115 protein-coding genes and 5 pseudogenes (1 of these 120 only partly in view) are annotated in these 114,360 nt (G+C 58.6%); 60 read left to right on the plus strand and 60 right to left on the minus strand.

The features are described from left to right. The 3 genes from C8029_RS05850 to C8029_RS05860 all read right to left on the minus strand — a co-directional run. On the minus strand, positions 1-731 hold a 731-nt coding region (locus C8029_RS05850), incomplete at its 3' end, for a DMT family transporter (protein WP_226946248.1). 112 nt (positions 732-843) lie between these two features. Then, on the minus strand, positions 844-1,749 hold the full coding sequence (locus C8029_RS05855) for a LysR family transcriptional regulator (protein ID WP_152002464.1): 906 nt from the start codon (positions 1,747-1,749) through the stop codon (positions 844-846). A 76-nt stretch (positions 1,750-1,825) separates the two neighbouring features. Then, positions 1,826-2,626, minus strand: coding sequence for a glycosyltransferase family protein (locus tag C8029_RS05860; RefSeq protein ID WP_152002465.1), 801 nt, complete (start codon positions 2,624-2,626; stop codon positions 1,826-1,828). 324 nt (positions 2,627-2,950) lie between these two features. Here C8029_RS05860 and ffh point away from each other — a divergent pair, with 324 nt between their 5' ends. From ffh to C8029_RS05915, 11 genes are all read left to right on the plus strand, one after another. After that, positions 2,951-4,474: a signal recognition particle protein gene (ffh, locus tag C8029_RS05865; RefSeq protein WP_152002466.1), complete on the plus strand. Its 1,524-nt coding sequence runs from the start codon at positions 2,951-2,953 to the stop codon at positions 4,472-4,474. A gap of 2 nt (positions 4,475-4,476) precedes the next feature. Next, positions 4,477-5,019, plus strand: coding sequence for a GNAT family N-acetyltransferase (locus C8029_RS05870; protein ID WP_009572183.1), 543 nt, complete (start codon positions 4,477-4,479; stop codon positions 5,017-5,019). Further along, positions 5,016-5,315, plus strand: a complete 300-nt coding sequence (locus C8029_RS05875) for a chorismate mutase (protein WP_009572181.1) — start codon at positions 5,016-5,018, stop codon at positions 5,313-5,315. Before C8029_RS05870 ends, C8029_RS05875 begins: the two co-directional genes overlap by 4 nt. Before the next feature lie 49 nt (positions 5,316-5,364). Then, a complete protein-coding gene (gene rpsP / locus C8029_RS05880; RefSeq protein WP_009572180.1) occupies positions 5,365-5,751 on the plus strand; it encodes a 30S ribosomal protein S16 in 387 nt (128 codons plus the stop codon). 202 nt (positions 5,752-5,953) lie between these two features. After that, the gene (gene bluB / locus C8029_RS05885; protein ID WP_152002467.1) at positions 5,954-6,598 is read left to right on the plus strand and encodes a 5,6-dimethylbenzimidazole synthase; all 645 of its coding nucleotides are present in this window, start codon (positions 5,954-5,956) and stop codon (positions 6,596-6,598) included. A 35-nt stretch (positions 6,599-6,633) separates the two neighbouring features. Further along, complete coding sequence (gene rimM, locus C8029_RS05890; protein WP_009572178.1) at positions 6,634-7,143, plus strand: ribosome maturation factor RimM; 510 nt, start codon at positions 6,634-6,636, stop codon at positions 7,141-7,143. Beyond that, positions 7,140-7,325 carry a hypothetical protein gene (locus tag C8029_RS05895; protein ID WP_009572177.1) on the plus strand — a complete coding sequence of 62 codons (186 nt, stop codon included), beginning with the start codon at positions 7,140-7,142 and terminating at the stop codon, positions 7,323-7,325. Before rimM ends, C8029_RS05895 begins: the two co-directional genes overlap by 4 nt. A gap of 180 nt (positions 7,326-7,505) precedes the next feature. Then, positions 7,506-8,339 carry a tRNA (guanosine(37)-N1)-methyltransferase TrmD gene (trmD, locus tag C8029_RS05900; protein WP_009572176.1) on the plus strand — a complete coding sequence of 278 codons (834 nt, stop codon included), beginning with the start codon at positions 7,506-7,508 and terminating at the stop codon, positions 8,337-8,339. Positions 8,340-8,590: 251 nt separating this feature from the next. Beyond that, a complete protein-coding gene (rplS, locus tag C8029_RS05905) occupies positions 8,591-8,974 on the plus strand; it encodes a 50S ribosomal protein L19 (protein WP_009572175.1) in 384 nt (127 codons plus the stop codon). 11 nt (positions 8,975-8,985) lie between these two features. Then, positions 8,986-9,207 (plus strand): 50S ribosomal protein L31, encoded by a 222-nt coding sequence (gene rpmE / locus C8029_RS05910; RefSeq protein ID WP_009572174.1) that lies wholly within the window; start codon positions 8,986-8,988, stop codon positions 9,205-9,207. A 281-nt stretch (positions 9,208-9,488) separates the two neighbouring features. Beyond that, complete coding sequence (locus tag C8029_RS05915) at positions 9,489-10,301, plus strand: division plane positioning ATPase MipZ (protein ID WP_009572173.1); 813 nt, start codon at positions 9,489-9,491, stop codon at positions 10,299-10,301. Between the two features lie 26 nt (positions 10,302-10,327). Here C8029_RS05915 and C8029_RS05920 read toward each other — a convergent pair whose 3' ends face one another. From C8029_RS05920 to C8029_RS05965, 12 genes and pseudogenes are all read right to left on the minus strand, one after another. After that, a complete protein-coding gene (locus tag C8029_RS05920) occupies positions 10,328-10,738 on the minus strand; it encodes a hypothetical protein (RefSeq protein ID WP_009572172.1) in 411 nt (136 codons plus the stop codon). A 53-nt stretch (positions 10,739-10,791) separates the two neighbouring features. Beyond that, positions 10,792-10,950 (minus strand): hypothetical protein, encoded by a 159-nt coding sequence (locus C8029_RS21975; RefSeq protein WP_193217599.1) that lies wholly within the window; start codon positions 10,948-10,950, stop codon positions 10,792-10,794. After that, a complete protein-coding gene (locus C8029_RS22685) occupies positions 10,950-11,084 on the minus strand; it encodes a hypothetical protein (RefSeq protein WP_286189735.1) in 135 nt (44 codons plus the stop codon). The genes C8029_RS21975 and C8029_RS22685 overlap by 1 nt, the downstream gene beginning before the upstream one ends. 121 nt (positions 11,085-11,205) lie before the next feature. Further along, complete coding sequence (locus C8029_RS05925) at positions 11,206-12,159, minus strand: glycosyl transferase family protein (RefSeq protein ID WP_152002468.1); 954 nt, start codon at positions 12,157-12,159, stop codon at positions 11,206-11,208. A 6-nt stretch (positions 12,160-12,165) separates the two neighbouring features. Next, a pseudogene (locus tag C8029_RS05930) lies at positions 12,166-14,801 on the minus strand (molybdopterin-dependent oxidoreductase). A gap of 41 nt (positions 14,802-14,842) precedes the next feature. After that, positions 14,843-16,065 (minus strand): annotated as a pseudogene (locus tag C8029_RS05935) (NAD(P)/FAD-dependent oxidoreductase); the annotation flags it as partial. Positions 16,066-16,110: 45 nt separating this feature from the next. Next, positions 16,111-17,793 carry an ABC transporter ATP-binding protein gene (locus C8029_RS05940; RefSeq protein ID WP_009572167.1) on the minus strand — a complete coding sequence of 561 codons (1,683 nt, stop codon included), beginning with the start codon at positions 17,791-17,793 and terminating at the stop codon, positions 16,111-16,113. 5 nt (positions 17,794-17,798) lie between these two features. Then, entirely contained in the window at positions 17,799-18,881 is a 1,083-nt protein-coding gene (locus C8029_RS05945; protein ID WP_009572166.1) for an ABC transporter permease, read from the minus strand. A 74-nt stretch (positions 18,882-18,955) separates the two neighbouring features. Continuing rightward, positions 18,956-20,323: a CmpA/NrtA family ABC transporter substrate-binding protein gene (locus C8029_RS05950; protein WP_152002469.1), complete on the minus strand. Its 1,368-nt coding sequence runs from the start codon at positions 20,321-20,323 to the stop codon at positions 18,956-18,958. 260 nt (positions 20,324-20,583) lie between these two features. After that, the gene (locus C8029_RS05955; protein WP_009572164.1) at positions 20,584-21,759 is read right to left on the minus strand and encodes a CmpA/NrtA family ABC transporter substrate-binding protein; all 1,176 of its coding nucleotides are present in this window, start codon (positions 21,757-21,759) and stop codon (positions 20,584-20,586) included. Next, positions 21,756-22,340, minus strand: a complete 585-nt coding sequence (locus C8029_RS05960; protein ID WP_009572163.1) for an ANTAR domain-containing response regulator — start codon at positions 22,338-22,340, stop codon at positions 21,756-21,758. Before C8029_RS05960 ends, C8029_RS05955 begins: the two co-directional genes overlap by 4 nt. 103 nt (positions 22,341-22,443) lie before the next feature. Beyond that, positions 22,444-22,950 (minus strand): DUF2478 domain-containing protein, encoded by a 507-nt coding sequence (locus tag C8029_RS05965; RefSeq protein WP_009572162.1) that lies wholly within the window; start codon positions 22,948-22,950, stop codon positions 22,444-22,446. A 96-nt stretch (positions 22,951-23,046) separates the two neighbouring features. On the opposite strand from C8029_RS05965, the gene mobA reads away from it, so the two are divergent. Beyond that, entirely contained in the window at positions 23,047-23,667 is a 621-nt protein-coding gene (mobA, locus tag C8029_RS05970; RefSeq protein ID WP_269771046.1) for a molybdenum cofactor guanylyltransferase MobA, read from the plus strand. Here mobA and C8029_RS05975 read toward each other — a convergent pair. The 3 genes from C8029_RS05975 to C8029_RS05985 all read right to left on the minus strand — a co-directional run bounded on the left by C8029_RS05975 (position 23,664) and on the right by C8029_RS05985 (position 26,146). Further along, positions 23,664-23,909, minus strand: coding sequence for a sulfurtransferase TusA family protein (locus tag C8029_RS05975; protein WP_009572160.1), 246 nt, complete (start codon positions 23,907-23,909; stop codon positions 23,664-23,666). The genes mobA and C8029_RS05975 overlap by 4 nt on opposite strands. 53 nt (positions 23,910-23,962) lie before the next feature. Next, positions 23,963-24,901 carry an isopenicillin N synthase family dioxygenase gene (locus tag C8029_RS05980; protein WP_009572159.1) on the minus strand — a complete coding sequence of 313 codons (939 nt, stop codon included), beginning with the start codon at positions 24,899-24,901 and terminating at the stop codon, positions 23,963-23,965. A gap of 228 nt (positions 24,902-25,129) precedes the next feature. Further along, positions 25,130-26,146 (minus strand): LacI family DNA-binding transcriptional regulator, encoded by a 1,017-nt coding sequence (locus C8029_RS05985; protein WP_226946249.1) that lies wholly within the window; start codon positions 26,144-26,146, stop codon positions 25,130-25,132. 234 nt (positions 26,147-26,380) lie between these two features. Here C8029_RS05985 and C8029_RS05990 point away from each other — a divergent pair, with 234 nt between their 5' ends. The 13 genes from C8029_RS05990 to C8029_RS06045 all read left to right on the plus strand — a co-directional run bounded on the left by C8029_RS05990 (position 26,381) and on the right by C8029_RS06045 (position 38,895). Continuing rightward, a complete protein-coding gene (locus C8029_RS05990) occupies positions 26,381-27,697 on the plus strand; it encodes an extracellular solute-binding protein (RefSeq protein WP_193217600.1) in 1,317 nt (438 codons plus the stop codon). Positions 27,698-27,770: 73 nt separating this feature from the next. Beyond that, a complete protein-coding gene (locus tag C8029_RS05995) occupies positions 27,771-28,652 on the plus strand; it encodes an ABC transporter permease subunit (RefSeq protein ID WP_009572156.1) in 882 nt (293 codons plus the stop codon). Positions 28,653-28,661: 9 nt separating this feature from the next. After that, the gene (locus tag C8029_RS06000; RefSeq protein ID WP_414632325.1) at positions 28,662-29,573 is read left to right on the plus strand and encodes an ABC transporter permease subunit; all 912 of its coding nucleotides are present in this window, start codon (positions 28,662-28,664) and stop codon (positions 29,571-29,573) included. Between the two features lie 11 nt (positions 29,574-29,584). Further along, positions 29,585-30,685, plus strand: coding sequence for an ABC transporter ATP-binding protein (locus C8029_RS06005; protein WP_152002471.1), 1,101 nt, complete (start codon positions 29,585-29,587; stop codon positions 30,683-30,685). Further along, positions 30,682-31,677: an endonuclease/exonuclease/phosphatase family protein gene (locus C8029_RS06010; protein WP_152002472.1), complete on the plus strand. Its 996-nt coding sequence runs from the start codon at positions 30,682-30,684 to the stop codon at positions 31,675-31,677. The genes C8029_RS06005 and C8029_RS06010 overlap by 4 nt, the downstream gene beginning before the upstream one ends. A gap of 334 nt (positions 31,678-32,011) precedes the next feature. Beyond that, a complete protein-coding gene (locus tag C8029_RS06015) occupies positions 32,012-33,703 on the plus strand; it encodes an aminotransferase class V-fold PLP-dependent enzyme (RefSeq protein ID WP_152002473.1) in 1,692 nt (563 codons plus the stop codon). 53 nt (positions 33,704-33,756) lie between these two features. Next, entirely contained in the window at positions 33,757-34,257 is a 501-nt protein-coding gene (locus C8029_RS06020) for an L-2-amino-thiazoline-4-carboxylic acid hydrolase (RefSeq protein WP_009572151.1), read from the plus strand. Between the two features lie 85 nt (positions 34,258-34,342). Then, entirely contained in the window at positions 34,343-35,455 is a 1,113-nt protein-coding gene (locus C8029_RS06025; protein ID WP_009572150.1) for an ABC transporter substrate-binding protein, read from the plus strand. Between the two features lie 67 nt (positions 35,456-35,522). After that, a complete protein-coding gene (locus C8029_RS06030) occupies positions 35,523-36,437 on the plus strand; it encodes a branched-chain amino acid ABC transporter permease (protein ID WP_009572149.1) in 915 nt (304 codons plus the stop codon). Further along, the gene (locus C8029_RS06035; RefSeq protein ID WP_009572148.1) at positions 36,430-37,428 is read left to right on the plus strand and encodes a branched-chain amino acid ABC transporter permease; all 999 of its coding nucleotides are present in this window, start codon (positions 36,430-36,432) and stop codon (positions 37,426-37,428) included. Before C8029_RS06030 ends, C8029_RS06035 begins: the two co-directional genes overlap by 8 nt. Continuing rightward, on the plus strand, positions 37,425-37,922 hold the full coding sequence (locus tag C8029_RS06040; protein ID WP_286189738.1) for an ABC transporter ATP-binding protein: 498 nt from the start codon (positions 37,425-37,427) through the stop codon (positions 37,920-37,922). Before C8029_RS06035 ends, C8029_RS06040 begins: the two co-directional genes overlap by 4 nt. Beyond that, entirely contained in the window at positions 37,838-38,182 is a 345-nt protein-coding gene (locus C8029_RS22690; protein WP_286189739.1) for an ATP-binding cassette domain-containing protein, read from the plus strand. The genes C8029_RS06040 and C8029_RS22690 overlap by 85 nt, the downstream gene beginning before the upstream one ends. Beyond that, positions 38,179-38,895, plus strand: a complete 717-nt coding sequence (locus C8029_RS06045; protein ID WP_009572146.1) for an ABC transporter ATP-binding protein — start codon at positions 38,179-38,181, stop codon at positions 38,893-38,895. Before C8029_RS22690 ends, C8029_RS06045 begins: the two co-directional genes overlap by 4 nt. A gap of 52 nt (positions 38,896-38,947) precedes the next feature. Here C8029_RS06045 and C8029_RS06050 read toward each other — a convergent pair whose 3' ends face one another. Next, complete coding sequence (locus C8029_RS06050; protein WP_009572145.1) at positions 38,948-39,421, minus strand: Lrp/AsnC family transcriptional regulator; 474 nt, start codon at positions 39,419-39,421, stop codon at positions 38,948-38,950. 117 nt (positions 39,422-39,538) lie between these two features. Here C8029_RS06050 and C8029_RS06055 point away from each other — a divergent pair, with 117 nt between their 5' ends. Genes C8029_RS06055 through C8029_RS06065 form a run of 3 tightly spaced genes read left to right on the plus strand, consistent with a single transcriptional unit; the run spans position 39,539 to position 42,507 of the window. Further along, positions 39,539-40,855, plus strand: a complete 1,317-nt coding sequence (locus tag C8029_RS06055; RefSeq protein WP_009572144.1) for an NAD(P)/FAD-dependent oxidoreductase — start codon at positions 39,539-39,541, stop codon at positions 40,853-40,855. Further along, positions 40,852-41,337 carry an L-2-amino-thiazoline-4-carboxylic acid hydrolase gene (locus C8029_RS06060; protein ID WP_009572143.1) on the plus strand — a complete coding sequence of 162 codons (486 nt, stop codon included), beginning with the start codon at positions 40,852-40,854 and terminating at the stop codon, positions 41,335-41,337. The genes C8029_RS06055 and C8029_RS06060 overlap by 4 nt, the downstream gene beginning before the upstream one ends. 3 nt (positions 41,338-41,340) lie before the next feature. After that, on the plus strand, positions 41,341-42,507 hold the full coding sequence (locus C8029_RS06065; protein WP_009572142.1) for a M20 aminoacylase family protein: 1,167 nt from the start codon (positions 41,341-41,343) through the stop codon (positions 42,505-42,507). Positions 42,508-42,542: 35 nt separating this feature from the next. Here the strand turns inward: C8029_RS06065 and C8029_RS06070 are convergent, their stop codons facing one another. Next, entirely contained in the window at positions 42,543-43,460 is a 918-nt protein-coding gene (locus C8029_RS06070) for a LysR family transcriptional regulator (protein WP_009572141.1), read from the minus strand. A 294-nt stretch (positions 43,461-43,754) separates the two neighbouring features. Here C8029_RS06070 and C8029_RS06075 point away from each other — a divergent pair, with 294 nt between their 5' ends. The 12 genes from C8029_RS06075 to C8029_RS06130 all read left to right on the plus strand — a co-directional run bounded on the left by C8029_RS06075 (position 43,755) and on the right by C8029_RS06130 (position 56,488). Then, positions 43,755-44,534, plus strand: a complete 780-nt coding sequence (locus tag C8029_RS06075) for a 5-oxoprolinase subunit PxpA (protein ID WP_009572140.1) — start codon at positions 43,755-43,757, stop codon at positions 44,532-44,534. A 31-nt stretch (positions 44,535-44,565) separates the two neighbouring features. Further along, complete coding sequence (locus tag C8029_RS06080) at positions 44,566-44,799, plus strand: acetyl-CoA carboxylase (RefSeq protein ID WP_009572139.1); 234 nt, start codon at positions 44,566-44,568, stop codon at positions 44,797-44,799. 4 nt (positions 44,800-44,803) lie between these two features. Further along, a complete protein-coding gene (locus C8029_RS06085; RefSeq protein ID WP_152002474.1) occupies positions 44,804-46,180 on the plus strand; it encodes an acetyl-CoA carboxylase biotin carboxylase subunit in 1,377 nt (458 codons plus the stop codon). Continuing rightward, a complete protein-coding gene (locus C8029_RS06090; protein ID WP_152002475.1) occupies positions 46,177-47,052 on the plus strand; it encodes a 5-oxoprolinase subunit B family protein in 876 nt (291 codons plus the stop codon). Before C8029_RS06085 ends, C8029_RS06090 begins: the two co-directional genes overlap by 4 nt. Continuing rightward, entirely contained in the window at positions 47,042-48,013 is a 972-nt protein-coding gene (locus C8029_RS06095; RefSeq protein ID WP_152002476.1) for a 5-oxoprolinase subunit C family protein, read from the plus strand. Before C8029_RS06090 ends, C8029_RS06095 begins: the two co-directional genes overlap by 11 nt. Before the next feature lie 97 nt (positions 48,014-48,110). Next, positions 48,111-49,175, plus strand: coding sequence for a TMAO reductase system periplasmic protein TorT (gene torT / locus C8029_RS06100; RefSeq protein ID WP_152002477.1), 1,065 nt, complete (start codon positions 48,111-48,113; stop codon positions 49,173-49,175). A gap of 67 nt (positions 49,176-49,242) precedes the next feature. Beyond that, positions 49,243-50,745 (plus strand): sugar ABC transporter ATP-binding protein, encoded by a 1,503-nt coding sequence (locus C8029_RS06105; protein ID WP_040402269.1) that lies wholly within the window; start codon positions 49,243-49,245, stop codon positions 50,743-50,745. Then, complete coding sequence (locus C8029_RS06110; RefSeq protein WP_152002478.1) at positions 50,742-51,752, plus strand: ABC transporter permease; 1,011 nt, start codon at positions 50,742-50,744, stop codon at positions 51,750-51,752. The genes C8029_RS06105 and C8029_RS06110 overlap by 4 nt, the downstream gene beginning before the upstream one ends. A 70-nt stretch (positions 51,753-51,822) precedes the next feature. Next, on the plus strand, positions 51,823-52,674 hold the full coding sequence (locus tag C8029_RS06115; protein WP_152002479.1) for an FAD binding domain-containing protein: 852 nt from the start codon (positions 51,823-51,825) through the stop codon (positions 52,672-52,674). Between the two features lie 2 nt (positions 52,675-52,676). Further along, a complete protein-coding gene (locus C8029_RS06120; protein WP_009572131.1) occupies positions 52,677-53,162 on the plus strand; it encodes a (2Fe-2S)-binding protein in 486 nt (161 codons plus the stop codon). Beyond that, a complete protein-coding gene (locus C8029_RS06125) occupies positions 53,159-55,525 on the plus strand; it encodes a xanthine dehydrogenase family protein molybdopterin-binding subunit (RefSeq protein ID WP_152002480.1) in 2,367 nt (788 codons plus the stop codon). Before C8029_RS06120 ends, C8029_RS06125 begins: the two co-directional genes overlap by 4 nt. Before the next feature lie 126 nt (positions 55,526-55,651). Beyond that, complete coding sequence (locus C8029_RS06130) at positions 55,652-56,488, plus strand: XdhC family protein (protein ID WP_193217601.1); 837 nt, start codon at positions 55,652-55,654, stop codon at positions 56,486-56,488. 77 nt (positions 56,489-56,565) lie between these two features. On the opposite strand, the gene C8029_RS06135 is transcribed toward C8029_RS06130, so the two are convergent. The 3 genes from C8029_RS06135 to C8029_RS06145 are packed head-to-tail and all read right to left on the minus strand — an operon-like array spanning position 56,566 to position 59,091. After that, a complete protein-coding gene (locus tag C8029_RS06135; RefSeq protein ID WP_152002482.1) occupies positions 56,566-57,372 on the minus strand; it encodes an ABC transporter permease in 807 nt (268 codons plus the stop codon). Further along, complete coding sequence (locus C8029_RS06140; RefSeq protein WP_009572127.1) at positions 57,365-58,174, minus strand: ABC transporter ATP-binding protein; 810 nt, start codon at positions 58,172-58,174, stop codon at positions 57,365-57,367. Before C8029_RS06140 ends, C8029_RS06135 begins: the two co-directional genes overlap by 8 nt. Then, on the minus strand, positions 58,174-59,091 hold the full coding sequence (locus C8029_RS06145) for an ABC transporter substrate-binding protein (protein ID WP_226946250.1): 918 nt from the start codon (positions 59,089-59,091) through the stop codon (positions 58,174-58,176). Before C8029_RS06145 ends, C8029_RS06140 begins: the two co-directional genes overlap by 1 nt. Positions 59,092-59,337: 246 nt before the next feature. Here C8029_RS06145 and C8029_RS06150 point away from each other — a divergent pair, with 246 nt between their 5' ends. Beyond that, the gene (locus tag C8029_RS06150) at positions 59,338-60,024 is read left to right on the plus strand and encodes a cysteine hydrolase family protein (protein ID WP_009572125.1); all 687 of its coding nucleotides are present in this window, start codon (positions 59,338-59,340) and stop codon (positions 60,022-60,024) included. 50 nt (positions 60,025-60,074) lie between these two features. Continuing rightward, complete coding sequence (locus C8029_RS06155) at positions 60,075-60,899, plus strand: carbon-nitrogen hydrolase family protein (protein ID WP_009572124.1); 825 nt, start codon at positions 60,075-60,077, stop codon at positions 60,897-60,899. Positions 60,900-60,921: 22 nt separating this feature from the next. On the opposite strand, the gene C8029_RS06160 is transcribed toward C8029_RS06155, so the two are convergent. From C8029_RS06160 to C8029_RS06170, 3 genes are read right to left on the minus strand one after another with little or no spacing between them, the layout of a single operon-like run. Beyond that, complete coding sequence (locus tag C8029_RS06160; RefSeq protein WP_009572123.1) at positions 60,922-61,965, minus strand: DUF475 domain-containing protein; 1,044 nt, start codon at positions 61,963-61,965, stop codon at positions 60,922-60,924. A 48-nt stretch (positions 61,966-62,013) separates the two neighbouring features. After that, on the minus strand, positions 62,014-63,063 hold the full coding sequence (locus C8029_RS06165) for a 2Fe-2S iron-sulfur cluster-binding protein (RefSeq protein ID WP_009572122.1): 1,050 nt from the start codon (positions 63,061-63,063) through the stop codon (positions 62,014-62,016). 7 nt (positions 63,064-63,070) lie between these two features. Then, positions 63,071-63,550 (minus strand): GlcG/HbpS family heme-binding protein, encoded by a 480-nt coding sequence (locus C8029_RS06170; protein ID WP_009572121.1) that lies wholly within the window; start codon positions 63,548-63,550, stop codon positions 63,071-63,073. Between the two features lie 350 nt (positions 63,551-63,900). Between C8029_RS06170 and C8029_RS06175 the strand changes: the two genes are divergently transcribed. After that, positions 63,901-64,554, plus strand: a complete 654-nt coding sequence (locus C8029_RS06175) for a GntR family transcriptional regulator (RefSeq protein WP_009572120.1) — start codon at positions 63,901-63,903, stop codon at positions 64,552-64,554. Positions 64,555-64,571: 17 nt separating this feature from the next. Here C8029_RS06175 and C8029_RS06180 read toward each other — a convergent pair whose 3' ends face one another. From C8029_RS06180 to C8029_RS06205, 7 genes are all read right to left on the minus strand, one after another. After that, the gene (locus tag C8029_RS06180) at positions 64,572-65,321 is read right to left on the minus strand and encodes a sulfite exporter TauE/SafE family protein (RefSeq protein WP_152002483.1); all 750 of its coding nucleotides are present in this window, start codon (positions 65,319-65,321) and stop codon (positions 64,572-64,574) included. Then, entirely contained in the window at positions 65,322-65,657 is a 336-nt protein-coding gene (locus tag C8029_RS23085) for an aldehyde dehydrogenase family protein (RefSeq protein ID WP_502707584.1), read from the minus strand. It lies immediately after the preceding gene. A gap of 8 nt (positions 65,658-65,665) precedes the next feature. Further along, positions 65,666-66,766 (minus strand): aldehyde dehydrogenase family protein, encoded by a 1,101-nt coding sequence (locus C8029_RS06185; RefSeq protein WP_286189742.1) that lies wholly within the window; start codon positions 66,764-66,766, stop codon positions 65,666-65,668. 27 nt (positions 66,767-66,793) lie between these two features. Next, positions 66,794-67,114 (minus strand): 2Fe-2S iron-sulfur cluster-binding protein, encoded by a 321-nt coding sequence (locus C8029_RS06190; protein WP_009572117.1) that lies wholly within the window; start codon positions 67,112-67,114, stop codon positions 66,794-66,796. Between the two features lie 61 nt (positions 67,115-67,175). Continuing rightward, a complete protein-coding gene (locus C8029_RS06195; RefSeq protein ID WP_009572116.1) occupies positions 67,176-67,469 on the minus strand; it encodes a hypothetical protein in 294 nt (97 codons plus the stop codon). 56 nt (positions 67,470-67,525) lie between these two features. Further along, complete coding sequence (locus C8029_RS06200; protein WP_009572115.1) at positions 67,526-67,819, minus strand: 2Fe-2S iron-sulfur cluster-binding protein; 294 nt, start codon at positions 67,817-67,819, stop codon at positions 67,526-67,528. Between the two features lie 52 nt (positions 67,820-67,871). Continuing rightward, on the minus strand, positions 67,872-68,603 hold the full coding sequence (locus C8029_RS06205; RefSeq protein ID WP_009572114.1) for an iron-containing redox enzyme family protein: 732 nt from the start codon (positions 68,601-68,603) through the stop codon (positions 67,872-67,874). Positions 68,604-68,892: 289 nt separating this feature from the next. Here C8029_RS06205 and C8029_RS06210 point away from each other — a divergent pair, with 289 nt between their 5' ends. Next, the gene (locus C8029_RS06210) at positions 68,893-69,852 is read left to right on the plus strand and encodes a gamma-glutamyltransferase (RefSeq protein WP_226946251.1); all 960 of its coding nucleotides are present in this window, start codon (positions 68,893-68,895) and stop codon (positions 69,850-69,852) included. Continuing rightward, on the plus strand, positions 69,852-70,358 hold the full coding sequence (locus C8029_RS22290) for a gamma-glutamyltransferase (protein WP_286189743.1): 507 nt from the start codon (positions 69,852-69,854) through the stop codon (positions 70,356-70,358). Before C8029_RS06210 ends, C8029_RS22290 begins: the two co-directional genes overlap by 1 nt. A 77-nt stretch (positions 70,359-70,435) precedes the next feature. On the opposite strand, the gene C8029_RS22910 is transcribed toward C8029_RS22290, so the two are convergent. The 6 genes and pseudogenes from C8029_RS22910 to C8029_RS06235 all read right to left on the minus strand — a co-directional run bounded on the left by C8029_RS22910 (position 70,436) and on the right by C8029_RS06235 (position 76,005). Further along, positions 70,436-70,828: an oligopeptide/dipeptide ABC transporter ATP-binding protein gene (locus C8029_RS22910; protein ID WP_226946270.1), complete on the minus strand. Its 393-nt coding sequence runs from the start codon at positions 70,826-70,828 to the stop codon at positions 70,436-70,438. Between the two features lie 102 nt (positions 70,829-70,930). After that, positions 70,931-71,580 (minus strand): annotated as a pseudogene (locus C8029_RS22915) (ATP-binding cassette domain-containing protein); the annotation flags it as partial. Beyond that, positions 71,463-72,488 (minus strand): ABC transporter ATP-binding protein, encoded by a 1,026-nt coding sequence (locus tag C8029_RS06220; RefSeq protein WP_009572111.1) that lies wholly within the window; start codon positions 72,486-72,488, stop codon positions 71,463-71,465. The gene C8029_RS06220 and the pseudogene C8029_RS22915, both read right to left, overlap by 118 nt. Before the next feature lie 28 nt (positions 72,489-72,516). Continuing rightward, positions 72,517-73,431 (minus strand): ABC transporter permease, encoded by a 915-nt coding sequence (locus tag C8029_RS06225; RefSeq protein WP_198430604.1) that lies wholly within the window; start codon positions 73,429-73,431, stop codon positions 72,517-72,519. A 69-nt stretch (positions 73,432-73,500) separates the two neighbouring features. Continuing rightward, positions 73,501-74,421, minus strand: coding sequence for an ABC transporter permease (locus tag C8029_RS06230; RefSeq protein ID WP_040402266.1), 921 nt, complete (start codon positions 74,419-74,421; stop codon positions 73,501-73,503). A gap of 84 nt (positions 74,422-74,505) precedes the next feature. Continuing rightward, positions 74,506-76,005 carry an ABC transporter substrate-binding protein gene (locus C8029_RS06235; RefSeq protein ID WP_009572108.1) on the minus strand — a complete coding sequence of 500 codons (1,500 nt, stop codon included), beginning with the start codon at positions 76,003-76,005 and terminating at the stop codon, positions 74,506-74,508. A 642-nt stretch (positions 76,006-76,647) separates the two neighbouring features. Between C8029_RS06235 and C8029_RS22705 the strand changes: the two genes are divergently transcribed. The 3 genes from C8029_RS22705 to C8029_RS06245 are packed head-to-tail and all read left to right on the plus strand — an operon-like array spanning position 76,648 to position 78,232. After that, the gene (locus C8029_RS22705; protein WP_286189747.1) at positions 76,648-77,133 is read left to right on the plus strand and encodes an SDR family NAD(P)-dependent oxidoreductase; all 486 of its coding nucleotides are present in this window, start codon (positions 76,648-76,650) and stop codon (positions 77,131-77,133) included. A gap of 5 nt (positions 77,134-77,138) precedes the next feature. Beyond that, the gene (locus C8029_RS22710; protein ID WP_286189748.1) at positions 77,139-77,399 is read left to right on the plus strand and encodes an SDR family oxidoreductase; all 261 of its coding nucleotides are present in this window, start codon (positions 77,139-77,141) and stop codon (positions 77,397-77,399) included. Positions 77,400-77,407: 8 nt separating this feature from the next. Next, a complete protein-coding gene (locus C8029_RS06245; RefSeq protein ID WP_009572106.1) occupies positions 77,408-78,232 on the plus strand; it encodes a sulfite exporter TauE/SafE family protein in 825 nt (274 codons plus the stop codon). A gap of 17 nt (positions 78,233-78,249) precedes the next feature. Here C8029_RS06245 and C8029_RS06250 read toward each other — a convergent pair whose 3' ends face one another. The 3 genes from C8029_RS06250 to C8029_RS06260 all read right to left on the minus strand — a co-directional run bounded on the left by C8029_RS06250 (position 78,250) and on the right by C8029_RS06260 (position 82,126). Next, positions 78,250-79,026, minus strand: coding sequence for an aspartate dehydrogenase domain-containing protein (locus C8029_RS06250; protein ID WP_009572105.1), 777 nt, complete (start codon positions 79,024-79,026; stop codon positions 78,250-78,252). Positions 79,027-79,178: 152 nt separating this feature from the next. Beyond that, the gene (locus C8029_RS06255) at positions 79,179-80,837 is read right to left on the minus strand and encodes a flavin monoamine oxidase family protein (protein ID WP_009572104.1); all 1,659 of its coding nucleotides are present in this window, start codon (positions 80,835-80,837) and stop codon (positions 79,179-79,181) included. After that, positions 80,834-82,126, minus strand: a complete 1,293-nt coding sequence (locus tag C8029_RS06260; protein WP_009572103.1) for an NAD(P)/FAD-dependent oxidoreductase — start codon at positions 82,124-82,126, stop codon at positions 80,834-80,836. Before C8029_RS06260 ends, C8029_RS06255 begins: the two co-directional genes overlap by 4 nt. Positions 82,127-82,303: 177 nt before the next feature. Here C8029_RS06260 and C8029_RS06265 point away from each other — a divergent pair, with 177 nt between their 5' ends. Together C8029_RS06265 and C8029_RS06270 are read left to right on the plus strand one after the other, a co-directional pair. Beyond that, positions 82,304-82,681, plus strand: a complete 378-nt coding sequence (locus C8029_RS06265; protein ID WP_193217602.1) for a LysR family transcriptional regulator — start codon at positions 82,304-82,306, stop codon at positions 82,679-82,681. Then, positions 82,624-83,214 (plus strand): LysR substrate-binding domain-containing protein, encoded by a 591-nt coding sequence (locus C8029_RS06270; RefSeq protein WP_152002485.1) that lies wholly within the window; start codon positions 82,624-82,626, stop codon positions 83,212-83,214. The genes C8029_RS06265 and C8029_RS06270 overlap by 58 nt, the downstream gene beginning before the upstream one ends. Before the next feature lie 44 nt (positions 83,215-83,258). Here C8029_RS06270 and C8029_RS06275 read toward each other — a convergent pair whose 3' ends face one another. The 8 genes and pseudogenes from C8029_RS06275 to C8029_RS06310 form a co-directional block, all read right to left on the minus strand. Beyond that, on the minus strand, positions 83,259-84,269 hold the full coding sequence (locus C8029_RS06275) for a zinc-dependent alcohol dehydrogenase (protein ID WP_152002486.1): 1,011 nt from the start codon (positions 84,267-84,269) through the stop codon (positions 83,259-83,261). Next, positions 84,266-85,291 carry a branched-chain amino acid ABC transporter permease gene (locus tag C8029_RS06280; RefSeq protein WP_100220090.1) on the minus strand — a complete coding sequence of 342 codons (1,026 nt, stop codon included), beginning with the start codon at positions 85,289-85,291 and terminating at the stop codon, positions 84,266-84,268. The genes C8029_RS06275 and C8029_RS06280 overlap by 4 nt, the downstream gene beginning before the upstream one ends. A gap of 184 nt (positions 85,292-85,475) precedes the next feature. Further along, positions 85,476-86,180, minus strand: a pseudogene (locus tag C8029_RS06285) (branched-chain amino acid ABC transporter permease); the annotation flags it as partial. A gap of 27 nt (positions 86,181-86,207) precedes the next feature. After that, the gene (locus C8029_RS06290; protein ID WP_226946254.1) at positions 86,208-86,867 is read right to left on the minus strand and encodes an ABC transporter ATP-binding protein; all 660 of its coding nucleotides are present in this window, start codon (positions 86,865-86,867) and stop codon (positions 86,208-86,210) included. Beyond that, positions 86,864-87,592 (minus strand): ABC transporter ATP-binding protein, encoded by a 729-nt coding sequence (locus C8029_RS06295; protein ID WP_152002487.1) that lies wholly within the window; start codon positions 87,590-87,592, stop codon positions 86,864-86,866. The genes C8029_RS06290 and C8029_RS06295 overlap by 4 nt, the downstream gene beginning before the upstream one ends. Before the next feature lie 9 nt (positions 87,593-87,601). Further along, positions 87,602-88,900 carry an ABC transporter substrate-binding protein gene (locus tag C8029_RS06300; RefSeq protein ID WP_152002488.1) on the minus strand — a complete coding sequence of 433 codons (1,299 nt, stop codon included), beginning with the start codon at positions 88,898-88,900 and terminating at the stop codon, positions 87,602-87,604. Between the two features lie 113 nt (positions 88,901-89,013). Then, positions 89,014-89,850 carry an SDR family NAD(P)-dependent oxidoreductase gene (locus tag C8029_RS06305; RefSeq protein WP_152002489.1) on the minus strand — a complete coding sequence of 279 codons (837 nt, stop codon included), beginning with the start codon at positions 89,848-89,850 and terminating at the stop codon, positions 89,014-89,016. 28 nt (positions 89,851-89,878) lie between these two features. Beyond that, positions 89,879-90,394 (minus strand): 2,4'-dihydroxyacetophenone dioxygenase family protein, encoded by a 516-nt coding sequence (locus C8029_RS06310; protein ID WP_009572094.1) that lies wholly within the window; start codon positions 90,392-90,394, stop codon positions 89,879-89,881. Between the two features lie 238 nt (positions 90,395-90,632). Between C8029_RS06310 and C8029_RS06315 the strand changes: the two genes are divergently transcribed. Further along, positions 90,633-92,240 (plus strand): XylR N-terminal domain-containing protein, encoded by a 1,608-nt coding sequence (locus tag C8029_RS06315; protein ID WP_152002490.1) that lies wholly within the window; start codon positions 90,633-90,635, stop codon positions 92,238-92,240. An 11-nt stretch (positions 92,241-92,251) separates the two neighbouring features. Here C8029_RS06315 and C8029_RS06320 read toward each other — a convergent pair whose 3' ends face one another. Beyond that, entirely contained in the window at positions 92,252-93,154 is a 903-nt protein-coding gene (locus C8029_RS06320; protein WP_009572092.1) for a LysR family transcriptional regulator, read from the minus strand. 137 nt (positions 93,155-93,291) lie between these two features. Here C8029_RS06320 and C8029_RS06325 point away from each other — a divergent pair, with 137 nt between their 5' ends. The 6 genes from C8029_RS06325 to C8029_RS06350 all read left to right on the plus strand — a co-directional run bounded on the left by C8029_RS06325 (position 93,292) and on the right by C8029_RS06350 (position 100,845). Then, on the plus strand, positions 93,292-94,467 hold the full coding sequence (locus C8029_RS06325; RefSeq protein WP_009572091.1) for a cytochrome P450: 1,176 nt from the start codon (positions 93,292-93,294) through the stop codon (positions 94,465-94,467). A gap of 33 nt (positions 94,468-94,500) precedes the next feature. Then, complete coding sequence (locus C8029_RS06330) at positions 94,501-94,815, plus strand: 2Fe-2S iron-sulfur cluster-binding protein (RefSeq protein WP_009572090.1); 315 nt, start codon at positions 94,501-94,503, stop codon at positions 94,813-94,815. A gap of 109 nt (positions 94,816-94,924) precedes the next feature. Next, positions 94,925-95,977 (plus strand): TRAP transporter substrate-binding protein, encoded by a 1,053-nt coding sequence (locus tag C8029_RS06335; protein WP_152002491.1) that lies wholly within the window; start codon positions 94,925-94,927, stop codon positions 95,975-95,977. A 137-nt stretch (positions 95,978-96,114) separates the two neighbouring features. Next, positions 96,115-98,541 carry a Tex family protein gene (locus tag C8029_RS06340; protein WP_051130621.1) on the plus strand — a complete coding sequence of 809 codons (2,427 nt, stop codon included), beginning with the start codon at positions 96,115-96,117 and terminating at the stop codon, positions 98,539-98,541. A 1,015-nt stretch (positions 98,542-99,556) separates the two neighbouring features. After that, a complete protein-coding gene (locus tag C8029_RS06345) occupies positions 99,557-100,303 on the plus strand; it encodes a hypothetical protein (RefSeq protein ID WP_152002492.1) in 747 nt (248 codons plus the stop codon). Continuing rightward, positions 100,303-100,845: a PIN domain-containing protein gene (locus tag C8029_RS06350; protein ID WP_152002493.1), complete on the plus strand. Its 543-nt coding sequence runs from the start codon at positions 100,303-100,305 to the stop codon at positions 100,843-100,845. The genes C8029_RS06345 and C8029_RS06350 overlap by 1 nt, the downstream gene beginning before the upstream one ends. Before the next feature lie 81 nt (positions 100,846-100,926). Here C8029_RS06350 and C8029_RS06355 read toward each other — a convergent pair whose 3' ends face one another. Then, a complete protein-coding gene (locus C8029_RS06355; RefSeq protein ID WP_152002494.1) occupies positions 100,927-103,536 on the minus strand; it encodes a DEAD/DEAH box helicase in 2,610 nt (869 codons plus the stop codon). A 3-nt stretch (positions 103,537-103,539) separates the two neighbouring features. Beyond that, positions 103,540-105,663 (minus strand): site-specific DNA-methyltransferase, encoded by a 2,124-nt coding sequence (locus C8029_RS06360; RefSeq protein WP_152002495.1) that lies wholly within the window; start codon positions 105,661-105,663, stop codon positions 103,540-103,542. An 861-nt stretch (positions 105,664-106,524) separates the two neighbouring features. On the opposite strand from C8029_RS06360, the gene C8029_RS06365 reads away from it, so the two are divergent. Together C8029_RS06365 and C8029_RS06370 are read left to right on the plus strand one after the other, a co-directional pair. Beyond that, entirely contained in the window at positions 106,525-107,268 is a 744-nt protein-coding gene (locus C8029_RS06365) for a hypothetical protein (protein WP_152002496.1), read from the plus strand. Between the two features lie 108 nt (positions 107,269-107,376). Further along, positions 107,377-107,883 (plus strand): hypothetical protein, encoded by a 507-nt coding sequence (locus C8029_RS06370; RefSeq protein WP_152002497.1) that lies wholly within the window; start codon positions 107,377-107,379, stop codon positions 107,881-107,883. Between the two features lie 52 nt (positions 107,884-107,935). On the opposite strand, the pseudogene C8029_RS06375 reads toward C8029_RS06370, so the two are convergent. Then, positions 107,936-108,172: pseudogene (locus C8029_RS06375) on the minus strand (hypothetical protein); the annotation flags it as partial. A 230-nt stretch (positions 108,173-108,402) separates the two neighbouring features. Between C8029_RS06375 and C8029_RS06380 the strand changes: the two are divergent. Beyond that, positions 108,403-108,963, plus strand: a complete 561-nt coding sequence (locus C8029_RS06380; RefSeq protein ID WP_152002499.1) for a hypothetical protein — start codon at positions 108,403-108,405, stop codon at positions 108,961-108,963. Between the two features lie 93 nt (positions 108,964-109,056). On the opposite strand, the gene C8029_RS06385 is transcribed toward C8029_RS06380, so the two are convergent. The 6 genes from C8029_RS06385 to C8029_RS06415 form a co-directional block, all read right to left on the minus strand. Then, positions 109,057-110,097 carry a TrbL/VirB6 family protein gene (locus C8029_RS06385; protein WP_152002500.1) on the minus strand — a complete coding sequence of 347 codons (1,041 nt, stop codon included), beginning with the start codon at positions 110,095-110,097 and terminating at the stop codon, positions 109,057-109,059. Next, on the minus strand, positions 110,097-110,507 hold the full coding sequence (locus C8029_RS06390; protein WP_152002501.1) for a hypothetical protein: 411 nt from the start codon (positions 110,505-110,507) through the stop codon (positions 110,097-110,099). Before C8029_RS06390 ends, C8029_RS06385 begins: the two co-directional genes overlap by 1 nt. Positions 110,508-110,712: 205 nt before the next feature. Then, a complete protein-coding gene (locus tag C8029_RS06395; protein WP_152002502.1) occupies positions 110,713-112,257 on the minus strand; it encodes a relaxase family protein in 1,545 nt (514 codons plus the stop codon). After that, complete coding sequence (locus C8029_RS06400; protein ID WP_152002503.1) at positions 112,251-112,580, minus strand: plasmid mobilization protein; 330 nt, start codon at positions 112,578-112,580, stop codon at positions 112,251-112,253. Before C8029_RS06400 ends, C8029_RS06395 begins: the two co-directional genes overlap by 7 nt. Before the next feature lie 145 nt (positions 112,581-112,725). After that, positions 112,726-113,463 carry a helix-turn-helix domain-containing protein gene (locus tag C8029_RS06405; RefSeq protein ID WP_152002504.1) on the minus strand — a complete coding sequence of 246 codons (738 nt, stop codon included), beginning with the start codon at positions 113,461-113,463 and terminating at the stop codon, positions 112,726-112,728. Between the two features lie 379 nt (positions 113,464-113,842). Continuing rightward, a protein-coding gene (locus C8029_RS06415; protein WP_152002506.1) for a hypothetical protein crosses the window boundary here: on the minus strand, positions 113,843-114,360 show its 3' portion. It continues 274 nt past the right edge of the window; 518 of the gene's 792 nt are visible here — the last part of the coding sequence; its start codon lies off the right edge, out of view; its stop codon occupies positions 113,843-113,845.

Consider the following 114,360-nt stretch of genomic DNA (forward strand, 5'->3'; position numbering starts at 1 on the left):
GCAAAGGCCAAAAGCGAGGCGGTGATGGTGGTGGCGACAACAGCGAGATAGGCCAAGGTGATCCAGACGATCGAGGGCAGCGCGGCCCAATCGGTGGCCAGAATATCGCGCCAGCCGAACGCGAGGATCACGATGGAGGCTGCGGAAAGGATAAAGAAGGTAAAGACAAAGGTACGCTCGCCCCGGTGCAGACGCGGCACCAAAGGTGTGTAGATCGCATGAGCGACAACGCCGATGAAATACAGCGCCTCGCCTTTGCCGATTTGAAACGCCAAAAGCGCCTTGAGATCCGCCCTGAAAATCACCCAAAGCGCACCCGCGGCACCAATGGCCAAAGCCACGGCAATGCGGCGCGTGGTGATTTGGCGCATGATGAGATAGCCAAAGAACGCGGCCAAAACCGGGGTCAGGGTAAAAACGGCCGAGGCGGAGACAGGTGTGGCCGTTTTCAATCCGACAAACATCATCACGAAATACAGCGCGAAAATCCCGCCGAGAATGGCGTAGCGCCATGGCTGTTTGAAAGACGCGCGCGGAATGCCACCGGTCACAAGCGCCAAAACACCCACGATCAGCGCGGCCAGAACAAAACGCACCCCATTGATCGCAAGCGGGGTGATTTCATTGGCAGCCATGGCCCCAAGCGAAAAGGACCCGGCAACGAGGAAAGAGAAGGTGAGCATCGCAAGATGCCCGTTGCGCCGGTCATTGGCAGAAGCTTTGTGTGGCACGAGAGGCTCCCTGTGAAACCAGTTGCGATCAACTGGCCCCATGCCCCTTACCGAAACGGTGCGGGCGCGTCCATTGCCCGCACGCGCACAGGGGCCGTGACGTGCGTTGTCATCACGCCGAGTATCTTTCGGGCAAATCTTCCATGTCCTTCGCATAGGCTTTCAAAAACTTTAGAAAAGCCTGCACCTTGGCGGTGCGATGCAGATCGACATGGGTCACCAGCCACCCCTGACTTTCCAGCTCCGGCGTGGGAGGCATCAGTTGTACCAACCCGGACGTCCGCTCACCCCGCCATGTCGGCATGAACCCGGCACCTGCCCCCGCTATGACAGCCTCGGCCAGGGCTTCGCCATCAGAGGTGCGAAACACCACCCGATCATCGGCGACATTCTCATTCATCCAAATCATGAAAGGTGCGCGCGAGGTCTTGTTGTCCAAGGCGACGAAGCGCAGCTTGGTTGTGAGATCGGCGTCATCGGGCCGGCCATAGCGTTCAAGGTAAGTCTCATGCGCGTAGAGGCCAAAGGCTTGGCTGTAAAATTTCTGAACCACATTGTCGGGTTCCTGCGGCGGCAGGCCCGCGCGGATGGCAACATGCGCCTCGCCATATTCCAGCCGCAGCACACGTTCGTCCATCACATAGCGCACATAGAGATCTTGGTGTTGGTACTGAAACTCGGCAATCGCGGGCGCCATAAGCCGCGCGACACCGGGCAAGGAGGTGATCACCAATTCGCCCTCGACCTTTTCACCACGGCCTTTGATGCGTGAGACGAGCTGCGAAAACTGATCGTCGGTGGTCTGGGCAATTTTCAACAGATCAAGCCCGGCCTCAGTCGAGGTGTAGCCGCGCGCATGACGTTGGAACAGTTTGACCCCAAGGCGCGATTCCAAAGAATCGATATGGCGGATCACGGTGGCATGATGCACACCAAGCGCCTGAGCGGCCCCTGAGACAGTGCCCATTTTGGCAACTTGAAAGGCGGTGCGAAATTCATCCCAGTTTTCAACAGACATCAACAACCTCATGTGCAGCAAGGAACGCTTTCCCGCCACACTCACGCCGTCCGTTCAAAATTGCAAGGGCATTCCTTTATTTCCGCAAATGCGCCCAACGCTGCGCCTGCTCAGGCAGCGCCGCATCCCATTCCTGCGCCAAGGCCACCCGTTCGACCGCCAAAAGCGTCTCCAGCGTTGAAATGCGTTCTGCGGCCTGACCGTCCTTGGCGCGCATGTGGTCCTGAAACCGATGCGAATGGAGAATGGTCGGGCGGGCATCCAGCGGCTCCCACGCATCCAAGACCGTCACCCGGCGCAGGTTGAATTCGGGCGGCAAAACGTAAAAGCGCAAATCGCTTTCCCATAACAGGTCCTTGAGAATGATCTGATCGCGCTCAATCGCATCATCGGCGAAAAACCGATCAGCCCATTCGGCCAGAAACGCCCACATCGGTTCCGAGCGGCGATAGAGAAACACCCCAGAATTGTGTTGCGGAAAGGCATAAGGGGTTTGGTGGTCGCGTCCCTCCTGGATCAACGCCCAATCGCGGCGCACATCATGGGTGAGCGCGCATTCAAACCGATCCAGTACCGCGAAGAGATCGCCCAGAGGTGCAACAAACAGCGTGTCGCAATCGACATAGAGCGTGCGTTGAAACCGGGTGGCGGACATGGCACGCAGCTTCTCGCGCGGGTGCATGTCAGGACAGGCGGTGACCCGATCAAACAAATCCCGCGGCAGGTTTTCCGGCAGGTCGGTGACCAGATCAATGGCAATATCGGGGTCCCGTGCCCGTAAGGAGCGCGCCGATTGGATCGCCAAATCCACATAATCCGCCCCGCCCGCCACATAAAGCACCCCGGTTTCACAGGCGTCTTGTGCGCGGACTGTCATCTGTGCGTCCTTCATCTGGTCTCTCCCCCTGAGCCGTAGATTAAATATTAGAGTGATTTGGCCCATCGACCAGCGCGTTGTGCGCGGGTCTGACGCCTCATTGTCTTGACTCTCCATACGCAGGCGCGTATTGCCCGGATCAAATTCCCCGGAAGTCGTGTCTTCCGGTCCTCAGGCCGAGTGCCAGGATCGCCCCCCGTCAGCGTTATACGCCCACGGGGGCGGAACCGCATTTGGGCTTTGCAATTCGCCGCTCTGTCCCCACATAGAGCACATCGTTAACGGCCCCTGATCCCAAAACGGATCGAAAAAGGAGAACGGCCCATGTTTGAAAATCTGTCCGAACGCCTCTCTGGCGTCTTCGACAAGCTCACCAAACAGGGTGCTTTGTCCGAAGACGATGTAAAAACCGCCCTGCGCGAAGTGCGTGTGGCCCTGCTTGAGGCCGATGTCTCGCTGCCCGTGGCGCGTGATTTCGTCAAAGCGGTTGAAGCCAAGGCCACCGGCCAAGCCGTCACTAAATCCGTGACTCCGGGTCAGCAAGTTGTCAAAATCGTCCATGACGAATTGATCGCGGTTCTGGCCGGAGACGGTGCCGAAATCGGTCAGTTGAAGGTCGACAATCCGCCTGCCGCGATCTTGATGGTCGGTCTGCAAGGTGGTGGTAAAACCACAACCACCGCGAAACTTGCCAAGCGTTTGAAAGACAAACAGGGCAAGCGCGTGTTGATGGCCTCGCTTGACGTCTATCGTCCGGCGGCGATGGATCAGCTCAAGGTCTTGGGCGATCAGATCGGCGTCGACACTTTGCCGATCGTGCCGGGACAAAAGCCCGCTGACATCGCCAAACGCGCCAAACAACAGGCGCTGATGGGCGGCTATGACGTCTATATGCTCGACACCGCCGGTCGTTTGTCCATTGACGATGCGTTGATGACTGAGGTCGAAGAGGTCAAAGCCATCACCGCGCCGCGTGAGACGCTTTTGGTGGTGGACGGTCTAACCGGCCAAGATGCGGTGCACACCGCCGAAAACTTTGATGGCCGGATCGGCATCACCGGCGTCGTGTTGACCCGGATGGATGGCGACGGTCGCGGGGGTGCGGCGCTTTCCATGCGTGCGGTCACCGGCAAGCCGATCAAATTCGTCGGCTTGGGCGAAAAGATGGACGCGCTCGAAGAGTTCCACCCGGACCGTGTGGCGGGTCGCATCCTAGGCATGGGCGACATTGTTGCGCTTGTCGAAAAGGCACAGGAAACCATCGAGGCCGACCAAGCCCAGCGGATGATGAAGCGCTTTCAAAAGGGTCAGTTCAACATGAACGACCTGAAGATGCAGCTTGAACAAATGCAGAAAATGGGCGGCATGGAAGGCATCATGGGGATGATGCCCGGCATGGGAAAAATGGCCAAGCAGGTCAGCGATGCGGGCTTTGACGACAAGGTCATCACCCGCCAAATCGCCCTCGTGCAATCCATGACCAAAAAAGAACGCGCCAACCCGGCGCTCTTGCAGGCCTCACGCAAAAAGCGGATCGCCAAGGGTGCAGGTCTTGAAGTGTCCGAGCTCAACAAACTTTTGAAAATGCACCGCCAAATGGCGGACATGATGAAAAAGATGGGCAAAATGGGCAAGGGCGGCATGTTGAAACAGGCGGTCAAAGGCATGTTTGGCAAAGGCGGCCCCGAAGGTCTCGAAGACATGGATCCGGCAAAAATGGCCGAAGCCACCAAGGCGCTCTCTGGCGCATTGCCCAAGGGCATGTCTGGCCTTCCGGGCGGTCTTCCGGGTCTGGGCGGCGGCATGGGCCTGCCCTCCAATCTCTCCGGTCTGGGCAAAAAGAAATAGTCATGACGCTCGCCCCCACCATAGACACCCAGCGCCTGCGGTTGCGCGGCCATGTTGCAAGTGATTTCGATCACTTCGCTGACATGTTCGCCTCCGAGCGCTCGACGTTTATGCATGGGCCGCTGACCCGCCGTCAGGCTTGGTTCGCGTTCTGTGGTGACATCGCGCAATGGGATCTTTTCGGTCACGGCGCATGGGGCATTGAGCGGCTCAAAGACGGGGCGTTTGTTGGTCAGGTTGCACTCAACAAACCGCCGCATTTCCCGGAACTCGAACTCGGCTGGTTCATGATGGAGGGGTTTGAGGGCCACGGTTACGCCTTTGAAGCCGCGGAAATGGCCCGCTCCTATGCCTATGTCGAACTGGGTCACGACACGTTGGTGTCCTACATCGACGCGGGCAATGTCCGTTCGATTGCGCTGGCCGAACGGCTGGGCGCGACGTTGGACACAACCGCCGACACACCCGATCAAGAGGACTGCCTTGTCTATCGCCACCCCTCGCCAGAGGCGTTGCAAGACGGCGGAATGGAGGCCTACGCATGAGCAATGATGTCACCCGCGCTCAGGAAATCCTCAAAGAGCATCGCGAAAGCATTGATCGGCTCGATGCGATCCTCGTCTATACGCTGGGCGAGCGGTTCAAACACACACAGGCTGTCGGCAAACTCAAAGCCGCGCATGACCTGCCGCCCTCCGATCCCGATCGGGAGGCCAAACAAATTGCCCGGCTCGAAGACTTGGCCAAACGTGCCGATCTAGACCCGGAATTCGCAAAGGAATTCCTGAAATTCATCATTCAGGAAGTCATTCACCACCACGAAAAACATCAGGATTGCTGAGCGTTTTCAAACACGTCTCAGCTCAATAGCTCAATCAGGAGATTACACCATGGCTATGAAAATTCGTCTCGCCCGCGGCGGTTCCAAAAAGCGCCCGCACTATTCCATCGTTGCATCCGACGCGCGCATGCCGCGTGATGGCCGCTTTATCGAAAAGCTGGGCACCTACAACCCGCTCTTGCCGAAAGACTCCGAAGATCGCGTCAAAATGGACCTCGACCGCGTGAAATATTGGCTCGGCCAAGGCGCACAGCCGACCGACCGTTTGGCACGTATGCTCGAAGCGGCTGGCGTTCTTGAGAAAAAAGTCCGCGCCAACCCGAACAAAGCCAAGCCGGGCAAAAAAGCCGTCGAGCGCGCTGAAGAGAAAGCTGCAAAAGTGGCTGCTGCCGCTGAAGCCGCTGCCGCTCCGGCCGAAGCTGCTGCTGAGGAATAAGCTCTGGACCGCTGCGGCCCGTCCGCATCGGTATCGGACGGGGCACCAGGCCTTTTGACCTGACCCCTGCTGTTCTGCGCCGGGTCTGCCGTTTGGTAGGTCCGGCGTTTCCCCTTTGGGGTGATTTTCTGACCCGAAAGACCTGCCTATGGTGCCACCTCACGCGGCATGAGGCGGATGGATGCGATACAGGATCAAACAGATGACGACATCTCACATCGGCCAGTTTTCACTGGCGTTTCGAAACGATCTGCATGCGCTGTTGCGCTGGCGGCGGGACGTGCGTCGGTTTCGCACCGATCCGGTGGATGAGGCGGTTCTGACCAAATGCCTGGATGCCTTCACCTTGGCGCCCTCGGTTGGTCTGTCGCAACCGTGGCGGATTGTGCGCCTGACATCAGAAACTGCGCGCAAAGCCGCGCTTGAGAATTTCGAGGCCGCCAATGCCGACGCGCTGGCCGGCTATAGCGGCGAGACCGCCAAACAATATGCCGGGTTGAAACTGACCGGGATGCGCGAAGCCCCGGTGCAAATCGCGGTATTTTGTGACGAGGCCACAACGGAGGGCAAAGGCTTGGGCGTGGCCACCATGCCCGAAATGCTGCGCTATTCCGTGGTCTCCGCAATCATGCAATTTTGGCTGATGCTGCGCGCCGAGGGCATTGGTTTGGGCTGGGTCTCGATCCTTGACCCCAAGGCGCTCTGCCGCGACCTTGAGGTGGCAGACACATGGAGCCTGATCGGCTATCTTTGCATCGGGCACCCCGAAGAAGACACGGAACTGCCGGAACTGGAACGCCTTGGGTGGGAAAAACGTCACCCTTGCCCGGACATTCTGGACCGTTAATCTGAAGCGCCGCAAAGGCCAGTCGAGAGTTGGATATGACGGATACAAGAATCATCGTTGGCGCCATTGCGGGCGCGTTTGGCGTTCATGGCGAAGTGCGGATCAAAAGTTTCTGCGCTGATCCCGAGGCGATTGGCGACTACTCGCCCCTCACCTCTGAGGACGGTAAAACCACCTATAACCTCACCCTCACCCGCGCGATCAAGAACGGCTTTGCCGCCGATCTGGAAGGTGTGACCACCAAGGAAGAGGCCGACGCACTCAAAGGCGTCGTGCTTTATGCCGAGCGGGACGTTTTGCCCTCATTGCCCGACGACGAATATTACCACGCCGACTTGATCGGGCTGACTGTACTGGATACGGGCGGCGCGGTGTTGGGCACGGTGAGTAATGTGCTTAACCACGGCGCGGGTGATTTGTTGGAAGTCTCAGGGCCTGCGTTGAAAGCCTCGGTGTTGATGCCATTTACGATGGCGGTTGTGCCGACGGTGGATTTGGCGTCTGGCCGGATCATCGCGGACCCGCCGGAGGGGCTGTTTGAGTGAGCCGACGGATTCTCATCCATGCCGGGTTTCACAAAACCGGCGCGACGACGCTCCAAGACATTTTCGTTTCGCAACGTGGCCATCTTGCGCCGCATGTTGAAGCCGACCTACAAGACCGCGTGCTTTTGACGCCGCGATGGTACGCGGTTCTCGGTTTGTCGGGCCATCGCGGTAACGCCTAAAGCCACCAAGACCAAGGTCTCAGCCCGCGCCATTGATTTCTTTTCGCTGTTGGACATCGAAGATCCCCGCCTATCAAATGGCGCAGGAGGCGATTGTAAACCCAACGGCACCTAAAGCGGATCAGCTTTCACGTTTCCTTTCGCCCTTGGCGCATCTCTTGGGCACGGCTATATGGCGGTATGTCTGACGAATCCGACTCCACCGCCCCAAAGCCGATGAAATCCCATGGCCGCCTCGCCGTGCGCCCCACCGTGGCGCCGCGCGAGTTGATGACCAACACGCCGGACCTGATGGGGGTGTGGAAAGCAAAAATCATCACGCTGTTTCCTGAGGCCTTTCCGGGAGTCTTGGGCGAAAGCCTGACCGGCAAAGCATTGCAAGAGGGCACATGGCAGTTGGAGCAAATCCACCTGCGCGAGTTTGGCGAGGGCAAACACCGCAATGTCGATGACACGCCTGCGGGGGGCGGTGCGGGGATGGTGCTGCGCCCTGACGTGATGGGCCGGGCGATTGACTTTGCCATGAACGGCACACCGCCCAACCGCGAAGACTGGCCGCTGGTGTACCTGTCGCCACGCGGCAAACGGTTTGATCAGGCGACGGCGAAACGTTGGTCCAAGGCGCGCGGGATCACGATGATCTGTGGCCGCTTTGAGGGCGTCGATGACCGGGTGCTGTTTCACTACGGCATCGAAGAGGTCTCTCTTGGCGATTTCGTCCTCACTGGCGGCGAGATCGCAGCACAGGCGATGATCGACGCCACGGTGCGGCTTTTGCCCGGCGTTTTGGGCAATGCCGAGAGCATCGAAGACGAAAGCCATTCCAACGGCCTTTTGGAACATCCGCAATTCACCAAACCCGCTGAGTGGCGCGGCATGCCGATCCCAGAGGTGTTGATGTCGGGTCATCACGGTAAAATTGCGGAGTGGCGGCAAAAGATGTCCGAAAAAATCACCCGCGAACGCAGGCCGGACATGTGGGCGGCCTATGAGGCCGAAAAATCCAACAAATAAAGGGGAAAACCCTCTTGATCGAATGGCTGGATGGCCCTATACACCGCCCATCCGGGACCGGAATCGGTTCGCGGATCTTTTTTCTTTGGTCTGATGTTTTCTTCGGCATCACCTGAGACCCGGAAAATGACCAAAGCAAAGACGACCTGAACCTCTGGCGGGCGCATCAGCGGACCCGATAGAAGACACAGAGCTCTGAGGACGCGTAAACCTTCACGGGCCAAAACCGTGAGCATCATTGGAGTAAAGCGATGAACCTTATCGCCCAACTGGAAGCCGAGCAGATTGCTGCCCTCGGCAAGACCATCCCGGATTTCAAAGCCGGTGACACCATCCGCGTCGGTTACAAAGTGACCGAAGGCACGCGCACCCGTGTGCAGAACTACGAAGGTGTCTGCATCTCCCGCAAAAACGGCAAGGGCATCGCTGGCTCTTTCACCGTGCGTAAAATCTCCTTTGGCGAAGGCGTGGAACGTGTGTTCCCGCTGTTCTCGACCAACATCGAGTCGATCGAAGTTGTGCGTCGTGGCCGTGTGCGTCGCGCCAAACTGTACTACCTCCGTGATCGTCGTGGCAAATCCGCACGTATCGCCGAAGTCACCAATTACAAGCCGCTTTCCGGCGCAGACGCGTAAGGATCTGACCGATGAAAAAAGATACACACCCCGAATACCACTTCATCGACGTCAAAATGACCGACGGCACGATCCTTCAGATGCGCTCCACCTGGGGCAACGAAGGCGACCAGCTTGCCCTCGACATCGACCCGACCGTGCACCCGGCATGGACCGGCGGCAGCTCGCGCCTTATGGATGCTGGCGGTCGCGTGTCGAAGTTCAAAAACAAATATGCGGGCCTCGGCTTTTAAGCCAATCCCCGTTTATGATGATCAACGCCGCCCCATGGGGCGGCGTTTTTCGTTGCGAGCACACTGTCCCTCTTTTCCAGTCCTGCCCGCATCTCTGGGCTTCGACCAAACCAGCCCCCCCCCCCGCGCAGCAATGCCACATTTCGGCAACGGCCCTGAGGTTGCCCCTTCCCGCGTGTTGATCGCACTTGAACAAAAGCCCCGAACAACGGCATACAAGAACTCAAACGACATGAGCGCGCAGACCAACAAGCGCGCCGAGAGAAGTGGGAATACGGGACGTGGCGCATATTATCATCGTCGGGAACGAAAAGGGCGGGGCCGGGAAGTCAACCGTGTCCATGCATGTGGCAACGGCTTTGTCCCGTCTGGGCCTACGGGTGGGCGCGCTGGATCTGGATCTGCGCCAAAAAACATTCGCCCGCTATTTGGAAAATCGCCTGTCCTATTGCGTGCGTGAAGGCATGGACCTTCCGACGCCCGAATATCGCGACCTGCCACAAATCGAGGCCGCGGATTTGGCCGAGGGCGAGAACATCTATGATCGTCGTCTGTCGATGGCCGTGACCGGGCTTGAGGAATCCTGTGACTTCATCCTGATCGACTGTCCCGGCTCACACACCCGCCTGTCTCAGGTGGCGCATTCGCTGGCCGACACGTTGATCACGCCGATGAATGACAGTTTCATCGACTTTGACCTTTTGGCGCGGGTTGATCCTGACACCAACAAAATTCTCGGCCCTTCCGTCTATTCCGAAATGGTCTGGAACGCCCGGCAATTGCGGGCACAGGCCGGGTTGAAACCGATCGAATGGGTGGTCTTGCGCAACCGTTTGGGCGCGCAACAGATGCACAACAAGAAAAAGATCGGTGACGCGATGGAGGAGCTGGCGAAACGGATCGGGTTCCGCGTCGCGCCGGGGTTTTCCGAGCGGGTGATTTACCGCGAACTGTTCCCGCGCGGTCTGACGCTTTTGGATTTGAAAGACATCGGTGTGAAATCGGCGCTCAATATTTCCAACGTTGCCGCCCGTCAGGAGCTTCGCGACTTGATGAAAGAGCTGAAATTACCCAATGTTGACGTCGATTTTTGATCAGGTTTGAACCGGGCGCGAGCCGCTCAGTTCAATTTGACCACGCTCACATCTTCAGCATTCAATCCCTTTTTGGCAAGTTGCGCGGCAAGGCTGTCGGGGCTCTCCCCGTCACTGTGCGGTGCGAGGATGGTTTTGGGGTTCAATTTGATCTGTCTCGGGTGCGCGCGCCATAGCTGACGCGGGTCATATTTGGCGTACCACGGTTGGCTCGGGCTGCCATAGGCATCATATATACCGTAGCCTGCGGAAGCATGGCCAGACTTGCCCGAAAGCTGATCGGTCAACGACATATAGGACGCGGCGGCTACGCTGGTTGAGGACAGGTGTGAGATGTCCCCGGTCTGCGCCGCCTGACGCAAGCCGTCTGATTTAAAGACGACGAATCCAATCGCCAGTGCCGAAAATAAAACCGCCTGAAGAACCAATTTATACATAAAACGCTCGTGGAAAATATCTGAATACAATGAGAATGTTAGGCCATTTTTGGTTAGGCCAAGTGATCAAGCCGGCGCAGGAACGCATCGCCCTTTTGCTTGCCCGCAGGCGCAATATGGCGTTCGCCGGGGGTCACATAGCTCGCGCTCTCCTCAACCAGCGTGCTGCGGGTCGGGTGCTGTGCTTTGGCCTCGCGGTGGCGTTGGATCATCAGGCTGCGACCGCAAAGATCATCAGGCCAAATCCAATCGCCATCATCGTCACCTGATCAGCAGCATCCAGCCCCGCCATCCACTGTGTCAGCGCCTCTTGTGCCATATGTGCATAGTCGAGTGCATAGTCCATGTTCCGGGCCTCCATCGCCTGTCATGCCCTCACAGTGCTGGTGTAAAACGGCAAAAATCGGGCAAGGGCATGGTAAAAGCCGAGGGAATTTAAGGTAAAGACAGGGCACCCAATGCCACGTTTACGCCAAGCGATGGGCCCAAAGCCTGTGCGCCGTCTCCTCCGGCGCCACCTCGCCCAATGTGTCAAGCGCCAGAGCTGCGGTGGAGAGGACAATCGCCTCGGCAAACGGATCATCCAGACGCCCGTGCCACAGATCAGACAGGCGTGACAGCTCCGTTTCGCCATCGTTCAACCGGCGCGCCTCCTCCCCGGCAGGCGGGAAAAGCGCCTCCCAACTCTGCCCATTGCGCAAGCCAAAGGCCTGAATGTCCTTTGACGGGTTGCGTTCAAATTCGCCGCCGCCGCCTTTGATCACCGTCATCGCGGGCAGGCCCAAAAGGGCAGAGGCATCGGCCTGAAGCTCTCGGTAGGGCGGGTGAAACACACCTTGGACCGAGGCCCGCGCACCGCCGGGGTTGAGCATCCGCGCCACGGTGTTGAGGCAAGACCGCAGGCCAAAATCGGCGCGCAATTGCAACAGGCGCAACAGCTCGGGCGAGAAATTTTCCAGCGGCAGATAGGCAATACCCGCGCGCGCCATCGTGTCGCGCGCCGCAATCGGACTGCCGCAACTCTCGATCCCGGCAAAGGCCAGGCCCTCGCGGATCAAATGACCGTTTTCGCCCAGCCCGTTCCAGCCATGCATCAAAACCTGATGCCCGCCCAAAGCGATCAGCCGCGCCGAAAGCAAAAACCACGGCAAGCCGCGCGTGCGTCCGGCGGCATAGGACGGCCAGTCCAAATCCGGCCTCGGCACGGCGGTCAACCCGGCACGCAACGCGGCGGTAAAGCCAGCGATCTCGCCGGGCACCTCGCCTTTCATCCGCATCAGCATCAGCATCGCGCCGACGCTTTCGGGTGCCGCCTCCCCACGCAACACCCGCGACAGCGCCTCTTGCGCCTCCTCAAAAGTCAAGGATCGGGACCGACCGGGGCCACGGCCCAGAATGCGGACAAATTCAGCAATGCTCATCGGGGCTCACTCAGCGGCTTCTTTGGTTTGGGCCTTGGCGATGAGGGCGGAAATTTCCGGGCGACAGGAGCCACAGTTCGTGCCCGCATCCAATGCCGCGCCAATCGCCTCCACGCTCATCAACCCGCGCGTTTCAATTGCCGCCAAGATAGTGTTGATCCCGACATTAAAACAAGAGCAGAGCACCGGACCGGGGTCCGGTTGATTGGCAGGCGACTTGCCCGCCAACACACCCGGCACCTCCTGGCCCGGCAGAGCCGCCAGATAGTCGCGCATCACTGCGACGGGCGTGCGTGAGACGAACAAAGCGGCGACCAAGGCACCGCCGACATGAAATGCCACCCGCGCCGTGCCTTTGGCCGGGTCCAACATGGTTTGAACATCGGCATCGGGCAGACCAAACAGCCTGCGCGCCTCTTCGACCCAATCTTCGGGCACGGTCATCCCGGCCAATTCAACCCGGTATCCGGCATAGGTTTTGGCCAAGGCCCAATAGTCGTATTTCGGTTTGATCGGCATTTGCGAAATGGCAAAGCCGTACCATTTGGCGGCAAAGGGCGTGACCGAAACCACTGCGCCTTTGCTTTCGGGTTGGCCGGAAATCGGGTCCGTGACCGAGGGCACCAAAGCGTCAATCCGCCCCGAGGGGGCATTTTCCCCGGTCCAGTGCATCGGTACAAAAACCTCGCCTTTGGGAGTCCGATCCGTGATCATCGCGCGCACGATCGCCCGGCCATTCGGGGTTTTGAGCAGGACCAATGCGGTCGGGCCAATACCCTGTGCGCTCGCATCCTCTGGGTGAATTTCCACGAAAGGTTCGGCCAAATGCGCCGACAGACGTGGTGAGCGCGCAGTGCGGGTCATCGTATGCCATTGATCGCGAATGCGCCCGGTGTTCAGACGGAACGGGTAACGTTTCTCCGTTTTGGCCACCGGCGGTTTCCACGCCACGGGCAGCATCCGCCCCTTGCCATCAGGGGTGAAAAACCCGCCATCGGCAAAGAAGCGACCGCCCTTTTTGCCGCTTGAAACCGGCCAACGGGTCGGCGCAAGATCGGCATAAGCGGTGTTCGAGAGGTCCGCGAGGCCGGATATGTCAAAATCGCGGCCAAAGCCGCCCGCAATCCCCGAAAGGGCCGCATATTCGCGGAAAATCTCCGCCGGGGTTTCATATTCAAACGCGGCGTTGAAGCCCATGCGCCGTCCGACTTCGGCCAGTTGATGCCAATCGGGGCGGGCCAATCCCGGCGCCGGCAAAACCGCACGTTGACGCGACATCATCCGGTCCGAATTGGTCACCGTGCCGTCCTTTTCGCCCCATCCGGTCGCGGGCAAAAGCACATGCGCCAAACGGGCGGTGTCTGTGGCGACGGTGATGTCGGAAACCACGACAAAATCGCATCCGGCAATGGCATCGCGCACTTTATCGGCATCGGGCATGGAGACGGCGGGGTTGGTGTGAATGATCCAGAGCGCCTTGATCTTGCCCTCGCCCACCGCCTTGAACATCTCAACCGCTTTCAGCCCCGCAACCTCTGGCATGACAGGAGCGGACCAAAAGTCTTTGACCGCGTTGCGATGATCGGCATTCTCGAGATCGAGGTGACAGGCCAACATATTGGCCAATCCGCCGACCTCGCGCCCGCCCATGGCGTTGGGTTGGCCAGTGACGGAAAACGGCCCCATCCCCGGCTTGCCGATCCGCCCGGTGGCGAGGTGGCAATTGGTGATGGCGTTGACTTTATCGGTGCCCGACGAGGATTGATTGACGCCTTGGGAAAAGATCGTGACAACCTTTTTCGTACCGCACCAGAGATCGAAGAACTCGGCCAGAACGTCATCAGAGAGGCCGGTGGCCGCGAGATCATCGGCGCGTGCGCTCACTAAAGCTGCATCCAGTCCGGAGACATATTTGGCAAACTCCGCATCAATCAGGCCGCGTTTTTCGATCTCGGCCAAAAGCCCGTTGAACAGAGCCACATCCGAACCAAGCGCCAGCGGCAGATGCAAATCCGCCAGATCGCAAGAGGCGGTACGGCGTGGGTCGATGACCACGAGTTTCTGATCCGGGCGCGCTTTGCGGGTGGCAAGGATACGTTGATAGAGCACCGGGTGACACCACGCGAGGTTCGATCCGGTGAGCACGATCACATCGGCCTCGTCCAGATCCTCATAGGTGCCCGGCACCGTGTCGGTGCCAAAGGCGCGTTTGTGCCCGGCCACGGTCGAGGCCATGCAAAGGCGCGAATTGGTGTCGATATTGGCGGAGCGATAAAGCCTTTCATCAACTTGTTGGCGACATAGTAATCCTCGGTCAACAATTGACCCGAGACGTAAAAGGCAACCGAATCTGGCCCGTGTTTGGCGATGGTGTCTTTGAACGTCGTTGCGACCAAATCCAGCGCGCTGTCCCAATCTGTGTCTTGGCCATGGACGCGCGGCGTCAAAAGGCGGTCGTCGAGGGAGACGGTTTCGCCCAAAGCCGAGCCTTTGGAACAGAGCCGCCCGAAATTGGCCGGGTGATCGGGATCGCCCCGGACCTCCAGCGCGCCTTGATCATCGACCGCCAAAAGGACGCCACACCCGACCCCGCAATAGGGGCAGGTCGAGCGCAAAGAACAGGCGGATTGGGGGCGTTTCATGCCAAAACCTCCATCAAAACGGGTACATCAACCGGCGCAGGCGCAGCGGGTTCGGGTTTGGGCGCGTCCTGATAGGCCGGGCCAAAAATCAATGTGTCGCGCAGCGCAGACACATCGACACCGTCGCGGATCAGGTTGAAAAACCAGCCACCATCCTGGGTGTCGCCGTATATCACCGCGCCGATCAGACGGTTGTTTTCAATCACCAAACGTTTGTAAACGCCTGCGCGCAGATCGGAAAAGACGATGCTCTCACGCCTCTCCGCCTCGGAAAAATCGCCAGCGGAAAAGAGATCGCAGCCCGTGACTTTCAACTTGGTGGAGACGTCTTTGTTGACGAAACAGCCGGGCAGATCGCGCAGGGTTTGGACCAGTACTTTGGCCTGATCAAACAGCGGCGCGACAAGACCAAAGACCGCGCCCCGGTGTTCAACACATTCGCCCAACGCATAGATGGATGGATCAGAGGTGGCGAGTTGATCATCGACACAAACCCCCTGCCCGACCCTCAACCCCGCCTCACGCGCAAGGCCGACAGAGGGCACAATCCCAACGGCCATCAGCACCAGATCGCAGGGGAGTTCAGAGCCATCGGCCAAGCGCAGCGCCCGCGCCTGTCCGGCGGCATCGGCCAGGATTTCTTGCGACTGGGCATTGCAACGGACGGTGATGCCGCGCGCCTCAAGCGCCTGTTGCAACAGTTCGGCGGCTGGCGCATCGAGTTGGCGATTCATCAGATGACCCGCCCGCTGCACCACGGTGACCTCAACCCCGCGCGCCGCCATCCCCGCCGCAGCTTCAAGCCCCAAAAGCCCGCCACCGATCACCACCGCCTTGGACCCCGCGCCCAACCCGATCATCCGGTCGGTGTCTTCAACATCACGGTAGGCGATCACACCGGGCAGATCATGCCCCGAAAGCAGCGGGATGTAGGGGGTCGAGCCGGTGGCGATGACCAAACGATCATAGGGCACCGCACCCTTTGTACCGATCACCCGCTTGCCCTCGCGGTCAATCGCGATGACCCATTCGCCAAAGCGGCAGGTCACGTTATGGTGAGCGTACCATGCATCATCATGGGTGACGATCTCGTCATAGCTTATCTCCCCGGCCAAAACGGGCGAAAGCATCAGGCGATTATAGGTGCCGCGCGGCTCGGCATTGAACAGGGTGATGTCGAAGGCTCAGGGGCCTGCGCCAACAGATGCTCCAACAGTCGCCCAGAGGCCATCCCCGCCCCGACGATGACAAGCCGCTGTGGCATCAGAGGCCCCCCCGACGAAAAAAATGCTCGGATCATCCATCGAGATCACTCCGCCGCAACGGCTTTTGGGGTCGGAATGGATTTGGGCTTGGCGCCATGTTCGTACTCCTCCAAGAAATCGAGCACCTCTTGGCGGTAGTGGTAATAATCCGGGTGTTCCAACAGCGCCTTGCGGGTGCGCGGGCGGGGCAGTTTGACGTCGGTGATTTTGCCGATGGTCGCCTGTGGGCCGTTGGTCATCATCACCACCCGGTCCGAAAGCAAAATCGCCTCATCGACGTCATGGGTGACACAGATCGCGGTGACTTTGGTGCGCTCCCAGACCTCCATCAACACCTCCTGCAGCTCCCAGCGCGTGAGGCTATCGAGCATGCCGAACGGTTCATCCAACAACAGCAGTTTCGGCGACAGGGCAAAAGCGCGGGCGATGCCGACGCGTTGTTTCATGCCATTCGACATCGACGCGGCCTCTTTGTCCATCGCATCGGCCAGACCGACCCGTTCGAGGTAATATTCGATCACGTCCTGACGCTCGGCCTGCGAGGCTTTCGGATAGACCTTGTCCACCCCAATCGCCACGTTTTCCTTGGCGGTGAGCCAGGGGAACAGGTTCGGCGACTGAAACACCACGGCGCGTTCCGGGTCCGCCCCGCGCACTTCATAACCGTCGAGTTTGATCACGCCTTTGGAGATGTCATTGAGCCCTGCCGCCATGGTCAGGACCGTGGACTTGCCGCATCCCGAATGGCCGATGATCGAAATGAACTCACCCCGGTTCACTTTCAGGTCGAAATTTTCAACCACGGTCAGCGGACCTTTGGGGGTGGGATAGATTTTATGGATTTGCGAGAAATCGAGGAAGCGGTCTTCGATCATGCCTTCTTGTGCCTTGGCGACGGCGGCGGGTACCGAATGGATCGGCATGACATTGGGCAGAACCTTGGTGCCCTCGGCTTTGCTTTCGATCCCGACATCCATCAGATATTTGGTCACTCGCGCGCGCAGCATTTTAAACCCATCATCCGTATTCATCGCAATCCGGTCGCGCGGGCGCGGAATGGTGACCGTGAACTCTTGGCCCAGCGTCCCATCGGGATTGAGCGCAATGATCCGGTCGGCCAAAAGAATGGCCTCGTCGACATCATTGGTGATCAGGACACAGGTCTTTTGATCCGCCTCCCAGATATGTTCGATCTCATCGGCCAGATTGGCGCGGGTCAGGGCGTCAAGCGCCGACAGCGGCTCATCGAGCAACAGAACCTCAGGGTTCATCGCCAAGGCGCGGGCAACGTTGACGCGCTGGCGCATCCCACCCGACAATTCAGCGGGGCGGCGCGCGGCGGCATGCGACAGGCCAACCATGCCGACATAGTGATCGACCTTGGCCTCTTTCTCGGCATTGGACAGACCCGGAAAGATCGTATCCACCGCCAAGCGCACATTGCCGCTGACCGTCAGCCAAGGCATCAAAGAATAGCTTTGAAAGATCAAGCCACGCTCAGGCCCCGGCCCGGTGATCGGCTTGCCCTTAAACGACACGGTCCCCTCAGACGGCGTTTCAAGCCCGGCCATCAGATTGATCAGCGTGGTCTTGCCCGACCCGGAAAAGCCCAAGAGCACAAGGAACTCGCCCTCTTTCACGTCGAGGTTGATATGTTTCAACACCTCGGAGCGCGTGAGACCCTGACCGAAGCCTTTGGAGACATTGTCGAATGTGAGAATGCTCATGTCGGTCACCGGTTGTTGGAGAAGGTGAAAAGGGATTGCAGCGCGAACATCACCCGATCCAACAGAAAGCCGATGATGCCGATGGTCAGCACCGCGACGATGATTTTGGCGAGAGATTGCGAGGAGCCGTTTTGGAACTCATCCCAGACGAATTTGCCAAGGCCGGGGTTCTGCGCCAGCATTTCAGCGGCGATCAACACCATCCAACCCACACCGAGCGAGAGACGCAGCCCGGTAAAGATCAACGGCAAAGCCGAGGGCAGCACCAATTTGGTGACTTTCGAATAGGTGTTCATTTTGAGCACTCTGGAGACCGAGATCAGGTCCTTGTCGATGGAGGCGACCCCCAGCGATGTGTTGATCAGCGTCGGCCAGAGCGAACACAGCGTCACGGTGATGGCGGAGACAAGGAAGGATTTCGCGAACATCCCGTCATTGTTGGTGTAAAGCGCGGAGACGATCATCGTCACAATCGGCAACCATGCGAGCGGCGACACCGGTTTGAAAATCTGCACCAAAGGGTTGATTGCGGCGTTGGCATAGGGCGACAGACCCGCGAAAATCCCCAAAGGAATGGCAATGGCCGAGCCGATCAGAAAGCCGAAAAACACGGTTTTGATCGAGGTCCAGATTTGCGTGTAATAGGACGGCGAGCCGGTGTAGGCGATGTCTTTGACCTCGTCGGCTTTGCCCTGTTCGATCAACCGCGCGTTGCGTTTGTCCACGCGCTCTTCAAACGCGGCCTTCTTTTCGGCCTTGGCCATCGCGTCATAATGTAGGTTCACGGCCTCTTCCCAAACGGCCGAGGGGCCGGGGATTGCGCCCAATGAGGTTTGCACTTTCGGGGCCAATGTGCCCCAGAGCATCAAGAAACACAGGATCGCCAAAACCGGCACCCCCAAGAGTTTCCAGATCTCTTTGACCTGTGCCTTGGGGTTGTCGCCCGCGATGGCTTTCAAAATCGGGGTCATCCAACTCAGACCCAAGACCTGAAACCAAGTGTCGGCTTTGTTGATGCGGGTGAACAGTTTCGCACGGCGGGCCGCTTTGGCCTGTGTGTCCAGAGCGTGCGGATCTATGGCGGTCATTGCAGGGTCCTCGCGGGAAAATCAGGGTCGGAAAAATGGGCGCACCCGAAAGCGCGCCCCAGGAGAGGTTTGGGTTAGCCTTTGACTTCGGTGCCGATGACGATCTGCTCGCCTTTCAGGCCGATCGGCAGGCTGTCGAGATAGGCGTTGGGCGCGCGGCCGTCATAGCCGATGCCGTCGATGACATCTTCGGCCGGGGTCGGGGTCTTGTAGCCATCGCTGTCCCACGGGAAGTCGGCCTCATCGGCCAGACCCTCTTCGACCAACAGTTTTGCAGCCTCCAAATAAATCTCTGGCTTGTAAACGGATTTGGCGACCTCGTCGTACCAGCTGTCCGGCTTGGCCTCAGAGATTTGCCCCCAACGGCGCATCTGGGTCAGATACCACACTGCGTCCGAGTAGAACGGATATGTGGCGTTGTAGCGGAAGAACACGTTGAAATCGGGAACCGAGCGTTTGTCGCCCTTTTCATATTCAAAAGTCCCGGTCATCGAGGCGGCAATCACCTCTTCGTCGGCCCCGACGTAATCCGGGCGCGACAGGATTTTGACGGCCTCTGCGCGATTGGCGTTGTCGTTTTCGTCCAGCCACATCGCGGCGCGGATCAACGCTTTGACAACCGCTTTGGTGGTGTTCGGGTTCTCCTCGGCAAACTCAGCGGTGATGCCAAACACCTTTTCCGGGTTGTTTTTCCACAGTTCGTAATCGGTCACAACCGGCACGCCGATGCCTTTGAACACGGCCTGTTGGTTCCACGGTTCACCGACGCAATAGCCGTTGATGGTGCCCGCTTCCAACGTGGCCGGCATCTGCGGCGGCGGCGTGACGGAGAGAAACACATCCGCGCCAATCTGGCCGGTGATGTTGTCGGGGGAATAGAACCCCGGATGCAACCCGCCCGCTGCCAACCAGTAGCGCAGCTCGTAGTTGTGCGTGGAGACCGGAAAGACCATGCCCATGTTAAAGGGCTTGCCTTCGGAGCGGAATCTTTCAACCACCGGAGCCAGAGCCGAGGCGGAAATCGGGTGCTGCACCTTGCCCTCCGCATCCAATGGGATGTTCGGCTTCATCTCATCCCACACCTCGTTCGACACGGTGATGCCGTTGCCGTTCAAATCCATCGAAAACGGCGTGATGATATGCGCTTCGGTGCCATAGCCGATGGTCGCGGCCAAGGGTTGCCCGGCCAACATATGCGCGCCGTCCAGGGTGCCGTCGATCACGCCGTCCAGAAGCACTTTCCAGTTGGCTTGGGCTTCCAGCGTCACAAACAGGCCTTCGTCATCGAAAAAACCCTGTTCATAGGCCACGGCCAAAGGCGCCATATCGGTCAGCTTGATAAAACCAAAGGTCAGTTGATCTTTTTCGAGATCAAGCATCTCAGCCCAGCCAGGAGTGGCGAGCGCCGTGGTGGCCGCGAGGCCGAGAAGAAGGTGTTTCATCTGTGTGTCCCTTAGTCAGTGCATGCCCTGTTGGAGGCGAAAAATAAAAAAAAGCCGCCGACAAATCGCCCGGGAGGAGGGGGCGGTTGTCGAGCGGCTTTGCTCAGTCATCCCGATCATCGGGATGGAAATCTCGTATCGCGGCATCGTTGCCTTCGATGTCTTATCTATGCGTGGAATCGCGCTGCACATGCAAAAGGCGTCGGGTCGTGCGGACCAAAAAATGCTGCAAACGCACAGTTTTGCCCATTATTTGCGCATCAATCCCCCTTTGGATCAAAAACACGCCCATCAAAGAACCGATTTTGACCAAGGATCAAGTGCCCCGCCTCAGAAGCCACCGCCATGGGTGCATCCAATCCGCCCTCGACTTTCGAGGAGGCACCCGGCAAATCCGCGGTGGTTCCCACAAGCGCCTGACGGTGAAGATCGGAACGAAACACTCCGGCGGCCACGCTGCGCGCCATCACCTGATCCAACCCCATCCGGGTGGCCAACTGCATTCCGATCCATTCGGCCTGCGACCGCCATGGGAAAGTCGCAGCCCCTTTGAAGAATTCGACAAACCCGTCGACATGACGCTCTTCGCCCGCAGGTCCGATCACCAAACGCCCCGTCAAGGCGCGCTCCAGCATGTCCGAGGGCAGATCAAGGTATTCGGGGCGGCTCAAAAGTTCGGAGGTCAACATCCGGCTGTCCGGTTCGCCCAACCAACGCCCCGCGCGCCACACGGCCCGGATCAACCGACCCATCAAGGCGCTTTCCTGTTCGGCCCAGTCTGAGCGCACCGCCAAGACCTTTTCGGGCGCACAGGACCAGATTGCCGATCCAGGCAACAAAAGCTGCCCCACGCCATTGTCCACCGCCTGCGACCCCCAAGGTTCGCCGACGCAAAACGCGTCAATGTCGCCTGCCTCCATCGCATCGGCCATCAAAGGCGGCGGCACGGTGTGGATATCGACCGATTGCGGCGCAGGAAGGCCCAGCGCCGAGAGCCAGTAATATAAAAGCTCGGCATGCATCGAAAACGGAAATGGCACACCGATCCGCAACCGCCCCTTGGCGGCCGCGATCAAGGCGGTGCCCGCCTTATAGGCATCGTTAAAGCCGAAATCATGGCCCTGATCGTGCAGCCGCGCAGCCAAAGCATTGGACACGCCGATCACGTTGCCATTCACCGACAGCACTGAGACGGCCGACAGTTTCGCCCCCGCCCCGCCCAGACCCAACGCCGTGGCGACTGGAAGCGGCGACAGCATATGTGCCGCCTCGACCTGACCAAAAGACAACATATCGCGCAGCGAGGACCAGGAGGGCGCAGGTTTGAGGGCAAGGTTGATGCCCTCCTCGGCGGCAAATCCCATTTCCTGTGCCACAATCAAAGGGGCTGCATCGACGAGCGGTATGAACCCGACCGAAACCGTCACCGCCCTCATGCCAAAAGCCCCGCCGCCGTGACCAAAGCCTGCGCCACATCGGCAACGCGACGCCCCTGGTCCATCGCGGTTTTGCGCAAAAGCGCATAGGCTTCGTCTTCGCCGATGCCTTTCGCGCGCATCAACATGCCCTTGGCGCGGTCAATGACCTTGCGTTCTTCCAGCGCCTTTTTGGTTTCAGCCAATTCCGTGCGCATCCGCTGAAACATCCGAAACCGGGCGATGGCGGCATCCAAAATCGGTTTGACCCGGTTTGAATGTAATCCGTCAACAATATAGGCCGAGACCCCCGCCTCGATCGCAGCGGCAGACAGGCCCTCATCCGAACGATCCACAAACATCGCCACCGGGCGATCCAGAGGACCGGAGGCCAAGGTCAGCTCTTCCATCGTGTCACGAGACGGGTTTTCGATGTCGATCAGCACGATGTCCGGGTTACGCGCCTGTATTTGGCGCGCCAGCCCAGTGACTTCGGCGATGATATAAATGTCGAAGTCACCCGCTTGCCGCAGGCTGTCCACGATCAGCTGCGCGCGGGTGCGGTCGGTTTCGACGACGATGATGGATAGGGGGGCACTCATGGCCTCAGATCGCGGCGATCGGCCTATAAAGTAAACGATTCCCGCGCGGCGCGCGCTGTGCCCTTTGGCAATATGTCAAAAATTAAGCTTATGCGCATATTTTTTAATCGACATGCAACTTTGCATGGCACCACTCCAACAGCACCGTCAGATCGGGCGCAAGCGGTTCGGCGATGTCGCCAGCAAAGGCGTCAAAGCCGTGAAGGTTTTTCTCATTGACCCCAAGGATTACCGGGACACCGCGATGCAGCGCCTCGGCGATCAGCGCGCGAAAGCCCCGGCCCGCCACTTCCTGTTTGCCGAATTTGTTGATCACAACCAACTCCGCCCCTGCCTCCAAGGCCCGTTCCGCCTGTGCCACGGCCAGTTCAAGCCCCTCGGCGTCCAAACGGCAGCCTTGCGACATCTCACCCAAGGCTTGCGTGATGGATCGGCTCTCCCCCGAGGGCAGCAGCTTCAGTTCCATATGGCATTTGCTTGCGCCGGGACGCTCGCGATTGATTTGCACCGCGCCCGCGAGACGGCGGCCCTCGGAGATCAGCCGGTCGGCCAAGGCGCATAACACCGCATCGGTTTCGCCGCGCCCCGCCATCATCACATATCCCAACATGAACCAGCCCTTGATCTGTCTGGCCCTTGCAGTCCGCGAGCCTTGATTGGATGGTATCTGGACATACAGACGGAACGCCAGAGAGGAAAGCACGCAGTGACACCAAGAATAACGCAGATCGCCGGGGTGATCCTTGCGGGGGGGCAAGCGACCCGAATGGGCGGGCAGGACAAGGGCATGATGCGGCTTGGCGGTGCACCTTTGATCGAGCGGGTGATCGCGCGGCTTTCGCCGCAATGCGCCACACTCGCGATCAGCGCCAATGGCGACCTGACCCGCTTTGCCGACTTTGGCTATCCGGTGTTCTCCGATGGCAGCATAGAGTCGCAGGGGCCTTTGGCGGGGGTTTTGGCCGGGTTGGACTGGGCCGCGCGCATGAGCTTTGAGGCGATTGTGACGGTGGCCACCGACACGCCGTTTTTCCCAACCGACCTTGTGACACGGCTGCAAGCGGGTTCCTCGCCCGTAGGTTTTGGCCTGGCCGTGACCGAGGCAGAAGGCAGACGGTTTTGGCATCCGACCTTCGCGCTTTGGCCGGTGGCATTGCGCGATGAGCTTCGGGAGGCGTTGCGGCACGATCAACGGCGGATGCGGCAGTTTGCCGAGAGCAAAGGCGTGGTGCCGGTGGTGTTTGAGACATCCCCGTCGTTTGATCCGTTTTTCAACATCAACACGCGCGAAGACCTCGCCCGCGCCGAAGCCATGTTGACCTCTTAAAGCGTGGTTTTGCTGCGGCGAATCAGATAGCTCTGCACGCCATCCTCGTCGGACATCGACACAAATTCATGCCCCGCCTCGGCGCAAAAATGCGGCACGTCGATCACCGCCGCCGGATCAGAGGCCCGCAGGCGCAATATCTCGCCCGGTGCCATCGCCAAAAGCCGCTTGCGGGCTTTGAGCACGGGCAGCGGGCACAACAGGTCGATGGCATCGAGGTCTTGATCAAAAATATGGGTCATACTGCAGCCTTACTGGCCGCTCATGCCCCTGTCCAGCCAGTCTCAATCCAACGCTACTGCGCCACGGCCGCCGAAAGATAAATCTCGTCCAAACGCGCCCGTAAATACTCCGCGGCGCGAATGGGCGCGTAATGCGCCGCACCCGTGCCGGGCAGCGGGGTGATCAGGCTGTCGGGATTGGGATCAAGGTAAAAGGCCGCCAAACGGCGCGGCGCGGCGGGCGGTAAAATCCGATGCGGCGCCGAGCGATATTGATCATTGGACCACCGCATCAGGCAATCCCCGACCAACACCAACAAACTGTCCGGCATGTCCGGCACATCGACCCATTGGCCCGCTTTGTCCTGAACCTGAATCCCGGCGGAGCCATCGGTCAGCACCATCGTCAACGCGCCGTAATCATGCTGTGCCGGACCGTCCACGGTGTCAGTGGCGGCAATGTCCCACGGGTTGGCCGGGTAATGTGACAGGCGCAGGGTGGCCATCGGTTCGGTGAAATGCGGCTGGAAAAAATCGGCGTGCAGATCGAGATCACGTTCGACCGCGCGCATCAAAAGCCGCCCCAGCGCCAGCATTTCCTTGTAATAATCCAACATCACATCGCGAAACATGTCGATCGCGGGCCACGCGTTTGGGGCGCGAAACGGCTCATGTGCCAGCACACGCGGATCGTTGGGTTGAAGATCCAAGCCGATGCTAAAACTCTCTTTGTACAGAGGCACATCCGGGCGGTCCGCCATCACTTCGACACCATAGCCCGCCCAGCCGCGATTGGTGTTGGAATGGCGGATGTCGAGGGGGGTTTTGTCCCGCGTTGGCAGGGCAAAAAACGTATCGGCCACCTCGCCCACATCCGTCAAAAGCCCGCGCGGAATGCCGTGATGTGTGAGAAAAAAAACGCCACTGTCGCGACAGGCCTCCCCCAGTGCTGTCGTAAACCCGACCGAATCTTGCCCAGACGAAAATGCCCGGAAATCCAAGACTGAAAACATATCTCTCTCTTTCAAATAAGGCCTGTATCCTCCTCCCCAGGACGATCTACAGGCGGATCGCGTTGACTGAGATCAGGATATGCGGCAACGGATCAGGTGAAGACCACAACCTATAGGGGAAATCCTCCGACAGGGGCTTTTGGTCATTCTACGGGCGATTTTCGGGTCAGGGGGTCAAAATTCGGGCGGATGTGATCCGGGCCAGAGGGCTGCAACAGAGGCTGCGACCTAATGAGTCCCGCGCAAAACCAGATGCGTGTCGATATAGGCCACGTCACTGGGCTTTTCGGGATCGGCCAGACGTGCGCTCAGCAATTCGACGACTTTATCGGCGTAAATGTCGATCGGATTGCAGACGGTTGTCAGATTGATCCCCGGCCAGCGCGCCATGGAAATATCATCAAATCCGACGATGGACAGATCGGCCGGAACGTCGATCCCGCGCGCGCGCGCAGCCCCCAGCGCGCCGATGGCCATGGCATCATTGGCACAGAGCAGCGCATCAAGGCGCGCGCGCTCAAACAGGCGTTCGGCGGCGGCAAACCCGCTCTCAACCGTAAAATCCCCGGCCTCAATGGCAACAGGTGCCAGCCCGGCGGCGGCCAAAGCCCGCATCATGCCGTCTTGGCGCGCGCTTGAGGAGCTATAGCCCAAGGGTCCGGCGATATAGCCAAAATTTTGGCGGCCACGGTCCAACAAAAGCTGGGCGGCGGCCTGGCTTCCTTGCGCATTGCGACAACAGACATTGTCGATTTGCGGATGATTGAGGACGCGCCCCGACGAGATCACCGGGATGTGCAGCTTGGTGCATTCTCTGGCAATTGCGGGGTCCATGGAGCCGGAGCGCAGGATCAACGCATCCAAAGGATAGCGCAGCACCTCGCCCATCGCCTCTTTGACGGATGAAAGCCCGCCGCCATCAATCAGGATCGGCCATTTTTGAATGGCGTTCAGTGCGCCGACAAGGCGGGTGACGACTTCGGTGTCATAGGCGTTGCGCATGTCGCCAACGAAAATCGCGACCAGATGCGAGCGCCCGCCCTGAAGCCCCGCGGCCAAAGCATTTGGCCGATAGCCCAGTTTGAGAGCGGCGTCGCGCACGCGCTCACGTTTTTCCTCGTCCAAATACGCGCCTTCGGTAAAGGCGCGCGACACCGCAGAGCGCGACACGCCCGCCGCCTCGGCCACGTCTTGAGCTGTCACACGGCGGTGACGCTTGGGTGATATGAGCTTATCCTGATCCACGGCGTCTCTGTCGGGCTTTGGGTCATATTTTGTCAAGAATGATAAAAATCTTTCACATTCCCATTACATCCGCCGGGTATCTGAACACGTGTGCACAGGCGTGCAGGCCCTGATGGACATCCGGGGCCTGCACGTGTCTTGCGCGTTTCTCCCGTGAGGGAGGACGGACCTTTTTCGACGCTTGCGCCCCGCTTGGGATGCCTGCGTGATTTAAACAGACACCGGAGATGTGACATGACCATCAAGACAACATCGAAATTCCTGGGGGCCGCAACCGCGTTCACCCTGTTGGGCACAGCCGCCTTTGCCGAAACCGAAATCACGTGGTGGCACGCGATGGGTGGCGATCTTGGCGAAACCGTCAATGAAATCGCGGCTGGCTTTAACGCCTCGCAAGATGAGTACAAAATCACTCCCGTGTTCAAAGGTTCTTACGAAGAGACCCTGACGTCGGGCATCGCGGCGTTCCGCGCCGGTGAACAGCCGAACATCCTTCAGGTGTTTGACGCAGGCTCCGCCACCGTGATCGGCGCCAAAGGCGCGACTGTTCCGGTGCAGGATCTGCTGTCCGAGAATGGCGTGGACTTCAACATCGAAGACTACATCTCCGGTGTGCGTTACTTCTACGCCGACAATACCGGCAAAATGATCGGCATGCCGTTCAACTCCTCCTCGCCGATCATGTATTTCAACGAACAGGCGCTTGAAGCGGCGGGCGTTGAAGCTCCTGTAACCTATGAAGAGTTCGAAACCGTTACCGCCCCCGCGTTGAAAGCCGCCGGTTACGTGCCGCTCGTGCAATCGCACCTGCCGTGGGAATTTGCCGAGAACTTCTTTAGCCGTCACAACCTGCCGTTTGCCACCAATGACAATGGCTACGATGGTTCTGAGGGCACCAAAATCCTCGTCAACACCGACGAATTCAAAATGCATTGGACTCATGTCAAGCAGTGGCTGGACGATGGGTATTTTGGCTTTTACGGCACCGGTTGGAACGACAACCAAGCCCAGTTCGAACAGGGCAAAGTTGGCCTTTGGATCGGCTCTTCCGGCTCCTTCGGCGGGTTGATGAAAAAAGACCTTCCGTTTGACTTCTCCGCCACCAACCTGCCGTTCTGGTCCTCCATCACCGAAGAGGGTTACCAAACCTTCATCGGCGGCGCGTCCCTCTTTGCCATGTCCGGCAAATCCGCCGAGGAAAACAAAGCCACGGCTGAGTTCTTCCGTTACCTGACCTCGCCGGAAGTTCAGTACATGTGGCACCGTGAAACCGGCTATGTGCCGATCACCACTGCGGCCTACGAGATGGCGAAAGCAGACGGCCACTATGACCGTTTCCCGGCTGCGGAAACCGGCATCAAACAGTTGATGCTGACCTCCGGTGAAAACACCAAAGGGTATCGCATGGGCTTCTACGTTCAAATCCGTGACGTCGAAAACCGCGAGTTCAGCCGCATCTTGTCGGGTGAGACCACGGTCGATGACGCTCTGGCGACGATCGAAAAAGAAGGCAACGAGCTTTTGGCCCGTTTCGCAAAAACCCAAGGCTAAGCCTTGCCTGTGACACCACACTGACGGCCGCACCCGCTGCGGCCGTCAGGCTTTCTCAGAAAGGCCCTCCCCCATGAAACGCGCTGGATTCTCCACCAAATGGTTGCCGATCCTGTTGCTTTTGCCGCAACTGTTGATCATCGCGATCTTTTTCTATTGGCCGGCGTTGCATGCCGTGACCTCTTCGTTCTACCTGCAAGACCCGTTTGGCTTTGGTCAGACCTTTGTGGGGCTTGAGAATTACACCCACCTCACCAGCTCCGTCGAATATCTCAAAGTGGCGAAGTTCACCGTGCTCTTCACGGTGTTGGTGACGTTTTTCTCGCTCGCTTTGGCGCTGTTGTTTGCGGTCAAGGCCGACAAGGTTCTGCGCGGGGCCAAGACCTACCGCACGCTGTTGATGTGGGTCTATGCGGTCGCCCCGCCCGTTGCGGGTTTCATCGGGCTTTTGATGTTCAACCAAACCTGGGGACCGCTGTCGGATTTGTTCAAATTCTTTGGCTGGGACTTTACCTTAGGCGTCAATTATTTTGACACGGCCTTTGCCATGATCGTGGTCTCCGTGTGGAAACAGGTCCCGGTCAATTTCATCTTTTTCCTCTCCGGCCTGCAATCCATCCCGCGGTCGGTGCGCGAGGCCGCGCTTTTGGACAACCGCTCTGGCACGCGCCGGTTTTGGGACATCACCTTCCCACTTTTGGCACCCACCGGGTTTTTCCTGTTGATCACCAACATCACCTATTCGCTGTTCGACACGTTCGGCGTGATCGATACGCTCAACAAAGGCGAGCCGGGCAACAACCCGATGACGCTGGTGTACAAGGTTTTCGTCGATGGTTTCCGCGGCAATGATCTTGGCGGTTCCTCGGCGCAATCCGTGATCCTGATGATCCTCGTCCTGGCCCTCACCGTCTTTCAGTTCCGCCTGATTGAGCGGCGCATTCATTACACTTGAGGATCTGACATGACTGACATTTCCGCCCATTCCCCTCATCCGGCCCATGCCATCGCGCAGACGCGCAAACGTACATGGTTCAAACTTGAAACCGTGTTTGATCACGCGATCCTGATCTTTGGCTCGCTGCTCATGCTGTTGCCGCTGTTGATCGTGTTGCAAACCGTGACCACGCCGGACCTTGAGACGATGAAACTCGGCCCGACGCTGACCATCGGCACTGAGCTTGATGACAACTTTCGCAAAGCGATGTTCGAAGCCTCGGGCTTTTCCGGTCAAAACACCGGGATGAACATGCTGAAAAACTCGATGATCCTCGGTCTTGGCTTTGCCTTGGGCAAAATCGTGATCGGGATGATGGCCGCCTATGCGATCGTCTATTTCCGCCTGCGCTTTGCCACTTTGGCGTTTTGGTTGATCTTCACCACGCTCCTGTTGCCCTTGGAGGTCCGCATCCTTCCGTCCTACGAGATTGTGCAACAACTCGGCATGATGAACACCTATCAGGGCCTGATCATCCCGCTGATTGCGTCCGCGACGGCGACGTTTTTCTTTCGCCAGTTCTTTCGCTCCGTACCCGAAGAGTTGATCGAAGCGGCGCGGATTGATGGGGCGGGGCCGATCAAATTCTTCATCGATATCCTTGTGCCGCTTTCGCAGACCATGATCGCGGCGATGTTCATCATCATGTTTGTCTACGGCTGGAACCAATATCTCTGGCCCACCATGATCACCACGGATGAGAACATGTACACCCTCGTGCGCGGCATCAAACAGATCGTGCAGACGCTCGAAGGCAACAACATCCCCGAATTTGGCCGGGCCAATATGTTGGCGCTGATCGCCATTCTGCCGCCCGTGCTCGTCGTCATTTTCTTCCAGAGCTGGTTCGTCAAGGGCCTCACGGAATCCGATAAATAAGGACTACAACTATGGCTCAGGTTAGCTTGGACTCTGTCCGCAAAATCTACCCCAACGGCGCAGAGGCCGTGACCCCTTCCTCTTTCCACATCGAAGATGGCGAATTCGTTGTCCTCGTTGGCCCCTCGGGCTGTGGCAAATCCACGTTGTTGCGGATGATCGCAGGGCTTGAGGACATCACCGAAGGGACGCTCTCCATCGGGGAGCGCATCGTCAATGACGTCGATCCCGCGGATCGTGACATCGCCATGGTGTTCCAAAACTACGCGCTTTACCCACATATGAGTGTGCGCAAAAACATCGCCTATGGCCTGAAAAACCGTAAAACACCGAAAGACGTAATTGACGCGAAAGTGGCCGAAGCCGCGGCGATGCTCAACCTCAATGACTACCTTGATCGCAAGCCCAGTCAACTCTCGGGCGGGCAACGCCAACGTGTTGCCATGGGCCGCGCCATCGTGCGCGATCCGGCGCTGTTCCTGTTTGACGAACCGCTCTCCAACCTGGACGCGAAACTGCGCAATCAGATGCGGATCGAAATCAAGGCGCTGCAACGTCGCCTTGGTGTCACCTCGATCTATGTCACCCATGATCAGGTCGAAGCCATGACCATGGCCGACCGCATCATCGTGTTGAACGGGGGCCGCATCGAACAAATCGGCACGCCCTCCGAGATTTATCACAACCCGGCCTCGACCTTTGTCGCCTCTTTCATGGGCGCTCCGCCGATGAACCTTGTCGCGGGCGAATTGTCAGAGGGCATCCTGTCTTTTGCCGGGCTTGACGTGTCGATGACAGTGGATCATCGCGGCCCGGTCACGCTTGGCCTGCGGCCTGAGGATTTGTTCATCGACGCCAAAGGGCCGATTGCGATGGAGGTCGATCTGGTCGAAGAACTCGGCGCGCATCGCTTGCTGCATGGGCGCGTCGACGGACAACAGCTGACCGTGCATCTGGCCAAAGAGATCGCCGCCAAATCCGGCCCGCTGCGGCTGTCCTGCGATCCCTCGCATCTGTGCCTGTTTCACCCGGACACCGGCAAACGGATGGACGTGCGTCATAAGGCGACACTGCAGGCGCGATCCAACACCACGGTGGAGAGCAAGGCGTGATTTCGCTGTTGGATCACCTCCCCTCCGTCACCGCCGAACAACGCAGCGCGCTTCTTGCCGCGCCGCGCACCGCCGAGGCGCATCGCGCGCTGATGGCCGATGTGATGGCGATGAGCGCGGTGCAATTGGGGGGCCAAACCACCCGTACCGCCCTGCCCGCCGAGATCACGGTTGCGGCATGGAATGTCGAACGTTGCCTGTTCCCCGCCAACACCGCCGCGCATCTGGGGGCGCTCGCCCCTGACGTGGTCCTGCTCTCCGAGGTCGATCACGGCATGGCCCGTACCGGCCAGCGCCACACCACGGCTGAGATGGCCGAGGCTTTGGGCATGGTCTACGCTTTTGGCGTCGAGTTTCACGAGTTGGATTTGGGCGGCGCGACCGAGCGGGCCTATTGCACCGATGATTTCAACGCGCTGGGGTGGCATGGCAACGCGATCCTATCCTCTGTGCCGTTTGAGGCGGTGACGTTGATCCGGCTCGATGATCATGGCCATTGGTTCAGCACCGACAGCGGCGCCGATCCTGATCAGCCGCGTTTGGGCGGGCGGATGGCACTGGCGGCGATTGTCCCGACCGAGCGGGGGCCGATCTGTGTCGTTTCCACCCATCTGGAAAGCAACGCAGGCCCCACGCATCGGCACGCACAATTTGAGATTTTGCTCAAGGCGGTGGAGGACTTTGCGCCCAACATGCCCGTGCTCATCGGGGGCGATCTCAACACCGGCAATCACATACCGCCAGAATTCGATTGGCGCAAAGAGACGCTGTTCGCGCTGGGGCGCGATCACGGCTATAGCTGGGACTTCACCGCCGAGGGCATGACCACGCGCCCCTCCCTGATCACGCCGCACCCGGAGCGGGTGATGAAGCTCGATTGGTTGGCTGGTCGCGATCTTATGGCGCGGGATAAGGGGATTCTTTGCTCTCTCGATACCACGGGTCGCCCCTTGGCCGATCATGACTGTGTCTGGTGCCGCATCGCCATCTAGCCCAATTTCTATGCGGTTTAAGAACATTTCAAACGGGGAGGCACGCGCCTCTCCGTTTTCATTTTGCCGTTAAAACAGGCATTTGAAACACGGGGCTTTATTCAACAGATTGAAACTGTCGAAAATTTTTCTCCGAAATCGCCATTTCTGAACGTTTCCCGCTCCGTCCCCCCTCAAAAACTACATATACTAGAATAATTTTGCTTTCTTATAACTAATACTAGAAACCTATTGCTCGATATGGCGAGTAGGTGTCACTTTTTCCTCAAATCACCGCCACCGCATCAGCGTCGGCCCCGGTGAAACGTGAAGATCATGCAAGGAACTTTTGACGATGGCCTACCCTGCGGCAACTCCGATACATCCTGAGACAGAGGTCACCTTTGACCGCGATGCCAAAGAGGATTTGATTACGCGCATCCGCGACAGTGTCATTGGCGAGGGTCAAGCCATCCCCGGCCCCTATGGTCCACGCCCTTTGGTCTATGCCGATTTCATCGCCTCGGGGCGCTCCCTTCACATGATCGAAGACGCGATTGCTGACATCGCCCTGCCGGTTTACGGCAACACCCACACCGAAACCTCCTACACCGGGCGCGAAACCACGGCCCTGCGCGAAGAGGCGCGAGGCATCATCGCCGAGGCGCTTGGCGCGACCCAAGATCACGTGGTGATCTTCACCGGCAATGGCGCGACGGCGGCGGTGGATCGGCTGGTGCGGGGTATGGATGTTGAGGCCAAAGTGCGCGCGGGCGACGCTCCGGTGGTTTTTGTCGGCCCCTATGAGCACCACTCAAACGATCTGCCATGGCGCGAAACCGGCGCGGTGATTGAGCGGATCGGCCTTGATGCTTTGGGCCAAATCGACCTCGCCCATCTGGCCGAACGCCTGAAGGCCCACCCGGAAGAGGTCCTTAAAATCGGTGCCTTCTCCGCCGCTTCCAATGTGACCGGCGTGCGCTCAGATCTGAAAGCCATCGCGACGCTGCTGCACCGACATGGCGCGCGCTTCGTCTGTGATTTCGCCGCTGCGGCTCCCTATGTCGACATGTCTTTGACCCTTGACGCCACGGACCCGGATGCGCGGATCGACGCGATTTTCTATTCCTCGCATAAATTCATTGGTGGCCCCGGTGCCTCTGGCGTTTTGGTGGCGGAGAAGGCGCTGTTCACCTCCACCCGCCCCGGCGTCACAGGTGGCGGCACGGTGAGCTATGTCACCGCAGGCCACCACACCTATGTGCGCGACATCGAACGGCGCGAAGAGGCGGGCACGCCCGGCATCGTCGGCGACATCCGCGCAGGGGCCGTCATGGCGCTGAAAGAGGCGGTGGGATCAGCCGAGATCGAACGGCGCGAACGCGCGATGATGCGCGAGGCCTTTGCCCGCCTCTCCACCGCGCCGGGTCTGAGTCTTCTTGGGCCACTGGACACGGATCGGCTTGGGGTTTTGTCCTTCAACATCTCGTGTGAAGGGCGAATGCTGCATTATGGTTATGTCGTTGCTCTGCTCAACGATCTGTTTGGCATTCAGGCGCGGGGTGGCTGTTCTTGTGCTGGCCCTTATGGTCACGAATTGCTGCATATCCCGCAAGAGACCGCCACCGCCTATGAGGCCGCGATTGCGCAGGGCAAAAGCCTGATGCGGCCCGGCTGGGTGCGGCTGGGGTTCAACTACTTCTTTGACGCGCAGACGGTTGACTACATCATATCTTCGATTTTGTTTATATGTAACAATGGATTGCGCTTCCTTTCGGACTATGATGTGGATGTGGCTCAGGGGCTTTGGCGACATAAAAACGGTGCGGCCAACACCCCCGCCACACTCAAAGGCTTCTGGAGGATCGACACCCCAACCAAACGCCAACCCTTTGCGCAACGGGACATGTTTCTTACGCTCGCCGCCGAGCTGGCCGCTGCGCGGGACCGTCCCGCTTTGAAACACAGCCCCGTCTTTGAGCCGAATTGCGAAGCTCTGCGGGGGTTTTGGATGCCACAGGATGTGGTGTCTCATCCCCCGGCTTGATCGAAAACACGCCCGTGAGGCGCGCCGATATAAATGGACCACAGGAGACCGACATGACCGACGCCCCCGAAATCACTCTGGAACAACTGTCCGGCGCTTACGCGATGCGCGCCAAATTCTATATGCACATGTTCGATGTGCTGCGCGAAGAATTTGGCCCGGAAAAGACCATCGAATTGATGGGCGAAGCCACCTACCGCCTTGGTGCCGAAATGGGGCAAAAGCTCAAACCGCATGGCCCCGCCAATATCGAAGCTCTGACCGAACAGTTTCTGGCTGGCATTCCCTGCCGCGATCACCTGTTTGCGCCTGAGCTGCGCAAATGCGACGCTGAGGGGATGGAGATTCAGTTTCACCGCTGCCCACTCAAAGACAATTGGGAAGCCGCCGGGCGCGAGGGCGAAGAGCTTGAGATGCTCTGCCGTGCGGCGGGCGCGATTGACGCGGGCATGTTTGGCGCGGCAGGGTTTACCTTTAAGGGCGAAACCTGGAAACCCGGCCAAACCGGATGTTGCCGCCTGATCGTGGAACCCGGCCCCGTGGCGGTGGAATAAGCCCGCCAAAGTCCACACCCTCAGACCCGGATCAACCGGGCTCTTTCACACTCAAACACCCTTCCGACCAACAGAGGAACTCACCATGAAACTCACACGCAGAACGGCACTTTTGCTTGCTGCTGCCACCGCGTTGACCCCGGTCGCAGCCTTTGCCCAAGACAGTGTTAAACTCGGTTACCAACTGCCGCTCACCGGCAACACCGCGCAATATGGTCAGGATTTCAAAGATGCGGCAGAGATCGCATTGACCAAATTCAACGCCTCGGGCGCGCTGCCTGTTCCGGTCGAAATCATCTATGAGGATTCGCGCTCTGACGCCAAAGAGGGCGTGACCATCGCGCGCAAATTTGTCGATGACAAAGAGATCGTCGGCGTTTTGGGCGATTTCACCTCGACCGTGTCGATGGCCGCGGCTCAGGTGTATAAAAAAGCCGGAATGGTGCAATTGTCGCAAACCGCGTCGCACCCGGATTTTGCCAAAATCTCCAAATGGCAGTTCCGCAACATCACCACCCAAGACCAAGAAGGCGCCGTGAACGCCCAGTGGATGATGGACAAAGGCATCAAAAAAGTCGCGGTGATCGCGGAGCAAACCGACTGGGGTCAATCCGTGGCGAAAGGCTTTGTCGAGCCGTTTGAAGCCGCCGGTGGCGAAGTGGTTTACACCGAATTCTTCAACCGCGGTCTGGCCGATTTCCGTTCCATCATCACCAAGCTCGAAGATCAGGCACCCGACGCGGTCTACACCGGCTTCTTCTATGAAGATGGCGCGCAGTTCCTCAAACAAATGGCACAGCTTGACGCCGAAATCCCGATCTATTCGACCTCGGCGGCCTATAATGACCAGTTGATCGAATTGGCGGGCGAGGCTGCCGAAGGCCTGTTGCTGACCGCGACCTTCTTGCCGACGCGGATGGATGCGAATGTTCAGGACTTCGTCACCGAATGGGACAAAACCCATGATCACGCCCCCGGTCAGTTCCCGGCACAGGCCTATGACGCGGTGAACATCATGTTGGCCGCCGTGGTCAAAGCCTACCCGGATCTCACCCGCGAGAGCCTGCGCGATGCTGTGGCCGCCACGAGTGATTTTCCGGGCGTCACCGGCAACACCACATTCGATGAAAACGGCGAACCGCTGAAGGAGCTGACCAAGGCTTCCGTAGTGGGCGGCGTGTTTGTCGAAGTCGAATAAACCCTTCTCCCCGTCCGCACAGCCTCCGGGCTGACCGGGCGGGGACCATACCAAAAAGGGGGACGACGTGCTCGATCCTTATATCCTGCAACAATTGGCCATCGGTTTGTCCTTGGGCATGATCTACGCGCTTATGGCCATCGGATTTACGTTGATTTTCGGCGTGTTGAACGTGGTCAACTTTGCCCATGGCGAGGTCTACACCATCGGTGCCTTTGCCGGGCTTATGGCAATTTCGGCCTTTGGACCGCCGCTTTTGGTGGTGCTGTTTATCGCATTGGCTGCGGGCGCCTTGGCCGGGTTTGGCCTTGAACGTATGGCGTTTCGCCCGTTCCGCCGCTTCTCGGATGAGGCCTCGTTGAAATCGCGCGCCATGCGGGAGGCCACGCTGATGTCTTCGCTCGCCATGTCGATCATCGCCCGCGAAGCGATGGAGATGGTCTTTGGCTCACAATTCCAAACCGTCGATCTGGCCTATCTGATCAACAAACCGATCCACATCGGCCCGATCACCATCGTCAACGGCGATTTGATCATCTTGGGCGTCACGTTACTGATGCTCGGCGGCTTGCAATGGTTGCTGAAAAAAAGTCCCATCGGCCTGTCGATCCGCGCCGTCTCAAACAACGCGTTGGGCGCGAAATATTGCGGCATCAACACCGACCGCACCATCATCATCACCTTTGTCATCGGCTCCGCCATGGGCGCGCTCGCGGGCATCTTGGTGGGTCTGTATTACGGCGCGATCTTCCCCTCAATGGGCTTTACGCCCGGCATCAAGGCCTTTGTTGCCATGGTCATGGGCGGCTTGTCCTCCGTGCCCGGCGCTGTGATCTCCGCCATCATCTTGGGCTTGTCCGAGAGCCTTTCGACCAGCTTCATGCCCTCCGTTTGGTCCGACATGGTGGCCTATGCCTTCCTCTTGTTGACCCTGATCTTTTTCCCGCAAGGCCTTTTTGGCGCAAGGAGGGAACGTGTCTAAATCGCTCCTCATCAAACTCGGCCTGCTCGTATTGGCCTTTGCCCTGATCCCGGCGCTGCTCGTCGGTTTTGACAAAGGCTACTACTATCAGATCGCCACCATCGCCGCGATTTTCATGTTGCTCGCGGCCTCGCTTCACCTCGTCACCGGGGTGGCTGGACTGCTGCACTTGGGTCATGCCGCGCTTTACGGCGTAGGGGCCTATGTGGCAGCGATTTTGGGGGCCAATCATGGCATTGGCTTCACCCTTGGCCTGCCGCTTGCGGGCCTGTCCGCCGCCGCCATCGCCTTTTTGGTCGCCCTGCCCACCATGCGCCTGATGTCGATCTATTTCGCCGTTGCCACGCTGGGCATTGGTCAGATGCTTTATCTGGTGTTTCTCAATTGGGTTGGCCTGACCAACGGGCCGAATGGTGTGATGTTGTTCTCTGGCATCAACCTGTTTGGCTTAGAAATCGACAGTGATCTGGGCATCTACTATGTCGTCGCGGGCATCGTTGCGATCTCTATCCTCGTGCTCAACCGGCTCAGCCATTCCTATTATGGCAATGCGTTGCGTTCCCTGCGCGAAGACGATCAATGCGCCTCGGCCATGGGCATCAATGTCACCGTGATGAAAATCCAAGCCTTTGTGATCTCTGCCTTTTTCGCTGGCATCGCCGGTGCGCTTTGGGCCTACACCACGGGCTACATCTCGCCCAATGACTTCCATTTTTCGCAATCCATCCTGATCCTGACCATGGTTGTGGTCGGCGGTCTGGGCAGCCTTCCGGGGGTGTTGATCGGCGCGTTGTTGTTGATCCTTCTGCCCGAAGCCCTGCGTTCGGTTGGGGATATTCGCAACATCATCGTCGGTGTCCTGATGTTCTCCGCCATCCTGTTTTTGCCCAAAGGTCTGTTCGGCGAAGTCTCCGCCCTCAACTTTGCCCGCCGTGTCCTTGGCCAAGGCTGGGCCGCCAAAAAAGGCGAGAAAGGCATCGGTTGGAAATGACCGCTATTCTCGAACTCGACCATCTGACCCGCGCCTTTGGCGGCCTCAAAGCGGTCGATGATGTCAGCACACAGGTCCATCAAGGCGAGCTGTTTGGCCTGATCGGGCCGAATGGTGCCGGGAAAACCACGCTGTTCAACCTGATCTCCGGCTTCACGCCACCCTCCTCTGGCGAGGTGCGGTTTAAGGGCGAGGTCATCACCGGATTGTCGGCGCATAAGATCGCCCACAAAGGCATGTCGCGCACCTTTCAAAACCTGCGGGTGTTTCCGAACATGACCGTGTTCGACAATATCTCCGTCGGCGCACTTGGGATGATTGGCGTCGGTCCTATCTCCTCGCTCTTCGGCGGCAAGGCGCGGGCAAAAGACATCTCGGAGCGCAGCTATGAGATGTTGGAACGGGTGGCTTGGCCGATCATGCCGATGACCTCGCCGCCAACCTCAGCTACGGCAAGCGCAAATACCTTGAGATCGCGCGTGCCTTGGCGATGAAACCCGATCTTTTGATCTTGGACGAACCTGCCGCAGGCATGAACGATTCCGAGACCACGGAACTGGCGCACTTCATCACCGGGCTGAACAAAGAGGGGCTGACCATCATGTTGGTGGAGCACGATATGGGGCTGGTCATGGGCATTTGCGAACGGCTTGTGGTGCTCGCCTCGGGTCGTAAAATCGCCGATGACGTGCCTGCAGTGGTGCGCCAAGACCCCGGCGTGTTAGAGGCCTACCTTGGGGGAGATGAGGGATGAGCAACATTCTTGAGATCAAAAACCTGTCGCTCAAAATCGGCATTCAGGACATTTTGCACGACATTTCGGTCACCGTGCCGGAGCAGGGCATCGTATCCGTGCTGGGCGCCAACGGGGTGGGCAAAACCTCCCTGATGCGCTGTATCTCCGGGATTTATCACGCCACGGGCGGGGAAATCCTTTTGGAAGGCGAAGACATTTCCAAGCTCAAAAGCCACGAGATCGTTGAGCGCGGCATCATGCAGGCCCCGGAAGGCCGTCAGATTTTTTCCAACATGACCGTGTTGGAAAACCTTGTGATCGGGGCTGGGCCACTGGGGCGGCAGGAATTGGATCATGTCTTGGCCCTGTTCCCGCGTCTCGAAGAGCGCCTGAAGCAACAGGCCGGGTCGATGTCGGGCGGCGAGCAACAGATGCTCTGCATTGGGCGGGCGTTGATGCGCAAACCCAAAGTGTTGCTTTTGGACGAACCCTCGCTGGGCCTCGCCCCGCGCTTGGTGGGCTTTATCTGCGAGCTGGTGTCGAAAATCCGCGCTGAGGGCTATGCCGTGCTGTTGGTCGAACAAAACGTCAAAGCCGCGCTGCGGATTTCGGACACGGCTTCGGTGATTGAACACGGCAAGATCGTGATCGAAGGCGACGCCTCGGCTTTGGCCAATGATCCGCGTGTGGCGGAGGCCTATTTGGGCGGCCACGTCCATGAGACCGCTTAAACATCCGACATATCGGCAGGGGCACCCTATGCCCCTGCCCCAGCCGCCCAAATCACAGGTATTTGGTCGGAACGGCGGTGGTGAATTTCAACTCCTCCATCGAGATCGACGAGTTCACCGTCGAAAATTCCACCTCTTCGATCATCCGCTGGTAAACCACGTCATAGGTGGCAATGTCGGGCACCACGACCTTCATGATGTAATCCGTCGCCCCGGTCAGACGATAGGCCTCGACCACTTCCGGGATGTCTTCGATCAGCGCGCGAAACTGCGTGAACCATTCCATCGCGTGACGCGGCGCGGTCACGCCGATGAAAATCGTCATCGGCACATTCGCCAGTTTTTGATCGATCAAAGCGACCCGACCCCGGATCAACCCCGCCGCCTCCATGCGTTTGATGCGCCGCCAAATCGGTGTCGGGCTCAGCCCCACCCGGTCCGCCACCTCGGCAATCGGCAGGTCGCTGTCCACCTGCAAAATGTCGAGAATGCGTTGGTCAATCTCATCAAAACTTGTGTCGCTCATATCGCCTCGCCTCTTTTGCCTCTCAGTACAGACCCACGTTTCCGCAAACCATAGAAACCTATTCGCCAAAACGCCCATTCCGTAGAATTTACCTATCACACTACCGAAAGACCCAAAATGCAAAGCCCCGTTTCCTTCCCGCCCTCGCTTTGGGCCGACACCGCCCCCAAACGTCCGCCCAACGCGCCCCTGAGCAGCCCGATCGAGACCGACACCGTGATCATCGGCGGCGGTTTTTCCGGCTTGTCTGCCGCGCTGCATCTGGCCAAGGCCGGGCGCGATGTTGTGGTGCTCGAAGGTCAGGCCGTGGGCTGGGGCGCATCGGGGCGCAACAACGGCCAAGTGATCCCCACACTGACCGCCGCCGAACCCGATATGTGGGTGGCGCGCTTTGGCGAGACCGGGCGCAAATTTGCCGAATTGATCGGGGCTTCTGCGGGGATGTTGTTTGACAAAATCCGCGATGAGGGGATTGAGGCCGAAGCGGAGCAAACCGGGTGGTTTCAACCGGCGCACTCACCCGGACGCACCAAATTAAGCCAAAAGCGGGTGGAGGCCTGGACGCGGTTTGGGCTTGAGGTCGAATACCTTGACCGCGCCGCCACCACCGCATTGATGGGCACGGATCATTGGTACGGCGGGATGTTGGCGCCTTCGGGCGGACATATCAACCCGCTGGCTTTGGCGCGCGGACTGGCCGGGGCGGTAGAGCGCCACGGCGGTAAAATTTTTGAACAAACCCGCGTGGAGAGCTATGCACATACCGGGGCGGAGTGGGTCGTCAAAACCACCCACGGCACAGTCAAAAGCACGGTCAAAGCCCGCGCGCTGATCCTTGCCACCAATGCCTACACCGGCGAATTGTCCCCCGGGTTGGCGCAGCGTTTGGCACGGTCCATCATCCCGGTGCATTCGTGGCAAATGTCCACCGAACCGCTCTCGGACAATTTGCGCGCCACGCTTTTGCCGGGGCGTCAGGCGGTGTCTGACACGCGTGGCGATTTGCGGTTTTTCCGCTATGATGCGCGCAATCGGTTGATCACCGGCGGGGCGATCCTTGGCGGTGGCGACGTTGAGGCCCGGATCGCGCGCAAGGTCGCGGCCAATCTGGCCGACAGTTTCCCACAGCTCGCGCCGCCGAAAATGACGCATATCTGGTCCGGCTATCTGTCGATGAATTGGGACCGCTTTCCGCGGGTCCACAAACTGGGTCCGAATGGCTGGACCTGGATTGGCTGTAACGGGCGCGGCGTGGCGCTTGGCAATGCTTTGGGCCGCGAGATCGCGCGGGCCGTGGATGGCGAGGATGAGCGCGGGCTGGCCCTGCCGGTCACCGAGCCGCATCCACTGCCGTTTCATGCCATTGGTCGCCGGGTTGCACCGCTCTATCTGACATGGTTGCAACGCAAAGACCGTCAGGAGCCGAAACTATGAGCAAAGGTGACGCAATGAAAGACCTCCCCATCCTCGAACGCCGCCGCATTGAGGCGATGATCCTCAAACATGTGCTCGACGTAATTACCGAACGCGCGGGCCGCGAAGAGGCGGAAGCGGTGATTGGCGAGACCTGCTCGCGCTCCGCGATTGAACAGGGCAAAGCCCTGGCCGAAGATTTGGGCCATGCGCCGAACCTGTCGGATTTTGCCGATATTCTGCCGAACTGGACCAAAGAAGACGCGCTTGAGATGGATGTCCTGGTGACTGAGCCGGATCAAATGGCCTTTAACGTCACGCGCTGTCGCTATGCGGAGATGTATCAGGACATGGGGCTGGGCGACATCGGGCATCTGTTGTCCTGCAATCGCGATGGCGATTTTTGCGTCGGCTATAACCCGAAGATCGAATTGACCCGGACACAGACGATCATGAAAGGCGCGAGCCATTGTGATTTTCGATATAAAATGACGAAAGGATAAAACATGGCGATTGAAAATTGGGTGGCGCGCGAGATCGAGGATTTGATCGCATTTCGCCATGATTTGCACGAAAACCCCGAGCTTTTGTACGAGGTCCATCGCACCGCCGCGAAAGTGGCCGAGGCTCTGCGCGCGGCGGGTGTGGATGAGGTGGTCGAGGGGATGGGCCAGACCGGCGTGGTCGGTGTGATCCACGGCAAAACCAATATCTCCGGGCGGATGATTGGACTGCGCGCCGATATGGATGCGCTGCCAATTCTGGAAGAAACCGGGCTGGCTTATGCCTCGAAAGTGCCGGGGAAAATGCACGCCTGTGGGCATGACGGCCATTCGACCATGTTGCTGGGCGCGGCGAAACATCTGGCAGAAACGCGCGCCTTTGACGGCACGGTGATCGTGATCTTCCAACCCGCCGAAGAGGGCGGCGCGGGCGCGCAGGCGATGATCGAAGACGGGTTGTTTGAGCGTTGGCCCTGTGATGAGGTCTACGGCATGCACAATATGCCGGGGCTCGATGTGGGAAAATTCACCACCGCTCCGGGGCCGATTATGGCCGCCGTGGACATACTGACCATCACCATCACCGGCAAAGGCGGACACGCCGCCGAACCGCACACAAGCATTGACCCGTTTCCGGCCCTTGCCGGGATCATTCAGGCCATCCACGGCATGAGCGCGCGCTCTGTCGATCCGTTTGACGCCCATGTTGTGTCGCTCTGTGCGATTGAGGGCGGCCACGCCCATAACGTCATCCCGCAACAGATCACCGTCAAAGGCACGGTGCGCACGATGAATGAGGCGCTGCGGGATCATGTCGAACACCGGGTCGGTGAGATCGTGTCCAATATCGCCGCCGGACATGGCTGTGTCGGCACACTGGACTATAAACGCAGCTATCCGGTGCTGGTGAACCACGCGCAAGAGACCGAATTTGCCGCCGAAGCCGCGCGCGCGGTGGCCGGTGAGGAGAATGTGACGTTGGATATGACGCCCACTTTGGGGGGCGAAGATTTCGCCTTTATGCTGAACAAAGTGCCGGGTTGTATGATCAATATCGGCAATGGACCGTCGGCCAATCTGCATCACCCGGCCTATAATTTTAATGACGATGTGATTGGCTGGGGCAGTTCTTATTGGGTCACGCTCGTGCGGCAACGTCTGTCGGCCTAACCGCAACGTGCGGCGACTCTGACGGGTCGCCACCCTTAACTGCGCCCGGCGAGTTGCGACATTTGCGGCGACAGGAATGCATCCATAAAGTAGTCGTAAAATACCCGAACAGGCTCGCTCATGTCCTGCGTACGACGCCACGCCAAACCCACATCCATAGAGGGGATTTCGCGGTCGGTCGCGACCGTGCCGATCCGGCGCCCCTCCAAGGACCAAGGCCGATAGACCATATCCGAGAGGATGGTGATGCCCTGCCCGTTGGCGACCATGGAACGCACCGCCTCGGTCGAAGAGGTGCGCAGTTTGATGTTGGGCGTCAGCCCGGTTGGCCCCCAATATTTCATCGACGTATTGGCCGCCTCATCGACGGTCAACATGATGTAATCCTCTTTCGCAATATCTTCGAATGTCGCGCGGCCCTGTTGGTGCAGCGGGTGGTTTTGCGGCACCCAAAGGCGGCGGTGCGAGCGCAGCAAGGTTTCGGTCTCAAGTTCGGGATTGGCGGTGTTCGAGGTCAGCAAAACCGCCATGTCAAAGCGATTTGTCATCAACCCCTCTTCGATGCTCTCCCGGTTCAGCTCGCTGATGCGAATGTCGAGTTTTGGAAACCGGTGGGTCAGGCGGTCGAGATGAAAGGGTAGGAAATAGCCAATCACCGTATAAGTGGCGGCAATGTTGATGGTGCCTTCAATCTCGGATCGACCTTGGCCGATGTTGCGCGCGATATTGACCTTTTCCAACACGTCGCGCGCCGCCCCCACAAGTTCGCGCCCCGATGCGGTCGGCTCCATCCCATGCGCCGTGCGCACAAACAGGATGGTGTCCATTTCCTGCTCCAACTCGCGGATCGCCGTGGTGATCGAGGATTGCGAAATCGACAATTCACTGGCGGCGCGGCTGACCTGCCCCAATTCGGCGGTGGCAAGAAAATATTTCAATTGGCGCAGATTCATCAGGACCGTCCTCTTCGGATTTTCCGAACACCTTGGCGCGGTGTCTCGATGTCAGTGTAGAGGATGCCCAATGAATTCGGAAATTCAATTTTTGAACCAAGTATTATCTCCAAAATCGAATAATGACTGTTGCCGCCGTTTCAAAATTGCCTATTTTTGCCCAAATGCGCGCAAAATCTGATCTGAATTGAAATTTTGAATTTGGAAAATTAGATAATGCTATAGTTGAATTCTGAATTTTACAAACAGACTCAATTTGGAAAATGCTGGTTCCACAGAGAACAAGGACCAGTCATGCAGAAGATCATCGATTTAAATTGCGACATGGGTGAGGGCTTTGGCCATTGGGTCTTGGGCGAAGCGCCCGACGAAGATCTGATGGCATTGATCTCTTCGGCCAACATCGCCGCAGGGTTTCACGCCGGTGATCCGAACTCCATGGATCGGGTGATCAAATTGGCCCAGGTCTACGGCGTCGGGCTTGGCGCGCATCCCGGCTATCGCGACCTTCAGGGCTTTGGCCGTCGCTTCATCCAGACCACCCACGAAGAATTGGTCAACGACATCATCTATCAGGTCGGCGCGGTGCGCGAATTTGGCCGCCGCCACGGCATCCGGCTTCAGCACGTCAAACCGCATGGCGCGCTTTACATGGAGGCCGCGCGCAACGAAGAGCTGTCACGCCACATGATCGAAAGCCTTGGCGCGATCAGCGGCGATCTTTTGATCTATTGCATGGGTGTGTCCAAGACCTACGAGGTCGCCAAACGGCTGGGTCACCCAGTGGTGCGCGAATTCTATGCCGATCGCGACTATGGCACTGACGGTGCGATTGTTTTCACCCGCCGCGTTGGCCGACCCGATCCAGAGGCGATTGCACAAAAGTGCCTGCGCGCCTGTCTTGAGGGCAAAGTGACCACGGTTGAGGGCAAAGACATCGACATCGCGTTCGAGTCGATTTGTTTTCACTCCGACACGCCGGGCGCTCTGGACATCGGACGCGCCATCCGCGCCACTCTGACCGAAAACGGCATCCATATTGCACCGGCCTCCGCCGTGCTTGAAACCGCCTAAGCCAACAGAGCTAAACCAACAGGAAACGACCATGAGCAACATTCAATCCCCCCTCCCCGGCACATTTTATCACAAGCCCTCCCCCGAGGAGCCGGTGTTCAAATCCCCCGGCGATGCGGTGGCCATTGGCGACACCATCGGTCTGGTCGAAGTGATGAAAACCTTTATCGCTGTGACCTCCGAAGTTGAGGGCACCTTTGTCAAATACATGATCGACGACGCCGCCCCGGTGACCGCCGGTGCTGTGCTTGCGGAGCTTGCGTGATCTGATGGCTATTGAACGTCTTTTCATTGCCAACCGAGGCGAGATTGCCGTGCGGATCGTGCGCGCCGCGCAAGCGTTGGGCATCCACGCGATCCAGGCCCATTCCGAAGCTGACACCGATATGCTGGCGGTCAAGCTGGCCGACGAGGCCATCTGTATCGGCCCTGCGCCCTCGAAAGACAGCTATCTGAACATCGAGGCCGTGCTGAAAGCCGCCAAGGATACAGGTGCGGATGCGATCCATCCGGGCTACGGCTTTTTGTCCGAGAGCCCGCGCTTTGCCCGCGCTGTCGAAGCCGCCGGGTTGATTTTCGTCGGTCCCACCGCGGACACGATCGAGCGTATGGGCGACAAGGTCGCGGCACGTCAGGCGGCAATAGCTGCCGGTGTGCCGGTGGTGCCCGGCTCCGAGGGGCGGATTGACGTCGAGGACGCACTGAAAGTGGCCGCCGAGATCGGCTATCCGGTGATGATCAAAGCCGCAGCGGGCGGCGGCGGGCGCGGCATTCGCATCGCGTCGAACGAGGCAGAGCTCAGAACCCTCGCCCCGCAAGCCAAGGCCGAAGCCGAAGCTGCCTTTGGCGACGGTGGCCTCTATATCGAACGCGCCATCCTGTCGCCGCGCCACATCGAGGTGCAAATCTTGGGCGATGGCGACACTGCGGTGCATTGTTTTGAACGCGAATGTTCCCTGCAACGACGTCGGCAAAAGGTCTGGGAAGAAGCCGGAGCTGCCTGTTTGGACGAACCGACCCGCGAAGCCCTTTGCGCCTCTGCCGTGGCGTTGGCCAAGGCGGTGAATTATCGTGGCGCGGGCACGCTTGAGTACCTTTATGATGAGGCGACCAACGCGTTTTACTTCATCGAAATGAACACCCGCATTCAGGTCGAACATCCGGTCACCGAAATGCTCACCGGCGTCGATCTGGTGGCGGAAATGATCAATGTCTGCGGCGGGGCCAAACTGTCGATGACCCAAGATCAGATCACCCGCTCAGGCCACGCCATCGAGGTGCGCATCTGTGCCGAAGATCCGTTCATGCAATTCATGCCATGGCCCGGCGTGGTGTCGAAACTGGTCGAGCCCAAGGGCGAAGGCGTGCGGTTTGATCACTTCCTTTCCGAGGGCTACCAAATCCCGCCGTTCTATGACTCGCTGTTGGGCAAGGTGATTGTCCATGCCCCGACCCGCAATGAGGCGATTGATAAATTGGTCATCGCCCTCACCGAATTGGAGATCGGTGGCACGAAAACCACGGTGCCGCTGCACCTTGCGCTGGCCGCCGACCCTGAGGTGCGCAAAGGCGCGTTTCATACCCAATGGCTGGAACCGTGGCTGGCCGCCGGACATTTGACCGCAACCAAAGGAGACGCCGCATGAAAACGCGTTACAGCTATGGCGGGGACGAACATATCTATGTCGAGATCGACGATGAAATGTCTCTGGATGCCTTCTTTATCTGCCTGTCCTTGAGCAAACTGGTGCGCGCCGCGAATATCCCCGGCGTGACCGAGATTTGCCCGGCGAATGCCTCCTTCGAGGTGCGGTTTGACCCCGATGTCATCGCCCCTGACGCCATCATGGCCAAGATCAAGGAATTGGAACACGAGGCGGAGGCGCAAGAGAAACGCCTTGAGACCCGGATCATCGAAATTCCGGTGTTTTATGAAGACCCGTGGACCCATGAAACTCTGATGCGGTTCCGCGAACGCCACCAGGATCCGAGCGGGTCGGATTTGGAATATGCCGCCAAGATCAACGGCTATGACAGCGTCGCCGCCTTTATCGAGGCGCATCATTCCCAACCTTGGTTCGTCTCGATGGTGGGCTTTGTGTCGGGTCTGCCGTTTCTCTACCAACTGGTCGAGCGCGACAAACAGCTTGAGGTGCCAAAATACCTGCGGCCCCGGACCGATACGCCGAAACTGACCGTGGGCTATGGCGGGTGTTTTTCCTGCATCTATTCGGTGCGCGGCGCCGGTGGCTATCAGATGTTCGGGATCACACCGATGCCGATCTATGATCCTGAGCAAAAGATCAGCTACCTCAAAGATTTCATGGTGTTTTTCCGCCCCGGCGACATCGTCAAATGGAAACCGATTGATCGCACAGACTACGACCGGATCGTCAAAGAGGTTGAGGCGGGCACTTATGCGCCGCGCATTGCCGAGGTCAAATTTGATCTCGACGCGTTCAACGCCGACATGACCGGTTTCAACGCCAAGCTGATGGAGGCCCTCAATGACGCTTGAGATCATCAAACCGGGACTTGCAACCAGTGTTCAGGATCTTGGCCGCCCCGGCTACTTTCATCTTGGCATTCCCGAAGGCGGCGCGATGGATCGCTTGGCGCTGCGGGCCGCGAACCTTTTGGTCGGCAATGACGAAGGCGCGGCCGGATTAGAAGCCGTGTTCATGGGGCCGGAGATCAAATTCGGTGCCGAAATGAGCGTCGCCGTCACTGGCGCGGACATCCCGATGATGCTTGACGGAGAGCCGCGCGAGACGTGGACGTCGTTTACCGTCAAACCCGGTCAAACCCTATCCTTTGGCTTTCTCAAAGCTGGGGCGCGGATTTACATCGCCGTCTCCGGCGGTATCGCGACTGAGCCTGCGCTTGGGTCGCGCTCCACCTATCCCATCGGGGCCTTGGGTGGTTTCGAAGGGCGCGCCGTGGCCGCCGGGGATGTGATCCCGGTGGGCACTGGCGCGGTGGTGGCGGAGGGGCGCTCTGTTCCCCTGGCGCTTCGCCGCCGCCCCGGCACCCCCGCCGTATTGCGGGTGTTGACCGGGCTCTATTGGCACCGTCTGACCGAGAAAAGCCAAAAGGCGTTTTTCGATGATGCCTGGGTGGTCGCGCCCGAAGCGGACCGCATGGGCTATCGGTTCCGCGGCGGCACTCCGATGGAATTTGTCGATCGTCCACAGCCCTTTGGCGCAGGTTCTGATCCGTCAAACATCGTGGACGGGTGTTACTCCTATGGCTCGATTCAGGTGCCCGGCGGCTTGGAACCCATCGTGTTGCACCGCGATGCGGTGTCGGGGGGCGGCTATTTTACCCTGGGCGCGGTGATTTCGGCGGATATGGACCTGATCGGTCAATTGCAGCCCAACACTCCCGTCACCTTCAAACGTGTCGAGATGGACGAGGCGCTGGCAGCACGCGCCGCGCGCAAAACCATGCTCGCAGACATCCGTCAGGCCCTCGCTTAGGGGCCTGATGCCGACCGGGAGCACCCGCTCCCCTTTCATAATAAAAACGCGGCAATGACCGCATTTCAACTGATGGACCCAACAAGGAGTCAGATCCATGAAACATGCCCTTTTGACCGGCGTGGCCTTTGCCGCCATGCTCACCACCCCGGCGCTTGCCGATGCGTGGTATCCCTATGAGGCCGAAGAGGTGACCCCCGCCTTTTCCACCGACGGCACCTCCACCCCGGTGACCTATGAAGCGCTTGAGAAAGCCGATGAGGCCTACAACATCTGCGTGTCTTTCCCGCATATGAAAGACGCCTATTGGCTTGGCGTGGATTACGGCGTGGCCGAAGAAGCCAAACGTCTTGGCGTCAAAATGAACCTTGTCGAGGCGGGCGGGTATACCGAACTGTCGAAACAGGTCAGCCAGATCGAAGATTGCGTTGCCTCCGGCGCGGATGCGGTGATCATCGGGGCGATTTCCTATGACGGCCTCAACAGCGTGATTTCCGAAGTGGCCGCCAAAGGCATCCCGGTGATCGACGTGATCAACGGTGTGTCCTCGCCGGACATTTCCGCCAAATCCTTGGTGTCTTTCTACACGATGGGTTTTGAAACCGGCAAATATCTGGCGGACAAACATCCCGCTGGCACGGACCCGGTTCAGGTCGGTTGGTTCCCCGGACCTGCGGGTGCTGGTTGGGTCGAGGCCGCCAACACCGGCTTTATGACCGCCATCGAAGGTTCGGCTGTTGAAGTGTTGGAACCGCGCTATGGCGACACCGGCAAAGAGGCACAGCTCAAGCTGGTCGAAGACGTTTTGCAATCCAACCCCGACGTGAAATACCTCGCAGGCACGGCGGTCACCGCCGAAGCGGCACAGGGTCTTTTGCGCGAACGTGGCCTCACCGATGAGATCGGCCTTCTGGCGTTTTACATGACACCGGGCGTCTATACCGGCATCCAACGCGGCATGATCGCCGCTGCTCCGGCGGATTCGATGGTCATTCAGGGCCGGATCGCCGTGGACCAAGCTGTCCGCATCATCGAAGGCAAGGATTACATCAAACATGTGGGTCCGAAAATCTTTGTCGTCGATGGCGACAATATCGGCTCGGTGGCGCGCGATGCGATCTTGCCGCCGGATGGGTTCCGCCCGGTGTTCTCCGTCGAATAACGGCTGATCTTTGATCTCGGGCCGGGGCAGATGTGTCCCGGTCCACTGTCCCATTTGGAGGCCCACTATGCCCCGTCCCCTACTCTCCACCCACGGATTGACCAAGGACTACCCCGGCGTGCGCGCCCTCAATGCGGTGGATTTTGACCTGAATGCAGGCGAGGTTCATGTGTTGTTTGGCGAAAATGGTGCCGGGAAATCGACGCTGATTTCCATGCTCGCGGGCGCCACATCGCCCTCTGAAGGCGCGATTTACCTTGACGGTCATACGATGAATTTCGACACGGTGGCGCGCGCCAAATCCCATGGCGTCTATACTGTGTTTCAGGAATTCTCGCTGATCCCGACGCTGACCGTGGCCGAAAACATGTTTTTGGGCCAAGAGCCGCGCGCCGGATTTTTGATTGATCACGGCGAAATGCGCCGACGCGCACAAGAGATTTTCGACACGTTGGGCTTTGCCCTCTCCCCCTCGGCACAGGTCGCCTCCCTGTCGCGCGCCCAGCAACAGATGGTTGAAATTGCCAAGGCGTTTCACGGCGATCTCAAGGTCTTGATCTTGGATGAACCGACCGCCTCTCTGACCGACCGCGAGGTCGATCACCTGTTTGCCTTCATCCAACAGCAAAAGGCCAAGGGCGTTGGCATCGTCTACATTTCCCACCGGATGCAGGAATTCGCCCGCATTGCCGATCGGGTCACAGTTCTGCGCGATGGCGCGAAAATCGGCACGGTCGCCATGACGGATACAGATGAGGCGCATTTGGTCGAGATGATGACCGGACGCGCGATTGCGGAAATTTATCCGGTGATTGCGACCATGCCCGGCGAGGTCGTGCTTGAGGTCAACGGGCTGTCGACGCCCGGCGTGGCCCCCAGCAGCCTGAGCCTGCGGGCGGGTGAGGTTCTGGGCGTGGCGGGGCTGGTTGGCTGCGGCAAATCGCGGTTTTTCCGCGCCATGATGGGGCTGACCGCGCATCAAACGGGCACCGTCATCCTCAAAGGCCAGGACATCACCCATCTTTCGACCCGCGAGATCATCCGCCGTGGTCTGTATTACCTGTCGCCGGATCGCAAGGCCGAGGGGCTGGATCTGGCCAAGACCTCCAATGACAATCTCGGGCTGAATGTGGTGACCTCGGGCACCGCCTCCAAGCGCGGATGGATCACTTGGCGCGTGGTGCGTGAGCGGGTCGCAGAGATCGCGGATCGCGTCGAATTGCCCCATGATTACCGCACCAAATATGTCTCGCAGCTTTCGGGTGGCAACCAACAGAAGGTGTTATTTGGCAAGGCCTTTGGCCAAGATGCCGATGTTTACATCTTTGATGAGCCGACCGTGGGCGTCGATATGGGCACCCGCGCCGCCCTGTATCTCAAGATCAAATCCCTGGCGGAGGCGGGCAAGGCCGTGGTCGTGATCTCCTCCGATCTGCCCGAAGCGATCAACCTCTCTCACCGTCTCCTCGTCTTTGCCCATGGCCATGTCACCGCCGAATTGGCGCGGGCTGATGCCACCGAGGACACTGTTTTGAAACACTTCTTTGTTGAAAGTGAACCGACCCTATGACAACCGCACCCACATCTTCTGACACCTCCGGCGTTCTGCGCAAACTGTTTTTACGTGTCGGCGTCTTGCCGTTCTTTTTGGCCATCGCTTTGGTGGTTTTCTCGTTGATGTCCGCGAAATTCCTGACCGGGCAGAACCTCGTCAATGTGGCCCGGCAATCGGTTTATCTGGTTTTGGTCTCTTTGGGACAGATGTTGGTTTTGGTCTCTGGCGGGTTTGACTTGTCGGTTGGCACCGCGATTGCGCTGACTTCTGTGGTCTCCGCCGTGTCGATGACCTGGGCGGTGGGCGTGATGCCCGATGCGATCTGGCTGGCGATTGTGATCGGGATCGCTGCGGGGGGATTCACCGCCTTGCTGGTGGGGCTCGTCAATGGCGTGGGCGTGGCCTATTTCGAGGTTTCGCCCTTCATCATGACCTTGGGCGTGTCCTCCGTTGGCGCAGGTCTTGCGCTGTTTCTCACCGGCGGTGTGCCGGTGTCTGGCCTGCCCTTTGCCTTTGGCGACACCTTTGGCTTTGGCAAATGGTTCGGCGTGCCTGTTCCGGTGTTCATCGCCGCGATCTGTATCGTGGTGATGTGGCTGGTGATGTCGCGCACGCCTTTGGGCACACAGATTTACGCCGTTGGCGGCAATATCAAGGCCGCGCATCTCTCGGCCATCAACACCAAGCGCACCTTGATGGTGTCCTACATCCTCTGTTCGCTGATTGCGTCTCTCACCGGGCTGTTGTTGACCGCGCGGGTGGAAAGCGGCGAGGCCAATTTGGGCGGCTCCATGGCGCTTGAATCCATCGCCGCCTGTGTCATCGCGGGTGTGTCGCTCAGAGGTGGGATCGGCAAGGTGCAGACCGTGGTCCTGGGCGCGTTTTTCATCGTCATGGTACAAAACGGCATGAACCTCGCCCAGATCAGCTCCTACATGCAGATGGTGCTTTTGGGCGGGCTTTTGATCCTCGCGGTGATCTTTGACCAGATGCGTTACCGCATGATCATGCGCGGTCGCTAACCCCACTGTGTGCGCGGGCTGTTGCAGGCCCGCACGCCCTTGATCGACCGCTCTTACAAAGGTGACGGACATGATGGAGATACCACAGCAGAGCCTGATCTCAGTGACCCGCGTTTCGCAGGCGCTCGACATCCTGACACGTTTGGGAGAGACGGCAACCGTGATGGCCGGGGGCACATGGGTCATGCGCGAGGCGCGTGAGCGGACCTTTATATCGCTGGCAGAGATTCCAGACCTCACAGACATCACACTCGATGATCAGGTGCTGGTTGTGGGGGCGATGGCAACCCATCAGGACATATGCAACGCGGTGATCGGCGCGCCCGATCTGGCAGCGCTCGCCACGGCGGCGGGCAAATCCGCGACCCCCGCCATCCGCCGCATGGCCACTTTAGGTGGCAACCTATGCACGCGGGATTTTCACTCTGCGGACTTGGCCCCCGCCCTTCTGGCGTTGAATGCAAAGGTGACGCTTGAAACCTCCTCGGGCCGCGAGACCCTCTCGCTTGAGGATTACCTCAACACCCCTGTCGACAGGCCTCATATTCTGCACCACGTCACCGTGCCCCGCACTTCTAGGCGTTCGGCGCATGTGCGGTTGATGCAAAGGCAGGCCGGGGACTATCCGCTTGCGGTGGTCAGCCTCTCGGCGGCAATCCACCCTGATGGCACGCTGCATGACCTGCGGATTGCCGTGGGGTCGGTCGAAGAGCGTGCGCGGCGCTGGCACGCTTTGGAAGCGCTGTGCGACGATCAAAAGATGACGTCGGACAGCATCCGCGCCCACGCCGCCGCCCGCGCATCACAGGACTTTGTGGGCCGTGACGCCGTGGATGGCCAAGGTTGGTACCGCCTGCGGGTGTTGCCCGCTTTGGTGGCACAGGCCTTCTCTGACATATCGCTGACCGCGCAAGGAGCCTAAATATGGTGCTGACTTTGATGATCAATGGCGACCCGGTCCCCTATCACGGCGATCCGCGCCGATCCTTGCTTGAGGTCCTGCGCGACGATTTGCACCTCACCGGGGCCAAGGATGTCTGTGGCGAAGGCTTTTGCGGCGCCTGTATCGTTCAGATCGACGGCGTACCAAAAGTGTCCTGCCTGCTGCCCGTTGGCCGCCTTGCCGGGGCGGAGATCACAACGATCGAAGGGGTGTCCAACAGTGAAACCCTGACTGCGGTTCAAAAGGCGTTCTTGGAATACGATGTCGTGCAATGCGGCATGTGCTTTCCCGGCATGGTGCTGTCGATGACGCATTTCATGGCGGAAAATCCGTCGCCCACGCGCGCCGAACTCAAATCGGCCATGACCGGGAATATCTGCCGCTGCACCGGTTACGAACGCATTATAGATGCGCTCCTGTCGCTTGGATCAAATGGTCTTGGCCCCGTGGAAGAGGTGCGCCCGTGACACTGCCCTACCCTCCCAATACTGCTGTGATGAACCTGCCTCGGCGGGATGCAAAGGACAAGCTGCTGGGGCGCACCCGCTATACCGTGGACGAGGGCAGCCACGGCATGTTGCACGCCGCTGCACGCCGTTCAGAGACCGCGTCGGGAAGGATCGTCAAAATCGACGTCACCCCCGCGCTGTCCATGCCGGGGGTCAAAGCGATTGCAACACGTGAGGACGCGCCCGGTTTGCATGGGATCGGCATCGCCGACCATCCGCTGTTTGCAAAAGACGTGGTGCGCTATCATGGCGAACCTCTGGCCGTGGTGGCCGCGACCACCCTGGCCCAAGCGCGCGCCGCAGCCGCAGCCATTCTGGTCGAGATCGACCCGATAGCGCCAATTCTGACCATGGCGGAGGCGCTGGCCAAAGACGCGCCATTGATCCACCCCGATTGGGCCAGCTACGAGATTTTGCGCGAAGGCGCGGCACGCGGTGGCAATATCGCGTGGGAAGCCACGGTGGTGCGCGGCGACACCGATGCGGCCTTTGCTCGCGACGACGTCATCCTTGTGGAGGGCACCTATCGGGTCGGGCGTCAAAGCCATGTGCCGTTTGAACCGCGCGCCGTGGTGGCCGCCTATGAAGACGGGCGGTTTCACATTCACACCTCGACCCAAGTGCCATGGACCGTGCGCCATGTGACGGCCAAGATTTTAGGCGTACCCGAGGCAGCAGTCCATGTCACCGTGCCCGCCGTTGGCGGCGGGTTTGGGTTGAAATTCGATTGCTCTCTGGAACCCTTCGCCGCGATTTTGGCACGCAAAACCGGGCGCAAAGTGTCTTTGGTGAACTCCCGCCGCGAAGAACAGATGACCTGTTTGAGCCGCGAAAATGCCGACATCCTGATCCGGTCCGCGGTAACCCCAGAGGGCGACATTGTCGGGCGCGAAGCCACGGTGTTGATGGATTGCGGCGCTTATGGCGGCGAACAAGTGTTCCTCACCACGATGACGGCGCATACGCTGGGCGGCAATTACCGGTTGGGATCGGTGAAAATCGCCAGTCAAGCGGTCTACACCAACACACCGCCGAATGGGGCCTTTCGTGCCTGCAACGGCGTGTACAACACCTTTGCGCTTGAATGTCACACCGACGAAATCTGCAAGGCCATTGGCATGGACCCGGTCGCCTTTCGGCGGCGCAACGTGGTGGGAGATGGCGACATCGGCGCGACGGGACAGGTGTTTGAGGGTGACGTGCTTGGGCCGATGCTGGATTTGGCCATCGACGCCTATGGGCCGCATGAGCGCGCGAAAAAAGGCCCCGATGGACGGCTTTACGGGCGCGCCACGACGGTTGGCACCTGGTTCATTTTTGTCGGCCCGTCAAGTGCCACGGTCAATCTCAACGTCGATGGCAGCGCCACGTTGGTCACCTCTGGCGTCGAAATCGGATCGGGCACCATGGTGCAATCCTTGCCGCAAATCGTGGCGGCCAATCTGGGCATTCACCCGGATGCGGTCATCGTCAAAACCGCGGATACGGATGCTTCCGGGCGCGATCTGGGCGTCGGCGGCGGGCGCACGACCGTGTCGATTGGCGCGGCCAGCCAAGAGGCCTGCGCCGAGGTCCGATCCAAACTTTTGGCCGTCGCCAGCCAAATGCTGCAAACGCCGCAAGACGATTTGGTTCTCGCCCAAGGCCGGGTCGAAATCCGTGACCGACCCGGCTCTGGCACCACCATTCAAACCGTGATCGCACAGGCAGAGTTGGAGCACGGGCCGATTTCTGGCAGCGGGGCGTTTACCGCGCCGGGCATTCCAGCAATGCCGGGCTGTGCGGCGGGGCATTTCATCGATGCGATAGATATTCCGGTGTTTGCCGTGCATGATTGCGATGTGGCGGTCGACCCGGATACCGGCAAGGTCGAGGTCCTCGCCTACCGCGTCATCCAAGACGTCGGTCGGGCGCTGAATCCCCGCGCGATCCATGGTCAAATTCAGGGCGGGGTCACGCAGGGCATTGGCTACGCCTTGCATGAGGAAATCACGATCAATGCAGAGGGTGCGTTTGATCAGACCTGCTTTTCTTCCTACCGCATTCCGACCGCGCTTGACACCCTGCCAATCGACTATCACCTCTATGAGGGGGCACCGTCTTGTGGGCCTTTGGGCACGAAAGGCGCCGGAGAGGTGCCAATTTTGAACGTGGGTGCAACCATTGCCTGTGCTGTGGCCAATGCCATCGGAACCCCGGTGAACGCCCTGCCTCTGACCGCGCCTCGGGTGTTGGGGCTGATCGACGGTCTCAGTTCAGGTGTCGACCTGGCGCATCTGTCGCGCCATTGGCACGAGAATACGATTGCCTTTTCAAAGTGATCTGAGAGCGCGCGTAACATGGAAGCACCGGTGCCCCGCCCACAGCACGCCCCCCTCGCGTCGGCACCGGGTTCGGTCGCGGACAGGACGCCGTTTTGTCCGCAAAAAACGGATCGCCCTCAGCATGTGTTGGAGTTTCTTTGCCAGGCGATGGAGTCGGGTCCGGCGGCGGCCTTGGTGCTTTTGGTCGGGATCGATGGTAGTGCCTCACGCAGTTTAGGCACCATTATGGCGGTGCGTGAAGACGGTGCCTATTGTGGCTACGTCTCGGGCGGATGTGTCGAAGCCGCGGTTGCGACGGAGGCCCTGTCCGCCCTTCAGACCGGTCAGGATCGCCTGATACGTTTCGGCAAGGGGTCGCCCTTTTTCGACATCACCCTCCCCTGTGGTGGTGGGCTTGAGCTTTTGGTGCATGTGTTGCGCGACGGCGCACCGATCCGGGATGTCTTGGCGCGGCTAGAGCGCCGTCAGACCGCGACACTGGTCTATGACAAAGACAGCGCGCAGGTGATGGCCGAACCGAGCACCGCCCAAACCGGGTGGCAAGACGTACGGTTTGTGACCCATTTTACCCCGCCCGTGCGGATCGTCGTCATGGGCGAGAGCCTTGAGGCGGAGGCGCTGATCCGGGTGGCGCAGGCTGCGGATGTGGGCATCACAAGAGTGAATCGGCCGCACGGATTGGGCGAGATCGACGCCCACACCGCCATCGCGTTTCTGCATCATAATACTGAGGATGAGGAGCCGCTGCTGACGCAGGCACTGCTAAGCGAGGCGTTTTATGTCGGTTGTCTTGGCGGCAGACAGACACAACACCGGCGGCGACAAGGCCTCGCCGCTGCGGGACTAAAGCGAAGCGCGATGGACCGGCTGCATGGTCCAATCGGTCTCTTTGGACCCGCGCGCGATGCGTCTTCGCTCGCGGTGTCGGTTCTGGCCGAGATTTTAAGCAAACGGGTTTAGGAACGAAATCAGACAAAGTTGGCTCAAGGAGACGCGCGAGGGATGAAACATGCCCCGCGCCCCTCGATAGATGCATGTCAGCGGGTCAGCAGGGCTTCTGCTTTTTGCACAATCAGATAGATGCCAACCGAGATCAGACTGAGGATCACAATCGCGGCCATCACCATATCCATGCGGAAAATCTGGCTGCCGTAGACGATCAAATACCCGAGACCAGCTTTGGACGCCTGAAATTCCCCCACAATCACCCCCACAAGGCTCAGACCGACATTGGCTTTCAACGTCGCCATGAAGGTGTGAACATTGCCCGGCAAAATCACCTTGGTCAGGATTTGCACCTGTCCTGCCCCAAGGGTTTTCGCCAGTTTGATCTTGTTGGGATCGCTTTGGTTGAACCCAGTGTAGAGCATCAGAATCGTGATGAACAACGCCACGGCAATGGCGACGGCATAGATCGACCCGGTCGGGCCCAACCAGATGTAAAAGATCGGCACCAAGGCGATTTTTGGCAGGGCGTTGAGCACCACCAAGAAGGGATCAAGCACCCGTTCCAACATCGGCGACAACCATAAACAAATGGCGATCACTGTGCCGAGGATCATGGCGATGGCAAAGCTGATCATCACCTCCATCAGCGTGACGCCAATATGAAGCCCCAGTTTGCCCTGTGCAATCAGGTCCCAAAACCCGTCCCAAACGGCACTTGGGTAACTGGTGAGCATCGGATTCACCATGCCGTTGCGCGGCGCATATTCCCAGAGAGCCAAAAAGCCCAACAGCAAAAGCAGGCGCCCGACGATCACTTTTCGGCGGGCGCGGCCCTGACGTGCTGCCCAGTTTTGATAGGCGACGCTTGGCGTCGCGTTCGGGGTCGTGTCAGCCATCGGATTCCATCTCCGTCCAGATTGTGTGGAAATAGTCTTTGAACTCCTCCGCATCGCGCACCGCCATGCAGCCGGGACGCACCTCGCCCAAACTTGGGAAGGTGATCTCATGAATGTTTTTGAGCCGTCCGGGGCGCGGGCTCAAAACAATCACCCGGTCGGCCATGGCGATGGCTTCAGGGATGTCATGGGTGACAAGGATCGCGGTCTTGCCCTCGCGCCGGATGATCTCGCCGATTTCTTCGGAAATCGACATGCGGGTCTGAAAATCCAGCGCCGAAAACGGTTCATCAAGCAAAAGGATATCCGGCTCCATACACATGGTTCGCCCCAACGCCGCGCGTTGACGCATCCCGCCCGACAATTGCGTTGGACGGTGATGCAGGAACTGCCCAAGACCGTAATTCGTCAAAATCCGCTCGGCCCGCGCTCGTGCGGCGGGCATGTCCATGCCGCGAATTTCCGGCCCAAGCAGCGCGTTCTCAAGGATGGTGCGCCATTCAAACAAGCTGTCATGTTGCAACATAAACCCCACTTGCGGCGAAGGGCCTTTGACGGGTTTCCCGTCGATCAGCACCTGTCCCGAAGTCGTTTGCATCAATCCGCACAGCAGAGACAGCAACGTCGATTTGCCACAGCCGGATTGCCCGACGATGGAAATGAATTCCCCTTTGTTGACGGTGAAATTCATGTCACTCACGGCGTGGGTTTCGCCCTTGGTCGAAAAGTAATGCAGTTCGACGTTGCGAAATTCAATTTTGGGCGGCACCGCGAGGGGCCGCCCTGTGGTATCGCCCGTCATTATTGCGCACTCTGCGCAAAGAAACTGGGATCGACGACGTTTTCAAAAGCCACTTTTGTCTCAACGGCCAAAAGGCCGTTGTACATCAACATGTCTTGAAGGGCATCAATGGCCTCAGGCGCAACCGCAGGCGTGGTTTTCCAAACGCCTGCCGCACGGTGCCGCAGCACGCTTTGGGCCAACTCATCCAGACCGACGCCGGGGAAATAGGGCTGCAAAACCTGTGCAACATCGGCCTCCGGGGCCTCGGCAATCCAGGCCTCAGCCTTGGCGATTGCTTTGACAAAGCCCGCAACCACCTCTGGATGCTCGGCGATATAGGCTTCGCGGGCAATAAAGACCGTATAGTCGATGTCACCGACCGCTTGTCCGACATTGGTTTGGGCATACAGACCGTTGGCCTCAAGCGTGGTCACATCCGGTTCAAAGAAGGTGCCATAATCGGCAACGCCCGACATGAAGGCCCCCATCCGGGCGGGAATGGCAACGTTGGTGATGATTTCAACATCTTCGTCCGGGTTCAAACCGGCCTTTTCAAGCGCCGCGCGCAGGAACATCGCCGGGGACGAGCCTTCGCGCCAGCCCAGGATTTTTTTGCCCTTCAAAGAGGACCAATCAAAGTCGCCTGTCGCGGGGTCGTGCCCGATCAGAAAGGAGCCATCCGTTGCCGTCAGCCCGGCAATGATGCGAATTTTCTCAGGCGACTTTCCAGTCTCGACATAAAGCGTGGTCTCTGGCCCGGCGAGCGCAATGTCCACAGAGTTCGAGAGCAAGGCGGCCGTCACCTTGTCGCTGCCCTGACCGGCGATGAGATCAAAGGCGATGCCCTCTTCCTCAAAATAACCATTGCCGATCGCGACATAGAGCGGCGAATAAAACAGCGAGTGAATGACCTCCATGAAGGAGATTTTGGTCACATCTTCGGCGGCAGCGGTGTGGGCAATGTCGTCAGCGTTGCCGCCGTGATGCCAGCGATAAAGGAAAGAGTGCGTGCGATTTTCATAATACCTCCTGTTGACGAGAGTGTTGTATTTTTTGCCGAAAGTGTTGTGATCTGGACCTATCGACTTGAATTGCAGTATACAATATACTGAACTGAGGTCACTAAAATACCCCAGCAAGAGCAAATAATTTGCGCACAAACCGACCATGGAGATCACAAAATGAGCAAAGTGCACCCGTTTGAGATGCCGGACTGGGCCGTTGAGCGCATCAACGCCCGCCAAGGTCGCCTGCATGTACACGATTCCCTCCCTGCGGATCGGACCGCTCTGGTCGTGGTCGACATGCAAAACTATTTTCTTGATCCGCAAAGCGGTGCCAGTGTGCCCAATGCACGGGCCATCGTCGGCAACATCAACCGGCTGGCCAAGGCGTTACGCCAAGCGGGCGGAACCGTGGTCTGGATCAGAACGCTCTACACCGAACAGGCGCTGGCCGAGATCCCGCATTTTCATCAAACCTTGCTGACGCCCGCGCGGTTCGAAACCCGTTGTGCCGCGTTGGAGCGCGAGGCCGAAGGTTCGCAAATTTGGCCTGCTCTTGATGTACGCGACGAGGATATGATCGTTGAAAAGACCCGCTATAGTGGGGTGATCCAAGGTGCAGGCGATTTGGAACATAGGCTGCGCGCGGCGGGTATTGAGGCGATTTTGGTGGGAGGAACCATGACCAATGCCTGTTGTGACTCCACCGCGCGGGACGCGATGATGCTCAACTTTCGGACAACTATGGTGCATGATGCCTGTGCCTCCCTGCGCGATGACGAACACGCCTTTGCCTTGATCAATTTCGCGCTGTTCTTTGGTGATGTGACGGATACGACTACATTGATTGAACGCTATAGCTGAACGAAAGAGAGGGGCATTTTGACCACGACACCTTACACAGGCAGCCCAACATGAAACTGGCGCTGTTTCAATCCGCGCCAGCCGACCACTCCTTTGAGCGGACAGAGGCGCTTTTGCGAGAAGCCGCTGCCCAAGGTGCCGACGTGCTTGTGCTGCCCGAATTGTTTTTTCCCGGATACAATCGGCCCGATTTACATCACGCCGAGGCTCAGCCGATCGCGGGCGCTTGGATGGATGATCTGCGCGCGCGGGTGGCGGGCACGGGATGTGCGTTGGTGTTTGGTTGGGCCGAACGGTCAGGGTCAACAGTCTATAACGCGGCAAGCTGCATAGGTGCAGATGGCGCGATTTTGTCCCATTACCGCAAAGTTCAGCTTTTCGGTGACATGGAGCGTGCGAGTTTTACAGCGGGCGATCACCTATCCCCGACCTTCCAACTTGCCGGGCGCAGATGCGGGATATTGATCTGTTATGACATCGAGTTCCCCGGCCATGCTGCAACACTGGCGCGCGCCGGAGCGGAGGTCCTTTTTGTCCCAACCGCCAATCCCGCCGGCTATGAACACGTCCAAGACGTGCTGGTCCCGGCCCGCGCCCATGAAAGCCGCGGCTTTGTTGCCTATGCCAACTCGTGCGGCGCCGAAAACGGCATACAATTTGGCGGCGGATCGGTGATTGCCGGGCCCGATGGGCGCGCGCTGGCGCAGGCAGGTCGTGACGAGACGCTTTTGATCGTTGATCTTCCGAAACTCACAGACTATCCGCCAGAAGCCCTGTCGATGCAGGGGGCTGAGTTTCGCCCTGCCCCGATAAAATCCTGCCCCGATAAAATAAGGCGCTTTCTCGGGCAAGGGGACCCCGAAAAAGCGCCTTAGAGAGACCGTCAAGGGATACGGTCTATTCCGCCGCCGCCGGATGAACATGGCGTTTGTTGTAGCGCAGCGAAGAGACAAGCGAGAGCAGGATAAAGCCCGCACCGATCAGCCCGGTGATCACCTCTGGGATATGCACGAGGCTTTGCACGAACATCACGCAAGACAACACAAACACCGAATAGAACGCCCCGTGTTCGAGATAGCGAAACTCGGTCAGCGTTTCCTTTTCCACCAACATGATCGTCATCGAGCGCACATACATCGCGCCGATGCCCAGACCGATAGCGATGAGAAACAGGTTCTGCGTCAGGGCAAAGGCCCCGATCACCCCGTCGAAACTAAAGGAGGCATCCAGCACTTCGAGATACATGAACGCGCCGAACCCGCCCGCCGCCATCATCGGGCCACGATCAAGAACATGCCCGAGCGTTTCGACCGCGATAAAGGCCACCAGTCCCGCAATCGCAGCGACCAGAAATGAGCCGCGTTCCGCCTGATCAAGAAACCCTGAGATCAGCAAGACGATGAGCAACACCAAACCAATCGCCACTCCGCGCACGGAAGCCCATGTCCGCAAAAGATTTTCGAGCGGGCGCAGCCAATCGACCTCCTTGTCGGGGTCGATAAAATAGTTCAACGCCACCATCATCAAAAACGTCCCACCAAAGGCCGAGATCGACAGATGCGCGGCCCCAATCAGGCGCGCATATTCGGAGGGCTCGCTGGCCGCGAGGCGAATGGCCTCAATCGGACCAATTTTGGCGGCGATAGAAACAACAGCCAGCGGAAAGATGATCCGCATGCCAAAGACGGCAATCAGAATGCCCCAAGTCAGAAAGCGCCGCCGCCAGACGTCGCTCATATCTTTGAGTTTATTGGCATTCACGATGGCATTGTCGAAGCTCAACGAGATTTCCAGAACTGAGAGAATAACCCCAATTGTAGCAAAGGCGATCATGCCGGAGACCCGCCCGGTATAGGCCCAGCCGAGCCAGATACAGAGCCCAATCCCGATCACGGTGACGGCAAAGCTCCAGCGAAAATATTTGAATATGGACGAGGACATGGTGCCTCGATCCCCCTGTGTTGCGAGCGCGTGCAAAGGCGGCTCCGGTTACAGATTGTGAGCGAAGTGAAAGCTATCCACATAGATGTGGTTGACGCTCGCCCCGGCTTCAAGAAACCGCCCACGTGCCGCGCCGATCATCGCCGGCGAGCCGCACAGATAGAGCGCATGTTCTGACAGATCGGGCAGATCTTCGAGTACCGCATCCTGGACATAGCCTCGCCGCCCCGACCAGCTTTCTGCGGCACGCGACAGGACCGGAACAAAGGTGAAATCCTCCAACGCCGCGCCCAACGTGGCGATCTCATCGGCGAGGTAAAGCTCGCTTTCCTCACGCATCCCCCAATAGAGCGCGACGGGTGGACAGTCCGGATCACCCTTAAGCGCCGCAAGCATGGCGCGCAGCGGCGCGATGCCCGTGCCTGTGGCGACCAAAACGAGGGGGCGAAAATCATCGAGACGCAGGCGGAACAGCCCATGCGGTCCATGCAGCGCCACGACCTCCCCGCATTTGAGCGCCGGGACGATGCCAGCGGTGAACATTCCGCCGGGGATGGTGCGGATGTGCAATTCGATCATGGTCTCATCTGGGGCAGAGGCAATCGAAAACGACCGCGTGGCACCGCTCTGTGTGACCACATCCACATATTGCCCCGGAAGAAACGCCGGCATGCCGCCAACAGGCGACAACCGCAGCCGGGTGATGTCACCGCAAACCTGATCGACGGCCAAAACCTGAGCCGTGATTTGGGACGGTTCGGGGCGATCTGTTGGCATCAACGGCGCTTCGATCACGAGGTTGGTTTGCGCCCGCGCCTGACAGGCCAGCGCAAAACCACAGCCGCGCTCCTGGTCGCTCAATCCAATGGGATCATCCGCATAGGCGACACCGCCCGCCAAAACCCGTACCCGGCAAGAGCCACAGAACCCGGTCTTGCACTCATGGGCCAACTCAATCCCGGCGTTCAAAGCCGCCGCGAGCACGGATTCATGCGGTTGGACCGGAAAGGTCTTGCCGGTTTCGGCCAGGGTCACATGCAGAGCCGCAGTTTCCGACGTGCCCTCTTCGACTTTGTGAACTGCGCGAATGATAGTCATGATGGCCTCACTTTTTGATGTCGGCGGCGACAAGAACCTCATGCCCTTGCGGGCTCAAAAGATCGGACAGGGCTTGCAGCGCCGCAACGCCTGCGGCTGTGTCCTGTTCGCCATTGCCGCCCGACAGGCCAACGCCGCCAACGACCTCGCCATCGACGACAATCGGAAAGCCGCCAACGAAAACGGCGAACTTGCCATCAAAGGACAATTGGATACCAAAGGCCTCATTCCCCGGCAGCGCCGGACCGTTGGGGGCCTTGTTGAACAGATGGGTCGAACGTTTGTGCGTGGCCGCCGTAAAGGCCTTATTCCAACTGATTTGCGGGCCTGTGACGCGCGCACCATCCATACGTTCGATCAGGATCGGGAATCCCCCATCATCCGCGATGCAAATTGTTTCGAGCACCCCGATTTCTTTGGATTTTTCAACAGCGGCCGCGATCATCACGCGCGCCTCTTCGGACTGAAGTCTGAGGACAGTTTTCAATGGATCATCTCTTGAGTTGTGCGATTGTAACTTTTATTTTGTATACTGTTTTCAAAAATAGCCCGCTTATGCAACATATTTTTAGCGAAATACGCCAAATAACTCTTCATATGTCATTTTTTAGTATACCAAATGATATATGTTTCAAAAGCAAACGCCAGACAGGACACAGATCACCTCTGTCCTGCGGATGAAAACCGCGATTCCCGCCGGTTACCCCAAGCCCTGCCCAGGACCCGATCATGCCGCCTCACGACTTGGCAAGCCGCTTTGCTATCTGGTATACAACTTCATGAAACGCGCGCGGCCCACCCCGACCGCGCGCCACAAAAGAGACGGCAGGACAACAGATGACAGTGGCTCTGGGAGACGCGCACACACCATTGACGAAAATGGTCAAGGATGCGCTACGCCAACGGATTTTGAACGCCGAATTCGAAACCGGCGCCCGCCTTGTCGAAGGTCGGATTTCCGAGGAAATGGGCGTGTCGCGCATGCCCGTGCGCGAGGCGTTGCGGGAACTGGCCGCCGAAGGTCTGGTCAAGATCATTCCCCGGCGCGGGGCGACCGTCTCGATGCCCGCGCCCGATCAGAAAATGGAATTGATCGAAGTGCGCGCGACGCTTGAATCGCTCAATGCCAAGCTCGCGGCCAAGCGCAAAGACCCAGAGCGGATCGCCGAATTGCAGCGTGTTCTTGCGGCGGGCGAAAACGCCATCGAAGAGGGTGATTTTAGCCAAATCAGCGCCCATAACGACGCGTTTCACACCGCACTTGGTCAGGTGTCGGGCAATGCGACCCTTCAGGACCTGATCCGCACGCTGCGCGACCAAACCGCGATGCTGTTTAAGCAAGATGACCCGGTGAAAGTGTCAAAGAGCTGGCAGGAGCACGCCGACATTCTGCGCGCGGTGATTGCCGGAGACGAAGAACTTGCAGCCCTTTTGGCGGCGCGCCACGTGTATAATTCGGTCGACACGCCGGAGGCGACAGACGAGGTCTAAGGCCCCGCAGATCCACCTCAAAATGCCGCCCGCAGCAAAAGCCCGACCGCGCTGAGGGCGGACAGCCCCAAAAGCACATGACGGATCGCGCCTTTTGGCACATGCCGCGCAAGGTGTGTTGAAACGGTGAAACCCAAAAGCAGCGCAGGCAGTAACAACAGACCCAACAGCAGTTGATGTAGGCCAAAGCGCCCCACCGACGCCAGCAACAGCAGCGAGGTTGTCGCACCAAAAAAGAAGGTGAAATTCAGCGTCGCCCGCAAGGTGGCGGGGGCCGCGTTTTGCATGACGATCGCGTAGGGCGGCGCGCCCGAAGAGGTGATCGTGCCCATAATGCCCGACGTGATCCCAGCCGCCCCCAACGTGCGCCAATTGGCAACGATCCTCAGGCCACTATAGCTCAGCGCCACGCCCAATAAGATCAGCACCGCGAAGAGAATGTAAAAGCTTGTCGCACTCAACAGTGTCATCACGGCCACGGCGATGAAATTGCCAATCACCCGGCCTGTGATCATCATGCCCGCCGATTTGTAATCGATCGCGGAGCGTTCGCGCAGAACCACCATGACCGACAGGCATCCCCCCAGAACCAGCAGCGGGCCGGGTGCCATTTCCGGGAAAAACAGCGCCGACAGCGGGGCCGAGAACATGGCAAAGCCCAAGCCCCCCACGCCTTGGAGAATGGCGGCGACAAAGACCATCGCCACCATGCCCAAGACATGCAGGGTCAATAGATTTCCGCCGATCAGATCGTGGACAAACTCCATTCAGCCCCCCAGGTAGACGCTTTTGATCCGGCTGTAGAAGTCCATCACATTGGCCCCGCCTTGCTCTTTCGCGCTTTGGTTGGAGGAATGTTTGAACCCGCCGAAGGGGGCGTTGAGCGCCACACCCGTGGTCGGGCTGTTGACCTTGACCACACCGTGCTGGGTTTTCTGCGCAATTTTGAGAATGGACGCCATGTCATTGGACACAAGGGAGATGGCCAGACCGTATTCGGTATCATCCGCGATCTCGATCGCCTCATCGACGCTATCGACAGCTCGCACAGCCACGACCGGCGCGAAAATTTCGTCGCGCAAAAGACGGCTGTCTGCGGGCACGTCTGCGATCACGGTCGGACGGATAAAGAAACCATTGGCGAGATCAGAAGAGGCCTCTGGCAGGCCGCCGGTGGTGATCCGCCCGCCTTCCTGCTTGGCGATGCAAGGTAGGCTTTGACCTTATCAAGCTGCGCACTGGTGGCCAGCGGCCCCATATTGACGCCTTCGCGCGTGCCTGCACCGATGGTGATCCCAGCAGCAGCCACCGACAATTTCTCGACCAGCGCGTCATAATGGGTGCGCGCCACAAGCACGCGGCTTGTGCCGGTACAGGCCTGACCCGTCAGACCAAAAGCGCCGCGCCGAATGATGTCCACCGCGCGATCCAGATCGGCATCTTCCAACACAACAGTGGCGTTTTTGCCGCCCATTTCCAACTGACACCGGGTATCTGTGGTCAAAGCGGACGCGATTTGCATCCCCACCCCGTAAGATCCGGTAAAGGTCAGCGCGTCGATCCCCGGCGTCGAGGTGATGGCCTGGCCCACGGTAGCGCCGCGACCGTGAATAAGGGCGATGAGGCCTTTTGGCAGCCCCGCATCCAACAACACCTCAACTAGGCGCTGACCCATCAAGGGGGTCATTTCGGACGGCTTAAAGATCACCCCATTGCCCGCCGCAAGCGCAGGCGCGATTTTGCGCGCCGCCATCGACAGCGGGAAATTCCAAGGCGTGATCACAGCGACAACCCCCACAGGCTGGCGCAGCGTCAGTGCGATTTGCCCCTCAGGCATCGGGAAACTTTCGCCCTTCAGACGCAACGCCTCCCCCGCATAAAACCGAAAATTGGCGGCGATCCGGCTGGTTTCATTGCGCGCCTCGGTGAGGGTCTTGCCCTCCTCGCGGGTCAGTTCCGCGGCGATGGCGTCAATGCGCGACGAGATAATATCGGCCGCTTTGTAAAGCACATCCGCCCGCGCCTCCGGGCCTTTGGCGGCCCATGCCGGCCACGCGGCGGACACGGTTTCGACGGCGGCGGCCACATCCTCCATCCCGCCATTCGGAAACAGGCCGATGAGGTCGGTTTGGTCGGCGGGATTGCGGTTTTCAAACGTCTCGCCGGAGAGGGCCGGAACCCAGTCCCCGCCAATAAAATTGAGATAAGACATGTTTGCCCCTTGTGTCGCGCCGCCCATTCAGGCGCGCTTTTGCGTTTCTTTTGAAGGGGTTTCACCCCAAGACACTTTCACATCGCCACGCACGAAGGTCTGGCAGGCCATGCGAAACCCATTGGCCACATCTTCGTCGGTGAGATGTTTGCGCTCTTTGGCTTTCACGTCGTCGGTATGCTCCAACCCCTCGACCACTTTGCAGCGACAGGTGCCGCAAAATCCGCCGCCGCATTTGAACGGAATACCGCCCTTTTCGCGCAGCGAGGCGCGCAAAAGATTGCTGCCCGCATCGACAGAAATGGTTTTGTTGTCGTTGGGAATAAAGGTGATGTTGATCTTATCCATGGCCTGTCTTTGTGCGTTCTATGATTTGGTCAGGCGACCGGGGGAGACGATTTGGCGCGGCTCACACGGCGCGCAGCTCGATATCCATGCTGCCGAAATGGGTCAGAACATTCAGTTCCGCCCGCGCCTCTTCGACCGTGTCAAAGGACTCGAACATTTTGCACGGCACCTTGTTGACGATATGCGGCGGCTCGTCTTCGACGATGGTGATGCGGTCGGCATCGACGATCTCGGCAATGGTGAAATTTGCGCGCTTGCGACCATAAAAAATGTAATCATAGGATTCGATGAGCACGACGCCATCGCCCATGATTGTGCGGAATTCATCGGGTTTGGTGGTCAGAATGACATACATGAGACAGCCCTCGGCAAGGATAAAGGAAGCACCGCCCCTTGGGGCGATACAAAGACTTAGACGTCTTGTGCGAGTTCGATATCTTCGGTGACCCAGAGCTGACACGCGAGGCGGTAGCCCTCGTCCAATCGTTCACCAAGTTGGCGTTTCTCTTTCCAGTTTGGCGGCTCCAAATGGTCCGCCCCGGCCAGAATGCGACAGGTACAGGTCGAGCATTTGCCCATGCCGCATTTATAGGCCAGATTGGGGAACGGAAACTTACGGATTCCGGCGCTGACCACAAGGTTGGTTTTAGGCGCAACGTCGCCCTCAAACACCTCGCCGCCCTTGTGCAAGATAACTTTTGGCATGAGATTTTCCGGCTGGGAGAGGCGGGCCGAAACCCACCTCTCAGGGGTCAGATCAGGCGGCGAGGCCCAGGTCGGAGAGCGGGATTTCTGCGCCCACATACTCATTATAGAGTGCCGTGGTATAAAGCAGACGCATCTGCGCGCCGATTTCACAGATTTTCAAACATTTCTGCTGAAGCTCATAGGTGCGGGCGTGTTCCAGAACGATCTGATAGCCGCGCTCGCCGTGGATTTCATCAGAGACGATGTGCAGATCGAAGAATTCGACCTCTTCGTCGGTGAAACCGTATGTGTCGCGCAATGTCGGAGTTTGCTTGCGGTAGATCGACGGCACCTGGCTTTCGAGACCCACAACAAGGCCCGCGATGGCAACGATCGGATCTTCGCGCATCGCCACAGTGTAGCACCACGCCTGAAGTGCACGTGTGGTGGCGGTCATGTTGTCCGGGTTGAGGATGCGCGCGCGATTTGTGCCACAGGCTTCGCCAAAACGGATCAAAAGATCGGTGTGACGATCTGCCGCCAGCTCTTCTTCATACATGTTCTGAAGCATGAAATCTTTGGCTTCTTCGAACTCTGCGGGAAGGCGTGCGTAGACATATGCGAGGTATTCGGCGAAGGGGCCGACATAGTGATAATGGTTTTCACACCAGCGCGCGAGATGGTCGCGCGACAGTTTTCCGCTCGCCCAAGCAAGGCTAAACGGGGACGCGTTGGCGGTGTTGCCCTTGATGGCTGTTTCGAGGGCTGTGCGTAGTTCATCGGGATTCAGGACTTGGCCCATTTCCGTCTCTCCGTGTTGGTTTTTATCTGTGCGGGACCCTGCCGACACCAGCAGATTGCAAGAGTCTTTGAGCTCCTATAGTCACCATACTGTATACCAAATTTAAGGTCTACAGCTTATTGCACGATGATCCAAAAAGTTAAAATTTACTCATCACCATGTTTTTAATGTATTTTTTAATTTTATGCAAAAATAACACTCACTGTTAGAAATACAAATTACATACTTTTTTGAATTTATATGTCAGATTGCCGAGAGAGAATCTCCGACACAAGGACGTCACCCCACCATGACCAAAGCCCCCGCCCCGACCGCCCTCAAAAGCGCGACCGAAGCCGTCGCCACCGGACATCCGCGTGCTGCCGCTGCCGCCATGGCGATGCTCGCACGCGGCGGAACCGCCGTTGATGCCGCGATTGCGGCGGATGCAGTGCTTGGTGTGGTGGAACCGATGGCGACCGGGCTGGGCGGTGACAGCCTTGCCATGCTGCTGCCCCCCAATGAGGCCCCGCTGACTTATAATGGCACCGGGTGCGCGCCGATGGCGCTGACCCCCGATCATGTGAGAGCCTTCCCAGATCAAAAAATCCCCGAACGCCACCCCTATGCGGTCACCACGCCCGGTCTGGCACGCGGCTGGGGGGATTTGCACGCCCGTTTTGGTCGCCTGCCCTTTGCCGATCTGCTCGCTCCTGCGATTGAGCTTGCGCGCGATGGTTTTGATGTTGCGCCCGTTTGCGCGCGTGAATGGGCGATTTTTGCGCATATCATTCAAAACGACCCGGCGTCGAACTTGATATATCACGGCGCGAACATCCCAAAGGCCGGGGACCGTTTTGCCAATCCCGCATTGGCGGATCTTTTGGCCTCCATCGCTACCCACGGCCCGGATGCGTTTTATAAAGGTGTGGCGGCAGAGGCGATCGAACGAGCCGCACGGGCGCGCGGCGCGCTTTTGACCGTCGAAGACCTTGCCACGCATGAGGGCTTTTTTGATGTTCCGGTGCGGCGCATGTTCAAAGGCATCGAAATTCTCGAATGCCCGCCCAACACCCACGGCATCGGCGTGCTCAAGGCGCTTGAGACACTCGACACACTGGACCTGCCGATGGACGATCCTATGAGCATGATCGAGGTGGTCAAAGCCACCCGTGACGGCATGAAATACGCTCGCAACACCGTCGCCGATCCGTCCGGCAATACCGTATGCACCGCCATTGTTGATCGCGAGGCTTTGCCGTCACCCTGATGAGCAGCGTCTTCAAACGGTTTGGATCGGGCATTGGCGTGCCGGAACTGGGCATTTGCTTGCAAAACCGCGGCCACGGATTTTCCGCACCGGGGCATATCAATGGTGTGGCGGGTGGCAAGCGGCCCTACCATACCGTCATCCCGGCGGCGGCGCTCAAGGATGGCGCGTTTCATGCAGTCTTTGGCGTGGTCGGCGGGTTGATGCAGCCGCAGGGCCATATTCAGCTGATGCTGCGCGTGGCGGCATGGGGGCAAGACGTGCAAGAGGCGATCAATGCGCCGCGCTGGCGACTTGAAAGCGACACGCGCATCGCCCTTGAGCCGGGCAGTGATCCGGCCTTTGCCACGGCGCTCAAAGCGGCAGGGTTTGAGGATGCGACGGGCGCGGGTGAATTGGGCGGGCGCAGTGACTTTGGCGGGGCGCAATGCGTCGTGCGCGCGCCCGATGGCGGGCTGATCGCCGGGTCGGACCCACGCAAGGACGGCACGACATTGGGGCGCTAAACCACAAGAAACCAAACCATTAAAAACCAAAAGGGGCGCTCCAAGGGGCGCCCCTTTTATGATCCGTGAGACCAATCTTACGTCATTCCAACATGCCAACAGGCGGCCCAATGCCCCCCCTCATGTTTGGCAAAAGGCGGCGCTTCGCGTTGGCAATGCCCGCCAGCCTTGTCACAGCATTTTCGATACCGACACCCGACCCCATCAAAGGCTAAGGTCTGGGTCGGCAGGGTCTTGGGCGCATTCACCCCGCCGTTGCGACGATGGCTTGGATCGGGCTCCGGCACCGCAGACAACAACACCTTGGTATAGGGATGTTCCGGCGCCTCATAGATTGCGTCTCGACCCGCCATTTCCACCATATGCCCGCGATGCAGAATCGCGATGTCATGGGAAATATGGCGCACCACGGACAGGTCGTGGGCGATGAAAACATAGGTCAGCCCCAATTCCTGTTGCAAATCCTGCATCAGGTTCACCACCTGCGCGCGCACCGACACATCCAGCGCCGAGACAGGTTCGTCGGCGATGATGAGCTGCGGTTTGAGCGCCAGTGCCCGCGCGATGCCGATGCGTTGCCGTTGGCCACCGGAAAAACTGTGCGGAAACCGGTCGATGGTCTCCACGGGCAGGTTCACCAAGCGCAACAGCTCGACCACCTGATCGCGCGCCTCGTCGATGGAGGACACCAGACCATGCACCAACAGAGGTTCAGCAATGAGTTCAAGCACCGTCATCCGCGGATTGAGGCTGGTGTAAGGGTCTTGGAAAATGAGCTGAATGTTGCGGGTCAGACGCCGCAGCGCCTCACCTTTGACGGCCGTGATATCCTTGCCCTCAAAAAACACCCGCCCGTTCGACAAGGCAGGCGGCGCATGATCGCACGGCCCAGCGTGGACTTGCCGGAACCGGACTCGCCGACAAGGCCAAGCGTCTTTCCACGCGCCAAATCAAAGGTGATATTGTCGAGCGCCTGGACCTTTTTCGGTGGCCCCCAAAGGCCTTCGCGTGGACCATCGAAGGTCACGCACAGCCCGCGCACCGATAAAATCGGCGGCTCGGATGGCACAGGTTGGGCGGGGTTGAATCGGTTGGATAAATCGGTCATCGGGCATGGACCTCCGTGGTTTTCGCCACATCTGCCCAAGCCGGAAGTGAGGGCGTCCAACAGGACACCGACCCGCCCGCTGGCGTTTCTTGCCGGGCGGGTTTGGTGTCGCATTGGCGTGACGCGACCGGACAACGCGACTGAAACGCGCAGCCTTTTGGCGGGTGCAACAGGCTCGGCGGCGCGCCCTCGATGGACACGAGCCGATCACGACGATCGTCCAGACGCGGGGTCGAGCGAATGAGGCCTTGGGTGTAAGGATGTTCGGCCTGCTCAAACACGGTGGCCGCACTGCCCGCCTCGACAATCGAGCCCGCATACATCACCGCTACCCGCTCACATAGCCCGGCCACGATGCCAAGATCATGAGTGATCAAAACAATGGACAGCCCCATGGATTTTTGCAAATCGGCCAAAAGATCAAGCACTTGCGCCTGAATGGTCACATCAAGCGCGGTGGTCGGTTCGTCCGCGATCAAAAGCTCCGGCTCACAGGCGATGGCCAGAGCGATCATCACGCGCTGGCGCATCCCGCCGGAAAACTCATGCGGATATTGCGCCATACGGCGGCGCGGTTCGGTGATGCCAACGGCCTCCAGCAACTCTACCCCGCGCGCAAAGGCTTGGGGTTTCGAGAGCTTCATATGCCGCCGCAATACCTCAACCAGATGCGCGCCGATGGTCATCAGCGGGTTGAGCGAGGTCATCGGATCCTGGAACACCATCGACAGGGACTTGCCGCGTAAACTGGCCGCCTTTTTTTGCCCTTCCGGCGTCAAAAGCGACTGGCCTTTCCAAAGAATATCCCCCGAGACGATAGATCCCGGCAGGCCAATAAGCCCCATGACAGCCTGCGCCGTCACGCTTTTGCCGGAGCCACTTTCACCGACCAGCGCCAAAGTTTCCCCCGGCATGACCGAAAAAGAAACCCCGCGCAGGCCCTGAACGAGACCCGACATTGTATCGAATTCCACATGAAGATCGCGGACTTCCAGGATGGGAGTGGGTTGTGCGTATGCCATTTTTTTCACTTTCCGATCTGATCTGATGTCAGGTCTTTTTTGCGCGCCGCATTTTGGCGGCACGGCCACGGGCGTAGCGTTTTTCACGTTCGGCAGGTTCCGTCGTGACGCGCAGCCAGTTGGCGAAAAGGTTGATTGAAAGCACCGTCATCGCGATGCAAAGCCCCGGGAAGGTGATCGGCCACCACGCGATCATCATGTAGTTTTTGCCACCCGCTACATCGAGGCCCCAACTTGTCGCCGGGGGTTGCACCCCGAGACCCAGAAATGAGAGCGCCGCTTCGGCCAAAATAATGTTGGTGAACTCAAGGATCGCCAGCGTGAGGAGCGGCGAAATCAAGTTTGGCAGGATGTGTTTGAGGATAATCCGCGCGCTTTTGCAACCAACGACCTCTGCCGCTTCGACAAAGGGCGTTTGGCGCAGCGACATCACGATCCCACGCACGACGCGGGTGTAGATCATCCAGTTGGAAAAGGTCAAAACGATGATGATCGTCGCGGTGGATGGCCCGATCACGGCGACCAAAAGCAGGGTCAAAAGCAGGCCCGGAAAGGCGACCTGAACATCGACGACCCGCATGATCAACGCATCGGTCAACCCGCCTTTGTACCCCGCCAAAAGCCCGGCCATGACGCCGAAAGACCCGGCCAGCGCCACAACGGACACGGAGACCAACAAGGACGAGCGCGCGCCAAACAAGAGCCGAGAAAGAATGTCGCGGCCCAGCATGTCGGTGCCAAGCAAATGGCCGCTGACGCTGCCCTCCATCCAAATCGGCGGTTTGAGCCGGGCCAACACCGATTGCGCCGCCGGATCATGGGGTGCCAGCAGAGGCGCAAACAGGGCGGCGAGCACCAAAAGGACGAGAAAGGCAAAGCCGGTAAAGCCCGCCTTGTCCCGCCACAGCTCTTTGAGAAAGCGCCCGAGGGGTGCGACTGACATGAGAGCCCCTTGTATCATGGAGGGTGTCGTGGAACGGTCAGACATCGAGGATGAGGTGATTGTCATGGGTCAAGCCTCCTTGATCCGTGGGTCGATCAGTTTAAACAGCACATCGAGCCCAATATTGACCAAGACGATGCCGACAGCGACGACAAAAACGATGGCTTGCAGTAAGAACAGATCGCTGTGGTTGATCGCCTTCATCGCGGTGAAGCCAAGGCCAGGCCAGGCAAAAACCGTCTCGACCACCACCGTGTAACCCGCCCATGCGCTGATCACTTCCCAGCCGACGAGCGTTAAAACCGGCACAAGCGCGTTGCGCATGGCGTGTTGAAACAGCACCCGGCCAAACGGCATTCCGCGCGCTTTTGCGGTGCGTACATATTGTTGGTTCAACTCGTTGATCACCGAGGAGCGCACCAGCATCATGATCCGCGCCATTGAGGGTACCGCCAACGTGATCGCCGGAAGGATCATATGGGCGAGTGAGCCGGAGCCAAAGGTCGGCACCCAACCAAGCCCCACCGCGAACACCATGATCAGCAAAAGCCCAAGCCAGAATTGCGGCACGGACAGCCCCGTCAGGCTCAGCCCGACAACGACACGGTCAAACAGACCATCCGGGCGCACGGCCGCCAAAGCGCCAAGCGGAATACCAACCACCGTCGCCAGCAACAGCCCCACCCCGATCAGTTCGAGGGTTTTGGGCAGTTTTTCAAGCACCACCTCAAGCGCCGCGCGGCGCTGCCACAGGCTTTCGCCAAAATCAAACCGCATTAGATCGCCAACAAAACTGATGAACTGCGCATCCAGCGGGCGATCCAGCCCGAATTGTTGCTCAAACGCGGCGCGTTGTGCATCCGTGGCCGACAGCGGCAACATCACTTGCGCCGGATCGCCAATCATTCGGGTTGCGACAAACACCACAATCGTTACGCCAAGCACCACAAGGAATCCCTGAAGAGATCGCCTTAATATGAACGTCCCCATGAGTCCGCTCCATTCCTGAAAATTGCGAGGGGCAGAGCCGACCTATGGTCCGCTCTGCCTGTGAGGTTGGAAAATATCGACCGATCACTCGATCACGGACATTTCCTTGACCAAAAGTTTGGCGTCGATGCGGGGCGTCCAATTCAACCGCTCGCTGAGACCATAAACGTCTTCTTGATTGAGCAGCGGTGCCAAGTAGTCAAGATCATAGGCCTTTTGCGTGATCTCGTCATACAGCGCGGCGCGGGCCTCGACATCGGTCTCGGAACGGGCAGCCTGAATGGCGGCGGCCATCTCTTCATCGACGTTGGAGGCATAGCTTGCGCCAAATTCCAAAGCTGCGGTCAGCGGACGGTCCGCATCAAGCAACTCGTCGGAATTGGTCACAAAAATTGCGTCAGGACGGCTGTTCTTATCAAAGAGCTGATTGAGGTATTCGCCGAATTCCTCGATGCGTATGTCCACATCCAGACCGATTTCCGACCAATACGACCCCACGGCCTCGATCAACTCGCGGTCTTTCAACCACCGGCCAGATTCCCCGACGAGGGTGATCTTTTTACCCGTGGCCCCCGCCTCTTCGATCAGCGCCTTGGCTTGCTCTGGATCATAGCTGTAGGCGGGCAAGCTGGTGTTAAAGCCAAAACTTTTCGGGTTCACAAGCTGGCCTTTGACCGGCTGTGCATTGCCGACAAACAAGGCCTCGGCCAAAGCCGCACGGTCAATCGCAAGGTTCATCGCCTTGCGCACTTTCGGGTCCTGCATCACCGGATTGGCCGTGGACAGCACCAGCGTCGAGGTCTCAAGCCCCTGCGCGGTGATCGCTTTTGGCACGGCTGCGGCAAATTCGGGGTAGAGGTTGCGGATCACGTCCAACTCCCCGGCCATCAACCCCGACAGGCGCGTGCCCGGCTCGCTAACAAAGCGATAGGTGACATCGTCGATCTCCGGCACATCGCCCCAATAGGCGTCATTGCGCACCAACGTGATGCTTTCACCACGCTCCCAACCGGAGATCTCATAAGGACCCGTGCCGATGGGCTTCATGCCAAATTCGGGATCTGCGGAATAACTCGCCGGAACCATTTTCATCCAATACATCCGCGCCGGCAGCACCGGGTCGGGGGATTTGGTGGTGATATGCACGGTCAGATCGTCCACTTTTGTGGCGCTTTCAATCGTGCCCAGATAGGCCATTTGTTCCGAATTGTAATCCGGGTTGATGATCCGCAGGACAGAGGTGACAACGGCATCGGCATTGAACGGCTCGCCGTTGGTAAAACTGACATCGGGCTTCAGCTTGAATTCCCAGGTCAGCGCATCGACCTGTGTCGGCATCTCTGCGGCAAGGCCAGGGATGAGCACGCCATCAGGGGTGCGCTCCAACAGCGTTTCAAAAATATTGTCGGTGATGGCCCGCTCCGCCCCGTCGTCGCGCTGTTGCGGGTCGAGGGTGGTCGGCTCAGACCCGATGGCAATGGTCAGTCCGGCGGCATAGAGCGGGACGGCGGCGCTTAGAAAGAGCGAGGATAAGAGCGCACGCGAAAGCGTGGCCCGGAAAGCGGTGCGTGTAAGTGCGTTCATCTTTTTTCCCGTTGGCTAAGGAGGTCATGGCCTGATTGGCTCAGGTGTTTTTTTGACGAGTCCCGACATTCCCTGACCCAGCCTAGGAAGCAGTCGAAAAAACTGTCAACGACTTCGTGACAACAAAAAGGCCAGGGGACGGCAGCTTTCAACTTTCGCACAATTATTATGCAAAATCACCACACCTCAGGCGTCGAACACGCGAAACAGAATACGAAACGCGGGGCGTGAGCGCGGAAAATCCCAAAATCTGTATCCAATATTGCAGTGCAGCAGAATCGGAAGAGAGCGTTTCACCAAACGATGCCCCGCACGGATTCAGCCGCCTAGAGACGCTACTTACGTTAAAAATAAAGGCATGCCGCATGACGTAGCGTTAGATAGTGTGCATTTTCCGACCAAACAACTCGGTAGTCTGAAAAGTCTGAAAATCACTTGTCAGTCAATTTAGTATACCATATACAAAAAATTGAGTTTAGGCATTCCCACCCCTCAAGCTCCAAAATACGCCGCACAAAGTGCCGCACTGCGACTGACAGATCCCATATGACTGCCCCGCCCGACGCGTTCGGCGCGGCGCTTTCAAGGCGGCTGACCGAAAGATTGCGGCGGACACGCGCAACGAAAGACATGACTGACCCAATGAAACGCACCCTCCTAATCACCGGCGCTGCGAGCGGCATCGGCGCAGCCATCGCCCGGCGCTCTGCCGCTCCTGACACCGCCCTTCTGCTTCACACGGGCAAAAACGCCGACGCTCTTGACGCGGTCGCCCAAGACTGCCGCGCGGCGGGTTCAGACGTGGTGTTGGAACTCGGCGACCTTGCTGATCCTGCCACATGCAGCCGCTTGATCGCCTCGGCTCAATCCGCGTTCGGCCAGATCGACCAGATCGTCAGCAACGCTGGAAAGGCTTCAAAGGCCCCTTTCGGCAGCTTCACCCATGATGATTTGATGCGCGACTTTGCGATGATGCCCGGCGCATTTGCGCTTTTGGCGTCAGAAGCCCTAAGCGATCTTGAACGCTCGCCCTGCGGTCGCGTGGTCGCCATCAGCTCTTTCGTCGCCCATGTTCACGGCAAAGCGGGCACAAGCTTTCCCACCACTTCCGCCGCCAAGGCGCCCTAGAGGCCTTGGTTGCCGCCCTTGCGCTGCAACTTGCGCCCTCAGGCACAACAGTGAATGCGGTGGTACCGGGCTTCACCCGCAAACAGGGCGGTGGCCATCTCGCGGTGTCAACAGACACTCTGTCTGCCGCCATGGCCGCCACCCCCACCGGGCGGCTCACCGAACCCACCGACATCGCTGCAACCGTCGCCTTCTTGCTGTCCTCAGAGGCCAGTCAGATCACCGGCGCGACCGTGCATGTCGATGGCGGCTTAACCCTAGGCTGATCCAGACCATGACCGACATCACGCTCTACCTCGAACTGGCCGCCGTGCTCATCGCCACCGGTTTCATCGCGGGCATTATTGCCGGACTTTTGGGCCTCGGTGGTGGCATTGTTCTTGTCCCCGCCTTTTATTTTCTCTTTTCCTCAATGGGATATGAGAGCGCGCATCTGATGCAGGTCTGCGTTGCCACCTCGTTGGCCACCATTGTCGTGACCTCCCTGCGCTCGGTTCAATCGCATCGCAAACGCGGCACGGTCGATATGGACATCCTGAAAACTTGGGCGCCCGGCATCGTGATCGGCGCGGTGATTGGCGCTTTCGTCGCCACCCGGCTGTCCTCGCAAATCCTGTTGGGCATTTTCGGTGTCTTGGGCATGATCGTTTCGGCCCAAATGGCCTTTGGCGGCCTCAAAGAGACCGGAACCGAACGCCTGCCGCGCGAACCGTTTCGCTCGGCGTTGAGTTCGGCCATCGGTTTTCTGTCGGTGCTCATGGGCATCGGCGGCGGCTCTTTTGGGGTGCCGGTCCTGACGCTATCGGGCCTGACGATGCACCGCGCGGTCGGCACGGCGGCGGGCTTTGGCCTTTTGATCGCGCTGCCATCTTCGGTGAGTTTCGCGCTGCATGGCTGGGCACTTGAAGGCAAGCCACCCTTTTCGCTGGGCCTTATCAACCTCCCGGCCTTTGCCGCCACCATCGCGATGACGCTGATCTCCGCTCCAATGGGCGTGGCCTTGGCGCATCGACTTCCGGCGCAAAAGCTCAAACGGATTTTCGCCGTCTTCCTGTTGATCACCGCGGCGCGGATGTTGATGAAAGCCTTTTCAATGTGACCAGTGGCGCACGGGCGTTACGCGATGGTCACGCCCGCCCCACCCAGAATACGCCGCACCGTGCCCACGGCAGACCGCGGCGTATAGGCCCCGCTCACCCCGCCCAAGGACTGCGACGCCACGTGGATGTCCCATTCAAGCCCCTGCCCTTCAACGTGAATATGATGCTCCATCGTCTTTTTACCCGGCTCGGCCACCACTCGGCTGACCGTGCGGTCAAATCCAAGCCCGGCCAGTGCAACGGCGGCATGCACGTTCACATTGCGCGGGAATGTAAGACAGGCCTCACGCGCCGAGCCTTCAAAAACCGCCCCCTCGGCCGTCTCAGACAGGCCAAGGCTCGGCCCGCTTTTGATCGTCGTGATGCTCACGCGTTCAATCACATCGCGCCCATCGGCCAAACCATCCAGCGCCAGAACGGCACCATGCGGGACAAAAAACCGCGTGCCATGTGTGGCACAGGCCGTGCGCAACGCCTGCTCGGTCTGCTGCACGGACAGCGCGGTACAGCTAAACCCGCACAGATCGCTTTTGGCCAAGATCGCCGCGCCGTGTTCGTGGATCACCTCCGGCACGGCGGCTTCGATCACCAAGTCCACATCTCGGGCCAGCGCCTGCGCCATGTCCGTCAGGATCAGCGCCTCGGGCACCCCTTCGGGACGGCGCCGACCGGCCAGCATATAGGAGATCTCAACCCCCGCCATCTCGGCCAGGGCCTCGTAGATGGCGCAGCCGATTTTACCCGCACCAATGATGCCAATTTTACGCTGCGAAGCACTGTGATGTTCGGTCATGGAGGCGGGCCTTTTGTCAGGAGGAAAGCTCACCAAAACAACCATCAAAATGAATTTTTGTAAATAAAAAACAACATCTTAAATCACATTTAACACCCCTAAATCCGTCGCGGACTTAGGGGTAAAACGGCTGGCAAAAACGTCCTGTTTCGCTACTGAGACAGGGCCACCGGACCCTGATCCTGATAGACATCGCCCGGCCCCGGATTGACCGCATTTGAGGCCCCACCAAAGTGGGTCATGATGCCCCAAACCGCGTTCAAAGCGGTCTGAACCGCGCCTTCGACCCATGCTGGCGTCCAGCTCACACTGTCGCCCGCAAGGAACATACCGCGATGTGCGGCGGGCTGATCCGCCTGCATGAAATGGCCATAGACACGGCGATTATAACGATAATGCCCCGGCAAAGCGCCCTTGAACGCCCCAAGGAAATTCTCGTCCGCCTCCCAACTGATGCATTTCGGCACGCCACGAATATGAGAGGCAATATCCACGCCGGGATAGATTTTCTCCAAAGCGTTCAAGGCCAAATCAACCCGCTTTTCATCCGACAACGGCAGAAGCTTCAATGCATCCGTCATCCAGGAATAAGACAGACAGATCACCCCCGGCGCGTCCGGCCCGTTGTCAAAGAAATAGGTGCCCCGCGTGATCCGGTCGGTCAACGTCATCGACAACAGAGGTCGCCCGGTCGCCGGGTCAATGTCATTCCAGAATGGTCGATCCACCATCACAAATGTCTTCGCCGCCTGCATGTAGCGCGTGCGATCAAGTGCCATCCAAAGCGGTTGGGCAAACAGGTCTTCTTCGACATCAATCGCGGTGGTCAAAAGGTGACTCTGGCAGGTTGCGAGCACCGCCTCATAGGCGACTTCGTTGTCCCATTGGTCGCGCACCGTGAAGGATGTGTCAGACGCCGCACGGGAAATATGCGTCACCCGAGACCGGGTTGCGCCACCATGCAGAGAGGCCAAAGAGGTGCCCTCCGGCCAATGCGCGCAGGGCGGCGTGGCGGTCCAAAGACGGCGCAAGACACTCTCGACCCCGCCGACCACATAGCGTTGATCGTCATCGAAGCCCAAAAGATTGACCCGCAGAATTTCGAGCATGGAATTGGGGAAATCTGAATCCCAACCGCCGGTGCCAAATCCCACCTGGCCAAAGACCTCGCGATGGCGAAAGCTCAGGTTTTGAAAGGCCTGCGAGCTTGTGACAAAGTCATAAAAAGTGCGCTCATCCCAGGCCTCTACGATGGGATCCCAGAGCGCCTTGACCTGCGCTGCGTCCTTGTTCCGAATGGCCGCTTGCAACGCGCCAAAACCGGCCCCCTGCTCCAAAGCATCGCTATAAGCTGCCGCAATTTCGCGATACATATCGGGCAAATCATTGAGATCGCGCGCGAAAAGCGTCTCGCCCTCAAGGTCGATCACAGTGGACCCTGCGGCCTTTGTGAGCGGATTTGGAAAAGGTTTTGTCTGCAATCCCATCAAGTTTAGGTAGTGATAAAAGCTCGCGGACGAGATCGGAAACCGCATCCCTCCCATCTCTGCAATCACATCTTGGGTGCCATCAAACACCTCAGAGCGCAGCCGCCCGCCAAAACGCGAGGCCTCGTAAATCACCGGGCGCAGTCCCAGCTTCATCAGCTCATAGGCCGCAATCACGCCTGCGGCACCAGCCCCGATGATCGCCACCTGCGCACCATGGCTGTCACCCGGCACGGTGCCCAACCCGGCCGGATGGGCGAGCCAATCATCATAGGCAAAGGTGAAATCAGGACCGAAAGCGGTCAGAGGTTTGGAGGATGTCATCGGGTCTCTCTTTGTCTCAGGGAAAAGCGGGTCGGTGAGAAAGACGTTAGGTCGCGGGCGGGGTGGCGTCCAGCGACCAAATCCGCGACCAACGCCGCGGTCATCGGAGCCGATGCGAGGCCGATGTGGCCGTGCCCAAAGGCGTAGACCACATCTTTGGACCGGGTGGATCGACCGATCACGGGCTTGCCGTCCGGCGTCGAGGGCCGATTGCCTTGCCAGCGCGCCGCCTGTGAAACTGTCGCCCCTGACAGAGCCGGGTAGCTCTGTTTCAGATGCTCAAAAAGGATTTCGGCCCGCGCCCAATTTGGCGGCGCATCTGGCGCGGCGAGTTCCACCTGTCCTGCGGCGCGCAGGCCGCCACGGGTGGTGACATTGGCCATTTTGCCATCCTGCGGCATGATCGGAATGTCGAGCGTGAACGGCGCCTCTCTGAGCTCCACATGATAGCCGCGCTCGGCGGCCAAAGGCACCGGGTCTCCCAAGGACGCGGCAAGCGGAGCGGAGGCCAGACCCGCCGCAATCACCGCCAGATCGCAGGCCAGATTGCCATCGGCACAGCGCAGCCCGCGCAATCGCCCCACGCAGAGGTCAAACCCGATCACCCGGTCCCGCCGGACCACCACGCCCTGCCCGGTTAGCCAGTCGGCAAGCCCGGCCACATAGCCGCCGGGGTCGGTGCAATGCGCCCCGTCGTTGATCAGGACGCCAAACCGATACGCAGGATCAAGCGCGGGGGCGGCGCGGCGCAAAGCCTGCCCCTCAATCTCAGCCATCGCCACGCCAGTGTCGCGGCGCAGCCCCCAGCCAAACGCCTCCGCCTCATACTCCGCCCGCTCCCGAAAGGCGTAGAGCAAGCCGTTTTGGACGATCATATCCGACAGGCCCGCACGGGCGGCCAGATCGGCATGGCGCTGCGGCGCATCCGCCAAAAGACTGGAGAGTGCACGCGCCGTCCGTGCCACTTTCTCCCCGGTCGCCCCGGCCCAGAGAAACCGCACAAGCCACGGCATCAACGCAGGCAGATCACGCCAGCGGATGGTCAAAGCCCCGCGTGGATCGGCCAGCATTTTCGGCACTTTGCGCCACAGACCGGGTTGCGACACCGGCAGGATCGACGCCGGGCTGATGAACGCGCCGTTGCCATAGCTGGCGGCATGGGGGCCTCCGGGCGAGGCCGGGTCAATCACCGTTACACGGTGCCCATCTTTCAGAAGTGCAGCGGCGGTGCTGATGCCGACAATTCCGGCGCCGATGACGGCGATATGTTTGCCCTGCGGCTGTGTCATGACGGGTCCATTTGAAATCAGAAAGACTGTGATGTGGTCCCTTTGCCTGTGGCACGACCGGACATCTTTCATGACAATGACACATGGTAGAGAAAATAAAATGGTTGAAATGTACATTCTGTCATGACTTTTACTCATGATAATCTTCACCATGCCTGTTCCAAAAGGAGCGCGTCCTTGCGCCGTTTCATCCCCTCCCTCTCCGCACTTGAGTGCTTTGATCTGGCCGCGCGCCATCGCAGCTTTACCCGCGCCGCCGAAGACCTTGGCCTCACCCAAAGCGGGGTGAGCCGACAGATCGGCACGCTGGAGCAGTTTCTCGGGGTGCGCCTGTTTCAACGGATTGGATCGCGGCTGGTGCTGACCGAGGTGGGGGCGCAGTATTGGCGCGAGATTGACCCGCTTTTGGCCAGATTGGAAAAAGCGGCGCTGGATGCTGTGCGCGGGCAACGGCGCGAAGAGGCTTTGATTCTTCAGACCAGTCCCGGGTTTGCCGCATGTTGGCTTTTCCGCGGCTCGGCGGATTTCTCGCCGCCCACCCAGAGGTTATTTTAGAGGTGATAGAGGCGGAGGGGGCCTGTGACTTTTCCACATCTCCCGCCGATCTGGCCATTGTGCGAGGCACCGGTGCGGTTTCTGATGTACGCAGTGATCGGCTCTGCGCCGAAACACTCACCGTCGTCGCCGCTCCCACGCTGATCTCGCCCGGCGCCCCTTTGGATCATCTCGATTTCGCACAGATCCCCACGCTGCAAAATGCCGCCCGTCCGAGTCTTTGGATGACATGGCTGCGCCTCTCGGGCACCGCGCACAGCGGCGCGATCCGGGGCGTGCGGCTGGGCCACAGTGGCCTGCTTACCCCAGCAGCCCGTGCTGGGCTCGGATTGGCCGTGGTGCCGCGGCTTTATGTCGAAGACGACCTTCGCCAAGGGCGACTTTGGGAGCCATTTGGGCCAGCGGTGACGTCCCCCGAGAGCTATTGGGTTTTGCGCCCTGAAGAGCGCGCGCATCACCCGCACCTGATCGCGTGCCTCACCTGGCTCAAACGCGACATGAAACGCCCGAATGCGGGCGCTTCTCCTCTTTAAACACACGTAGCATCGACATGTCTGCCGGGTTCACCGACCCTATGTCAGCCAGCACTTGGATCGACCATCACTTTGCATTGTGTCGTGCGCTGACGCAGCGCCTCAAACGCCAGTGGCATCTCAGCGAGCGTCACCGTGTCCGAAATCAAATGTTGCGGCGCATAGGTTCCGGCATCCAGCGCGCGGATCGCCATTTCAAACTCTGACATATTGAAGAACACCGACATCACGATCTCGACTTCTTTGGAGATGGCGCGAAAGCTGTTCATGTGATCGGGAGCGGTGCACAGCCCCAGAACAACGACCTTTCCGCGTGGGGCAACAAGGTCGACACAATGGTCAATCAGCCCCTGTTTTCCAACACATTCAAACACCATCTCTGGCGGGCCGTCGCAGGCCTGGGTCAGTTTGTGAGCAAGCTCCGGGTCTGACACGATGAAATCCGTCGCGCCGAGTTGCATGGCCCGCTCGCGTTGGTGATCATGCATGTCGACCACGACGACGCAGGCCGCGCCCATGCGACGCGCCCAAAATGCCACGGCAAGCCCGATGGCCCCGGCCCCAACGATCGCCACGCGCGCCCCCGGCCTCATCTTTGCCCGCATGATCCCATGCAGCGCCACGCCCAGAGGTTCGGCCAAAGCGCCGTCAGTGGCGGAAATACCCCACGGCAATTTGCGGCACTGCATTTCATCCAGCGCGGCATATTCGGCAAAGCCGCCGCCAATGAGGGTAAACTTTGAACACCACGCCGGTTCGCCACGCAGGCACGCGGGACAGGTGCCACAGCCTTTGAGCGGGGCGGCCGAGACGTGATCGCCGGGTTTGAGGTGGGTCACACCCGCGCCCACGTCGATCACTTCGCCCGAAAATTCATGACCAATCACCTCGCCGCCCTGAAGGCCAAAGGTGGCGTCTTCGGTCATGTGCAAATCCGAGCCACAGATGCCACATCGGCAGACTTTGAGCAGCACTTGCCCACGCCCCGCCTCGGGTTGCGCCACCTCATTGAGGCACAGAGGTTGGCCCAAGACCTTGAAAACGGCAGCTTTCATGGGTTTTCCTCCACGATCAATTTACGCCGAACCGGGAACCACGCGTGATCTCCCCATTTTTGGAGAAGACCCCAGACCCCGCCCCGCGCGTAGAGCGCAATCACCAAGGTGAGCAGGCCCAGCACGATCAAATAGGCCGAGCCGAATTCGCCAAACAGGCGGTCGGCGAGGAAATAGATCAACGCGCCGATCAACACGCCCTCAATCGCACCAATGCCACCCACCATGACGATGAAAATCGACATCGAGCCCCAGAACGGATCAAAGCCCGCCGACGGTGTGATCCTAAGCTGCGCCATATAATAGATCGCTCCGGCAAAGCCTGTGCCAACCGCCGCCGCGATAAAGATGTAGAACCGCAACCGACCGACATTGACGCCTTGGCTGGCAGCGGCCACTGGATTGTCACGCATCGCCGTCAGTGCAAGCCCAATGCGCGAACGCAACAACCAATAGCTGCCGCCAATGGTGGTGAGCAGCAGGAGCGCACAGAGCAGGACAAAGCCGACCTCGCGCTCATGCTGGCTATATTGGGTCATCACCCGCAAGGTCAGACCCGCCCCCGCGTTGACATAATCAATGTTCGAGGTCGCCAACCGCACCGCTTCGGCCACGACCCATGTGCCGATGGCGAAATACGGCCCGTCCAGACGCCGCAGCAACAGGTAGGTCGGCACCGCTAGGATCGCAGGCGCAATCAGCGACAAGAGGACGGCGACAAAAGGGTTCACGCCAAAATTCTGCGCCAGAACGAAAAGCAGATAGCCCGAGACGCCGATAAAGGCCTGTTGGCCGACGGAGACCAGCCCGGCATAACCGGCCAGCAAGTTCCACATCTGGGCAATGGCGATGTAGCAGGACAGTTCGATGGCCCAGCGGATATTGCCGGAACTGGCCCACCACGGCATGGCGATGAGGGCCAAGAGAAGAGCGAGGCACAGCGTCATGGCGATCCGGCTGGATCGGGTTGCGCGGACGACCTCGGTGTGATGTGTTTTTGATGTCATGTGTCCCTGCCTCATTTTTTGCGCGCCATGATGCCTTCGGGCCGTGTGGCCAGCACCGCGAGAAAGACGAGATGTCCGAAAAGAATGCCCAGGCCCGGATCAATCCGAAGACCGATGGCCTGAGCCACGCCAAGCACCATCGCGCCCAAAACGCCCCCCAGACCGACCCCATGCCACCGATGATCACCGCTTCAAACGCGTAGATCAACTGAGCCGAGCCATCAGAGGGCGAGACCGTGGCACGCAATGCGGCAAACACGGCGGCCAGCCCCAGAATGCCAACGGCAATGGCCGTGGCGATGGCATAAATGCGTTTGGGATCGACCCCGGTCATCGCGGCGGCTTCCGTGTCGGCGGCCGCGGCGCGCAGGCCCCGGCCAAAGCGTGAAAACCGCAGCACCGCGTCCAACCCGCCGGTCAGCACGAGGGCCGTGATCAAAACGATCACCGGCAAGAGGCCGACATAGATCGAACCGATCTGAAAACTCGCGCTGGCGATGTCGGAATTGGGCAGGCTGCGCGTGTCCGCCGACCAGAGTTCCAACATGAAATTCTGTAAGGCGATGGACAGGCCGAAGGTGGCTATGAGCGAGGGCAAAGGATCGGCGCCGACCACTTTGTTCAGGATGAACTTTTGTAAAATCCACCCAATCACCACCGCGATCGGCACGATCACAACGATGAGCCCGAGATTGCCAAAGGGCAGCACCCCAGCCAATGAGACGGCGATGAGAGACAAGAGGATCATCACATCGCCATGGGCGATATTGACGATCCGCATCACACCGAACATCAACGCCATGCCCAGCGCATATTGCGCATACATTCCGCCCAAAAGGACGCCCTGGATCACTGCATCAAGCCACTGCATGAGACGCTCCAAAATAAGCCGCCGCGATGGCATCGCGGGGGATGTCCTGTGAGACGCCGGTCAGTGTGATGCGTCCTTCGAGCATACAATACAGCCGATTTGAGGCTCCCGCGCGAGGCCAACGTCTTGTTCGACCAGCACAATGGCGGTGCCAAAGGCGCTGATTTCGGGGAGGATTTCGTAAATTTCGCGGATCACTTTGGGCGCAAGACCCAGACTGATCTCATCGCACAACAGCACCTTGGGCTGGCACAAAAGCGCGCGCGAAATCGCAACCATTTGCTGTTGTCCGCCGGACAGATCTTCAATCGGTTGCCGCCGTTTTTCGCGCAGGATCGGAAACAGATCGAACAGGTGCCCGCGGGTCCATGGCCCCTCGCCTTCCGGCAGACGCGCATTGTCAATCGCGATGCGCAGGTTTTCCTCGACCGTCATGCCGACAAAAAGCCTGCGTCCTTCGGGCACCATGGCGATGCCGCGCCGAACCATCATATGGGCGGGCGTCCCACCAACAGGGTTGCCTTCGAATTTCACCATATCCCGATCCACCGGCAAAAGCCCGAAAATGGATTTCAGAAACGTCGATTTCCCGGCTCCGTTCGCACCGATCAGGGCAACGACCTCGCCCGCATCAATGTGCATGTCGATGCCGAACAGCGCCTGAAAATCGCCGTAGCCTCCTGTGAGGCCATGCGTCGATAAAATGGCTGTGTCACTCATGCTTCGATCCCCATGTAAACGCGCTGCACCTCGGCGTCTTGCATGACGGCGTCGGGGGTGCCTTCGGCGATCTTGACGCCAAAATTGAGCACCATGACCCGGTTCGCCACCGCCATGAGTGCGTGCAGCACATGTTCAATCCAAATGATGGTCACGCCTTGGTCGCGCACCCGGCGCACCAAGCCGACCAGTTCGGCGCCTTCCGCTTCGGTCAAACCGCCCGCGATCTCGTCGAGCAGCAAAAGTTTGGGCCGCCCCGCAAGTGCACGCGCCAGTTCAAGCCGTTTGCGGTTCAACAGCGTCAGACTGCCCGCCGCCGTGTTGGCATAGGGCAACAGCCCACAGTCACGCAGCACCTCGGCACAATGGTCATTGGCCTCCGCCTCGCTCATCCGCGCACTCATCATCGCCGGGACCAACAGGTTTTCAAAGGCTGTCATCGCACCAAAGGGTTGGGGCACCTGATAGGTGCGCCCGATCCCGCGTTTACAGCGTTTGAACGGTGGCTCGGCCCGCAGTGGAGAGCCGTCCAAAGACAGCTCCCCCCCATTCGCGGCCAAATCGCCACTGATCAGGTTGAACAACGTGGTTTTTCCCGCGCCATTCGGCCCGAGAATGCCCAGCACCTCACCGCGGCCAACGTCAAAACTGACGTCCTCCACCACGGTGAGTGCGCCGAAGCGCTTGGTCAGCCCTTTCGCTGACAAAATCGCCTGATCTGTCATGGCTGCGCCTTATGACCAGTCCAGCGGAAGCATCGCCGCTTCGGGTTGAAGCACATCGGGACGAAGCGACGTGTCCACAATCTTGAGATCGAACGGCCATGTTTCGCCTTTTACCCATTGGCCGCCAAAAATCGGCGTTTTGCAGATGTTCGGATGCGGGCCGTCGCCAAAGCGGATGGTGCCAACAAGCGTGTCGAGATCGGTGGATTTGAGCGCATCGCGGTTGGCCGCCCGGTCCAGCGGGTCCTCAGAGCGTTTGAGGGTGTCGAGAACGACCTCCCAGAGCGCATGCGCATAGCCCAGAGGTTGGGTCCATTGATTGCCGGTTTCCGCCTCCCAAGCATCTGCAATGTCGCGGCTGGTTTGGCCAGTTAGCGAAGAGGTGTAAGGGAAGGCAGGCGTCCACCAGACTTCAGAGGACATCCCCACGCCCAAATCGCCCATCGCCTCGATCCCGGACGGGAACAAAAGTGCCGCCGCCACAGTCACCACTTTGGGGTGATAGTTTTGCTGGTTGCACTGGGTGATAAAAGTTTTGAGATCAGCGACATAGGTGATGCCACCGACGATCTCACAATTGTTGTTTTTGAACTCTGCGATCTGGGCGGAGAAATCATTGGTGCGCGGCTCAAACATCGACGGCGCGAAGGCCTCAAAGCCCGCGGCCCGCACGGCAGGCGGCAGACCGTATTCGTCGCTGCCCCAGGTTTCACCGTCGGCGTTGCGTGGGAACAGCATCCCGACCTTGCCGTTGGTGTCGATGGATTTCCACATGCCGGTGAACGTGCCCAACACGTCCTCAAGACCCCAAAAGAAGTGGTAGGTCCAATCGAACGGCTGTTCGGCCCCGCCACGCGGCATGACAAAGGCCTGCCAGGGCGAGTTCGACGAGATACAGGGCACGCCGTAGAGTTCGCACTGATCTGCGGTCGGGTTGTTGATGTCTGTGGCCGAAGCGGGCAGCATAAAATGCACCTCGTCGTTGAGGATCAAATCACCAGCGAGTTCGGCGGCTTTGTTGGGGTTCGATTGCGCATCCCGCAACAGGATTTCAACATTATAGGTCTCTCCGCCGATCTCGATCCCGTCTTTGACCAAATCCATGATCTTGGTGACGGTATAATCATCGGTGTCGCCAAACAGCGACAGCGGTCCGGTCATCGGGCTGATCACCCCGATCTTGATGGTCTTTGCCCCCTTGGCCCGTGCCGCATGGGGCAGTGCGATGGTGGCGGCGGTGACCGCCCCCAACCCCTTAAGCAGGCTGCGCCGGTCAAGATGGCTGTGCGGATGGATGTTCAGTGTCATGTTAGGTCCTCCCTTAATTTTATGCGTCACGGAGCTCCTCCAAGCCCTTGGTCGTGACGCCTGTGCTATGTCGTGCTGTATGGCGGGCGGCCTTCGCGGGCCGCACGCCGTGGTCAGTCGAGTTCCGGCGCGGGGCGTAGGATCAGCCCGCCGTCGATCACCATTTGCGATCCGGTGACATAGCCGGAGGCGTTCGAGGCCAGATAAAGCGCCAGCGGCTTGATCTCCTCGGTCTCGGCCACACGGCCCAGACAGGACCAGCGAACGAAAGCCTGACGATCCTCCGCATTCGCCATCCGCCCCCCGGCAATATTGGTGATGAACGGCCCCGGACAGATCGCATTGACGCGGATGCCGTAGCGGCCAAGCTCCATCGCCAACTGTTTGACCAGATGGCTGACCCCGGCCTTTGCGGGCATGTAGGGCGTGCCGACGATGCCATCGACATAAAAGGCCGCAATTGACGAGGTGGCGATGATCGACCCGCCGCGTCCTTGCCGTTTCATATGCCGGGCGGCAAGTTTCATCGTGTAGTAGATCGAGGTCAGATTGATCCCGATCACCTTATCCCAATGGGCGTCATCGAGATTGTCGATCTCGCCGTCCGGGTTGCGGTGGCCTTCGGGGGTCAAGAACCCCGGCCCGGCATCCACACCCGCATTGGCAAACACCACGTCGATGCCGCCCTGACGCACTGAGACGGTGTCAAACACCGCATCCATTGCCGCGCGGTCGGTCACGTCAACCACCTCTGCGTGGATCGTGCCGCGCGGGTCTGTGGCGGCGATCTCCGCCACGGTGCGCGCAAGCTGATCCGCGTTCAGATCAAGCAAACTCACATGCGCGCCCTGCGCGGCCATGATCTCGGCATAGGCCCGACCCAAGCCATAAGCGGCCCCCGTCACAAGGACAGATTTGCCTGCCACATCGAACATGCTCTCCAAAGACATGCGGTCTCCTCCCTTCGGTCCCGCAGGATCAGATGAACATATCTTTGTTGATCTCTAGGCCATTGGCCTCACAATGCTTGACGTAATGGTCGATGAACCAAAACACATCCGCCGTGAAATCATACTTGGCTTCATCGTCAAAAAATTCGATCGCCCCGTTGATCCAGAACAGCGCCTTCATGCCATTGGGATCGTCGGAATAGAGCGTGTGCGCCGTGCCCGGCAATTCATAAACAAAATCGCCCGGACGAGAAATCCAGTCGTATTCGTAATAGCCCCAAGATCCCTCCAATGTGACCGCCGAAACGACACCGCGATGTTTGTGCGTGCCGATCCGTCCACCGCCTTTGACCCAGAGAATATTGGCCACCGAATTGCTGCGCACATCAAAGGCCAGATGTTTGATCGCGGCACTGTCGCCAAACGGCACCCAAGGGTTATTTTTGTCATCTCCGGGGATGAACGCCCCTTCTTTGCCAAAGCGATTGATCATCGCCTCATGCGGCTCCGGCGGCAGTTTCGTGATAAGGTTTTGCTGTGTCATAAGTCCTCCCTTTCGCCCGTTTTCAAGGGCAGCACTCAACAGATCGGTCGGGAGGATTTGCGTCAAAGCAAATAATTTACGCCGCTTTGCAGCACGGGCAAAATGCCCAGGAATTGCGATTTATGTCATGGGGTTACCTGCGATAAAAACTTCGCATTGTGCCAGAATGTCGCAGTCTTTCTGCGGTGCAGATTAATTATATGGTGAAATGACTTTATCATTTGCGTAATATCCCGTCATGAAAACATCAGATGACGAAGAACAACTCCTCCACCGCGGGGGCCGTCCGACCCTGGCGGACCTGATCGACACGCTTGAGTTCAGCCCCTCGAAAGGCGCGATTGAGCTACATGGCGCACGGATGGTGCTGTCTCGCGCGACCTTTGGCGCCGACCTTCAGGACGAATTGGTCCGCCGGTTTGGCGAACACGAGGCCAAGGTGCTCCTGATGCGCTTGGGCTATCGCAACGGGCGCGAGGATGCGGAATTCATTCGCCAAGGCTGGCCGAATCTGGACATTGGCGACGCATTCACCGCCGGAACTCGGCTACATATGGTGACGGGCACCGTGCGGGTAGAGACCCTGCACAACGACTTTGATTTCAAAACAGATCGGTTTTCCGGTGACTTCCTATGGCATCAATCCGTCGAAGCCGTCGAATATCAACGCCGCCACGGGCGCGCGCTTGCCCCGGTCTGCTGGGCCCAAACCGGCTATGCGGCAGGTTACGCCAGCGTCTTTTTTCGCAAACTCGTGCTCTACAAAGAGGTGAGCTGTGCGGCGATGGGTGACAAATCCTGCCGCGTGGTGGGCAAGACCGTGGACGGTTGGGGCAAGGATGATCCCTTTGTTCGGATGTTCCTGGATGAGGTCTTGGTCAACCGGGCCGAAATGCCCTCGCGCCTCCGAAAGGCTGCGGGCAAGTCCGCGCCGATGGAGGGCGCGGGATTGGAAGACCGGGTTGTCGCTCCCGTTCGTCACACATTGGAAAAAATCGCTCACGCTGGGCTGAACGCGTTGATCACCGGACCAGAGGGGGCGGGCTGTCGCATCGCCGCCGATTGGCTCCATGTCGCGCGGTTTGGTCACGGCAAGACCCACCGCTGTCACGCCACATCGCCACAGCTGCCCGCGCTTTTGGACAGCCTGCGCCAAACCATCTCCGCCCCCGGCGTGCGCGGGCAGACGTTGATCATCGAGGGGATCGACGCGTTGGCGGATGATCTTCAGGTGGCGTTGATCGACATGATCAAAACCGATGGCATCCCCCCTGAAAACCTTCTTGTCATCGGGTTATCGCATCTGCCGCTGCAACTGTTAAGGCGCGACACGGCGCTGCGGTCCGAGTTGATGTACGCGCTCTCTGTCCTGCCTGCCGCAATGCCGCCGCTGTCCGCGCGCCCGGATGACCTTGCCGATCTGGCAGAGTGTTATCTGGCCCAGATGCGGCCAAAACCGGGGCTTGAGGCACCCTCGCTCACAGAAGAGGCGAAGGCTTTCATCCGCACCGCCGCTTGGCCCGGAAACCTGCCCGAATTGCGTGCGACCCTGATGCGCGCCGCGCTCTGTGCCGCCGCGCCGCCGGTGATTGACCGCAATGATCTCGACTCCGCGCGACTTGATCCACGGCCTTCGGCCCCCTCACTGTCGCAGGGCGAGGATGATTTTGTCGAGCTTTGGGATCAGCTTGTGCCACTCTTTGAGGCGGGGATCGGTGTGGATGCATTGGTGTCGCGGATCGAACAGCGGGCGGTGGCAGAGGCCGATGGCAATGTCTCCGCCGCCGCCCGCCTATTGGGCCTGAGCCGTCCGAAATTGGATTACCGGCTCAAAAACCCGGTCTAACTGTCCGCGGACTACATCCTGCGCGCGCTTTGCACCACCAGATCGCGCAGCCATTTGTGCATCCGCGAGGCATGGGTGCGCGCGGTCCACACCATCTGAATTTGCACCGGTGTTGGCACCGGACAACGCGCAATGAAAAGCCCCGTCCCAAGTTTGCGCGACAGGCGCTCGGGCACCGTCGCGACAAGTCCGGTGCCTTTGATCAGACTTTGAATGCCCGCCGGGCTGGGCGTGCGCATCGCGATGGAAATCTCGTGACCCTCTTGTTCCAAGGTCTGCATATAGCCCGATTTCCATTTGCCGCCGTAGGTGATGTAGACGTGATCGAGGGTCAGGTAATCCTCCATCGTCAGCGCCGTTTTGGCCTTTGGATGGGCCGGGTCCATCATGCAAACATAATGGTCCTCATAGAGCGTGCGCGTATAAAACGCGGCCCCCAGTTGAACGAAGGGACCGATCAGCAAATCCGCCTCCATCCGCAACAGTTTATCATGGCCGAGATAGGAAGAATCGATAATCTCGATTTTGAGGTTCGGCGCTTCGGCGCGGATCAAATGGGCCAGGTGCGGAATGATCAACTCGCGCTCATAGTAGTTGCAAGCGATGGTCACCGTCTGAGTGCTTTCTTTCGGATCGAAATCGCGATTGGCCGTCAGTTGGGAAAACCGTTCCAACAACTGACCCGCCTCCGCCACCACCTCTTCACAGCGCTGCGTCGCGATCAGCCGACGCGCCTCGCGAACAAACAGTGGATCGTCGAACACGCCTCTGAGCTTATCGATGGTGTAGCTGACAACCGATTGATTCATCTCAAGATCTTCGGCGGCGCGCGTGAATGAGCCAAAGCGGTAAACCCGGACCAACACATCAAGGGCGCGAAAATCTGTGGCGAGAAGGTCGATGGGCTTGCTCACGTCACGCTCCTTTGGGCCATGGTTGAGCGGTTTTATAAATCTATTTGGTAGATATGTGAAATCAAATTGATCGCATTGATTGATGAACTCTGCCCTGCTTTCCTGACAGGATCACAGCTTTGGGAGGAGATCTGTTGATGTTGGACATTCCCGTGAATGAGGCGGTCACATTGGCCGATCTCACCCGAGACCCATACCCGATCTATCGCCAAATGCGGGCCGAGACGCCTGTGGTGCGCGTGGCGCAGACCAATCGGATTTTCGTCACCCGGTTTGAGCACACAAAATGGATCAAGGAAAACCCGGAGATTTTCAGCTCGGATGATCCAATGACTCCGATGAAACCGGCGTTTCAGGCCCATACATTGATGCGCAAGGATGGTGACGAACACCGGGCCGAACGCATGGCGATGCAGCCCGCCTTTTCGCCGAAAGTGATCCGCACCGACTGGGCCGAGCTTTATACCAAACTGGCAGAAGACTATGTCTCGCGCCTGCCCAAAGGTGAGACGGTGGACCTGTTTGCCGACCTTTGCGGCCCGATCGCCGCGCGCATTCTGGCGCATATGTTGGGGCTGGAAGAGGCCACGGACGAACAGATGCAACGCTGGTCCCAGCGCCTGATCGACGGGGCGGGCAATTTTGGCAATGACCCTGAACTTTTTGCCCTCTCCGACGCGGCCAATGCCGAAATGAACGCGCTGTTCGAACAGGTCATGCCCCGTCACATCGCCGCGCCAAACAATTCGGCCTTTTCCGTCATGTTGAATGCGAAAATGCCGATCCCGGTCAGTCAGATGTACGCCAATATCAAAATCGCCATTGGCGGCGGCATCAACGAACCGCGCGATGCTTTGGCGACCATTCTCTACGGGCTGTTGACCAACCCTGAGCAACTCGAAGAGGTCAAACGCCAAGAGGCATGGCTTGACGCCTTCGAGGAGGGTGTGCGCTGGGTCGCGCCCATTCAGGTGTCGGGTCGGCGCACCACGCAAGAGGTGCAGATCGGCGATCATGTGATCGGCCCAAACGAGACGGTGATGACCATCCAAGCCTCCGCCAATCGCGATGAGGCGATCTATGCCGATGGCGAGGCGTTCAACGTGTTTCGCGACAAACATCCGCATCAGGCCTTTGGCAGCGGCCCGCATCATTGCGCCGGGGCGCAGGTCGCGCGCCGCACGCTGGGGCAGATCATGTTGCCGCTTTTGTTCGAGCGCTTTCCCAACATGGCCCTGACCGACCCGAAGGAGGTGATTTGGAGTGGCTTTGGCTTTCGTGGCCCACTGAACCTGCCAGTCACATTGGCCTAATATCAATATAACGCACTAAATGAGGACTAAACCATGACGAAAATCACATTCGTCCAACCCGACGGCCGCAGCCAGACCGTCAGCGCACGCGCAGGAGACAGCGTGATGCAGACGGCACTGGCCCATAGCATCGACGGTATTTTCGCCGAATGCGGCGGCGCAATGATGTGCGCCACCTGCCATTGCTACATTGAAGACGCACGCACCGGAGAGGCGAGCCAAGGCGAAGAGGATTTGTTGGACTGTGCCGAAGACGAGGTGCGGCCCAGCTCGCGGTTGAGCTGTCAGATCAAAGTGAGCGAGGATTTAGACGGGCTTGTGGTGCATTTGCCCGTTACCGTGGACTGACCGAAACGGCCCCTTTGCCGCAGGAGGAGGCGGCAAAGCGCAGGCCAGATTGAAGCGCACCAACGCATGACCGGCGCAACGCCGTCGGAACACAAGGGAGGAGACCCACATGACCACATCATTCACCCGCCGCACGGTTTTGGCGAGCATGGGGGCGGCACTGGCCACCCCGGCGTTTTTGAAGCGCGCCAATGCCGCCGAAGTGACCCTGAAACTCCATTCGATGTTGCCCGCCCCGGCAACAATGAACACGCAGTTTTTTGAACCCTGGATCGAGGAAATTCGCACCGCCTCCGAGGGCGCGATTGACATCCAACTGTTCCCGTCGATGCAGCTTGGCGGCAAACCTGGTCAGTTGCCTGATCAGGTCCGTCAGGGCATTTGCGACATAAGCTGGACCCTTCCGGTCTATTCGCCGGATCGCTTCCCGGTGGCCGAAACGTTGGCGCTGCCCTTTATGGTGACCAATGCCGAAAAGACCTCCGTGGTCATGCACAAGCTGATGGATGAGTTTGGCCAAGATGAATATCCGGGCACCAAAACGCTTGGGTTTCACACCCATGATGGCGGCAAATTCCACACCCGCGAGGGGCTTATTCACACCGCCGATGATCTCAAAGGTCTCAAGCTGCGCGCCCCCAATCAGGCGACGGGCAAGCTGCTTGAACTGATGGGCGCGGAGACGGTGTTTTTCCCGGTGACCGAAATGGTTGTTGGCCTCTCAAATGGGGTGATCGACGGCTGTTGCCTGCCCTATGAGGTGGTGCCCGCGTTCAAGCTACAAGAACTGACCAAATTCTCATCCGCCCCTGCCCCCGCGTCGCGTGGGCTGTATGCCAACACCTTCTCGATGCTGATGAACCAACGCGTTTATGAGAACCTCTCGGACGATCTGCGCAAGGTGATCGACGATCATTCCGGCATCGCGCTGTCGCAACGTATTGGCCGCCAATTTGATACGTTTGAACAGATGGGCAAAGAGGTGGTGATCAAACAGGGCAACACCATCGGTGAGATCGCGGCAGAGGAAATTTCGGCATGGCGCGAGATCGCACAGCCAGTACATCAGGCCTGGATCGACAAGCTCAATGACCGCGGCCTGGATGGCACGGCGATTTTGAACCGCGCCAATGAATTACTGGACGCCGATCAACCGGCCTGAGGTCTTTGGGCGACACGTCTTCAGGTCCAATCGAGCAAGCCTCGGTTGGGCCGCCTCAACAGGTGTTTTCATTTGGCCCACGCGGCTTGTGACTTGGCCTCGCCCGACAGGCGGGTATGACTGCGGTTCTGTTAGACATGGAGCCTGTTTTGGATCACGCCACCGCCGCACCGGCCACCTCACCTGCCGCCATCGCCGCCCGCATCGCGCGCACCATCGCCACTGAAATCTCCGCCGCCCCGTCGCAAGTCAGCGCGGCGGTCGATCTGTTGGATGGCGGCGCGACCGTGCCCTTTGTCGCGCGTTACCGCAAAGAGGTCACGGGCGGCTTGGATGACACGCAATTGCGGATGTTGTCCGACCGGCTGACCTATTTGCGCGATCTGGAATCCCGCCGCGCGACCATCCTGAAATCCATTTCCGAACAGGGCAAATTGACCGCCGATCTGGCCAAATCCATTGCCGGAGCCGAAAGCAAATCGACGCTTGAGGACATCTACCTGCCCTACAAACCCAAACGCCGGACCAAGGCGATGATCGCGCGTGAAAACGGCTTGGAGCCTTTGCTGCGCGCGATTGATACCAACCGGACGGCTCCGCCCGAAACCCTGGCCGAAGCCTATGTGACCGAGGCGGTGCCCACCGTCAAAGACGCACTCAATGGCGCGCGCGACATCCTGACCGAGGAACTGTCAGAGCGTGCTGATCTTTTGGGCAAGCTGCGTGATTTCATGCGACGCGAGGCCTTTGTCACCGCCAAACTCATTGCGGGCAAGGACCAAGAGGGCGCGAAATTTTCCGATTATTTCGACCACCGCGAACGCTGGTCGGATATTCCGTCCCACCGCGCTTTGGCGATCCTGCGCGCCGCGAAAGAAGACATCGTGACGATGGAAATCGGCCCCGATTCTGAGGAGGGCGAACCGCGCGCCATCGCCATGATCGGCGCAGCTTTGGGCACAGAGGGACAATTGCCCGGCGATGAGTGGCTGCGCGGTGTGGCGCGTTGGGCGTGGCGGGTGAAGTTTTCGATCTCGCTCTATATCGATCTGTTGGGCGAATTGCGTCAGCGCGCCCATGACGAGGCGATCAACGTCTTTTCCCGCAATCTCAAAGACTTGCTCTTGGCCGCCCCGGCAGGTGCAAAAGCCACGCTGGGCCTGGACCCCGGCATTCGCACCGGCGTGAAAGCCGCCGTTGTGGACGCCACGGGCAAGGTTTTGGACACGGCAACGATCTATCCGTTTCAGCCCAAAATGGATGTGCGCGGCGCAGAGGCCAAACTCATCGAATTGATAGGACGGCATAACATCGCCCTGATCGCTATCGGCAATGGCACCGCCAGCCGGGAGACCGAGCGGCTTGTCGCAGACACGCTCAAACGCCTGCCGCAGGGCGTCAAAGTGCCGACCAAAGTCATCGTGTCCGAAGCGGGTGCGTCGGTCTATTCGGCTTCCGAATTGGCCGCACAGGAATTCCCCGATCTCGATGTCAGCCTGCGCGGCGCGGTCTCGATTGCCCGCCGCCTGCAAGACCCTCTGGCCGAACTGGTCAAGATCACGCCGCAATCCATCGGCGTTGGCCAATATCAACATGACGTCGACCAACGGCGGTTGTCGCAGGCGCTTGACGCTGTGGTCGAAGACGCGGTGAACGCGGTGGGCGTGGACCTCAACATGGCCTCGGCGCCGCTGTTGGCACAGGTCGCGGGGCTTGGTCCGTCTTTGGCCCATGCCATCGTCTTGCACCGCGACCAACACGGCGCCTTCCCGTCGCGCAAGGCGCTTTTGAAAGTTGCCGGTTTGGGGCCGAAAGCCTTTGAACAATGCGCCGGATTCCTGCGCATTCGTGATGGGGCGGAGCCTTTGGACGCCTCCTCTGTGCACCCCGAAGCCTATGATGTGGCACGCAAAATCGTGGCGGCCTGTGGTCGTGACATTCGCGACATCATGGGGCAGACCGCCGCCCTCAAAGGCCTGCGCGCCGAGGAGTTTGTCACCGGCGATTTCGGCCTGCCGACCGTGCGCGACATTTTCACCGAACTGGAAAAACCGGGCCGTGATCCGCGGCCAGAATTCAAAACCGCGAGCTTCACCGACGGGGTTGAGGACATCAAGGACCTGAAACCGGGGATGAGCCTTGAGGGCACCGTGACCAATGTGGCCGCCTTTGGTGCCTTCGTTGACATCGGCGTGCACCAAGACGGGTTGGTCCATGTCAGCCAACTGGCCGACCGGTTCGTGAAAGACCCACATGAGGTGGTGAAAGCCGGGGATGTTGTGAGGGTGCGGGTGACGGAAGTCGACATTCCGCGCAAACGGATCGGGCTGACGATGCGCAAAGACGGCAATAGCGCCAACGATGGGCGCCGCAGCGATGCGCCTACCGCGCGCGGGACATTCGCCGCCAAACCGCAGGGCGCGCCATCGGGCAAAGCGGGTGGAAAACCGGGCGGCTCCAAAGATCATAAAAAGGCCCCAGCGCCGCAGAACCGCACACCAACCCCAAGCGGCAACAGCGCCCTCGGGGCCGCCTTGTTGGACGCGATGAAGAAAAAATCCTGATACAGCCTACATATTAAAGAGACGTCAGCCTCATCACCGTATGACCGCGTCGGCGATGAGGAAGACACGAAACCTGAAGAGTCCACAGCAATCAGCCTAGGCGTTGAGGTGGACGGGAACGGGCTACAAAGATGGTGCAGATCGTACTTTGTAAGGCCCCGCCCAGTGCGGGGCTTTGTGCGTCAGGTGGCCTCGGGATCACGACCCGCACACTGTTCCCAAGAATTCAGATCGTGGCCATTCTATTTGATGCGGCGTCCAAAGCACAGGTACGCGGGAGCAACACCTTTGTGCCGCCACTGAGTACGCTTTGATTTAGGCGCAATCAGATCCAGCTCAACGTCATTGTCATCGTAGACACGTTCGGAATGAAGACCACCGAGCGTAACCGATATGAGGTGGTCGCAATTGAAAGTGAGTAGAACGATGTGTCTATTCAGTACCTTAGAAGGTAGAACAGCACCGGATGCCAATCAACCAAAATGGTGGGTGGCGGAGACGAAGGGTGCGCTACATTTCATTTATTTAGTTGGAAATACTAGATAAATTAATCTGACAGAAATAGCATACCACACTTTAAACCACACCCAGAAGTACGAAAGCCCGTCAGTTAGAGCTGTGGCTACTTCGCGCTTCTTCAGCTGACACGCGATCTCGTAATGCTCGCAAAATAACTTCCTCGATCTCTCGAACACGGAGTCCATGGTCGTATGCGAGCGCGTCAACCAGATTGGCGATCTCCGGGTCCTTGGGGCCGTATATGGGCCAGTCGTGTAGCTCATGGCTGTCGGGGTGCATTCGCCGTTCCATCATCTTTCCTCCAAATCACGCTTAGACTAACCGGGGGAGCGTCGCCCCGACATAGCGCACTTATGCACACGGGTCGCGCTAAGATTCTGAATTTCAACGACCTTTCCTAAATCCATGTCTTCATTGGATTTTATTGTCATTCGCCAACTCTAGATGCTACGATGAGGACGGCGGCCCAACCCCAGCGGCCGCGATGAGTGAGACCATGAGCAAGAATTATACGCTGTATATAAAAGCCTACACGCCCGAGACCATTCCGATGGCTCGGTTGGCTCAGTACATGCAAAACCTTGCCGCTATGCTCGGTCATGATACTGCCGTTCACTTCGATACGCTGAAGCCTGGCAGCACGCAACTTGTTACGAGAATCGACCATGAGGACGTGCCAAAAGTTGCAGCTCATATCGCCCAGGTGAAGCGGGGTGAGGGAAGCCCGGAGGCAACAAGGGCCAAGACGGAGATCGACCGCTTACTTGCGGAAGACAACGCCACTGGCTTCGTCTACGAAGACGATGACGAGAGCGCCGAAATCATCGTCTTTCCAGGCGTGAACCGCCCCAGACCCACAACTTATGGGCCATTTAACCAAGAAGGCACACTCGATGGAATACTGATCAGCGTCAGCGGCGCGGATCAAACTGTGCACCTTCAGCTACAGAATGGTGAGATCAAGTATACCGGCATCGACACCAATCGCGATACTGCTCGCCGTCTTGCCAAGCATATGTACGAACCTGTGCGTATTTACGGCACAGGTCGATGGCTTCGTGACCAAGAAGGCCATTGGATTCTGAAAAAGTTTCGCGTGGATAATTTCACAGTGCTCGCCCCCGACGATCTCAAAGATACTATCGTCCAGATGCGTGAGATCAAGGGCAGTGATTGGGCGAGTATGGATGATCCGATTGGAGCGCTGAAAGCTCTGCGCGAGAAGGGCAACGGTCTGCACTAATGGTTGTTTTCGATAGTTCAATCTTGCTGCTTGTTCTTGATCCCAACGCCAAAGCGCCGGTTGACCCTGCTACTGGTATCTCCGTAGAAAAAGCGGCTGAGCGGATCGAATACCTGATCACAAACCTCACAGCTGATAAGGAGAAGATCGTTATCCCGACTCCTGTCCTAAGCGAAGTGCTGGTCCATGCTGGGGGAGCCATGCAGGCCTACCTCGACACCCTCAACGGACAAGCAGCTTTCAGGATCGCGCCATTCGACCAGAAGGCAGCTATTGAAGCGGCCCTCGCCATGAGCGATGCGATCAAGCGCGGCGGCCACCGTATCGATGCAGCAAATCCCGACGCAACGAAAACCAAAATTAAGTTTGACCGTCAAATCGTTGCAATTGCGAAGGCGGAGGGAGTGCATGCCGTCTATTCTGACGACGCTGACGTACATAGCTACGCAAAGCACGCAGGATTGGACGCATACCGGACGGCTGACCTCGATTTACCGCCAGAAGATCCTCAGCAATCTTGGGACTTCGACACCACGTCGTAAGTCCTACGCTGGCGGCCAGCGACCGAAATCTGCTGGCAGTGGGGCAACATATCAACCCACACCGGCTTTGTTGCACAAGATTTAATGGCGTCGATGATTTTCAGGCGGGATATCTGGGTATGGGTTCGCTTTCTCCCCCTCAAACAATGACTTAGCGCTTGGCCCACGGCGGATGGCGTCCCGCACGTCTGGGGCCTTCAAGTCGAGAGAACGATATGCGTCGCCCACCTTGGCAACAGCTTCGATACGTCCAAAATGAAATGCGCAGGTCTCTGCGTAATTCGCCAAGCCCACCAGTTTGGGTAGGGAATCAGCCAAGAATTGGCCGTGGGGATCGACGATGTTCGCCTGTACCGTTCCGTCGTCCACTTTCGAGAAGAATATGAAATCCGGCCTCATGATGCTTTCCTGTCCATCATCTGGATATGTAATACCCAACGACTCGGCACTGGCCGATGAAGGGTTGCGATACCAAGCGAGAAAACCAACGTGCCTGATCTCCTGCGTCAACACCTCCAATTCCCACGAATTGAAGGCAGCAGGGAAATTGCCATCTGCGTCGCAAAGCAAGTGGTGATTGTATAGCGGCAATACCTGTTCTCTCCCGCCTTCGTTGACTTCAACGGTCGGCTGCAAGCTGTTGCGCGGCATGGCTAGCGAAACATCGAGTGGGTTCGCGCTCAGCTCACGCAATTCCCGATAAACGTCCTGTCGCTCGTCACTCAGCGCCTTGATTGCGTCGTCATGGTCAGTCAGCCATTCATTTGCAAAGGCTTCCGCTTCGGCTTCCAGAAAATCCTTGATCATCGGAACCAAGCCGATTGCAGCGACGTCTGCATGGGCTTCGACAAGGGCCTCTTCTTCGTCGTCAACGCCCGCGTTCTTTTCGGCCAAGAATTCACTGTAGGTCTTGGCAACATCGGGCGAAATCATACGGGCGGCGCGCTTGTAGGCATCTTCGATCACGGCCAGATCGGCGTCTTCAATGAAGTCGTCAAAGGTCATGTCGGTGCTGCCCACCGCTGCGCGGCCAGTCTTCCCCTCGACCCTCAGCACCGTTTGCCGCGCTTTCTCGATTGCCTCGGCGTAGTCAGCCTGAGCCTTGTCCAACAATGCGTGCAAATGCGCATGGGCAACCTTGCCCGCATCCGGCAGGATTGCATCCGCCGCCAACTCATGTGCCAGCCCGGTCAACCGCTTGATCGGTCTCGCCTGTTTCTTGGGTAGGGTCTTTGACGGCAGCGACAACAGTTTGTCCCACACCTCTTGCGGCACCGCTGGATTGGGCGACATTTCCTTGGGATTGATCAGCACCCGGCGTCCAGGCAGCTTGTCGCCCAGATCACCGCCGGTCATCAACGACTGGACAACCGCCTTAACCGTCGCCTGGTTGAAGTTCGGCAACAGGCAATCGACCGCATTCAACCGCTCATTTCCGGGGATGCGCCGCGCAAGAGGAGTCCGCACCATGCGGCCCAACATTTGCGTGATATGCGTCTGGTCAGAGGCGGCGCGGAACGAAACCATCACCTCGGCGCGGGGACAGTCCCAGCCAGTGCTGATCGCCTCTTTCGCAAGCAAGATGCGCACATGGTCGGATTCCTGCACCCGTTCAGGCGCGATATAGGGGACGGAATGGCCCTTATAGGACTCGGTCTTTTTCTCGCCAAACACGTTGTAAACGCTATCGGCTGGCAGTTCCGGCCAAGTGTCAAAGATAGTTTGCAACCATGTCCCAACATCATCCTTGTTCGGTGTGTTGGGTACCTGCAAGACCATCAGCGGTGTCACCATCCCGCTTTCGCCTTGCTCAGCGGCATAAGCATCCCATGCCTTCGTAATGTCGCGCAGCTTCTGCGTTCCGCGCCTGAGCAGCACAGTTGCAAAATCGCCTGCCTCATTTGGCACATCGAGATTGATCGTGTCCTTCAACAGACCGGAGTCCTGCACCAGCTTAGAGTTGACCACCACGTTAGGCAGCGCAGTCCGGTCCTGCATCGCTTTCACGGCATCATCAAACCGCTGCACAGTCGCAGAAATCCCCCAAACAACTGGCACACCCGGCACGCCGCCTTCTCCGTTGATCAGACGTGTTACGATGGTCTTTGTGCCTTTGGCGGCATCACGCATCCCACGGTGTGCCTCGTCCAGCACCAGATACAAGGTCAGGTCTGGGTCATCGACCGTATTACGGATGGTGTCCCAAATCGTATGAGATCGGGCATCCGGCATCAGCGGGGTACCGTTCACCGTTTCCACACCTGCGTCGTCCGCATCGTGCCCGCGTACAAGCAGACTAGTCTTGGACAGCTTTTGCGTATTGAGGAAGTATATCTTTCTCGGCTCGAAGGTCTCCCGCCCGAACGTGTTCTCGACTGTCACAAGGTCAGAGACTGTCAGCTTATCAGCCGCTTCCATTAGGCGAAACTTTGATTGTTCGTTGAGCGACGGGTCATCGGTAAACCAGAGCACCACCGCGCCTGGGTCAGGTGCAAAGTCGTAATCGTCGGATCCAAAGAATAGCGCCTCAAATACAGCAGCGGCCATGACAGTTTTGCCAGCACCCGTGGTGGCGGTCAGGGAGAAGGCGTTTTTCTCTTTGTCGTCATGCCAGCGTTTACGGGATTTCTTGAGCCTATCCAGAACCTGGGCCACCGCGTCGTCCTGGTAATCCTTGAGCGTGAATTTCATGTCTCAGCGCCCCATCGCAAAGCGGAAATTGGTTAAGTAGGATTCATACAGCCGCACGGCCTCCACCCCATCGGGCAGGCGCTGCGCGACCGATTGAAAGCGTCTGTCATCATCAGTGACGATGTAAGCAACGCGAATGCCTCCCGCGGCCTCCACGGCCTCTGTGAAGGGCGCAGCGGTGTCCAAATCGGTCAGCAGGCCATAGGTATCGACAACGTCCCAGCCTGCATCTGGCAAGGCGTCTATGCGCCGCCCTTCACTGCCTGCACGCATCCACAAGAGCGGGGCAATGCGGGCGAAGGCGCGGTTGTGGCCGATCGAGACGGGGGTTTCATAGGTGAGCGTGAAGAACTCGGCGTTTTCTTCGAACCCTTTGGCCATCGGGAATTCGTCGGTGAACTTGTAGTCGCCCTTGATCGGCTTGCCGTCCGGTGTTTGGCCTGTAATCGCCGCCTCGATGCGCGGCTTGGTGATGTAGTCGCAAATGCCCCACTTTTCCCAATCATCGTCGCCGGGGCGCAACTTGTCTTTGGTTAGCGCCCTTTGCTCATCAGCGCCCACTTCGTTGTTTGTAACTGAGATACACTGGCGACGGCCTCCGTCCTGCTTATTGAGGCGCATGACTGCGTGAGAAGTCGTGCCTGAGCCAGAGAAGAAGTCTAGAATGGTCGCATCAGGTTTAGCAGAAACAGAGAACCGCAATGCATCTTCGACGGCATAAAGTGACTTAGGGAATGGAAAGCGCCGATTGGGTATCAAAGCTGTTAATGTATTAGTCCCGTACTCGCCCGCATTGTGAGAGCCAATTCTCCATTGGGTTCCGGGCAAAAATAGGTTTCCACCTTCAATGGATTCAGCAATTATTGAGCCGTCCTTGCGATGTCCGAGAATACGAAATTTCCCATCTTCGACTTTCTTCGCCTCTCCCCGCTTGAGATAATAAATCGCCCCAACAGACGGCTTTGCGGCCCTCACAAGGCCAATATTGTTTAATTCCATCAAACGTTCATGTGATACTTGCCAATATCCGTAGCTCCCGTCAGCCCGAGTCGGCCACAAAACTTCTGTCCCTTCCGGTTTTTCCATAGAAGGTTCTTCATTGAGTGGAATTGGCTTACCGGCAGAATGTAATCCCGATCCATCAGTGTTTACAAAAATCGGGTAGAATAAACCGGGTCGATCCTCACGACGTACCGCACCGCGCAATCCCCGCCTCCTCAATTGTTGCCAATAAACATCAGTTGAAGACTGCTTATCTGATGCTCTCCATTCGTCGCTGAGGCTTGTTGGGGCAGGCTTCGCTTCTCCTAGAAGAACGAAAAACAAGTATTCGTCAGTCCTTGCAAAAGAGTCGTTCCTAGACTGTCCTTTTGGATTGATCAAAATGCTCACCATCTGAACTCGACCTTCGGGAAAGACTTGCTCCAGTAGCAAACCCAGCCTCAAGAACTCCTTTTCATCAATTGAAACAATCAGTGTTGAATTTGTGGGATTCATTAGTGCGCGAGCAACTTTCAACCGCCGCTCCATGAATGCAAGCCATTTGGAATGCCTATATAGGTCATCCCCTTCAACATAGTCGTTGTTGTATTTCCAATCCTTCGCCCCGGTATTGTAGGGCGGATCAATATAGATCACGTCCACTTTTCCCCGATGGGTGAAGGTCAGCGCCTCCAGGGCGTGAAAGTTTTCTCCGTTGATCACGGTATGAAAGGGCTTGTCGCCGCCGCGCGTCACCTTTCCGGTGCTGACAAGACCGGGATAGATGTAGTCGCGGAACTCGGCCACCACGATCAGGTCTTCCACCGGTACGGTCTGCGCCTCCGGCTCATCGGTTCCGATCAGGGATAGGTCTGCCACCCGCTGCCCATCTACCTTGTTGGTGCGCGCCACTTTCCACAACCGCTTGTCGCCCTTGTCGGTGTTGCCACGGGGCGGAAGCACGCGCACCTTGTCGCCCTTACGGATGGGCCGTCCGGGCAGTTCGACCGTCTCCGGTGTGTGCCGTTCAAAATTCAGACCAAAGGACCGGCGGCTGGCGAGCGCCTTGAACTCCCGCTCCAGCTCTCGCCCTAGATCTGCATCCTTGACCTTCGCTTGCAAAATCAAATCCGTCAGCCGAGACATGCGCCCACCTCGATTTGTATTGCGATTAGCGGCATGTTTGTCCCCATGACCATATACTTCCCGCGCAGCGCTTCTGCCGCCCTCGTGTTTGCTAATAAATTGAGGGCCTTGCCTCACCCCACGCTACAATTGCAGACGAAACGAGCAGCCGCCAGCCCAAAGTAGCCGTCGATCTTTGCCAAATGAGTGAAGAAGCGTCATGCCGGAAACGATAGGCAGGCGACCATACTGCACGCGGCGCATTGGCATTCGCCATGGAGTCACGCCCAGTGCCCCCAAGGCGTTCACATTGCCACCGCCTACGGCCGCGAAAATTCCACTACGATGTGCAATGCGCCTTCAGCTACTCCCGCGACCCAAGGCACCTCGGTTGCTTCATTCCCAGACCGGGCACCCAGTCGATGACCAAATGCAGCGGCACAGCCTGTTAGAGCCGCCATTCGTGCATCGTGCTGCATTTTCTTAAGTCAAATGGCGGCAATGCAAGGGCAAGCCTGTCATTCGCCATAGAAAGAATAATACCTGCCAACTCGGCGCACGTCTTGACGATTTGGCACCACGCGCCCTTATTCGCACAGTGCAGGCATAGGAGCAGCCCGCAGCATTTTTAAAGAGGGCGCGAAACTGCCGTTAGCTGCGTAATTCATGAGCGGCAGCTTTTGCGGAGCTTTCAATATGGACATTCAGTCCTGCTAAGATCACGCGGTCAATTTTGCTGGGCGCCAGCAGCGAGACTGTGACAGTATGTACTGAGCGGTGCTCGATATTGATCGCCAAGACGTGACCGGCACCTGATCGCAAAAAGGCTGGCAAAGCCGTACGAGGGCGCGTGAAAATAAAGCTGATACGACTGAGCTTCGAATGGGATCTTATTTGAAAGAGAATGTCACAACGCCCACGGGAAAAAGATGGGTCGAGACTGCTAGCGCTTGGGCTGACGAAAAAATCGAACCCTTCAACTTGGGGCAGATTTGCGATTTTGTCGTAAAAGAAGTGCGCTTAGACGACTGTTCGATTGACCCAAGAAGAATCGCTGGAACATCTCATGCTCGCTACAATCAGGGTATGACCTGGCGGGTATTCTTGAGCGACGCGAAAAAAATTGCTGCCAAGCTGGATGTTCTCGAACTTCGGCCTGAATATTATGAAGATCCTTTGAGCTACGACCACGATCCCGAGATCAAGTTTGGCCACCCCGACGGGTGGCATCTGTATGATGATGGAGAAAAGCTGTTTATCTCGGAAGGGAACCATCGAAGCGTGGTGGCCAAATTTCGTGCACACGAGGACGGCATCACCTCTCAACGGGTTTATTCCGTAATCAAGTTGAAGGCTTCGCCAGAGGCACGCCGCGCCTACGCAAATCTCCAACATTCATATCTACCTTTCGAAGCTGATAGCGGGCCCGAAAGAAGACTTATTTCAGATGAAAACGGGGTTAAACTTTATCAAATACGAGTACGGTTCTGGCTGCTTGGTTTTGGCGGTCCATCGCCTTATGAAATGGAAATTCATGAAGCCGCGAAATTTGTAGAGCGCAGAAATCGCTGGCGAAAAAAGGTGTTCAATCTCGTACCAAACCTCTATCGTAAACTCTGCGCCTGACTAGAGCGCAGCCGCTTACGTGGGTCGCGCGGATATCTATCAATACTTGAGTATCATCGCATGAAATCCGCAGACGGAATGCTGCCCTCAGCCAGTTTAGGTGGTCCTATGGAAATTCAATTTTCAACAACTCTCAAGCCAATGGCCGACTTCGAAGTGGGAGAAATCGGTCTCTGCAACTTTGGCCGGGGGGCCGAACTCGCCATGCTTGTTGTCAAGCTCGATCAGGACCTTGGTTTTGCTACAATGCATGACCAAGACGGTGACCTGTTCAGTATTCACTATGTGGGACACAAGCCTGACCTCTGCCTTTCCTACGGCCAAGACTGGAAGCTGGTGATCGACCCCACTGGCGATATCCAAGTGGGAGGCTATGCCTCACCTGAAATTGGCGATATCGTCATGTGGAGCGGTGCCTATGGCTTGTGTGCGGCTCAGCCTCGAGGCCCCATGAAGAGCAAGATCAACTTTCCACTGACCGGCACCGTTTCCAATCGGGCACCCATCGAAGCAGTATTCAGGTCTTGGAAGATTGTCCTCAACGAGATTGATCCCGAGACTGGCCTCGCGCCCGTGATCTTCCGTCATCTCGCCAAGCAGGTTTCGCCACCTTGATGAAAACATCAGAAAACAAAGAGAACAGAAACCTTTGAAGGTGTCGCGGTTGTCACTGAAGTGGCTGCACAAACATCTGCCAGTAAGTTTCTGCCGCACCCTCAAACGTCAGCTTCTGGTCTCTGTTTTGGCCGAAGTGTGCCATCCCCATACTCCGCAGATACAGGGTTTGCTCATCGGCCTCGACGGTTAGGTTCTCATTGAACCCGTTGGTGTCTGCATTTTCGGTCGCAGTGTAAGCAATGCCCCCCATATGCTGCCCACCCATGAATACGGTACAGCGGCTCGCAGCCTGACCGTTAGGGCTTCAATATTGCGATACAAGATCGCTGTAGGCGATTTTTCAGATGTTTTTTCAGGGGCGATCTGCCCCAGCGCCTAGCGGCGCTCCCCCAGAGGATATTTTTCGGAAGATGAAAGCGGTCAACTTATGTTACGATTTTGTTCGCGCGAGCAAGTTGTGGCCAGTCACCGCTGGACTACCATAACCGTCACCGCTTTCCGGATCGGATAGTCAAAATGTTACCACCAGAGAAAATCGTTGCCCAAGTCGAGCTCAATTTTACCGGCCTTGCGCTCTTTCGTCTTAAGCGCGATCGCGAAATTTCCGCAAACGAAGCTCGACGGCTGGTTCAGGTCGGCTGGGGCAAACCGGATGTCGTCCAAGCCGTGACATCTGATGGTATGCCCATGATTTTTGAGTGTATCGCCATAACTGAGCAAGGCGCAGCGATGTTCAAGGAGATTGAAGAAGCGGTCTCTCCAGTAGCAGGAGCTTGGGGAAATCGGGGCGAGATCAACGGCTTCCTGAAGGCTGCCCTTGGCCTCTCATCGCCTGACACTTCTCGGGTACTAACTGCACCGCGTGTCTTCTCGCGAAAGATATTCAACATCACCTTTCAAGAAGGCGTCGATGATTTGTATAGCCAAAGCGTCCGCGGCTGGTTCCCAGGCAACATAGCGGATTGGCCCATAGCGCAGCTGAGACTCCGTTCCTACCACGACGCGCCACTTGCTGACGTGAGCTTGGGTACACAGTCTCAGAAAGACGAGCGTCATAAAGCGACGCAGTCCGACTGAAGAAATTTCTGCTAATAAATGTGCTGTTCTGAAGCTTCGCCGGATCGGCCCGGAGACCTCCAGATATCGGAGGGCCGATCCGGCGAAGGAACTTCATTTTTTCAACCTGTCGGCACGGTCCATCAAGCGTTGCATCTTGGCCCCTGTGCCGGTCGAAGGGCGAGGATCTGTTGCGGCGGCTGAGGAACGGGACGCGTCCGCTCCTGGATTCAACCTCCGGTTTGCATCGCTCTTTGCGTTTGAGGACATTCGGTTCGGTTGCATCGGGCGGGATTGCGGCATCATTCGCCGGACACTGCCTCCAACGGTTGCGGCCGCCCAGCCTGCCTGCAAGTTGCCCGATATCATCGGCACGATGAACGGGATCGCCACGACCATCACAAGCGAAAGTATGACTACAGCCAGAAAGGGAAGCGTCGCTCCAACCTGCTTGACAGAATCCGGCGATCCGATCTGGCCGACCAGTTGGCTCACCAGGCCGAAGACCATCGAGAAAACGCCAGCCATCACGACCGGGTAAAGGGCAAAACTCGCCAGCGAAGACACCCATCGGTGGAAATAGTCCTTCGTCACCGGGAACATCGAGCAGAGGATCATGATGGGCGCGATACCTATCAGGAATGTCATCATCATCTTTGCCAGAACGAGAACAGCGCCCGCCGCGCCGCCGATTACAGCCAGAAGAGCCATGAAGAAGACTCCCATCACAGCCTTGCTGACCGCCCCCATATGCGATGTGGCCGAGTTGCCGTATTCGGCCAGCCTGTCGAGCTGAAGGTCAAAACGAAGGGCGAAATATCTGGGTCCCGCGAGGTCTACCCCGATTGCCGAGCCGACCAAGCGCCCAGCCAGTTCATCGAGGCCGTCGATTATGTGACCGCTGACGAAGTTAAAATTTGCCCAATTGAACGCGAATGTGTTGATCAAAGCGATCTTGAATGACAAGACCAGCAGCTCTTTCCCGTCCATGGGGCGGATTTGCCATGCCATGTTGATAAACAAAACGATCATCGCGAGGGTCGCGGCCCCGACAACTATCGTGCCGGAGACCTCCGCGACCGCCGCGAACTGCGAGGTAGCCACTTTCTCGAGACCCTCGTCTGCGGCTGATACGATAAAGTTAACGATACCCATCACTCAGCCTCCTGGCACTGAGTGCGCAACCGATCCCGAAGATCGGAAATGACAGGGAAATACTCTTCCGCCGACCATGCGATGTGCAGGCTGTCGGTGGCGATCGGGGCGGCAAAACCCAGTTCCGCGTACTCGTCCTCGATGATCGCCCAGTCGGGCCATAGAGTCTCGCAATCGCAAGAACCGGCCTCCAGCGCCATCTGATGCCGCTTCAAGCTATAGAGGTCGTCCGCTGCCACTGAGCGCCATGAATCTCGAAACGACCGGAAAGTCAGATGTTCCGGTCGCGGGCGGATCGCGCAACCGTAGCGGTCGGTCTCTGCGGGTTGGATGGAATTGCTCAACTCGATCTGGTCAGCCATCGCCGGAGCGCTAGTCAAAGCCAGAAATAGGATAGCTCGATAAATCATGCGGTTACTCCCGTCGTTTGTTCAGTGTTGCTTGTTCGGTGTTGCGTGTTGCCTGTCGCTTGTCCGGTGTTGCGTGTTGCGTGTTGACTGTTCGCTGTTGAGTGGCCACGGTCGCGTGTCGCGTGTCGCGTGTCGCGTGTCGCGTGTTCAGTGTCCGGTGTCGCCTGTTCAGTGTTGCGTGTCCGGTGGGGTGCGGATGCGCCGATCAATGGCGCAGGCCATGCACGTCCTCCCCGATCTCGTCGGTCACCGCGTCACGAGGCGCTTCTGCGCCTCCAACGCGTGTGCCATGCTGTCCTTGAGTTTCGAGTGCGCCTGCGCGGTGTCGGGGCCGTCCTGCATCCAGCCGCTCAAGGTTGCGACCAATGAGAGCTGCGACCTGAGCAACGCGATCATGGAGCCGCGCAACCCATCCAGCTCTGTCCGCCTGTCCTGTCCGGAGGCGGTTAATTCCTGCGCGGATGCCTTCGAGGCTTCCGTCAACTGTTCGACGTAGCTCAGCAATTCGCGTTCCAACGGCGTCAGACCATCCATTTCTCACTCCTTCAGGATCTTCAGGCAGTCCACGGGCGCGCCCGCTAGCGCACAACGGGCTAGCGTAGTCTGGCCGTTGCGTGGGATCAGATAAGTCGCCTCCGGACGCTCGATCACTCTGAGGCCCATCGTTTCCAGGTTCGGCGTCAGCCAGGTCATGACTGACCAAGTCGAAAGTCCGGTGCTGATCATCAGACCGCAGGCCACCAGCGTCGGCCACATCAGCGCTTTCCATTCCGGCCGCGCTGCATTCGCGCTCTGCCGCATGAGGTGTTTCCTCACGCGTAGCAGGTAGCCTTCCGTATCGGTCTTGATTATAGCCAGCGCGCTTTCGGCAGTGGTCCTCAAATCGGTCCTGAAGCTCTGCAACTGTGCGTCGATCGAGGCGGCGTTCTCTGCCCTGATCCGCTCCATGTCCGCGTTCAGCTTTTCGCTCAGCCGTTGCTTCGGCTCTCCAGTCTTCATGGAAAATCTCTCCTTTCAGGCGAAACCGTTCTTCGGTATCGGGGTCTTTGACGGTCAGGTAATTCTTGCCCGCGCGGGGCACTTCGAAGCCCGCATCGGTCAGGGCGGCGACCATCCCGGCGCGATCCTCGATCAGCCCCATGGAAATCTGGTCGGCGATCCAGGAATGGAGCCCATCGCGCCCGGCGGCGCGGTCGGGCGCTTCCGACAAAGGCTTGACCTCGGCCGCGCGCTCCACGTCCATGGGGTCGGCCCAGCCGTGGGTCTTGTTCATCAGGTCCCGCAGGCTGTCGAAGGCGCGTTCGTAGCCGGGCGGCGCGATGTTGAGGCTGCGCCCGCTGTGCAGTTCCATGCGCGGCGTGCAGAAATGCAGCTCGACGCGATCCTCGTGGGTGTGGCGCACCCAGAGACAGGCATAGCGATCCGCATCGAGCCCCGCGAAGGCGATCTCCTCGAAGCGGTCGATCACTTCCTGCTGCTGATCCTCGGTTGGGGCGTCCTCGCGGGCAAAGCTGACGACACCGGCGCGATAGGTCCATTGGTGCGGGCAAGCATCAATCAGATCGATCATGCCCTGAGGATCGCCGCGCATTACCTCCGGCAGAGGCGCTCGCGTCACGGTCATGGGCTGGCCGGACGCATCGCGGATCAGATCGCGGTTGTCGTCATAGGCCAGCACGGTGCGGGCGGTCAGGTATTCGACCGGCCCCGCACCGCCGCCTTTGCCGTTGGGGAAGAACTTGATCAGCATCCGCGTGACCTCCGGTGCTGTGCGAGGACTTCCGCCAACTGCCGCTCGATGCCGACCAGCGCCGCCGCCACGCGCAGGGCCTCGACCTCGCTGGCACGGCCCGCGCGGGTTGCCGTGTTGAGCCACCGCGCAATCTGGTTGAGGTTCCCGCCATAGCGGGACACAGCCAGAACGAGCGCAGGATCGACACGGGGTGCGGGCTTACGCCGTTTCGGAGTGGCGCCGGTGGCGAGCTGCCGAAGCATGGCCGACATGGACAGCCCGCGATCCGCAGCCGCCTGCCGGATCAGCGCCTTTTCCTCGGTGGAGCAGTAGAAGAACACGGCTTCCTGCTTCTCCGAGGCGACCGCGCCTCGCGCGGTCCGGTTGGGGTTCGAAGGGGAGGCTTGCCGCCCCTCGCAAGGCTCCGGTTCGATGGTCGTAGACCTAGAACCGGGTCGCCTTGCTCCTTGCTCAGATCCGGTCATCTCATGCCATCCCTTCCGCTTTCGGGAGTGATGCCAGATCTTCGAGTTGCAATATTTGGAGCCGCAGTTCTGCGCTTCCCAAGCGAGCAGGCCAAGTGGCAGGCAGCCAATAGCCCCGCCTCCCTTCGTACTTGACCTCTTTGAGAAGGCGCCGGAGTTCCAGTCGGCCTGACTTTACCAGCCGATCATCCCACTCCCGCTCAAATATGCTGCTCCCACCGGGAACGAAAACCGCAGGCGTGTACTTGCATGGAGCCACCTCAGCCTGCGTAGTTTTCGTTTTATTTTTACTTATACTCTTTGAGTGACATTCTTGTCGCCGTTTCTGTGACAGCGATGTCACCTCATTGCGACGTTCCTGCCAGGGTTTGACGATGGAAAGGGTGACAAATCCGTCATCCTTTTTTCCACATGCTTCCCTCTTGATGTGCTCTGCGATCTCGATGGATTCATCCGTTATCTGATAGTTCGTCGAACGCTTGCGACCGTTTCCGCGATCAGCGTTAAACCACCCCAGACGTTCTAAGCTGTTGACTGCTCGCTGGACTGTGCGAGGTTCAACACTCATGTCACGGGCAATCGTTGCAACTGCTGGATTCAGCTGGCCCGTGCGCCAGTTCAACCGAACATTGACCAAGTAGGCACCAAGTGCCTTCTCGGAGCCTGACAAAAGAGGGCTGGCGAACAATGCTTTGTGCCATTGAATGCGAACAGCTTTAAAGCTCTCAAGATCAATCATCCTGGGACCTGCCTTTCAGCATTTGAGCTAGCGCCCAACACCAGAGTGTTAGGTCAGCCATACCGCTGCATTTCGGCGCAGGTCGTCGCCACACGATTGCCGTTGATCCAAGTGTTTAGATCGGCACCATGATATTTTACGCGCCTACCGAACTTCAGGAAAGGAGGCCCTACACGGCGGTGCCGCCACTGTGCCCTTTTCGCTTTCGGGGCGATCAGGTCAAGTTCGTCATCGCTGTCATCGTAGACACGTTTGTTGTCAAATATTTCCATTGGATTTCAGTCGCCTCCAGTTGCCGCTTCGCTCCACGGTTTGGTTGCGTCTGATTGTGCTGGTTTGCGCTCGTGCTGTCTAAACTGAGCTCCCAAAAAGAAAACTGCTAGAGAGTTATCACCACGCGCGGATCTTCTAGAACCACCGATACCGCCAAAGTGAAGAACTCGTCATCCCCATCAGAAAGCGCTTGGCGTGCAGGCTCAAAAGCGTCCGCTTCTAAGCCGATATGGTGAAATAGCCTTTCTACTGCGAGCGCAAATTCGGAGCAGATATAGCCGTCTGCGTCTTTGGACGCTCGACATACGGTGTTGGTGTATCTTTCGAATCCGACCCTTAGAAAGCGAGCGAGACTAACCGCCCTTTCGTTGGCTTTGGATTGCACCTGCGACTTTTGATACTGATAGAAATTTTGCAACCTCTCGATCTTTATAAGGCTCCGCTGGCGCTCGAGATCATCGAGGATGGGTTTCACCTGAAGACTTGCTGGGTAAGGAATTGAACGAAGCGCATTTGTCGCTTTGGCCAAGTCCCGTTGGGCTTTTTCCAGTTGCTTCATAACCTCTGTTTGACGGCCCCGATCAAGCTGATTTGGCCCCAAGGAAAATCTTGGGTCTAAGATCC

Origin of the sequence: Roseobacter sp. TSBP12, from assembly GCF_009129705.1 — a bacterium.
Taxonomy (GTDB): Bacteria; Pseudomonadota; Alphaproteobacteria; order Rhodobacterales; family Rhodobacteraceae; genus Celeribacter; species Celeribacter baekdonensis_A.

Coding starts and splice junctions, on each gene's coding strand:
- C8029_RS05855 (WP_152002464.1), bottom strand. CDS start 1,749: ATGTCTGTTGAAAACTGGGATGAATTTCGCACCGCCTTTCAAGTTGCC.
- C8029_RS05860 (WP_152002465.1), bottom strand. CDS start 2,626: ATGACAGTCCGCGCACAAGACGCCTGTGAAACCGGGGTGCTTTATGTG.
- ffh (WP_152002466.1), top strand. CDS start 2,951: ATGTTTGAAAATCTGTCCGAACGCCTCTCTGGCGTCTTCGACAAGCTC.
- C8029_RS05870 (WP_009572183.1), top strand. CDS start 4,477: ATGACGCTCGCCCCCACCATAGACACCCAGCGCCTGCGGTTGCGCGGC.
- C8029_RS05875 (WP_009572181.1), top strand. CDS start 5,016: ATGAGCAATGATGTCACCCGCGCTCAGGAAATCCTCAAAGAGCATCGC.
- rpsP (WP_009572180.1), top strand. CDS start 5,365: ATGGCTATGAAAATTCGTCTCGCCCGCGGCGGTTCCAAAAAGCGCCCG.
- bluB (WP_152002467.1), top strand. CDS start 5,954: ATGACGACATCTCACATCGGCCAGTTTTCACTGGCGTTTCGAAACGAT.
- rimM (WP_009572178.1), top strand. CDS start 6,634: ATGACGGATACAAGAATCATCGTTGGCGCCATTGCGGGCGCGTTTGGC.
- trmD (WP_009572176.1), top strand. CDS start 7,506: ATGTCTGACGAATCCGACTCCACCGCCCCAAAGCCGATGAAATCCCAT.
- rplS (WP_009572175.1), top strand. CDS start 8,591: ATGAACCTTATCGCCCAACTGGAAGCCGAGCAGATTGCTGCCCTCGGC.
- rpmE (WP_009572174.1), top strand. CDS start 8,986: ATGAAAAAAGATACACACCCCGAATACCACTTCATCGACGTCAAAATG.
- C8029_RS05920 (WP_009572172.1), bottom strand. CDS start 10,738: ATGTATAAATTGGTTCTTCAGGCGGTTTTATTTTCGGCACTGGCGATT.
- C8029_RS21975 (WP_193217599.1), bottom strand. CDS start 10,950: ATGATCCAACGCCACCGCGAGGCCAAAGCACAGCACCCGACCCGCAGC.
- C8029_RS22685 (WP_286189735.1), bottom strand. CDS start 11,084: ATGGACTATGCACTCGACTATGCACATATGGCACAAGAGGCGCTGACA.
- C8029_RS05925 (WP_152002468.1), bottom strand. CDS start 12,159: ATGAGCATTGCTGAATTTGTCCGCATTCTGGGCCGTGGCCCCGGTCGG.
- C8029_RS05940 (WP_009572167.1), bottom strand. CDS start 17,793: ATGAGCATTCTCACATTCGACAATGTCTCCAAAGGCTTCGGTCAGGGT.
- C8029_RS05945 (WP_009572166.1), bottom strand. CDS start 18,881: ATGACCGCCATAGATCCGCACGCTCTGGACACACAGGCCAAAGCGGCC.
- C8029_RS05950 (WP_152002469.1), bottom strand. CDS start 20,323: ATGAAACACCTTCTTCTCGGCCTCGCGGCCACCACGGCGCTCGCCACT.
- C8029_RS05955 (WP_009572164.1), bottom strand. CDS start 21,759: ATGAGGGCGGTGACGGTTTCGGTCGGGTTCATACCGCTCGTCGATGCA.
- C8029_RS05960 (WP_009572163.1), bottom strand. CDS start 22,340: ATGAGTGCCCCCCTATCCATCATCGTCGTCGAAACCGACCGCACCCGC.
- C8029_RS05965 (WP_009572162.1), bottom strand. CDS start 22,950: ATGTTGGGATATGTGATGATGGCGGGGCGCGGCGAAACCGATGCGGTG.
- C8029_RS05975 (WP_009572160.1), bottom strand. CDS start 23,909: ATGACCCATATTTTTGATCAAGACCTCGATGCCATCGACCTGTTGTGC.
- C8029_RS05980 (WP_009572159.1), bottom strand. CDS start 24,901: ATGTTTTCAGTCTTGGATTTCCGGGCATTTTCGTCTGGGCAAGATTCG.
- C8029_RS05990 (WP_193217600.1), top strand. CDS start 26,381: ATGACCATCAAGACAACATCGAAATTCCTGGGGGCCGCAACCGCGTTC.
- C8029_RS05995 (WP_009572156.1), top strand. CDS start 27,771: ATGAAACGCGCTGGATTCTCCACCAAATGGTTGCCGATCCTGTTGCTT.
- C8029_RS06000 (WP_414632325.1), top strand. CDS start 28,662: ATGACTGACATTTCCGCCCATTCCCCTCATCCGGCCCATGCCATCGCG.
- C8029_RS06005 (WP_152002471.1), top strand. CDS start 29,585: ATGGCTCAGGTTAGCTTGGACTCTGTCCGCAAAATCTACCCCAACGGC.
- C8029_RS06015 (WP_152002473.1), top strand. CDS start 32,012: ATGGCCTACCCTGCGGCAACTCCGATACATCCTGAGACAGAGGTCACC.
- C8029_RS06020 (WP_009572151.1), top strand. CDS start 33,757: ATGACCGACGCCCCCGAAATCACTCTGGAACAACTGTCCGGCGCTTAC.
- C8029_RS06025 (WP_009572150.1), top strand. CDS start 34,343: ATGAAACTCACACGCAGAACGGCACTTTTGCTTGCTGCTGCCACCGCG.
- C8029_RS06040 (WP_286189738.1), top strand. CDS start 37,425: ATGACCGCTATTCTCGAACTCGACCATCTGACCCGCGCCTTTGGCGGC.
- C8029_RS06045 (WP_009572146.1), top strand. CDS start 38,179: ATGAGCAACATTCTTGAGATCAAAAACCTGTCGCTCAAAATCGGCATT.
- C8029_RS06050 (WP_009572145.1), bottom strand. CDS start 39,421: ATGAGCGACACAAGTTTTGATGAGATTGACCAACGCATTCTCGACATT.
- C8029_RS06055 (WP_009572144.1), top strand. CDS start 39,539: ATGCAAAGCCCCGTTTCCTTCCCGCCCTCGCTTTGGGCCGACACCGCC.
- C8029_RS06060 (WP_009572143.1), top strand. CDS start 40,852: ATGAGCAAAGGTGACGCAATGAAAGACCTCCCCATCCTCGAACGCCGC.
- C8029_RS06065 (WP_009572142.1), top strand. CDS start 41,341: ATGGCGATTGAAAATTGGGTGGCGCGCGAGATCGAGGATTTGATCGCA.
- C8029_RS06070 (WP_009572141.1), bottom strand. CDS start 43,460: ATGAATCTGCGCCAATTGAAATATTTTCTTGCCACCGCCGAATTGGGG.
- C8029_RS06075 (WP_009572140.1), top strand. CDS start 43,755: ATGCAGAAGATCATCGATTTAAATTGCGACATGGGTGAGGGCTTTGGC.
- C8029_RS06080 (WP_009572139.1), top strand. CDS start 44,566: ATGAGCAACATTCAATCCCCCCTCCCCGGCACATTTTATCACAAGCCC.
- C8029_RS06085 (WP_152002474.1), top strand. CDS start 44,804: ATGGCTATTGAACGTCTTTTCATTGCCAACCGAGGCGAGATTGCCGTG.
- C8029_RS06090 (WP_152002475.1), top strand. CDS start 46,177: ATGAAAACGCGTTACAGCTATGGCGGGGACGAACATATCTATGTCGAG.
- C8029_RS06095 (WP_152002476.1), top strand. CDS start 47,042: ATGACGCTTGAGATCATCAAACCGGGACTTGCAACCAGTGTTCAGGAT.
- torT (WP_152002477.1), top strand. CDS start 48,111: ATGAAACATGCCCTTTTGACCGGCGTGGCCTTTGCCGCCATGCTCACC.
- C8029_RS06105 (WP_040402269.1), top strand. CDS start 49,243: ATGCCCCGTCCCCTACTCTCCACCCACGGATTGACCAAGGACTACCCC.
- C8029_RS06110 (WP_152002478.1), top strand. CDS start 50,742: ATGACAACCGCACCCACATCTTCTGACACCTCCGGCGTTCTGCGCAAA.
- C8029_RS06115 (WP_152002479.1), top strand. CDS start 51,823: ATGATGGAGATACCACAGCAGAGCCTGATCTCAGTGACCCGCGTTTCG.
- C8029_RS06120 (WP_009572131.1), top strand. CDS start 52,677: ATGGTGCTGACTTTGATGATCAATGGCGACCCGGTCCCCTATCACGGC.
- C8029_RS06135 (WP_152002482.1), bottom strand. CDS start 57,372: ATGGCTGACACGACCCCGAACGCGACGCCAAGCGTCGCCTATCAAAAC.
- C8029_RS06140 (WP_009572127.1), bottom strand. CDS start 58,174: ATGACGGGCGATACCACAGGGCGGCCCCTCGCGGTGCCGCCCAAAATT.
- C8029_RS06150 (WP_009572125.1), top strand. CDS start 59,338: ATGAGCAAAGTGCACCCGTTTGAGATGCCGGACTGGGCCGTTGAGCGC.
- C8029_RS06155 (WP_009572124.1), top strand. CDS start 60,075: ATGAAACTGGCGCTGTTTCAATCCGCGCCAGCCGACCACTCCTTTGAG.
- C8029_RS06160 (WP_009572123.1), bottom strand. CDS start 61,965: ATGTCCTCGTCCATATTCAAATATTTTCGCTGGAGCTTTGCCGTCACC.
- C8029_RS06165 (WP_009572122.1), bottom strand. CDS start 63,063: ATGACTATCATTCGCGCAGTTCACAAAGTCGAAGAGGGCACGTCGGAA.
- C8029_RS06175 (WP_009572120.1), top strand. CDS start 63,901: ATGACAGTGGCTCTGGGAGACGCGCACACACCATTGACGAAAATGGTC.
- C8029_RS06180 (WP_152002483.1), bottom strand. CDS start 65,321: ATGGAGTTTGTCCACGATCTGATCGGCGGAAATCTATTGACCCTGCAT.
- C8029_RS06185 (WP_286189742.1), bottom strand. CDS start 66,766: ATGTCTTATCTCAATTTTATTGGCGGGGACTGGGTTCCGGCCCTCTCC.
- C8029_RS06190 (WP_009572117.1), bottom strand. CDS start 67,114: ATGGATAAGATCAACATCACCTTTATTCCCAACGACAACAAAACCATT.
- C8029_RS06195 (WP_009572116.1), bottom strand. CDS start 67,469: ATGTATGTCATTCTGACCACCAAACCCGATGAATTCCGCACAATCATG.
- C8029_RS06200 (WP_009572115.1), bottom strand. CDS start 67,819: ATGCCAAAAGTTATCTTGCACAAGGGCGGCGAGGTGTTTGAGGGCGAC.
- C8029_RS06205 (WP_009572114.1), bottom strand. CDS start 68,603: ATGGGCCAAGTCCTGAATCCCGATGAACTACGCACAGCCCTCGAAACA.
- C8029_RS06210 (WP_226946251.1), top strand. CDS start 68,893: ATGACCAAAGCCCCCGCCCCGACCGCCCTCAAAAGCGCGACCGAAGCC.
- C8029_RS22290 (WP_286189743.1), top strand. CDS start 69,852: ATGAGCAGCGTCTTCAAACGGTTTGGATCGGGCATTGGCGTGCCGGAA.
- C8029_RS22910 (WP_226946270.1), bottom strand. CDS start 70,828: ATGCAGGATTTGCAACAGGAATTGGGGCTGACCTATGTTTTCATCGCC.
- C8029_RS06220 (WP_009572111.1), bottom strand. CDS start 72,488: ATGGCATACGCACAACCCACTCCCATCCTGGAAGTCCGCGATCTTCAT.
- C8029_RS06225 (WP_198430604.1), bottom strand. CDS start 73,431: ATGTCAGTCGCACCCCTCGGGCGCTTTCTCAAAGAGCTGTGGCGGGAC.
- C8029_RS06230 (WP_040402266.1), bottom strand. CDS start 74,421: ATGGGGACGTTCATATTAAGGCGATCTCTTCAGGGATTCCTTGTGGTG.
- C8029_RS06235 (WP_009572108.1), bottom strand. CDS start 76,005: ATGAACGCACTTACACGCACCGCTTTCCGGGCCACGCTTTCGCGTGCG.
- C8029_RS22705 (WP_286189747.1), top strand. CDS start 76,648: ATGAAACGCACCCTCCTAATCACCGGCGCTGCGAGCGGCATCGGCGCA.
- C8029_RS06245 (WP_009572106.1), top strand. CDS start 77,408: ATGACCGACATCACGCTCTACCTCGAACTGGCCGCCGTGCTCATCGCC.
- C8029_RS06250 (WP_009572105.1), bottom strand. CDS start 79,026: ATGACCGAACATCACAGTGCTTCGCAGCGTAAAATTGGCATCATTGGT.
- C8029_RS06255 (WP_009572104.1), bottom strand. CDS start 80,837: ATGACATCCTCCAAACCTCTGACCGCTTTCGGTCCTGATTTCACCTTT.
- C8029_RS06260 (WP_009572103.1), bottom strand. CDS start 82,126: ATGACACAGCCGCAGGGCAAACATATCGCCGTCATCGGCGCCGGAATT.
- C8029_RS06270 (WP_152002485.1), top strand. CDS start 82,624: ATGTTGGCTTTTCCGCGGCTCGGCGGATTTCTCGCCGCCCACCCAGAG.
- C8029_RS06275 (WP_152002486.1), bottom strand. CDS start 84,269: ATGAAAGCTGCCGTTTTCAAGGTCTTGGGCCAACCTCTGTGCCTCAAT.
- C8029_RS06280 (WP_100220090.1), bottom strand. CDS start 85,291: ATGAGGCAGGGACACATGACATCAAAAACACATCACACCGAGGTCGTC.
- C8029_RS06290 (WP_226946254.1), bottom strand. CDS start 86,867: ATGAGTGACACAGCCATTTTATCGACGCATGGCCTCACAGGAGGCTAC.
- C8029_RS06295 (WP_152002487.1), bottom strand. CDS start 87,592: ATGACAGATCAGGCGATTTTGTCAGCGAAAGGGCTGACCAAGCGCTTC.
- C8029_RS06300 (WP_152002488.1), bottom strand. CDS start 88,900: ATGACACTGAACATCCATCCGCACAGCCATCTTGACCGGCGCAGCCTG.
- C8029_RS06305 (WP_152002489.1), bottom strand. CDS start 89,850: ATGTCTTTGGAGAGCATGTTCGATGTGGCAGGCAAATCTGTCCTTGTG.
- C8029_RS06310 (WP_009572094.1), bottom strand. CDS start 90,394: ATGACACAGCAAAACCTTATCACGAAACTGCCGCCGGAGCCGCATGAG.
- C8029_RS06315 (WP_152002490.1), top strand. CDS start 90,633: ATGAAAACATCAGATGACGAAGAACAACTCCTCCACCGCGGGGGCCGT.
- C8029_RS06325 (WP_009572091.1), top strand. CDS start 93,292: ATGTTGGACATTCCCGTGAATGAGGCGGTCACATTGGCCGATCTCACC.
- C8029_RS06330 (WP_009572090.1), top strand. CDS start 94,501: ATGACGAAAATCACATTCGTCCAACCCGACGGCCGCAGCCAGACCGTC.
- C8029_RS06335 (WP_152002491.1), top strand. CDS start 94,925: ATGACCACATCATTCACCCGCCGCACGGTTTTGGCGAGCATGGGGGCG.
- C8029_RS06340 (WP_051130621.1), top strand. CDS start 96,115: ATGGAGCCTGTTTTGGATCACGCCACCGCCGCACCGGCCACCTCACCT.
- C8029_RS06345 (WP_152002492.1), top strand. CDS start 99,557: ATGAGCAAGAATTATACGCTGTATATAAAAGCCTACACGCCCGAGACC.
- C8029_RS06350 (WP_152002493.1), top strand. CDS start 100,303: ATGGTTGTTTTCGATAGTTCAATCTTGCTGCTTGTTCTTGATCCCAAC.
- C8029_RS06355 (WP_152002494.1), bottom strand. CDS start 103,536: ATGAAATTCACGCTCAAGGATTACCAGGACGACGCGGTGGCCCAGGTT.
- C8029_RS06360 (WP_152002495.1), bottom strand. CDS start 105,663: ATGTCTCGGCTGACGGATTTGATTTTGCAAGCGAAGGTCAAGGATGCA.
- C8029_RS06365 (WP_152002496.1), top strand. CDS start 106,525: ATGGGATCTTATTTGAAAGAGAATGTCACAACGCCCACGGGAAAAAGA.
- C8029_RS06370 (WP_152002497.1), top strand. CDS start 107,377: ATGGAAATTCAATTTTCAACAACTCTCAAGCCAATGGCCGACTTCGAA.
- C8029_RS06380 (WP_152002499.1), top strand. CDS start 108,403: ATGTTACCACCAGAGAAAATCGTTGCCCAAGTCGAGCTCAATTTTACC.
- C8029_RS06385 (WP_152002500.1), bottom strand. CDS start 110,097: ATGGGTATCGTTAACTTTATCGTATCAGCCGCAGACGAGGGTCTCGAG.
- C8029_RS06390 (WP_152002501.1), bottom strand. CDS start 110,507: ATGATTTATCGAGCTATCCTATTTCTGGCTTTGACTAGCGCTCCGGCG.
- C8029_RS06395 (WP_152002502.1), bottom strand. CDS start 112,257: ATGCTGATCAAGTTCTTCCCCAACGGCAAAGGCGGCGGTGCGGGGCCG.
- C8029_RS06405 (WP_152002504.1), bottom strand. CDS start 113,463: ATGATTGATCTTGAGAGCTTTAAAGCTGTTCGCATTCAATGGCACAAA.